Origin of the sequence: Microcoleus sp. B3-D7, assembly GCF_036705305.1 — a bacterium.
Lineage (GTDB): Bacteria > Cyanobacteriota > Cyanobacteriia > Cyanobacteriales > Microcoleaceae > Microcoleus.
Map to the genome: position 1 here is coordinate 1 of NZ_JAUBUE010000026.1, position 97,146 is coordinate 97,146.

Sequence of the window (97,146 nt, forward strand, 5' to 3'; positions counted from 1 at the left end):
CGAGAGTTCAGCCTCGTGGCTGGAAACGTTATGTGTCGGGTTTTCACCGTGATTCACGCTTCAACGAATCGCACTCTTCCTGCCTTTACACTAAGCGAGCTAGTGAGTAAGATTGACAAAAATACAAAAGGGGTGGCTATGTTCGATCGCGCTCAATGGTTTTTGGCTGGTATGTCGATCGCACTTTCGGTTCAGCTAAGTCAGCCAGTGGCAGCAGCCGTGCCCGTTGGCAAAGTCGTACAAACAGCACAAACTAACAGTAGCGAGGCTGCTGCAAAAGCATTAGAGGAAGGATTTGAACTCTACAATCAAGGAACGGCAGACTCAAAAAGAAGTGCGATCGTCAAGTGGGAAGAAGCATTAAAGTTGTATCGGCAAGCAGGCGACAATAGAGGGCAAGCTGTTAGCCTCCTTGGTCTTGCCAAAATCTACGATGATTTGGGAGAGAAACAGAAAGCATTAGAGTATTGGAGCCAATCCCTTCCTCTGAGTCGAACCCTCGGCGATCGCCGTTGGGAAGCTACCACCCTCACCAGCATCGGCAGAGTCTACTCAGAATTGGGAGAAAAACAGAAAGCGCTAGAGTATTACAACCAGTCCCTGTCTCTGAGTCGAACCCTCGGCGATCGCAGTGGGGAAGCTACCACCCTCACCAGCATCGGCAGTGTCTACTCAGAATTGGGAGAAAAACAGAAAGCGCTAGAGTATTACAGCCAGTCTCTTCCCCTGACTCGGGCAGTAGGCGATCGCGCCCTTGAAGCTGCCACCCTCACTAACATCGGCAGTGTCTACTCACAATTGGGAGAAAAACAGAAAGCGCTAGAGTATTACAGCCAGTCGCTTCCCCTAACTCGGGCAACCGGCCATCGCAGGGGAGAAGCCACCACCCTCAACAACATCGGCGGTGTCTACTCAGAATTGGGAGAAAAACAGAAAGCGCTAGAGTATTACACCCAGTCGCTTCCCCTGACTCGGGCAGTAGGCGATCGCGCCGGGGAAGCTACCACCCTCAATAACATCGGCTTAGTCTACTCACAATTGGGAGAAAAACAGAAAGCGCTAGAGTATTACACCCAGTCGCTTCCCCTGAGTCGGGCAGTAGGCGATCGCTCAGGGGAAGCTATCACCCTCAATAACATCGGCAATGTCTACTTACAATTGGAAGAAAAACAGAAAGCGCTAGAATATTACACCCAGTCGCTTCCCCTGAGACGTGCACTAGGCGATCGCGGCGGGGAAGCTACCACGCTCAACAATATCGGCAATGTCTACTCAGAATTGGGAGAAAAACAGAAAGCGCTAGAGTATTACACCCAGTCGCTTCTCCTGACTCGGGCAGTAGGCAATCGCGGTGGGGAAGCTGGCACCCTCCACAACATCGGCGGTGTCTACTCACAATTGGGAGAAAAACAGAAAGCGCTAGAGTATTACACCCAGTCGCTTCCCCTGTTTCGGGCAACAGGCGATCGCGGTGGGGAAGCTGTCACCCTCTATGGTATTGCCTATGCCAAACGCGACCAAAACAATCTTACCGAAGCCCTCAACGACATTGAATCCTCTCTCAAAATAATCGAAAACCTCCGCACAAAAATAGCCAGCCCTGAACTCCGAACCTCATACTTTGCCACCGTACAGGACTCCTACGAATTCTACATCGACCTGTTAATGCAACTGCACAAAACTAATCCTAAATCCGGTTATGATACTAAAGCCTTAGAAGCCAGCGAACGTTCGAGAGCTCGCAGCCTCCTCGACCTCCTCGTTGAAAGTAACGCCAACATTCGCGAGGGCATTGACCCCGATTTACTGCAACAAGAAAAGAGCCTGCAACAGCAACTTGATGCTATTGAAAAGCAGCGAATCGAAGCAGTCAGCCGTCCCAACCCCAACGCAACTAAAATCGCTGAAATTGACAAACAGCGCCTCGCACTTTTGGAACAATATCAGCAAATTCAAGCCCTGATTCGTACCGCCAGCCCCCGCTACGCAGCCCTCACCCAACCCCAACCTTTAACGCTGCCAGAAATTCAAAAACAGATTCTCGATGAAAACACTATTTTATTGCAGTATTCCCTCGGCACAAACCGCAGTTATTTGTGGGTGGTGACATCAACAGGAGTAACCAGCTATGAATTACCAAAGCGCGCAGATATTGAAACAGCAGCTAAGGACTTCCTAGAGACAATAACTAGCCAAATCCAGAGAGATATTCCCCAACAAGTTGCCCAAGCAAGTGCAAATCTGGGTCAAGTGATTTTACAACCCGCAGCAGCCCAATTAGGAAATAAACGCTTATTAATTGTTCCCGACGGCGTGCTGCACTATACCCCTTTTCAAGCTTTAACTCTTGACCGAACCACCGGACAAAATCCCAATGTTCCCTTAATTATCGAACATGAAATTATCACTCTGCCTTCGGCCTCAAGTCTCGCCATTCTCAGGCAAAATTACGCAGATAGAAAACCGTCTAGCCGAACTTTAGCAATTTTAGCAGATCCTGTTTTCAGTCCTGATGATGAAAGAATTAAAGGAAAAATCACCCAAGCAACAACAGAAAAATTAGAAGCAAACAACCTCGGTTTAAATCAATCGCTTCGTGCTTCTAATCGGCAATGGCCACCCGAACGTCTACCATTTACCCGCCAAGAAGCCCAAACAATATCGAGCTTATTCCCCTCAGCTTCTAGCCGTCAAATATTTGATTTTGATGCCAGTCGCACTACTGCTACCGATGGAAATTTAGTCAATTATCAAATCGTTCACTTTGCCACCCACGGCATAGCCAACAGCAAAAATCCCGAACTGTCAGGAATTCTGATGTCGATGATAGATGACAAGGGCAATCTTGTCAATGGTTTTTTGCGCCTCAGCGATATTTTCAACTTGAAATTAGCGGCAAATTTAGTGGTTTTAAGTGCTTGTCAATCGGGCAGGGGACAGAATGTAAGAGGCGAAGGAATGGTGGGATTAACAAGGGGTTTTATGTATGCGGGCGCACAGCGGGTGGCGGTGAGTTTGTGGAATGTGGATGATGAAGGAACTTCTGTCTTAATGCAAAAGTTTTATCAGAAAATGCAGGAACAAAAGTTAGCGCCGGCGGCAGCTTTGAGGGCGGCGCAGATGGAAATGATGCAGCAGGAAAAATGGAAGTCTCCCTATTATTGGGCTGCTTTTACTTTGCAAGGGGAGTGGAAATGATACAGCACTTTTGCTGGTGAGTAAGTCCAGAGCCCTTCTAGGGACACGGCCATGCCCATTGGTGTCAACTTAACGTTAAATCGACAGTCCGACAGTCCGACAGTCCGACAGGGAATGAATTCCCTGTCTAATAGCTAAAGTCCTCTGAAAACGACTAATGAGTTTAAAAATTCGGTGTTGCTGGGCGTTGCTGAATACAGGTAGGAATTCAGATGTCCCAATTGCTCTAAAACAAGTATGGTCAGTTTTGTAACATCAAGTGAAAAGTTGATTCCTACCGTGAATCAGCAACGTCAAAAATTCATCTTCTCAGTCCTCTTCAGAGGACTTTAGCTATTAGACAGGGGTTTCAACCCCTGGCGGACTGGGGGACTAACGGGTGGGTGGGCTGACAGCTTAAGTTGACACCAATGGCCGAGGAGTCCGGAACGGGCAAGATGCCCGTTCCACAAAGAAGGAGTTTTCTTGTGGGGTGGGCATCTTGCCCGCCCAGAAAAGGGTTTATCGCCCGCTAGCTAAAGCCTCCCGCAATTTGCGGCCCCGCGATTTATCCCGAAGTTCTGGAGTCGCCATCCGCAACACAAAATCCAGCAACCAAGGCGCAATTCGGTGACACCAAACTGCTAGATGACTTTGCCATCCTACCAAGATTTCCGGTGCATCTTTCTGCAATCCCGCGACAAGTGCTAGGGCAACTTTTTCGGGAGTTGTGGGCACTACCCAGCGAAATTGTTCCAAGTCTCGCACCATGTCGGTATCTGTTAGAGATGGCAGCAAAGCTGTGACTCGAACATTGTACTGAGTTAACTCGCTGCGTAAAGCTTGGGTGAATCCCAAAATCGCAAATTTGGTAGCAGAATAAGTCGCCATTGTGGGAGCGGCAATTTTTCCCATTAAGCTGGAAACATTGACGATTGTTCCTTCTTTTTGAGTTGCCATTCGCCTCGCTACTAAGCGGGTAATTGTGTATGTTCCGAGCAAATTTAAGGCGATTTCTTCCTCGATTAACGGCAGCGGAGAACGCAAGAAAGATGCTTGGTGGGCGACGCCTGCACAGTTGACTAGCAGGTGAATCGGGCCGCAATCTCGCCAAGCTTGGGCGATCGCAATATTCACCGCTACTGACTGAGTTAAATCCAAAGCTAACGGCACTACTTCTGTGCCAAAAAGATCGATTTCCTCTGCCAGTTCAATTAATTGCCTGCGGTTGCGCGCCACAATCAACAAACGTTTGACTCCTTGTCTCGCTAATTCCAGGGCGATCGATCGCCCAATTCCGCGCGAAGCCCCTGTAACAAGAGCTGTTTTTCCTTGAAGTTGCATAGATTAAACCTTTTGGTAGATGCTCACTGCGGCACGGAGTTATGAGTTGTGAGTTGTAAATTATCAGTTATGAGTTGAATGTTTTGGCGGTAACAACTCATAATTCATAATTTTGGGAAAGGCTATCTTGTTTCGATAGACCTCATCTATTTGTGGGGTTAACTCAAAACTAAAAACTGTTGAATCGCTAACGTGCGCGTGAGTTGAACTAAACTTTACTTTGGGTTTGCCAGAAATTAGTCAAATATCTGGTCTTTTAACCTCATTCCAGCAGACCAAGCTGAGATGAGAAAACCTAGTCTGGAATCATGCCAAAGCGGGCTTTATTACCGCTTTTTCTTCAGTTCGCGAAGGCGGACTTTGCCTGTGTAGCCGCGAATGTATTCGCTGGGACATTCACCGCGAATTGGTCATTGAGCGGGGTTGGAGAACCCCTCTTTCTTCACTCCGTGGAGGCGGATTTTGCCTGTGCAGCCGCGAATTTATTCGCCGGGAATATTCGCCGGGATTCGTTATTCGCCAGGGCTTAATTACCCTTCTTTTTGTAGTCCGCAGAGGCAGACGATATCCTGTGCAACCGCGACTTAAAATCGCCGGGGATTCGTGCGAATTGGCACAGGATAATTGAGCAATGCAGATTATCAATTCCACACCTCCTAGATATGAGAATTTCCTATCTACACACACCTTAACAACTTGACAGAGAAGCGGCAACAATTTTTAATAAATCTTCCGCAACACTTCTTTACAATTTTCTCATACTGCCGATTTCCAAGTGCCGTGAAAGCTTAAAGGTATGACACCGGGCAATTCTAGCGTGCAAACAGGTTCGCGCGAAAGTCCGTCGCTGTCAAATATCCAGACTTCGCTGCTGTCAGAATTGCCGTCATAAATAACTGTTACTATCCAACCTTTCTCCGACGAAATATCTGGAACGTAGATGGGCTCTGCGGGATAGCGATTTTCGCCCAAGTCGGCAATTGTGAGATTGCGGGTTTGCGTGTCCAAACGGGCGATCGCACCATAACGTTCCGGTACAATATCAACGTCAGGCCGATACATTGCCAGATAAATATATCGCGAGTCTTGCCCTATTTCTGAAGCAGGTACCGTCGGAAATTCGCAAGCTTGATCCAGCAATTCTTCGGCTGCTGTCACTTTGCCAGTTTGAGGATTGAGATGCACCCGCCACAGGGAACCCTCCGCATCGGTGAGAGTTTCGCCCGCCGCTACTTCTTTCAGCCGCTGATTAGTTTGAAAGTCAGCGAAGCGCACAAAATCAACCGCTACCGAACCATCTTCCTTGACAAAACCGTTAGCAAAATGCCACTGAAACCAAGAATCGGTTTCGCCGCGACTAACTAAAGATAGAGTTTCCGAGTCAATAACTAATATCTGCGTTCCTAACTCTGGTTTCCATTCAAAAGACTCGCTGTAACTGCTAATTCCAGCCAACACTGGTAAAGCTTTTAGTCGCATCGGTGGCACAAAAAATATGAGATACTTTCCCGCCAAGACAAAATCGTGGATCATGGGAATTCCATCTAAAGCAACACTTGCTTTTTGCACGATTTTGCCTGTAGGATCGCTTTTATACAGATTCAACTTTGTAGTCGCACCCTGTGCAATCCCAAAGTTAAAAATATTCCCAGTAATCGGGTCACGCTTGCAGTGAGCGGAATAAGCAGATCCACTCTCTAAACTGCCTAAATCGTCCGTTCCGCGAGTTTCCAAGGTTTGCAAATCGAGGCTGTGAGGCAAGCCGGCTTCCCACAAAGCTAAAAGGCGATCGGGCAAAGCTAAAACTGAAGTATTGGCAACATTTTTAACAGATTTAGTCCACCGCAACCACAGAGGCACCGGTGCTGTCATGCCATAATTACTGTAGAGAAATTTATCAGCTTTTTCCTCAGCTTGATATCCCGCTGTCTTCACGTAGCGATAGACAGCAGCAGCACCCGCATCGGTAAAATGTACTGCCAAAATTGCACCATCGCCATCAAACCAGTGTCCCGCATCCATGCCGCCGCGTTGCAAACGTGCGGGCCCGTTACGGTAGAGAGTGCCGCGCAATCCTGCGGGAATTTTACCGCTTTTAACGGATAACTGAGTCAGGGGAAATTCCGCAGCCGGACGAGCTAAAGCTTGAGCCCAGGATTTTTTAGGTGAGATTTTAGTGTCTATTTTCATTGGAAACTGGCAATTTTAAACTGATATGACAGAATTTTTCTTATACAATTATAGCAAAAATTAACTAACAGCTATGACTCTCCGCCGCCGTGTTCTGCTCAGAACTTTTGGGTTTACTGCTATTGCTACTCAGCTTTTGCCGTTAGCGAAGCCCTCGAATAGGCTCGCGCAAACCAACCTATCTCCCAAAAGTGCGATCGTTAAGCCGCGCCGCCTGCAAGTTGGCGATACAGTAGCTTTAATAAATCCTGCTGCTTTCAACTACAAAAAAGAAATCGAGGATTTTTTTAAAGTTATGGAAAAGCTGGGTTTAAAAGTTAAATTGGGAGAGCATTTTTACGACCGCTACGGCTATTTAGCGGGCAAGGATGCCGATCGCGCCGCCGATGTCAACGCAGCCTTTGCCGATGACTCCGTGCGAGCTATTTTTACCGGGATGGGCGGCTGGGGCTGTGCTCGGATCTTGCCGCTCCTGGATTACAATGTTATCGGCAACAATCCCAAAATAATTATGGGATTTAGCGATATTACTGCGCTGTTATTGGCGATTTATGCTAAAACTAATAGAGTTACTTTTCACGGCCCTTTAGGTGCGTCAACTTGGAGTCCCTTTACAGTGGATTACGTCAAGAAAGTTTTGTTTGACGGAGGTTCTGTGACGATGCAAAACTCCAAAAGCGTGCAAGTTCAAACAATCGGGCGCGGCACAGCTAGGGGAAAACTAATCGGCGGTAATTTATCAGTAATCGCAGCAATGGTTGGTTCTGCATATTTACCGCAGTGGGAAAACAGTATTTTGTTTGTCGAGGAAGTTGGCGAAGAAGTTTACCGCATCGATAGAATGTTGACGCAGCTAAAATTAGCGGGCATTCTCGATAAAATATCAGGTTTTATTTTCGGACAGTGTACCAAGTGCGAAGCTGAAAAACCCCAAGAGTCCCTAACCTTGCCTCAAGTCTTGTCCGACCACATTCGCCCTTTAAATATTCCCGCGTGGTACGGTTCAATGGTGGGACACATCCGGGAACAGTTCACTTTGCCGATCGGTCAAGAAGTCGAAATCGACGCTGACTCTGGTACAATCAGATTATTAGAATCCGCTGTCAGCTAAATCTTAAACTATTCTCGATATTCGCTCGGCTGTTCCTCTGGTTCTGCATTACCGCGCAGAGCCTGGTAATGACAAAATTAAACATACAATTAGGACGATCGTGAAAAACCGACAATTCCTCAAACATCTAGCAGCAATTATCTTAGCAATAATTTGCATATTGCCGCTCAATGCGTGTGCAGCCGTAAGTAAAACCGCCGATGGCGACCCAATTTATCAGCAGCGGACAGTCCACAATCCTGACGGAACCGGCAAATTTTACATGGGTCGAGAAATTGCTCAAGTCATGGGATATCAAGGTGCTGGTTGGCTCGAAAGACCGTCTCGCGGCATGGAAGAAAAATCAGCTAGATTAGTCAACAATCTCGATTTAAAACCAACCGATATTGTAGCCGACATTGGAGCAGGAACGGGATATTTTAGCTTTCGCATCGCTCCCTTAGTTCCAGAAGGAAAGGTTTTGGCTGTTGACGTGCAGCCGGAAATGATTGATTTTATTAAATTGAATAAACAAGAAAAAAATATTGCTAACGTTGAGCCAGTTTTGGGCAGTATCGACAATCCAAATTTGCCGGAAAATAGCGTAGATTTAGTTGTGATGGTCGATGCTTATCACGAATTTGCATATCCTAGAGAAATGATGCAAGGAATTGTGAAAGCACTCAAACCGGGAGGCCGCACGGTATCGATCGAGTATCGGGGCGAAAATCCGCTGATTCCCATTAAAGGTTTGCACAAAATGACGCAGAAGCAGGTTAAAAAAGAAATGGCAGCCGTCGGTTTAGTATGGAAAGAGACAAAAGATATGTTACCTCAGCAGCATTTGATGGTCTTTGAGAAACCATCTCAAATTTAGCAGGCAAACAGAGCGATTATATAGCATTTTTAAGCATTTTTGTCAATGTACAAAAGACGTATTTTTTAGGTGATCGGGCGATCGGTCAAACATACTAAGCCTTAAGTAACCCTTAAGATAGACATTTTACTAAAAATACCATTTACAATTAAAAATTGATAACCCAGAGGCGCTTCCTTCATTTTTCAAGCGAAGAAGTGTCGCTATTAAGAAGTACCAGCGTGAACATTCCAAGTTCCATCCTCACCATGCTCGCCGGCATCGGAGTGACTCTGATCAGTCTCTGGTACGGGCAGAATCACGGTTTACTGCCGATCGCCGCCTCTGATGAAGCATCCGACATAGACGCACTTTTCAATACAATGATGACCATTTCCACTGGACTATTTATCATGGTCCAGGGAATTCTCATCGTTGCTGCAATTAAATATCGCCGTCGTCAAGGAGACAACACAGACGGGCCGCCTTGGCATGACAACTTTCCCTTAGAAATTCTTTGGACAGCCGTGCCGGCGGTGATTATTTTAGGAATCGGAGTCTACAGTTTTGAGATTTACAACTCAATGGGAGGCCTCGATCCGATGGGCAATCACGACCACGGCACCATGCAAGCGCACTCTAAAATGCGGGGAAGTGCGATCGCAGCCACACTCTCAGATACACCCCAAAACGCCCCTCAAATTCCATCTCAAAAACTCGTTGCTTTAGGCGTAGGCGCTTCCCCAGAAAATGAAGACAAACCAGCAGACTTAGTTGTAAATGTCACAGGTTTGCAGTACGCCTGGATTTTTAGCTATCCAGAAAGCGGCGTTAGTTCTGGCGAACTGCATATGCCACTCAACCGCGACGTACAGCTAAATATCTCAGCTCAAGACGTGCTGCACGCATTTTGGCTGCCGGAATTTCGCCTTAAACAAGATGCAATTCCCGGACGGCCGAGCGAACTGAGATTTACACCAACTAAAACCGGCGAATACCGGGTTGTTTGTGCTGAATTGTGCGGCGCTTATCACGGAGCGATGAAAGCTGTAGCAGTCGTTCACACGCCCGAAGAATTCGACGGTTGGCTGCAAAGCCAGCAAGTTGCTAGCAGTCAAAACTTAGAGCAAGCAGTTGCAGTCAATCCAGGGGAATTGTCAGACGGTGAATTTTTGGCTCCCTACGTCAGGGAAATAAAAATTAATTCCGAAACCCTAGAACAACTTCACCCAACTCATCACTAAAAATAGTCATTAGTTCTGGCTACTGGGTCTTTGATCCTGAGCTAATAACTAATGACTAATAACTAATGACTAATAACTATGACACAAGCACAGTTCCAAGAAAGTGCAAACACTGAGGCTCGCGGAACAGCGCCCGCTGATAGACATTGGCGCGACTACTTCACTTTTAATACCGATCACAAAGTCATCGGTATTCAATACCTGGTAACAACATTTATTTTCTATCTAATCGGCGGCGTGATGGCAACTTTGGTGCGAACAGAACTCGCCACCCCCGACGCCGATTTTGTCACCCCCGAACTCTACAACAGTTTATTTACTGTTCACGCCACGGTGATGATCTTCCTGTGGATCGTACCCGCCGGAGCCGGATTTGCTAACTTTTTGATCCCCTTAATGATCGGGGCAAAAGACATGGCATTTCCCAGACTGAATGCGATCGCCTTTTGGCTAATTCCCGTAGGCGGCGTGTTGCTATTGAGCAGTTTTTTGGTGGGAGCTCCACAGGCGGGTTGGACTTCCTATCCGCCTTTGAGCTTAGTTACTGCTCAAGCGGGGGAAGAAATTTGGATTCTCAGCGTTTTGATTCTCGGAACTTCTTCGATTTTGGGGGCGGTGAATTTTGCCGTTACCATCTTTACCATGCGCGTTCCGAGTATGGGTCTCAATGATATGCCTTTGTTTTGCTGGGCGATGATTGCGACTTCAGCGCTCACTTTAATTGCTACTCCCGTGTTAGCCGCAGCTTTGATTTTGCTGTCGTTTGACTTGTTAGCGGGGACGGCATTTTTTAACCCGACCGGCAACGGCGATCCGATCGTCTACCAGCATTTATTCTGGTTTTATTCGCACCCGGCAGTTTACATTATGATTATGCCCTTTTTCGGGGTGATTTCAGAAGTTTTGCCGGTGCATTCCCGCAAGCCAATTTTTGGTTATTTGGCGATCGCATATTCCAGTCTCGCGATCAGCTTTTTGGGCTTGATCGTGTGGGCCCACCATATGTTTACCAGCGGCACTCCCGGCTGGCTGCGGATGTTTTTTATGATCACGACTATGATCATCGCCGTACCAACTGGGATTAAAATATTTAGCTGGTTGGCAACTATTTGGGGAGGCAAACTCCGGCTTGTCAGCGCCATGCTATTTGGGATGGGTTTTATCTCAACATTTGTGCTCGGCGGCATCACCGGGATCATGGTAGCTTCCGTACCTTTTGACATTCACGTTCACGACACTTATTTTGTCGTCGCTCACCTACACTACGTGCTGTTTGGCGGCTCAGTGTTTGGCATTTACGCTGCTTTTTACCACTGGTTCCCCAAAATGACGGGGCGGATGATTAATGAATTTTGGGGTAGAGTTCACTTTGTTTTAACTTATGTTGGCTTTACTGTAACTTTCTTGCCGATGCACGCTTTGGGTATGCAAGGAATGCCTCGGCGGGTGGCAATGTACGACCCGAAATTTACCACAATTAATGTCATTTGTACTGTCGGTGCTTATATGCTGGCAGTCTCTACAATCCCGTTTATCATTAATGTGATTTGGAGCTGGAGGTACGGCCCGAAAGCAGGTGACAATCCTTGGCAAGCTTTGAGTTTGGAATGGATGACGACTTCGCCGCCCCCGATCGAAAATTTTGAAGGAGTGCCGGTATTGGCAACGGGGCCTTACGATTACGGCATGGAAAAAATTCAGAATACAGGGGAACGTCTCAGGCTCAAGCTGAGGGAAAATGCCACCCGCAACGCCCAGAAAACAGGTATTCCTATTGCGGAGGCTCAAGCTTCAACTTTCTTGGGCCGTACTGCAACTTTGGTCGCTCCTGAATCAGAGGTAAATGTGGATTCTCCTGCTGATGAAAGTCAAGATGGCGAATAGTTATTAGTCATCAGTCATTAGTGATTGGGCATTGTTGACTGTTGACTGTTGACTGTTGACTGTTGACTGTTAACTGTTAACTAATGACTGATGACTAATGCCAACTGACAACTGACAACTGACAACTGACAACTGACTTCTTCATTACCAATTTCTTATGCAAATTCCAGCGATCGATCCGGCAAAAACAGCCCTGAATTACCACCACGAGGGCGAAGTAGAAGCACATGGTGTGGAGCATCCCGACCACCGAATGTTAGGTGTAATTGTGTTCTTGTGCGCTGAAGGCATGATATTTTTCGGTATGTTTGCCGCGTATTTGATTTATCGGGCGATGGCCCCCGCGTGGCCTCCTGAAGGTACGCCCGATCGCGAGTTATTGCTGCCGGGAATCAATACGGTAATTCTGATTGCTAGCAGTTTTGTGATTCACAATGCGGATACTGCAATCAAAAAAAATGATGCCGCAGGAATGCGGAATTGGCTGCTCGTAACTATTGCTATGGGCGCAGTTTTCTTGTTCGGTCAGGTTTACGAATACGCTCATTTAGAGTTTGGCTTGACGACGAATTTGTATGCCAGTTGCTTTTACGTTTTGACTGCTTTTCACGGCTTGCACGTAACGTTGGGAGTGCTGCTGATGGTGGCGGTGGTGTGGCGATCGCGCGCGCAAGGTCACTATTCTAGCGAGCACCACTTCGGAATCGAAGCGACTGAGATTTACTGGCACTTTGTGGATGTGATTTGGATTGTTTTGTTTTTGCTGCTGTATATTTTGTGATCCCAGAGGCTTTTCGGCCTCTGCCACAAGAGATTTGTATGACCCCCAATTGGGGGTTTTTTATTGTTTGGAGAGTGCGATCGCCTTTCATTCACCCTCTCACAGCCGATCGCGCTAAACTAAAAGTAGCAATTCTCCTATCCAGCAGCATTGAGAAAATTATGCAGTGCGAATTGTGCGATCGACAAATGGAAGCATTAACCGCCCATCACCTCACCCCCAAACAAAACACCAAGCGGAAAAACGAAGATCCCAGCCCGACAATCGACATTTGCTCAGCCTGTCACCGCCAGATTCACTCTCTATTTGACAACAAACACCTCGCCCAAGAACTCAACTCCCTGGAAAAGCTCAAAAATGACCCTGAACTCCAGAAATTTGTCTCTTGGATTAAGAAACAAAAAACCGACAAACGCATTCAAGTACGCGGCAAAAAAGCTTGATCGCAGGGCCACAACTCATATATATAGTCCTGGACGCAGTTACTGTCTGAGGCCCGGTTTCTTCATAAATTTTTCGTTTCCCAACCCAAAATTTTGCACAGCAACCCGGTTTGTTTGCGTAAATCCTAGTATAGTGATTTACTTATTTGTAACAAGCTGCCAACTATTATCATGAACCTCACCTCCCTCGAACTCGAAAAAGACCGAGCGCGTATCTACAAAAACTACCTCCAAATGGAAATAGATGCCAAAGCGAACATAAACAAACTAGCCTTTTTAGACCGGGGCATTGAAAAATCCCCTTACCAACAAGAAATTAAAAACTATCCCGATTATCTCAAACAGAAACCCGACGGCATAAAAGTCATTAGCTCTATTCCCGGACCCAATAATCCCCTCAAACTTACCCCATTTCCCAGCCTGGGAGAACTACCTCAAATTAACTCTCAAGCTTTAAGTTTCCTCCACGCAGACATCAAAGAAGCCTGCGTTTGCATTGGTACTTTTGTAGAGGGCAAAATTCAGGCGCAGTGGCTGGGAAAAAACGCACTTACCAATGCTGAGCAGTGGAGTGCCACTAAAATTATCGCACTCCTTAATATCGTCAGTCAACTAAATAGCAAATATCCCGACTGCGACATTGACAACTGCGTTGTTAGAGATGGCAACGGGCAAAAACATGATTTTTATTTTTACGAGGTAGCAAAAGACATGATTAACTATGCCTCCAATATAGGAAGTTCAAACTCCTTAGCTGCGATGTTCAAACGCTTCGATACTCGCATAGGATTAGAGCAATGGCTGAAGAGCGCTACTGGCAATAATGACCTAATTTTTCGCGGCGATTACGGCGAAAATCCTTATCTCACCAACCCAAAAATCTTCGATCTCACCAAAAAACAAGTGCTTTTAAGTGCCGCAGTAAACAGCACCAAACAAAAAAATTCCGTATCTGCTTATGACTTGACCAGGCTGATTTCCATGTTAGGATGGCACTTCCACATCGAACAGCGATCGCGCATGAAAGCATCTCAGTGGAACAGCTTAGAAAGCATTGTCAGAGCAATGGGACATGACAGCGCTCGATATGTGGACGTAGCAATTAAAACTTTGGGCATGGATAGCCTGATCACTTCTCCAGTAATTATCTCAAAATTGGGTTACGGACTCAGCTCGATCAGGGGAACCCTAGAAACAGTTTATGTGGCTTTAGTGCGGTTTGTTGACGAGCGGCCGAAGGCGGCGGGAAAGCCGGCAAAAGTCAGAACTTTAGCCATGAGTTTGCGGGCAGAAAAAGCTGTAGGCGGTTCCAGCAGTGTCGATCGCTTGGCGATCGAACAAGACGCCAGAGTCGCCGCCGAAGTCACCGAGATTCTCCGCCGGTTGTTTGCCGAAGAATTTTAAAGGCGGGCGATCGACTAATTAGAAAGTCGGTGAAACTTGCGGTAAAGCATCTTCTCTACCGGCTTTCCTCCCCGCAAATGTTGCTCAGTTATTGCCGCAACTTCTTCAGGGCAAACGCCATTGTACCAAACCTCTTCTGGCAGCACCAACACCATCGGCCCGTTGCCACACTGTCCCAAACAACTGCTAGCAACAACTTCAACTTCTGAGGGCGACAATTTCTGAAAAGCTGCCAGTACCTTTGCTGAATTTTGCTTGCGACAAGTGCGGTTTTGACAAACAAGAACTTGCCTAGAAGATTCGATAATTTTCATATTTTTTACTTGACATTCTGCTACATATATGCTATTTTTTTATCATGGGAATAGGTGCGCGCATATACGCCCAGATTTTATATATGCCCAGATTTTAAGGTGCGCCGCAGCGCACCCTACGGTTAATCGGGTGACAATCCTTTGGAAGCCAACCATTGTCGATCGAACAAACGCGACTGATACCGAGCCCCCCCGTCGCAGAGTACCGTAACAATCGTATGTCCAGGCCCCATTTGCTTCGCTAAAGCCACAGCCGCCCCCACATTAATCCCCACAGAACCGCCCATAAACAGCCCTTCTTTCCTCAGCAGTTGGTAAATCACCCGGACAGCTTCAGTATCATCAATTTGAATGGCGTCGTCTACCGGGGCATTCTCCATATTTGCAGTGACGCGGGTGGTGCCAATTCCCTCAGTAATCGAACTGCCTTCAGTCTTAATTTCCCCAGTTTTGAAATAACTGTAAAGCCCGCTGCCCATCGGGTCTGCCAAGACAATTCTAACAGCAGGATTTTTTTCTTTCAAAAACATTCCTACCCCAGCAAAAGTGCCGCCAGTACCAGTAGCTGTTACCCAAGCATCAATTTTGCCGTTTGTTTGTTCCCAAATTTCCGGGCCAGTTGTCTCGTAATGAGCTCGGCGATTGGCTAAATTGTCAAACTGATTGGCCCAGACAGCATTCTCCATTTCCGAAGCCAATCTTCCCGACAATTTGACATAATTATTCGGGTCTTTGTAAGGAACAGCGGGAACAGTCCGAACTTCAGCGCCCAAGGTTTTCAAAGCATCGATTTTTTCTTGAGATTGGTTATCGGGAATCACAATCAAACATTTGTAACCTTTAGCGTTGCAAATGTGGGCCAAACCGATGCCTGTATTGCCGGCAGTGCCTTCAACAACGGTGCCGCCCGGTTTGAGCAAGCCTTTTTCTTCTGCGTCTTTGATAATGTATAAAGCGGCCCTATCTTTAACGGAACCGCCGGGATTTAGAAACTCTGCTTTGCCGAGAATTTCGCAGCCTGTTTCATCGCTGAAGCTGTTTAAGCGAATTAGTGGTGTGTTGCCGATTGTGCCTACAAAGCCGTTTTTAATATCCATATTTTTGGCCTGTGTGTATCCTATGATTAATTTTTACAATAAGTTGATATTTATTGCTAGCAGTTCTACCAAATTTTGCTCATATTGAGTATGAATCCGGGCAAAACGGGGTCGCCGCTGACCGTCGCGGGATTCTCCAAACATTCCTCTGGCAAACCAGGACGGTAAATATAAACTCTGCGATTTTTGCGGTCAATTAACCAGCCTAACTGCACTCCGGGTTCTCTCATATATTCTTGCATTTTTTCTTGCAATGGTTTGAGATTGTCAGAAGCAGACCTCAGTTCTACTACAAAATCCGGGCAAATCGGGGCAAACTTTTGCTTTTGTTCGGGTGACAAAGCATTCCACCGTTCCAGTTTAATCCAAGCAGCATCCGGCGACTTTTCTGCACAAGTTGACAGAGTAAATCCTGTACTCGAAGTAAACGCTAAACCAGTACCATTTTGTTCTGCCCAAACCCACAGTGGCCCAAATATATTACCTTGTCGGTTTCCAGTCTCCGAACCAGTAGGGGGCATAATTAGCAATTCTCCCGATTTGTTGCGTTCAATGCGTAATTCACTATTGATTTGACAGAACTCGAAAAACTCGTCGTCTGTCATTTGCAATTTGGGTGGTATTCGCAACACAATTGTTGATGACAGCATTTTGCCTTTCCTCAAATCTAAAGTGTTTACACAAGATTGCACAATTTCTTTGTTTGTAGTGAGGACTCAACTCCTCAAAAATCAGGATTAAGGACTCAAGTCCTCACTACAAGCTGGTTTTACGCGCGAATTATAGAGGTAAGGTGTGCACTGCACACCTTACAGAATTAGGTTATGCGTCCAGGAATGTTAAACCTATTTATTCGGCTGAGGAGTCATCCGCAAATAAGGCTTAATCGGCGTATAACCTTTAGGAAATTTCTCTTCCAACTCTTTCGGGTCGGTAATCGAAGGTACGATTACGCAATCGTCGCCGTCTTTCCAATCAACCGGAGTCGCAACGCTGTATTTGTCCGTAAGTTGCAAGGAATCAATTACTCGCAAAATTTCATTAAAATTCCGACCCGTGCTCGCCGGATAAGTAATGCTCAAACGCAATTTCTTTTCCGGGTCAATCACAAAAACTGTGCGGATTGTTAAGTTGTTCAGCGAGTTGGGATGGATCATGTCGTAAATGTCGGAGACTTTACGATCGCCATCTGCTAAAATCGGATAATTGAGGGTGACGTTTTGAGTTTCCTCAATATCTTTAATCCAGCCCATGTGAGAATCCACATCATCGACGCTGAGGGCAATGGTTTTGACGCCCCGCTTTTCAAATTCAGACTTGAGACGGGCCACTGCACCGAGTTCTGTGGTGCACACTGGAGTATAGTCTTTCGGGTGAGAAAACAACACGACCCAGCTATCCCCAGCCCAGTCGTAGAAATTGATTTCGCCTTCAGACGAAGCTTGGGTAAAGTTGGGAACTGTATCGCCTAATCGCAGAGTCATAACTGATTTCCTCTAATTTTATTTAAGGACTGTTCCTTATCATGCCATAATTGCCCGGTTTCTCGATCGAGCTGTAAAGGATTCTAAACTTTTTGGTCGATCGATCGGCAATTCCACTACTGTAATGTATGTGTGGCTTATACCGCTAAATTTTCTTGCTATGCTTTACTTTCTGCTGAAGGCAATACAGCCTATTTTAGTCCCGCTGTGTTTTGTGTCCGCCTGGGGTTTAGTTTTTTTGCTTTTTTTGAGTGTCGGGCGTGCTGTCACCGACTCCCTGCGTCGAGCTCAGCGGATGCACCAAATCCCTTGTGCTAACTGCGTATTTTTCACCGGCGACTACCACCTCAAGTGTCCCGTTCAGCCTACTATAGCTTTATCTGAAGATGCGATCGACTGTCCTGATTATCGAGGGCATTCGGGAATTTACGGTTAAAAAATCCGGCCGCCGCTTGACATATTTCTTAACATCTCTGGCTCTTTCAATTAAACTTAAGTTGTGGTAAAGAGATTTTCAGGAGATGGGAAAGAATGCTAATTCAAAAGCTAAATGCCTGCGATGAGTTTATTGCTGGCGACGGTACTCAACTGCGAGAATTATTGCATCCAGACAAACAAGCTGTGGATTTGCGTTACAGTTTAGCCCACGCCACTTTGCCACCGGGACAAACTTCTGCCCTGCACTCCCTGACAACTTCTGAAGTTTATTACATCCTCAGCGGCGTTGGGGAGATGCACATCGACGACGAAAATCAATTCGTGGAAGCCGGAGATGCAGTTTACATTCCCCCAAACGCCAAGCAGTTTATTTACAACTGTGGCACAGAGCCGCTAATATTTATTTGTATTGTCGATCCCGCGTGGCGAAAGAAAGACGAGACAATTTTCCAGTAATTTTCTAGTTTTTATTCTCGTATACTCGTTACCAGGCTCTGCGCGGTAACGCATATCTAGAGGCTCTGCCTCTACTGAAAAAAACATCACAAGCCGAAAATCTCTTTTAACAACAACAGCACCCAGCCATATGTACCGAGTGATTTCCTCTTTTTTCAACTTCGATGTGGAGTTGCAATAATCCTCGGATTCAGTTGCATTGCTCCCCTCTAATTAGTTGAGGAAGTGTCAGCTTTGTTGGTGGGTGCTGCTATTGGTTTTTGATGAGACAGATGTGAGATTAAACAGCGTTTTTACTCCTTAGATTCTATTGTGAACTTCGCTGTGGTATCTAGAGGTTGTATCTGTCAGAGAAGCTTTTTGTTCGCTTCATATTATTAATTTAGCACCTTCTTCTAGAAGCGCAAGTACCTGCAACTAAACTTTACATTTTTAGAAGTAACCACGGATAATTATGAACTTAAATTAAGCATTGAGCTTTCTAGCTGCTCAGCTAAAATAGTAGAGTTCGGCTGTGCTTGCTGCTGCGAGAAACGGCATAATATTTGTATGAAAACAACCAAACTCATCAAACTGTGCGCCTTATCGATCGGCATCTTCCTGCTGTGCAGCAGTGCAGTAACAGCGCAAACGACGGCGAACCCTCAACCTGGGCAGACTTACACGAACCAAGAGATTATACAACAGTTGGTGAAGGCAAAAGTCGTGTATCTGGGAGAAACCCACGATAGCGCGGAAGACCATCAAGCTCAACTGGCGATTATCCGAGAAATGCAGCGGCAAAATCCGAAAATTGCGATCGCGATGGAAATGTTTCAGCGTCCCTTTCAAAGCGCGATCGACAACTACTTAGCAGGTAAACTGACTGAACAGCAATTAGTCGAGCAAACAGAGTACGATCGCAGATGGCGCTTTCCCTGGGAATCTTACGCCCCCATTTTGCGGTTTGCCAAAGAAAATCAACTACCCGTCCTCGCCTTAAATACACCATCCGAAGTAACGAGAAAAGTTGCGTCTCAAGGTTTAGAAAGCCTTACAGCAGAGGAAAAAAAGCACATTCCGCCAATATCCGAAATTCGCACCGACAACGCCGAATATCGGCAACTGCTGCTAGAAGTTTACCAGCAACACCAAAAGGCTGAACAGGGAAATAGTACCGGTTTTGAAAGATTCTTGCAAGCCCAAGTTTTGTGGGACGAAACTATGGCGGAAAAAATTGCCCAATTTATTCAAGCCAATCCCGACTATCAAGTTGTCGTGTTGGCGGGTAAAGGACACATTATTTACGGTTACGGCATTCCCAGTCGCGTCGAAAGGCGTTTGGGGGCCGGGAATGTAAAAGTGCGATCGGTTTTATTAAATTCCCGTGACAATCCTGCTTTATCAGCAGATAAACCCATTGCTGACTTTGTTTGGAATCACTCGGAATAGTACAATTATACGCGGAAGCAATAATCAGGAAAAAATCAATGACAAACAGACCAAAAATACTTGCATTTGCCGGGAGTACCCGCGAAGCATCCTATAACAAACTGCTGGTAAAAGTGGCGGCTGCTGGTGCTACGGCGGCGGGTGCAGAAGTTACTTATGTAGATTTGCGCGATTTGCCGATGCCGCTATTTGACGAAGATTTGGAAGCAAAAGAGGGAATGCCAGAAAATGCCCGCCACTTGAAGGAATTGATGGTAGCGCATGACGGGTTTTTGATAGCTTCCCCTGAGTATAACAGTTCAATTACGCCTGTGTTGAAAAATGCGATCGATTGGGTATCGCGCCCAGCACCGGGTGAACCGGGATTGGTGGCATTTACTGGCAAAGTAGCGGTAATTATGAGTGCTTCCCCAGGTGGAATTGGGGGTTTGCGGGGATTGGTTCATTTGCGATCGATCCTGGGGAATATTAACGTATTGGTACTCCCGGATCAGAAAGCAATTCCCCAAGCTTTTGAAGCATTTAATGCTGACGGTACGATGAAAGATCCCAAACAGCAGGACTCTGTTGAGAATCTCGGTGCTAAGTTGTCTAATGTGCTGTCGAAATTAATCGCCTGAAGCAATAAATTCATTTTGCAGTAGGGACACAGCAATGTTGTGTCCCTAATCCTAGTATCTGTTATCTTGCTGGCTGTATCAAGTGCGATCGCAAACCGCAGACTTTTCCGAGTTTCTTCCAAAGTTTATTTTTGTATCTTCCCACAGGCTAACTCTTCGACCTAGCCAATATACCACTCATCTACTTTTTCGCACACCTCAGTAAATCTATTTACCCTTGTGCCTCTACTTAAAAACGGGTAGAATTTTATTTACGAGAGATAATAAATCGTGGAAAACTTACCACAAATTCTACCAGCACCACATCACCCGATCGACGTAAAACAAAACCACCCGATCGCAGATTGGCAGAAATAGACAAGAGTAGGCATACTTGAACCATCGGTCATCGGTCGGTATATTTCTTCCAAACAGCACGGCAGGCGTGGGAGACTCCTCCGTCACGCCTGCCCTGCCGTTTTATTTAATAATTGTTCGATTTCCTACGGGATAGCTTCGCTGCACCTAAATTACCCCATTTTTCTCTTCTTCCAAGCCTCCACAAACGGCAAAAATACCGACACCAACTCCTGCCGATTCATCACCAAAGTTGGATAACAAATCCTCCCGTAATTCTTCCCCACTTCCAGCGGAAAAATCGCCTGGGATTCCAGCGGTAGCCAAACCGCACCAGCAGCCTTCACAATTACCCAACTCCCCGCAATATCCCAAATTTTCGGAGTCGCTTCCACCCCTCCCATAGCCACACCCGAAGCCACAGTCAAAAAATTGTAACTAGCCATGCCCAACATCCGAATTTTACTCGGAAGATGAGGCCCGATTCCCACACTCCGGGAACACAAATTAAAAATATGATTTCCGCTCATTTTATCAGCAGTGGGACAAATCGGCCGATTGTTCAAAAACGCACCTTGAGGCATATTTGCCAATACATTGTCGCCCGCCAAATCCCCTGCATAAAAACCGTGAAAAGATTGATTCACCGGCGGCAAATGCACGCAGCCAAAAACCGGAGTTCCGCGATACAATAAACCCAAAGAAATCCCCCAAATCGGAACTCCCCGAGCAAAATTAGTCGTAGCATCCAGAGGATCGACAACCCAACACCATTCCGTATCTGGGAAAACGTGTTCTCCTTCCTCGCTCAAAATTCCGTGACTGGGAAAAGTAGATGCGATCGCACTTCTAATCTCCGCATCCGCCCAATTATCAGACTGCGTAACCAAACTCCCATCATCCTTCTCATCTGCTTGTGCAGAACCAAAATCTTTCAAAAACTGCTGGCCGACTGTCTTGACAGTAGTCTGAGAAAAACTTAAAATAGAATCCCAAAAATCTTTCATTTGCAGTTTTTTTGTATTAAGGACAAAAGCCCTTGATTAACAAGAGAATGAGGACTAAAGCTCTCACTACAAACCTTAGTCTAGTTCATTTTCAAGAATAGTGGCGATCGCACTTTTAGCATTATCCTGAAACTCCCCAACATCCACCCTACCCAACAGCCAAACAGCCAGAATCATACCCACCGCCGGCACAGCAAAAACCAACCCGTAAGCTAACATCGGCACCCCAAACAAACTTCTGCCCAAATCCAAAATAGCACCGCCACTAATCGTCGCCACACCACGCGCCATCGCCTGCGACAAACCCCAAGCGCCAATAAAAGTCCCAGCAGTTTCCGCAGCAGTCAAATCCAACATCAAACTCAGCGCACCCGTCGTCGTAATTCCCGAAGCAAAACCAAACAACATTAAAGCCGACTTAAACACAATTGGATTTCCTGTGAATCCAGATAAAATAATCAAGCCAAAACAAGCAGCCACCGACAAACAGCCCAACCTAATCGTATTTTGCTTGCCAATGCGCGGCACAATTAAAAAACCAGTTGCGCTCAAACCGATCAGAGTACCAGTACCATAAATAGCATTCAACTGCGTAGTTTGCGAAATCGACATCTTAAAAATTTCCCCGCCGTAAGGTTCCAAAACCGCATCCTGCATAAACAAGCAAATTGTCATAATCAGCAGGAAAGTAAAAAACAAACCGGTTTGGCGGCTAGCAGTCAAAATCCGCAGCGCACTTCCCAGAGTAATTTTATCTTCTCGATTCACTGCAGACGATCGCACCCCGTACCGCGAATACTTTTTCTCAACCCCAAATGTAGCAATCCCCACCAACAGCAAAACAAGCGCCGGCACCTTCACAAACAAACCATTAATCGAAGCCTGCAACACTTCCCGCGGCACATCCCCATCAATTTGCTTCAGCAAACCGCTGCTAATAATCGCCCCGATAATAATACCAACCATCAGCATCGACCACACCACACCCACCAACTTTGATCGATCCTCCTCATCCGAAACATCCACCAACAAAGCAGCAAAAGGAGTCGAACTCGAACAAATAGCAATACCGTAAAGCGCAAAAATCAAACCCAACAAACCCACCCAACCGTAAGTAGCAGTCGTCCACCCCACAGTCTCCAAACTGCTGCCCAAGCCCCACATCACCTGTACCGCCAAAAAAGCGGAAATCACAAACAAAACGCTTCCTACCCACACATAACCCGTGCGATGATGACCAAACAAAGGCTTAGCATCAGACATTTGCCCGAACCACACCCTAGCCGGTGCGACAAACTGGTGCATCGCTAGCGTACCAGCCACCACAGTAGCCGGAATCGCCAACTCTTTAATCATCACGCGATTGAGCACCCCCAGCGTCAAAATAGACATCATGCCCAATCCCATCTGAAACAAACCCAACCGGAACATAGTCAGGAGGGTAACTCTCTTGATAGCAGCAGTCGCGGAATCTGTTAATCTTGAATCTGGTAAACGGTCGATCGACATAACTATTCAAATAAACACAGCATTTGAATTTATAGTAACTGAGATATCGCAACCCGCCGCCTTTCCTCCCCCGGCTAGAAGCTCGATCGCGATTATTCGTATAAATTCATATAAAAATAAAGAGAATCAATAACTGTGGATTTACCAACCGTGACAACCATTACCCTAGGACAAAATGGCCCAGCCGTCCTTCCCCTGTGCGTCGGAACTTGGGCTTGGGGCGACAAACTATTTTGGAACTACGGCAGCAACTACGGCGCCGCCGAAGTCGAAGCAGCATTCAAAACATCCTTAGAAAGCGGAGTCAACTTCTTCGACACAGCCGAAGTCTACGGTAACGGCTTGTCAGAAGAATTGCTGGGACAGTTTCTCAAAAAAACCACCCAGCCCGTTCAAATAGCCACCAAATTCGGCCCCGTACCTTGGCGGATTACAGGAAAATCAGTTTCCGAAGCCTTGAGTGCCAGCTTAAAACGCTTGCAAGTAGAACAAATAACCCTCTACCAAGTGCACTGGCCTTTCACTTTTTTACTCAGTCAAGAAACCCTGATGAACGCCTTAGCGGATGAAGTAAAACAAGGCAGAATTCAAGCAGTAGGAGTCAGCAACTATTCAGCAGAACAGATGCGCCAAGCCCACAAAATACTAGCAGCAAGAGGCGTTCCCCTAGCAACAAATCAAGTCCGTTACTCCTTGCTGTCGCGGCAAGTAGAAAAACAAGGAATTGTGAGTGCAGCGCGCGAATTGGGCGTCACAATTTTAGCTTACAGCCCCTTAGCCCAAGGATTGCTCACCGACAAATACACAGCCCAAGAACCACCTACAGGAGCCCGCAAAATGGACTCCCGCTTCAGCAAAAGCGGCCTCGAAAAAATTGAATTAGTCATGTCCACCCTGCGAAAAATGGGCAGAAAGCGCGATCGCACGCCCGCCCAAGTTGCCCTAAACTGGTTGATATGCCAAAACGGAGTCATCCCCATTCCCGGCGCCAAAACCGCCAAACAAGCCCAAGAAAACGCAGGCGCATTAGGCTGGAATTTGAGCCAAGATGAAGTTAATCAATTAGAATTAATGACACGTCCTTGGCGAGAATAATTTTGTTAATTGTTGACTGTTGACTGTTCGCCGTAGGTTGGGTTTTACTTCACTCTATCCAACCTACAGTTCACTTTCTTCTCCCCTCTTCCCTCTTCCTTCTCTCTCCTTCTCTCTTCCCTCTTCCTTCTTCCTTCTTACTCTTACTATGAAAATTTTAACATACTGGGGTTTCACGCCCGAAGGCTGGCGCAATAACAGCCGCGGCGAATATTTAGTCCTGCTTCAAGGAGGATTGCTCACAGGATTTGTAATCTTACCAGTTTATCCACTGCCAGGATTAAAAATTCAATCCACTCCATTGCTTGCTCTTACCTGGATTGTAGCAAGTATTCTCGGCTTAAGCGCTTTAGTTTTAATCATCAAAGCATTGATAGACTTAGGAAAAAACCTCACACCTTTACCGTATCCCATAGAAAACGGAGAATTAGTCCAAACAGGAATTTACAGAATAGTGCGGCATCCATTGTACAGTGGTTTAATTTTAGCCGCTCTCGGCTGGACACTTTTTCAAATGAGCATATCCCACTTAATAGCCAGCGCCATATTAATAATATTTTTCGACATCAAAGCCAGCCGCGAAGAAGCCTGGTTAACCGCAAAATATCCAGACTATTCAGAATACAGCCAGCGAGTCAAAAAACTAATTCCCGGAATCTATTAACAGATCCCCTCTGCATCTGCGTTAATCTGCTTCAATCTGCGGTTAAAAAAATGAATTATAACAAAAACCTACAACTTAAACTGCTAGCATTAACACTATTTTTATGCTTATCACAGCAATTAACGGCGTGCAGCTTTCTCACAAAACCCTTTCAGCTTCCCGCCTCAGCCAAACAAGAACCCTGGCCAATTCAAACAGGCCTCCGAGCAGCCATTGTCCGCGACAACATACCAACAGTCAACCGCGTTGTTTTAGTACCCGACGAAGCCACATTCTTAGCAGCAATCCAAAAATGGAATCTCAAAGGAAACTGGCCTATTCTCATCGAAGACAAAAAATATACGCCCATGTTTGTGCAGCGCTTTCAACCCGAAGAAATAGTCCGTTTGCCAAGCATCAAACAGCAACTGCCAAAAAATCAAAAACTCCAGCAATTAATGCTGAACGCCGCAGCAGGAGCCTGGAATGCCACGGATACTCAAACCTTAAAAGCAAAATGGACGCAACTCGGCTGGGAACCCCCAGGAGTAGTAATCACATCAGAAAATGACCCCGCACGCTCAGCAGCAGTTGCCTTAGCAGCCGCTCACGGCCAACCTTTAGTATTTCTAGAAGGCAACTTTGGAAAACCCAACGACACCCTTAATAACACACAGTGGAAAACTCTGCAAACAGCAGTTACAAAAGCCGTCGAATCAACCGGATATTTTTACTCTCAGCTCGGAGACCCGATCGACACAATAACGATTGTACGCCAACTAGCAGTCAAATATCAATCTCCTGAAAAACCCGACGAACAACTAGCCGTTACCGACGGTTTGGGACGACACCCCAACGGCGAACGCTGGGCGGCTGCAGGCTGGATTTACGGTTCCGAGGTACGATCGATCTATCAAGCCATGTGTGCCATATTTCTAGACAGCCAAACAGCCATGCTTTATGACAGTTACCCCAAGGAAGGAAATTGGGGAAAATATGAAATGGAGGAAGCAGCTAGCGGACTAACAACCATAGGTTTGAATGTTGAATTAGTGCAGAAACCAGAATCGAGCCTGGAAAAGTGGCGGAGTTTAGCCTCAAAACCGTGGACATTTGACTTAATATTAATGAATTCCAAAGGCTATCCAAAATCATTCCAAGTCGGCAACGGCGACGCTTCAGTTGAAGACCTACCAAAACTTCAATTTCCTGCAGCAATCCACATGATCCACAGTTGGTCAGCAGCAGCGCCAGATGACAAAAACACCGTGGCCGGGAGGTGGCTAGAAAATGGTGCTTACGCATATATTGGCAGCGTGAACGAACCTTTTTTATCGGCATTTATCCCACCTAAATTAATGGTCGATCGCCTGAAGCGAGGAGCACCCTTTTTAATCGCAGTACGCCAGCTAGAATCCCCTCCCTGGAAAGTCGCCACCATCGGCGATCCGCTAATGTCGATCGCCAAACCCCGACCAAGAATCCTGCCCAGTCAACAACCGATGTGATAGTATGCGCGAGTAAGGGATTTAAAATTGGAGATTTGAGATTTGTGGTTCGAGATTTGTGGTTGTAAGGTAAAATCTCCAATAGCCAATTATTTAATTTGAAAGTTGTTTTTTACTGATATATATGATATTGCGAGTTCACTGATCCGATCGGCCTAACCACCCCCACGGTAAATATAGTTAATTAGCATTATCGCCAGAGTATATCTAAGTTTGAATGTAACTGAGCATACAATCACGTCAAATCCGCCGCTCCTCAGAATCAGTCATTCCACCCCAGCAGCCCGCCCCAAAAATTTACCCTAAATTACGCCTTAATTAAGTTGTCAATTCCCCTAAAATCACTCAAAATGAAAATAAGAAATAAATTGTAATATTATATAACTTCTCACCGAAGAATTAACCGCTAAATGAGAGCCATCCCTCCTGTGGATCTGCCGCCACCCGGGCCAACCGCAGCAACTCCCCAAGCCTCCCGACTAAGTCCGCTATTCAACCGCCTGCACCCGAGCCCAGAAACCCTCCTGCTCATCCTCTCCCTAGTCATCGGGGGAGTTACGGGTGCAGGCGTCGTCACCTTTCACTACCTAATCCACTTCATCCACAGCTTGATGCTGGAAGACTTCATGGGGGCGATCGCGTCGAAAGGCTCTTGGACGCTAGCCTGCATTCCCACCCTCGGCGGAGTCATCATCGGGCTGATGCGGTGGCGATTTCGCGACTTTGGCCCGAATATGTCTTCCTTAATTGCCGCCACCCGCGGCCTGCAAGAACTCTCCCCCCTCAAACCCATCACCAAAATGGTGGCAGCCTCAGTTTCCCTCGGCACCGGCGCCTCACTTGGCCCGGAAGCCCCCAGCGTCGAAATCGGCGCCAACTTCGGAATGCTGCTGGCTCAAGTTTTACAGCTATCCCCAGAACGGCAGCGCTTGCTCCTCGGCGCTGGAGCAGCAGCAGGTTTATCTGCCGGGTTCAACTCTCCCATCGCCGGAGTCTTCTTTGCTTTAGAAGTCGTGCTCGGCAGCACCTTCGCTACTTCGTCAGTCAGCGTAGTCTTGCTCTCCGCCGTAGTTTCCGCGCTCATCGCTCAAATCTGCTTGGGAGCTCAGCCTGCCTTTTCTTTGCCAGTCTACGATGTCCGCAGCCCCCTAGAATTGCCTCTGTACATGGGATTGGGACTTTTAGCTAGCGGAGTGTCTCTAGCCTACACAGAAGCAATTCAATTGGCCGATCGCTGTTTTCAAGGAAAAGTCCGAGGATTTGCTTGGCTCGGACGACTGCCCCGACCGCTTCACCCGATCATCGGCGGGGCAGGAGTCGGCTTAGTCGCCCTGCAATTGCCTCAAATTTTGGGTGTCGGCTACGAAACAGTCCAAGCAATGCTTCAAGATGTTAAATTTTCCTTGCCTTTGCTGCTGCTGCTGCTGTTTGTCAAACTGGCGATGACCGCAATCAGCCTCGGCAGCGGTTTAGTGGGCGGCATCTTCGCTCCGGCGATGTTTTTGGGAGCTTCCCTGGGTTCGGCTTACGGCCTCTTTTTGGAAATGCTGCCGGCAATGAGCGATCGAGTCGCCGGTCCTGCCGCCTACGCAATGGTGGGAATGGCCGCCGTCCTCGCCGGCAGCGCCAGAGCACCGCTGACAGCCATCCTGTTGATGTTTGAATTAACCCGCGATTATCGAATTGTCTTGCCTTTGATGGCAGCAGTCGGATTGAGCGTTTGGCTGGTAGAGTGGGTCAACCGCCGATCGACAGCCCACAGCCTCAACCTTCAGCAAATGGGCGTAGACGTGGCTCTCAATACACCGATCAAAGCCAGAGAACAGTTGCAGGATTGGGAAGATGTTCTGGGCGATCGCATCGTCACAGAACTGATTTCTTGCCAAATTCCCATTGAGGGCGAACACAGTATCGATCGACCAGCACCCACCGACGCCCCAGTGCTAGCCCTAGCCAACTCACAATCCTCGGAAAAAGTCAACCCCAATAAAGAATAAAAAACCGCGTGACAGCAGAAACAGACGAAGAACGGGAGAATTGAGAATTCTTCCCTCCCCCCTCTGCGTTCTCTGCGCCCTCTGCGGTTAATTCCTCTTCCTTCAGATTTCAGCTAAAATAACCAAATATTATTAACAATAGGCAGAGAGGGGCTTCGGTGGCAGGAAACGAGGCAACTGCAAAAAACAAAAGTCAAAAAATACCCGGAAAAACCCCCTTGGGCTCCACTCATTACGGCTTGTTAGGGCTGCATCCTTCCGCATCGCCGATCGAAATTCGGCGATCGTACCGGGAACTGAGCAAACTCTACCATCCCGATACCACCGAGCTGCCACCTGCCGTCGCCACCGCCAAATTTCAGCAGCTCAACAACGCCTACGCCACCCTCAGCAACCCAGAACGTCGCCTCGCCTACGACCTCAAAATAGGCTATTCTCGCGTGAACGTGATTGGGCCGCCGCCCAGTTTCAATACTCCGGTTTCGGGATCGGGCAAAAAAACTTCCAACTCCGCTTACCTAGACCCCACGGATCGACCTCTTTCCCCCGGAGAAATGTTCGCCCTGTTTATCATGGGAGCTAGCTTAATCGGATGTTTGTTACTGGCGATCGCGATCGGCTTAATTCGTGGCAATTAAAGCCTCAAATCCCAAATCTCCAATCTAAAATCGGAAATCCTCAATCCGAAATCCCCAATCTAAAATCTAAAATCTAAAATCTAAAACCGTATGACTCTTCCTTCCGCTGACACTCCTTTGTACAACCATCCACTCCCGGAAATCGAGCAGTGGCTAAAAAGCCGCGGCTGCCAGCAAGATCGGCGAGAACTCCACTGCTGGCAGATCGAGCAACTTACATGGAAAGCAGAACTCTCCCTCGATATCGACCAACTCACCGTCCGCTACATCGATGCTGGAGCCGACGGCCAAGACATTCAGCGAGCATTCAAATACTCCCTCTCACGTCAGGACATTGAAGCGGCCGTTTTCTCCGGCCCCTAATTAGATTTTAGATTTTAGATTTTAGATTTTAGATTGGAGGACAAATCTAAAATCTAAAATCGTTATGTTGAGCAGGAGATGAGTGAAATTGGTATGAGATTTTAGATGGGGAATCCAGGTAAGAAGCATCAACCGTGCAAGCATTTACATGAGATTGCGATCGTCCCGCTCGCTGTATTGTGCTGTGCAGGACGATCGCACGTGGCGTAAAAACGTTTTTTACTTTCATGGAGATGCTCGGTCACAATCGACACCTACTTGGAAACTGAAAAATCAACCAAAAAATCTAAAATCTAAAATCCAAAATCCAAAATCGTTAGACTTTGCCAAATCGGCGACTGCGCTTCTGATAATCAGACAAAGCGCGGTGAAACTCCGATCGATCAAAATCCGGCCACAGCGTCTCAGTAATGTAAATTTCTGAATAAGCCATTTGCCATAGTAGAAAATTGCTCAACCGCATTTCCCCACTCGTCCGGATCAGCAAATCCGGGTCACAAACATCAGCAGTATACAAATAGCGTTTAAATAAAACCTCATCAATCTCCTCCGGCTGCAACTTGCCCTCTTTCACCTGAGTGGCGATCGCCCGACAAGCTTGTACAATCTCCTGACGCCCCCCGTAATTCGTCGCCACCGTAAACAAAATCCCCTGATTGTGCTGAGTGGCCGTCACAGAACGCTCGATTTCCGCCTGCAAAGACTTCGGCAAAGCCTGCAAATTCCCCATAAATTGAATTTGCACGTCCTCGTCCACCATCTCCCGCAATTCTTGCCGCAGCTTACCCTCAAACAAACTCATTAAAAAATCCACCTCTCCAGCCGGCCGCCCCCAATTCTCCGTCGAAAAAGCATAGGCAGTTAAAGCTGGAATCCCCCAATCTTTGCAGCAGCGCAGCAGTTCCTTCAGAGTGCTAGCTCCTCGGCGGTGTCCCGCAATCCGCGGCAACCCCTTCTTCTTAGCCCAGCGCCCGTTCCCATCCATAATCACTGCTATGTGCTTAGGCAGTAGTTCTTGTTGCAGATCCTCCGGCAACTTTTCCAAGCAAATTCCTTGACTCATGGTTTCTCCCGATTACCCGACTAACGGCGCAGTATCCGTTTTAATAGCGTCACTCCCTTCAATCCTATCTGGCGTCCGAGATTGCCGATCGGAATTGGAGGCACAGCTCTTTCTCCCTCCGACGGAAACAGCTTTGCTTCCAGCAATTCCTTAAGTTTGTTGCTAGTCAAAGGTCGATTTAAACTTCCCATCTGGGCTAAAGAAATAGAACCCGTTTCCTCGGACACCACCACGCACACGCAAGCTTGCACCCGTTCCGTAATCCCCATTGCCGCCCGATGGCGGGTTCCCAACTGCCGCGACGCAGTGCGATCGGACAAAGGCAAAATTACCCCCGCCGACACGATCCGCGAACCTCGAATCAAAACAGCTCCGTCATGCAGCAAAGTTTGCGGCTGAAAGATTGTCTGCAACAATTCTTTAGAAACTTCAGCATTTAGCTTTAGTCCCGGCACCGAAAAATCTCGATCGTCGATCGGAGAATCTGTTTCTATAATTAGTAAAGCGCCCGTGCGGTTTTGCGAAAGTTCTTTTACTGCGTCCACAATTTCATCTATTACGCTGTCCGGTTCGGGTTTTTGTCGGCGATCGCGTCCAAACAATTGCCGAAATTCCCCCCGACCCAATTGTTCCAGAAATCGGCGAAACTCCGACTGCAATATGACCGCCATTGCCACAGCCGAACCAGTCACCAAGCTGTTGAGGGCAACGTGCAATAGCCTCAATCCAGCCCAGTTGCTCACCGCCGCCGCCAGCATCAAAATAATAAATCCCCGTACCATCCACAGCGTTCTGCGCTCGCCAACAATGACGAGCACCAAATACGCAAGGGCAAAAACCAGTCCAATATCGATCCCTTGAATCAATAAGGACTGAACGAGGGCCAAGTCAAAGCCAGATTGTTGATTGTTCATGGTTCATCGAACGCTACCGCCTGTGAACCGCGAACCGTGATGCACTCGAACCCATGAACCATGAACAGTTGTTATAAGGAATATGCTGAAAATCCCCGTGTTTTTAGACCGGGGAGTGTCAATCCAATCGCGTGACTGAACAAGGCAAAAGTTAAAAGTGAAAAGGCAATCATCACTAAGTAAACATGGATTGTCTTTCTTTTAACTTTTAACTTTTAACTTCTAAGTTTTTACTTTTGAGCTCCGAGTCGTTCAGGAAGGCGGTCAAGCCTCAGCAAATCCTGGTAAGTTTCCCGCTGTATAATCGTGTTAACTTCCCCATTTCTAACTAAAACCGCTGCCGGTCGGGGCACTCGGTTGTAGTTAGAAGCCATGCTGTAATTGTATGCCCCTGTAGCCGGAACGGCGAGGACATCTCCTGCCTGACACTCTGGCAATTTGGCATCTTTAATCAGAACATCGCCTGATTCGCAGTGTTTCCCAGCAATTGTCACTGTTTCCGTTAAGGGAGCAGACATTTTGCCGGCTGCGAGGACTCGATAAACTGATTGATAGGTAATAGGACGCGGATTGTCCGACATCCCGCCATCGACAGCTATATACGTCCGCATTTCCGGAATGACTTTTTTAGAGCCAACGGTGTAAGCTGTAACGCAAGCTGTACCGACGAGCGATCGACCCGGTTCGCAAAGCAATTTAGGCAAGGGCAATTGCTGCCGCTCGCAAGCTGCTACAACTGCGGAGCAAATTGTACGAGCCCAATCTTCAATGCTAGGAGGATCGTCCGCTTCAGTATAGCGAATGCCCAACCCACCGCCAATATTAATTTCTGTTGCTGGCAAACCATAACTTTGTGCTTTAGTCAAGGCCTGAATTATGACTTCAGCTAAATCGTCATGGGGTTGCAGTTCAAAAATCTGAGAGCCGATGTGAGCGTGCACTCCCACGCAAAATAACGACGGCTGTTGGCTGATGAAGGTAAATACTCGATCGAGCGAGTTGGGATCGAAGCCAAATTTACTGTCGATTTGACCCGTCTGAATGTACTCGTGGGTGTGACACTCAATTCCAGGAGTAAACCGCACCATAACTCGTGTCGGCCCACCTGTGAGGCTGCTGACACCCAATTCTCCCAACTCTGCTAAAGTCTCTAAATCCCGCCAATTGTCGGCTACGGTAATGCAGCCGTTTTCGACAGCTAGCTGTAGTTCCTCGCGAGACTTGTTGTTACCGTGGAAGTAGATTTTGTCGGGGTTGACGCCGGCTTGCAGTGCAGTGTGGATTTCTCCGGCGGATACGACATCTATGCCTAAGCCTTCCGAAGCTGCGATCGCGCAAACTGCCAAACAACTCCAAGCTTTAGAAGCATAAAGCACTTGAGATTCGCCCGGATAGTAACGCTTAAAAGCATCCCGGTACTGGGTGCAAGCCGCCCGCAGCGTTTCTTCGTCTAAAATGTACAACGGCGAGCCGAATTGCTCCACCAAAGCTGTCACCTCGCAGCCTCCGATTTCCAACCGATCGCTGCTGTTAACACTGGCTGTCAGCGGTAACAGTTCTTGATTGGGCGATCGATTTTGCAGGGCCGGCTTCGACTCAGACAGATACTTAAGTCCCGATTCGACCCCGAAAGATTGAGTTGATACCATCGCGCAATAACTATCCTAGGTTATTAGTCAGCAGTCATTAATCAGCAGTCAGCAGTCGGCAGTCATTAATCAGCAGTCATTGGTCGTTGGCAGTAGACTAATGTCTGGAGACTTGTGAGTCATGACTCAAAACTAGCAACAAACAGCTAATCGCTACTGTGTTTTCCAGTGTACAATTTACAGCCGTGCGTTTTCTACAAATTAAACATCTCGCCGCCGAAGACCTCAACAGTGCAGTCGAACTCGATCGCCTCTGTTTTGGCGGACTGTGGACGATCGAAGGTTATGGTCGCGAGTTAGGCAGTCCTAACAGCGATTTACTGGGTTTGTGGGTATGGGAAACCGAGGTCGGCGCATCAGAAGGATTCGAGAGCGAACTCAAGTCGATCGAGCCGAACAGCATTGTCAACTCAAAATCGCTCAGTATTGAGAGTTCCTCGCCAGCAACTCCCAACTCAAAACTTACCCCAACCCTGATCGGTTTGGGTTGCCTGTGGGCAATTTTAGAAGAAGCTCATATTACAATTTTGGCAATTCATCCTCGCTTTCAAGGTCAGGGTTTAGGACAAGCTCTGCTTTGGGATTTACTAAAAAAGGCTCACTATAGACAATTAGAACGGGCAACCTTAGAAGTGCGGGAATCTAATTTAGCCGCAGTTTCTCTTTACCAAAAATTTGGGTTTAAAGAGGCAGGACGGCGGAAACGGTACTACGAAGACACCGGAGAAGATGCTCTGGTAATGTGGCGCAGCGGCATAGAGAAACCAGAATTTCAGAAATATTTAGCGGTTGAGAAAGTGCAAATTTGCGATCGGCTGCATCAGAAAAACTGGCATTTGGCGATCGATAAATTTTGAGTTGAGAATGTAACTTATTGCGCCTTTAAGTTGTATTGACGCATAATTGGTTACTCGATATCAATTTAGTTCAAAATCCTCATAGGGAATCAACCTCAGCATGGGAAGAAACATCTGCCTGCCGGGCCATCCTTACCGCTTTGCTTCACGCTTCGATAATTTGACCGATCTCGCGCCCCAAGGTGGGTTGACGTTCAATTATCGTATTTACAGCATCTGAGTAGATAACAAGAACTTGCAAATCGTCAAAGGCAGCGATCGATACCGGACTTGGTTCTCCACTAAACAGTGCCATCTCGCCAAAAAACTCACCGCCCAAGATAGTGATTATCTCATGCCCCCCAGCCAGGGAGACTGAATGAACATAGCAGCGAGGATTAGCAATCCACTCAAAGGTTTGTTGACGAAAATGACCTGACTTATTCCCCGCAAAGTGGCGTTGGTGAAATCCAGCAGGGGTTGATTTGCGAGGCGCTGATTGAGGGCTTGCATTGTACCCAGCCCCGATAGAAGTCCCTTCGGCTTCTGGAAGGAGGGTTCCGGTGCTAAAATCCGCGAAATAAGTTCGTGTAAGGGCAATGGCTCGTCGGTTGTCGTGGCAATAGAATGAGCGTTGCTTATGGGTTTGTCGGTTTTGAGCAAATAGATTGAAGGGGGTTTTCCGTCTAAATGCAGCGGTTTAAGGCGTAATCTTTCGATTTGCCCAATTCCACTTAAATTACAGATAACGGAATATAAGCTCAACCATAGCACAGGGCAGCGATCGCCGACCTACCGTATTTTTCTGTCATTTCCTCAAAGCCTGTTACCAGTTCATTGAGCAAGGCAACAACTTCTTGAGCCGACCTTGTATCTCTCATAAATTAAAGAGTAATCTCTGGCCATTAGTAGCGATCGCCTTTCAGTAAGCCAAAGCTATTCTACTAAAAGAGTCGTCACCCTTTTAGGAGAGTAGCGGACAAAAATGTCATAAAAAAGCTGGCATCAATTTATTTGTTTGTGACCCCATCTTCCAGAGACTTATACTTGGAGCCATCTGGCATAACAGCGCCTTCGAGCAAAGCACCACTCAGGTCAGAAATGCTAACTTTAGCACCTTTGAGATTTGCACCACTTAGGTAGGCACTCTTCAGGTTAGCACCACTCAAGCTAGCATCCCTCAAATTGACACCGCTCATATTTGCGTTACTCAAGTCCGCACAAATTAAATTAGCGCCGCTGAGGTTGGCACTACTGAGATTAACCTGACTCAAGCGAGCAAAACTCAGGTTGGCATCACTGAGATTAGCACCACTCAATTTAGCCTGACTGAGGTTAGCATTATTGAGGTTAGCGTGGCTCAGATTGGCATTACTGAGGTCGGATTCACTCAATTTGGTTTCACTTAGATTGGCCCGGTAGAGATTAATAGCTACTAACTCTGCACCAATAGCATCTACACCTCTGAGAGAAACACCATCTTCATTCAAATCTTGGAGTGCCAGAATTCTTGCATAGCTAACTTTTACGCCGTGTGCTGCATCAACTATACTCCAAGCTTGGTAATGAAATTGCTTCCGGCGATCCGGAGCTTCCTTAATGAATAAAATTAAAGCAACTACCATACTAAGAGCATCAACACTCTGCAAAATCTCTCCAATCAGAGAATTATCGTCTGCCGCCACATAAATTATGATGAACAGAAGTGCTGAAACACTAGCAACTAACCAGGCAGGTTGTGTCCAAAAATTATCAATGAATTTTTCTAAAATTCCTTTGAGAACTTCACCCAATCGCTGAATGAATGATTGACCTTGAAATTTCTGATAACTATCAGTTATTTTCGAGAGCGTTTTTTGGAGAATTTCACTATCCAACTGAATAGATACTAAAGGCTTTTTCTGTTCCTCGGTTGGTGGCGCGATCGGCTTAGATTCGTTCAGTAATTGTGTGTTTGATTCTTGTGGCTGATGGTGGGTGACCTCTTTTTTATCTGCGACAACGTTTGGTAAAGAATCTGCACCGGAGCCTTTTAACATCAAACCAGTAATTGCTCTGTAGGCATCTGTCCATGCCAGCTTTACTTCGGGAGTCCAATATTCTTGGAGATACTGCTCAAAAGACATCAGCAGTGCGTCTCCAACTGGACCATAATATTTGGGAATTACTCCATAGCCGATGTGTCTGCCTCCCAAGGCGTTGAGAACTAGCCCTAAAGCTTCTGGAGAGCGGAGATTTTCTACTACCAATACCAAAGCATTTATGAGCTTTTTCTGTTGCTTTTCTATATCAATATTGGCAAACAGCGGTTTAAATTCTGGGTGAGCGATGAAGAGGTTTTCGTAGAAGCTGGCGGCAAATTCATCAGCACAAGGTTTGATTTTCTCGAAACTGCTTTCCAGTATCTCTACGGCTAACTCTGGCTCTTTTTCGGAAACTGATTCTAGTTGGTGATTAGCTGCTATACTTACCTGCTTATCAGGAATAATCTCTGTTTCTAATTGAACTTCTTCAGGTGTAGTTTCTACACCTGCGCCTTTTAACATCAAAGCAGTAATCGCGCCGTAGGCATCGATCCATGCTTGTTTGACTTCCATAGTCCAATCTTGCTGGAGATACTGCTCGAAAGCACTCAGTAGTGCTTCTCCAACTGGACGGTAATATTTGGGAATTACTCCATAACCGATGTGTCTGCCTCCCAGTGCGTTGAGAACTGGCCCTAAAGCCTCTGGAGAACGGAGATTTTCTACTACTAAAACCAGAGCACTTATGAGCTTTTTCTGTTGCTTTTCCATATCAGTTTTGGCAAACAACGGTTTCAACTCTGGGTGAGCTGTAAACAATTTTTCGTAGAAGCTAGCGGCAAATTCATCAGCACTAGGTTTGATTTTCTCGAAACTTTGCTCTAAAAGTTCAACATTTAAAGACATATTTTTGTTTCTCTATTGAAAGTTGACGATCCCTTGTCTTTAGACAGGGTTTTTTAACTATCCGGCTCTGATGAATGCTTTTGGTAGAGTGTTTGAAACCTGAGAGTTTCTTTGCTGACACTAGAACCAGATATTACAAAGTCAATTTTTCCAACTCTTGCCCCAGGGTAGCCATAAACTCCTCTGCATCGTTGATGCCCATTTCTCCTAAAGCTTTCCACTCTTCACTGGTGTAATCTAAATCTAGTCCCATCACGTCTTGAGTCCAATAGGGCAAATTAGAGGGGTTTTCCATTAGCTCACAGGTGATCCTTAATATTTCAGTTCCGGTCATCTTTTGTCTAGCTTTTGTCGCCAAGCAAAAGGAAAGCAATTTCGCCAAATTACTTTGTGGTGGAATTGCTATTAGAAATGCCATATTTTGTGCTAGTACAAACTTGTCTAACTTCATTGGATATTTTCCTCTTTCTAGTTTTAAGGTACTCACGTAAGTATTTTTTTCGATCGATGAAACCAACAGGACTTACGCTGCATTCCTTCTATTATTACACTATCTATAGTAGTGTGCAACCTAAGCACCCTGCAAGTAGAATCTGTGCGTAAGTCCTAACCAATTTATATTACTACCTCAAAATTCAATTTTTATATTCTAGATATCGAATTGTTACAGTTGTTTATCATACCCATCTTCGTGGAAACTTGTATTTGCATTAGAAGAGTTGAGGTGGGGATTACAATTGATAAACTCTTCAATGTCATATTTGATTGTGTTGCAAAAGGATAAGGCAAGCATTGCGAGAAATAAGGAAATTAGTCCGATACTCCCTTGGAGTCGCTGCGCGATCGCACCTGCTGTCTGCTCTATCTGTGGCTGTGATGGTTTCAGTTCAATTTTTATCTTCACCCCTCAAAGTAGTAATTGCGCCACGCAAAAGGTGGCGCAAGCTAATAGCATTACTCTTGCATTCCCGCATACAGCAGTCGGACAAATAAGCGGACACCATCATCATTTTTTAAAGTTGAATAGGAGGGAGCTTCACTGTTACCGATCGCACGCAAATCCGAGAGCAGTTCTGGATGGAACTGGCAAGTAAACGAGCGTCGAATTTTTTTAGTTTCAAAATCTTTGTAATTAATGCAGGTTGCTGAACATTCGGTAACTATTTCACCATCTTCCTCTGCTGTTGAACAAAGAACTTCAATGGCGTCGGGCAGTTGTATTAGCCAACTCAGAGAACTACCAGCGATGATGTGCCGATAGGGAACGATAGCGTCATGAATACTGCGGAAAGCCCAGTTGGCAAACAATATTGCTTCTTCGTTGACTTCATCCGAATGAAACATCGAAATTGATACTCTGGCCTCATATTGAATTGTTGTGTCAATCACGCCTTCATGGCTGTCGGCTGTGACATCATGAGCATGAATAATTTCCCAAGGAATACCTAAAGCATCGCCGTCGGGAGACTGATAAGGCAACAACACACGATCGCCAACTTCTTTTAATTCATTGCGCGTCACGGCAAAATGCTCGTCATTCCAGCCATTCGCAACCACTCGTCCATCACGCTTTTTGACTTGGAGTGTCTTGCCCATTGCTTCAATGCGCTGGCAGACTTCTTGCAACGATCTGAGTGCTTTACTCTCCTTATCACGTTCTAAAGATGTCATATCGAGGACTTGTTTGACTGCACGCCGGATGAGTCGGATGTGACATTCAGCAGCTAGTTGGTGTCCTACACAGATAAAGATGGCGGGGGCGCTGGTGGGCGATCGCGAAATCAGCAATTTTTCCACTAATGCAAACATATCCTCTCGCGGACAGGCCGGACTTGTCCAGGTGGAGGCATCGTATGTTGATGGATCGCCACCTTCGACTACCACTGCATAACCAGAGTTAATTGCGGGAACAACTATTTCTGGATCGAGGACTCCGGTTGACCAAACGGGTAGTAATACTGAGTCCATATCGGCGACTTTTTGAGCAATGTAGGCGACATTTTTGGAAGCCCGAACATCTTCGCCAAGAGCGTTAAGGCCTACGTGTTCCCAAGGTTCGATGATAGTTATACAGTTGCGTAACAAATTGGGATGCAACAGTAGAAACTCCAAGTCTGACTGTGAATTAATCACTTTTTCTAAAGGCTTGGCGTGTCCCCACTCAAAAATGCCGTCGCTGGCAAATAGTTGTTTTTCTACCAAGGGGTCTTCAGAGTTTCTATCGGCTAAAAAACGACCTAACAAAATATGTGCTGATTCAAAATCCGATCGGCCTTCATGCAAGTAGCCAGGAGTGAGTCGCCAATCGGTTGTGGTGGTTTGATAATTATTAAATTTGATAGCTTCTACCATTTTTTATCTACACTTTGTAATCCGAAAGTAATAAGTTGATTAGTTTGATTATGTCTTTATCCCATGTTCTTGGGATTTTAACCAGTTAGTCAGAGCAATAGCTGTTGATGTAACAGCAGCTCCCACCCTTGCCCGGAAAATTACTAGAATCAGACAGGAATCTTGTGATCCCCTTGATAATAAACCTTACCATAGTCGTCGAGGTTAATGAAGTAATCTGTGGCGACTAAGCGCTTATCGTCTTCGGTTAGCTATATCAAATGTAATTCCGCATTTGGGGCCAGGTTTCCGATAACTAATATTCCAGCGATAAATTTTCTGGTCAAGCGTGGGATTTTTGCCAGAGAGCGTTTCCTCGGTAGATGTAAATAAAAGGGTAGAGTTGGTTTTCGGTTGTGCAAATTTCCTAGGTTTTGTGCCTTGAGTACCCCTACCCTAAGCAAAGATGTTATGGCTTATTGAGCCAAAGTTTAGATTTGAGCAACGTTAAGGTTAGCCACCAACCCATAGGTTGATACATACTCTTCTAATTCTGCTAAATCGACAGTGCCATTTTTATCGGAGTCAAGAGTATTAAAAAGATAATCAGTGATGTAGCTTCTGACTTCTTCAGAGCTACGTTCGCCAGTTGTCATATCTTCAATTAGCCCTAACAGCTCCATAATCTCTGAGCGTTCGAGCGTCTTAGTTCCATCCGTATCCAATTGCAGGAAAAGCTTTTTGATATCTTCTGTTGCCACTCTCGAAGAACGCAGTGTTTCTCTCAGTATGTCATTGCCAAATGAATTCATGAACAATATCTGTTCGATGAGTGGTATGCAGAAGAACCCCAGCGCTGCCCAAAAAATTGCATATTTTACGGCTTCTGGATTTGCAGTTGCACTAACTCCGATGAAAAGAGCCGCCCAAAGGAAAAAGTTTGGATTCACAAGTAGGATATAAGCATCCCGAGCTTCTGCCTTACTTAGCTTGCCTTTTGTAAATACTGAAGTTAATGTAGCTACTAGGCGCATCGAGACAAACACTAAAGTTGCAATTGCTAGTTGTTGCAGACAGGCTAGGGAGCGGTTCGGATCGGTTGAAGAAAATATATCCGAAATGAAGGTTGATGGAGTAAACTGAAACCCCGTTGCCAAGGCCATGAATGCGACCGCAAGCACTCCGATGAATTTCCAGTTTTTACTGTGGTGATTTGATTCAACCGGGGATTTATCGCGCCAAAACTGGGCGATCGCTCCCGGTATTGCCAGACCTAAAATTAGAATGACGCCGAAAAAGATCAGGCTATCAACGTTAATGGGTAAATTGGCAACCTTCAATGTACCCAGAAGCACCAGTGGAGCAACGATTGATAACGTTCTTGACAAAAGAGCCGAGGGATAAAGATTACCGCCCCAAAGCACGGATAAAACTGGGGAAGTAAGGGCTGGCGGAACCATCCAAAACAGCACCCACAAAACTTTGTACAGATCCGCTTCAGTCTGATACAAAAATCCAGAAAATATTAAAAATAGCCCAACTGCCCATCGCACTGCCATCCACCCGTAAACTAGATACTTCACAGTAGAGGTTACTTTGCGTTTACTCGCTGCAAAGTCAATGTCTAGGTAGGTATAAAACGTTGAGGCGGCTAGACACGCAACGATTATTGCTCGAAATAGCGCTGACGGAATCGCTCCTGCTGCGGCAGTGATTGCCCCTACCAAGCTTCCCAGCAAAAAGGCGGCAGCATAGATCAAAATCGCCCACATAATTGAAAGATCGTTGATCTCTTTACGCAGGGAAGCAGCACCGCCGGATTCCTTATCGCGAAACTTGACGAGATCCACACCGCTGAGAGCTTTACCGTTGGGGAGTTTCAGGTGTTTATAAGCAGTAGGCGGTAGACCGCTTAAGTAAAGTGCTAGAGGCTCCAATACATATTGGTGGCACACTACTAGAACTGTTTCACCACGTTCCAAGTGCGGTACAACCTTGTCCTCGTAGAAACGGGCAGCGCGAGAGTAAACTTGGGCAATCTTTTCGCCAGCCGGGGGTGCTTCGTTGTGCGAGTGCAACATTTCCTCGAAGCCTTCGTAGCCCAGTGCTAGACGCAGCAGATTTAGGTTGCGACCCGCAAAAATGCCAAAGGATTTTTCACTAATTCGATGGTCGATTTGAACGGGAGTATCGGGCGACATTAGTGCTTGACTTTCAGCAAGGGCGATTTCACAGGTTTGCCGTGCGCGTCTCATGTGGGAGACATATACTGCGTCAAACTTTGTACCTTTTTTCTTCAGGTCAACACCTGCACGGCGCGCCTGCAATCGGCCAAAGGATGTGAGGTCAACATCCAGAACTCCTGCAAAAATGTTGCGTTCGTTACTGGTACTTTCACCGTGCCGAATAAAGTAGACACGTCCTAGCTGTTCTGCATTGAATTCTTTTGATGAAGCAGCAGAAGTTTTTGTGACTGCATCCTGGAATTTACCTGTAACTTCGATCGAGCCATTTTCGGTACTTTCTACCTGGTCATCTAAGTTTCTAGTGTTCATTATTTACTTTCACTACGCTTTAAACAGGATTTAGATTCTTTTCCAAAATTGAAGTTTCAGACTTTTAAGTTAGACGCGTTAACGACCAAAGCACTCTGCTACGAAGGCCTGGTCTTAGACCGTGCTGAGTATAGTGTGAGCCAAACCCTTCGGAGTGTATCAACACTCACTAATTGCTCAGGAGCGATCGCACAACTGACAACAGGAACAATACCCAAATCTTCAACGAATCGGGGGCAAAATTTTAGATGAAGAAAGCCCAGCTCGCTCTCACCCTCCCAAACCAACAGATTCTTGAGATGGACAACAGCTTAAGGGTGAGTTTAGGGGATCGATCGTGAATCTAACTAATAAGTTTTGTACAAAACCTGGCCTGTCACTTGGAGAAATATCCATTTTGCGCCTGCATGACAGCCAAAAAGATTATGCTAGAATCCATCAATACGCAGTCGTAGGTTGGGCACGGGCCGAGAAGAGCAATCTTCTTGCAGTCTAGGGGAGGTTGTAGGTCAGCCACCATTTGGGTCTTCCCAGTTGAAAGCCACCCTGCAACATGAGCCTGGAATCTGCAACCGCAGCCGAGTGCGGCAGATAGGTTGGGAGTGTCGCGCTAGAATAAGCAGTACGAGTTAACACTCGAACACAAACGCTCGTTGTGCGAGCGTGACCTCGAAACGGGCACATAGCAGCAGGTGATGGGAATAAATCATGTTTGAACGCTTCACAGAAAAAGCAATAAAAGTAATCATGTTGGCCCAGGAAGAAGCTCGCCGCCTGGGTCACAACTTCGTAGGGACAGAACAGATCCTCCTGGGTCTGATCGGTGAAGGAACCGGGGTTGCAGCAAAAGTCCTCAAATCAATGGGCGTCAACCTGAAAGACGCGCGCATTGAAGTGGAAAAAATCATCGGGCGCGGTTCCGGCTTCGTAGCAGTCGAAATTCCGTTCACCCCCCGCGCCAAGCGGGTTCTAGAACTCTCCCTAGAAGAAGCTCGCCAACTCGGACACAACTACATCGGCACTGAACACCTGCTGCTGGGCCTGATCCGCGAAGGTGAAGGAGTAGCGGCCAGAGTCTTAGAAAATCTGGGAGTAGACTTGTCGAAAGTCCGCACCCAAGTGATTCGGATGCTGGGAGAAACCGCAGAAGTCGCAGCCACTGGCGGCGGCGCTCGCACCAAAACTCCAACTCTCGACGAATTTGGAGCCAACCTTACTCAAATGGCGGTCGATGGCAAACTAGACCCAGTAGTCGGACGCCAAAAAGAAATCGAACGGGTAATTCAAATCCTGGGTCGCCGCACCAAAAATAATCCGGTGCTGATTGGCGAACCGGGAGTTGGTAAAACTGCGATCGCCGAAGGTCTCGCCCAACGCATCGCTAACAACGACATCCCAGATATCCTTGAAGAAAAGCGCGTCGTTACTCTCGACATCGGCTTGCTCGTCGCCGGTACCAAATACCGGGGCGAATTTGAAGAACGCCTCAAAAAAATCATGGACGAAATCCGCACGGCGGGTAACGTGATTTTGGTGATTGACGAAGTGCACACTTTGATCGGTGCAGGTGCGGCTGAAGGGGCGATCGACGCAGCGAACATTCTCAAGCCGGCTTTGGCTAGAGGCGAGCTCCAGTGTATCGGCGCCACCACCCTCGACGAGTACCGCAAGCACATCGAGCGCGATGCAGCCCTAGAACGGCGCTTCCAGCCCGTCATGGTCGGCGAACCCACCGTTGACGAGACGATCGAGATTCTCTTCGGCTTGCGAGAACGCTACGAACAGCACCACAAGCTGAAAATCTTGGATACAGCCCTCGAAGCTGCAGCCAAACTCTCTCACCGATACATCTCCGATCGCTTCCTCCCAGACAAAGCAATTGACTTGGTAGACGAAGCTGGTTCTAGAGTCCGCTTGATCAACTCCCAACTGCCCCCCGCAGCCAAAGAACTTGACAAAGAACTCCGCCAAGTCCTCAAAGATAAAGACGAAGCGGTGCGTTCTCAAGACTTTGACAAAGCCGGCGAATTGCGCGATCGAGAAATGACGATCAAAGCCGAAATTCGGGCAATTTCCCAAGCCAAAAAAACCGACTCGGCCCGCACCGGCGAAACCGACCCATCGCCAGTAGTCACCGAAGAAGATATCGCTCAAATCGTGGCAAGCTGGACGGGCGTCCCGGTAAACAAACTGACCGAATCCGAATCCGAAAAGCTGCTGCACATGGAAGATACCTTGCACCAGCGCTTGATCGGACAGGAAGAAGCAGTGAAAGCCGTTTCCCGCGCCATTCGTCGCGCTCGCGTCGGCTTGAAAAATCCCAATCGCCCGATCGCCAGTTTCATCTTCTCCGGGCCCACCGGCGTCGGCAAAACCGAACTCACCAAAGCCCTAGCCGGCTACTTCTTCGGTTCCGAAGACGCGATGATTCGGCTGGATATGTCCGAATACATGGAACGTCACACCGTCTCCAAACTCATCGGTTCTCCTCCAGGCTACGTCGGCTACAACGAAGGCGGCCAACTCACAGAAGCAGTCCGCCGCCGTCCTTACACCGTCGTGCTGTTCGACGAAATCGAAAAAGCCCACCCCGATGTCTTCAATATGCTTTTGCAAATATTGGAAGACGGTCGCTTAACAGATGCCAAAGGTCGCACCGTGGACTTCAAAAACACGCTGCTGATTATGACCTCAAACATCGGTTCTAAGGTGATTGAAAAAGGCGGCGGCGGTCTCGGTTTCGAGTTCAGCGACAACCAAGCCGATGCTAATTACAACCGCATTCGTTCTTTGGTTAACGAAGAACTCAAAAACTACTTCCGCCCCGAATTCCTCAACCGACTCGACGAAATTATCGTCTTCCGCCAGTTGAACAAGGAAGAAGTCAAGGAAATCGCGGTCATCATGCTCAAAGAAGTGTTCGGTCGTTTGACAGAACAGGGAATCACCCTGGAAGTCACCGAAAAATTTAAAGAACGGCTGGTAGAAGAAGGCTACAACCCCAGCTACGGAGCCCGACCCCTGCGCCGCGCCATCATGCGCTTGCTGGAAGACAGCTTGGCTGAGGAAATCCTTTCTGGCCGCATCAAAGACGGCGACACCGCTGTTGTCGATGTGGGCGAGGACGGAATTGTTAAGGTGCTGCAAGGTCAAAAGCGGGAATTGCTGCCCCAAGGCGCTGAGTAAGATTGAGTAAGTGCGATCGCGAGTTAAGTTTGGAAATAACCTATCTCGTAATCGCAAACAACTCAAAATCCTCACATAAAAAAGGTAGAGAATTTAAATTCTCTGCCTTTTTTATGAGTTAATATCAAGAGGAGAGTTATGGCATAAATCTTTGATTGATAGGGAAACCCCAGATGCAACGCAGATGCTTTTCAAGATTGTTTGCGAATGCCTGCACTTCACGTCTAGTAATTAACAGCGACATACTTCAATGGTAAGCTGGACAGCATTTAAATTGTATATTTTGCGCGGGTTCGCGTGCCCAGCTCGCTCATGGTTGGATTATTTCTTGAGATGCAATTTAAATGCTGAGCGAGCTTAATCAGATAATTAGTGGCAACTATATAGCGAGGACTTTCATGACATCTGAAAAAAAGAATTTGGGTACAGAAGTAGCAGAAAATCCGCCTAAAAGCTGGTGGCAGAAAGCGTGGAAGTCGCAGCGAGAAAATCTTCAGATAGTGATTATTGCTTTGAGTTTAGCAATAGTGATTCGAGCCTTGGTCGCCGAACCGCGCTACATACCCTCAGATTCTATGGTACCCACTTTGCACGTGGGCGATCGCGTCGTAGTCGAAAAAATCTCCTACTACCTAGAACCTCCCAAAACTGGCGACATCGTAGTATTTGCCCCGCCCGAAAAGTTGCAAGAACAAGGCTTTACCCAAGACCAAGCATTCATCAAGCGGGTAATTGGCTTACCGGGTCAAACCGTCGCCGTTAAAAAAGGTTTAGTTTATCTCAACGACAAACCCCTCGTCGAAAAATATATTGCCGAACCTCCTAAATACCAGTGGGGGCCTTATCGCGTCCCAGAAAATGAATACTTTGTGATGGGAGACAACCGCAACAACAGCAACGACTCCAGCAGGTGGGGATTTTTACCTAAGCAGAATATCATCGGCCGCGCTGTAGTGCGGTTTTGGCCTCTAGAACGCCTCGGGGAAGTTTAAAGTCAGTTGACTGTTGACAGTTGACTGTTGACAGTTGACTGTTGTCATCGCAAGCCCAATGCCCAATCTCCCATTCCCATGCCTTATGCTGTACGGAAATTTCTACTTATTGTTGCGCCTTAAGGGGTAGGGACTTCCTCCGGCAACTGATAAAATAGTAGAAAAAGCAGCGGGATTTCTCGCCTAGATCAAAATTAGTAGAATATTAAAAAATTAGGAAAGCTATGGGATTTTTTGATTCAGAAATTGTTCAGCAAGAAGCCAAGCTGTTGTTTGAAGACTATCAATCTCTCATCAAACTAGGTGGCAATTACGGCAAATTCGATCGCGAAGGCAAGAAAATGTTCATCGCTCAGATGGAATCGATGATGGAGCGCTACCGTATTTTTATGAAGCGCTTTGAGCTGTCGGAGGACTTCATGGCTCAGATGACTGTAGAGCAGTTAAAAACACAGCTCAATCAATTTGGCATCACGCCCCAGCAGATGTTCGATCAAATGAACTCAACGCTGGAGCGGATGAAATCTGAGCTGGAAAAACAGTCTTAGTGTCAGAAGGAAGAAGGAAGAAGGAAGAAGGAAGAAAAAGAAAGTATTCCCAATGCCCAATGCCCAATGCCCAATGACAAATGACTGATAATTAAGGCCGCTCAAAAGATGAAGCAGGTTTGAAACTTTCTGCGGGAACGCCTTCCAAAGCTTGGCTCATAAAATCACGCCAAACAGGGGCGACAATAGTACCACCAGTAGCACCGTAGCTCATCGGTCTATAATTGTCGTTGCCCATCCAAACAGCCACCGACAACTGCGGCACGTAACCCACAAACCAGATATCCCGTTCTGAGGAAGTTGTACCAGTTTTCCCCGCAGCCGGCCGCCCAAGTTGAGCCGCCCTTGCCGTTCCGCTGCTAATTACCCCTTGTAGAGCGCTATTGACAGATGCCGCCGCCCAGGAATTGAGAACTAATTTGGGTTTGGGCGTATTGTCGAGCAAGACATTGCCGCTGCTGTCAGTAACTTGCACGATAAACGTGGTGTCAGAATGCCAGCCGTTGTTCGCGAAGGTAGCAAAAGCTCCGGCCATTTCTAAAGGAGTGAGGTCAACGGCACCCAATGGCAAAGAAATCACCGGTTCCATCGGACTTCGGATGCCGAGCACGCGGCAAATCTCAATCACTTTATTCAATCCGACTTCTTGGCCAAGCTTGACGGCGGGAATGTTTAGAGATACTTCTAAAGCTCTGCGGATGCTGACGGCACCGGAAAAGCCGCCACCGTAGTTTTGAGGGTAGTAGTAGCCGTCGCCGTCGCGGTAGCCGACAGGGGAGTCGTAGACAACTGAATCCGGGCCGTATTTGCCGCTAGCAAAGGCAGCGTAGTAGATAAAAGGCTTAAAAGAAGATCCGGGCTGGCGGCGTGCTTGAATGGCGCGGTTGAACTGACTCTTTTCATAATCGACGCCGCCAACCATTGCTTTGACGAAGTGGGTGCGGGGATCGACGGCGGCTAGGGCAATTTGACCTTCCTCGCGATCGTAAAACAGCCCTTGGTAGTAAAGGCGATTGTGCCACGCTTTGACGGTTTCTTCGGCTATGCGCTGCATTTTGAGGTCGATAGTGGTTTGAACGCGCATTCCTCCCTTAACCACGGCATCTCGCCCGAAACGCCTTGTTAGTTCCTGGACTACGGCTTGTGTTACGTAAGGAACTTGAGATCCCCCAAAAGAGGTAATTTTGCCTAGCTTAATTTTTTCCTGGCGGGCAGCAGTCTCTTGGGCCGGCGTAATCCATTTAAGATCCTTCATGCGGCCTAAAACGAGGGTTTGCCGCTCTTTTGCCAACTTGTAATTGACGAAAGGACTGTATTCTTCGGGGGCAGAAATTAAGCCTGCCAGCATCGCTGCTTCCGAAAGAGTCAAATTACTTGCTGATTTGTTGAAATAGCTTCGAGAGGCTGTCTCTACGCCGTACAAGTTGTGCCCTAAGTAGATTTGATTCAGGTATAGTTGCAGAATTTGGTCTTTGTTGAGAATTTGCTCCAAGCGGATAGACATTACCGCTTCAGCTACCTTGCGACTAAATTTTGACTGGGGAGATAGAAACAGGTTCTTGACTAGCTGCATAGTCATAGTCGAGCCGCCTTCAACGGTTCTACCTTTCTCTAGGTTGACTATGAGAGCTCGGGCTATCCCGCCGGGGTTGATGCCTTTGTGGGTGAAGAAGTTGCTATCTTCGATCGCCAGAACAGCTCGTTTCAGGTTCGGGGAGATTTGGTCAAGGGGTACGACATCCCGGTTGGCTTCGTCGTGGATGCTGGCTAGCGGCTTGCCGTTGATGTCGTAAATGTGGGTAGTTTCTGTGGGAGAGTAGGTTTGCAAGATCCGAACATCTGGCAAATTGCGGAAGCTGATCGCTAAGCCAACCAGTCCGCCAGCGACTACGGAACTGGCAAGCATTGTCATGCTGAGTATGGTTCCGGCGGTCACTTTACTGACTGACTGAACAAACTCGAATACGGGGGCTGAGTTTTCCGTGTTATTGCGGACTGCGTTGGTTGACACGTGGATTTCACTTCCTCACTCGATTTGGGGTTTAAGACTTTTAATTTTAGATGCGAACCCTAGAGACTGTCAGCTAAGGAAAGCCGATCAGCTTTGGGATTATAGTAGCTTGATAGTTATGTTTTTATGCGTCAACCAGTGAGTGTAACTAATTCTGCTGCACTTTGGCAAAATAATATGATGGACGATCGCTCCCCGATGATAACTCCTAACCTTTCAGCGCTTTACCGCGGCGTCAGTGAGATTTTTCCAGATCGACCTGATTCTAGCAACCCTGACGAAAATTTAGCCCAACTGCTGGCAAAAGCCGATCGACCTTTGCGCGTCAAACTCGGAATTGACGCCACAGGGGCGGACATTCACTTGGGACACAGCATTTGCTTCCGCAAGCTGCGGGCTTTTCAAGATGCTGGTCACACAGCGGTACTGGTCATCGGAGATTTTACCGCCAGAATTGGCGATCCGACAGGTAAGTCGGAGATGCGTAGCCAGTTGACGGCAGAACAAGTGGCGGAAAATGCCAAGACTTATTTAGACCAAGTGCGTCCGATTCTAGATTTTGACACACCAGGACGTTTGGAAATTCGCTACAACTCCGAGTGGTTGTCGAAATTGGATTTGGCGAAGATTTTGGAACTGCTGAGGACGATGACGGTGCAGCAGATGCTTGCTAAAGAGGGATTTGATAATCGGATGCAGCAGGAAAATGCGATTTATCTGCATGAGTTTCTGTATCCACTAATGCAGGGTTACGACTCGGTGGCTTTGGAAGCAGATTTGGAGTTGGGGGGAACCGACCAAAAGTTTAATATTGCGGTGGGGAGAGATTTGCAGCGGCATTTTGGGATGAAACCGCAGTTTGGTTTGCTGATGCCGATTTTGATCGGGACTGACGGGGTGCAGAAGATGTCGAAGTCTTTGAACAATTATGTGGGTTTGTCGGAAGACCCGCTGACGATGTATTCTAAGTTGGAGAAAATTGCTGATAGTTCGATCGCCCAATATTTTGAACTATTGACAGATTTGCCACTTGATGAATTGCCAGAAAATCCGCGAGAAAAACAGAAACTTTTGGCTTTGGATGTGGTACGCCAGTATCGGGGGAAGGAAGCGGCGGAACGCGCACAACAAGATGCAATTGCGCTGGTTAAAGGTGCTGCTGGACAAGCTGATGCAGTGCCCGAGTTTTCTTTGGCAAACGTCCAGTTTCCGGCTAAGTTGTTTTATATTCTGAGTGCTAGCGGGCTGTGTAAAAGCAGCGGTGATGCGCGGAAGTTGATGCAGGGCGGCGGGGTGAAGTTGGAGGGCGATCGGGTTTCTGATGTGAATCTTACTTTTGAATCACCGGCTGATTTATGCGGTAAGGTTTTGCAGGTTGGGAAGAATAAGTTTGTGCGATTGGTGTCTTGAATCTCTTTTTTAACCGCAGATGAATACTGAAGATGAATACTGAAGATGAACGCTGATAATCGAATTATTGTTGCTTTGGATGTTTCGAGTCAAGAAGAGGCGATCGCACTTCTGGACAAACTGCCGCAAGTATCTTTCTGGAAAGTCGGTTTGGAACTGTTTGTGAGTTCCGGGCCGGGGATTTTGGGAATTTTAAAACAGCGGGAAAAGCGGATTTTTCTCGATTTGAAGTTTCACGATATCCCGAATACTGTGGCTGGTGCTTGTCGGGCTGCTGCTAAGTATAAGGTGGATTTATTGACGATCCATTCTACTTGTGGTAAAGATGCTTTGAAAGCGGCACAGTTGGCTTTGACTGAAGGGGCGGCGACTGTTGATCAACCGACTCCTAAGTTGATTGCAATTACTCTATTGACGAGTTTGAATTCGCGACAGTTGGCTTTTGAGTTGAAAATACCTTTGGAGTTGCCGGAATATGCTTTGCACATGGCATTGTTGGCTAAGGAAACGGGTTTAGCTGGTGCTGTTTGTTCTCCGCAAGAAGTGGAACAGTTAAGAATGAGTTGCGGGGATGATTTTCTGTTAGTTTGTCCCGGTGTGCGTCCGAAATGGGCTGATGGAGGCGATCAAAAGCGATCGATGACTCCGAAGGCTGCTTTGAAAGCTGGTGCGGATTATCTGGTGATTGGGCGGCCAATTACTGCTGCGCCCGATCCAGTGGCGGCTTTTACCCGTATTTGTGAAGAGTTGGAGTAACAATAGAAATGTTGTTTTTTACCGCCGATAAAAGCCGATGAACGCCAATAAAATTTTATCTGCGTTTATCTGTGTTTATCTGCTGATATCTGCGGTTGGAACTCCGACTTGGGCAGTTAATTTTGTGACAAATGATACTAACAGTATCAATGCAAGTCGGTATGGTTTGTTAGTGCGATCGCCCTGTCCCGCTGATTTAGAAACTTTGGTCGATCGCCTGTTGCAAGATTTGCCGAGTTATGCTAATCGCGTAATTGTGCGATCGCACTTTTCTCCTAACACTAACACACCGCCCGGTTACGCGCTGCCGCAAATAATTTTAGCCGGCCGGCCGGAGTTTGAACCGTTACCTTTAAATTTTGAAGATGCACTTCCTGAAAATGCCAGTCAAGTTTTTATTACTACTTTGGAACGGCAGTATCGCGGGGGAGAACGAGTCGAAATTCAGCAATATCATTGGCTGTTTTTAACTAAAACTGAGAAGGGATGGGAATTAGTAAAAATTGTTTCTCGGTTTGGTACTGCGGCGAATATTCGTCCTTTATTAAGTCAAGATAGTGCCAGCGAAATTGGTGAGGCTATTCGTTTGTGGTTGCGCGATTGTCATGCAAAAAATAAGTTGTCTCGCAACTAAATTGTATTTTTTGGGCGGGCGAGACGCCCACCCCACATGAAATAATTTTTATTGTGGAACAGGCATCTTGCCTGTTCCGGACAGAAAATAATTTTATTGTGGAACAGGCATCTTGCGGTTGGTTGTGGGTTGGGGTCTAATTAACAGTCTGGATTGGAGCAACTTCATGTCTTTTGTTAGTTCTAACCCTTGGGTTGGAGTGCCGATGCTTGTAGGACTTATACCTGTGTCATTACTTGTACCTCTTTTTTTAATAACACCTTTTTTTATAATATATAATGTCCGCTGTTAATAAATCACGAGGTGGAAATAGATAAGTTAGAAATTCCGAAGATGTTTGGCCTTCTAAATTAGGAAATACTCAATTCTAAATCAAAGGATAACCCGTCAAAAGTACATTGTGACCTAAAAATTTATCTTCATGGTGCTCAGTATTTCAGCGTTTCCTTGACTCCGAGTTTGCTTGGCTCAAAGAGAGAGACCATTCGACAGAATTTATGGAATACTGTGTAATACTCTTCCCCACTATCAAGATCGTGCCAAAATCTTTGGTTGTGCAGTGCTTCTCTTGCATAATAGCCAAATGTGTACAGTGCAATTTCCTTTTTCATTATACCAGACATAATCATAAAGTAAATCTCTTCCAAAAAGCAGATAAATACCTCTTTTTCCTGTTTTGTGACTGATATGCTGCTAGAGCTATCTTGCAAAAGCTCACAGACTTTCTGGATTGACTCGTTCTCATCGAATCTTTTGCTCATCTCATGAAACTTCTCATATCTACGTATCCTATTGAGATCTACGAACTCAAGAATGCCTTTCACAAAAGCTAGGATTCCTATTAGTCCACCAATAGCTTCAATAAAGTTGTTCATGATTATATATCAAATGGGAAGAGATGATAATTATTCCCTATTATACTGCAATACTCCGGACAGTTTTTGGAACGATACTACAAGCTTTACAGGGTAAGGATCATAAAAAAGTCGAATTAAATGTAAGTCAGGCGTGGAGCTGACATTGATTTAATTATCTACAGTGGCTCAAAGCCAAGCGAGCATAAGCCATTGGGCCATATAAAAACTGTCCCGACTATTGATACTGATGATCGGCAAAAAAGTCATGGTGGGGTTCACCAGTATTTATACTCATCGCAAAAATGACACGCTCCCCATCTTGCGGGCGGGCGAGACGCCCACCCCACATGAAATAATTTTTATTGTGGAACAGGCATCTTGCCTGTTCCTGACAGAAAATAATTTTATTGTGGAACAGGCAAGATGCCTGTTCCTGACAGAGGTATCAGAAAATCCACGAATTTTTGGTTGAGCGATTTACAGTGGGGAGTGGGTTTACGAGATTATCTGTTTTAGCCAATTATAGTTGGGGAAACCCGCTCATACAAAGCACAACAAAAAATTATTACAATTGCTATTTTAATTCATCCAATTTAGCCTTAATAGCCTGCATATCTTGCCACATAAACCATTTCGGAGTCTCCGGTTCACGGGAGGGGTTTCGCAGCAAGTAAGACGGGTGAAAAATTGGCATACACAAACGATTTTCCCATTCAATCCATTGACCTCTGATTTTACTAATGGGCCGCTTGTCGCTTAGCAAACCTTTGAGGGCTGTTGCACCGGTTAATAAAATAATTTTGGGGTCTAAGATGCGAATTTGTTCGAGCAAGTAAGGTTTGCAAGCTTCGATTTCTTTTGCTGTCGGAGGGCGGTTGTTGGGAGGGCGACATTTGATGACGTTGGCAATGAATACGTCGGTTTCTGCACTCAATCCCACAGATTCTAAAATCTTATCTAACAGTTTGCCCGATCGCCCGACGAAGGGCAATCCGGTTTCGTCTTCGTTTTGTCCGGGCGCTTCTCCCACAATCAAAATAGAGGCTTGAGGATTGCCGCGCCCGATGACAGCGTGAGTGCGCGTATTGCCCAATTCGCAGCGGTAGCAGCGGTTGCAGTGCTCGCCTATTTGTTCCATATTTTGATAAGTGCCGGGAGGGATGGGAATTTTGGCATTTGCTGGTATTGAGTCTGTTTGGAAAGTGGCACTTTGATTGTTGTCAAAAAGGCTGAGTTGCAAGTCGCTGGACATACATTTTACAATTAGGGAGAGATTTTGGAGTCTAGAGTTTATAGTTTAGATCGGGTTTGGTGATTTGAGATTGGCTAGATGCTTGTGTGCGATGCTGTCGATTCGCTACGGGATAGCTACGCTCGCGCGTACAATCTCCAATTAACACTGGCACAATCTCCAATTGTTTGGTTGAGCTCGTACAGGCAAAAATATGTTCTCTAACCCGTTTTTTGACGATCGCGCCGATGCAGGCGAAAAACTGGCCGAGGCAGTTGTGGACGAGTTCGGCAAGTTGAGTTTAATGACACAGAAGGCGGTGAAACCGATTGTTTACGCCTTGCCGCGCGGGGGTTTGCCCGTTGCTGTGCCGATTGCGCGCCGCTTGGGCTGTCCTTTGGATGTGGTTGTCGCCAAGAAAATTACTCGCCCCGATAATTTAGAATTGGCGATCGGGGCTGCAACTGCTGACGGTCACGTCCTCTGGGAAAAGCAAAAGCAGCACAATTTACGCTTGCAAAAATCAGCACTGCCCCTGGCTCAAAATAATGCTCAATCTCTGCTGGCAGATTTGTCTCCTGGACGCCCAAATATCAGCGCCGCTGGGGCTTTGGCGATTTTGGTAGATGACGGGATTGCTACGGGGATGACGATGGCTGTGGCGGCTAAGGCTTTGGAGTCGCAGCAACCGCTGGCTTTGTGGATTTGCGCGCCTGTCGCCCCGGCAGATTTAATGGGATTTTTGGCCCAAATGGGCGATAAGTTGATCGTTCTGGAGACTCCTCACCCTTTTTACAGTGTCAGTCGCTTTTATGGGCAATTTCCGCAGGTTGAGACGGCGGAGGCTTTAAGGTGTTTGCAGCAACAAACTGAATGGCGATCGTAGGTTAAGCTAGAAGGCTAAATCCAAAAGCTCGATCGCTAACACATGAGACCTTGGCAATATTGGTTGGACACTTTGATTCTGTCTACTCAGCACAATCCGCCTCGGTTTGTTGAGTTGGTGATGTTGACTTTGGCGATGATTTTGCTTGGGCTGTGGAGTGTAACATTGCAGTGGCAATATTTAACGCTGTCTCTGAGTTATATAATTGGTTCGTCTTTTTCAATTTTGGTGCGGGAATCGATCGGCCCGCAGCCTCAATTTCAGCTAACTCACCTGACAGCATTGCTGTTATTAATTATCAGTTTTTATAGTTTTGCTGAACTGATTAGATAGTTAAGGGAGTTTTGAGTTGTAGAGGTAAACTTTATAATGTAATTGCGAAGGTGGTGAAGCAATTGCATAACTTATATAGCAATCCTCAGCGGCTTGTGAACTAGATGTTTTTTTGAACGAACCGCGAAGATGCGTTCGGCGAAGCCGTTCCCGAAGGGTAGGAAGAGAAGAGAAGATCGAGAGTTCACCAATAATTAGCCCTCATCCTACATTCTCCTGGGATTGATGTAAAATTATGCGGTTCCCGGCAGGATCGAAGGCATAGATTTCTAGACCGTGAGAAGCTTTGATAATTTCTCCGTTGGGCGGATAACCTAAAGCCCAAATTCGGGCGATCGCAGTTTCGAGATCGCTGACTTCCAAACAGAGACTCATGCCTGTTTTTGTTCGATTTGCAAATTCTGATTTGTGGGAATCTTTGGGTTTGAATATGCCGAGTCTTAAGCCTGGGAGTTGAAATTCAGCATAAGTATTGGGAATGTAAGGGTTTGGTTCTATGTCGAGAAATTTTGTGTAAAATTTAACGAGAACTTCCTTATCAAGGTCTGCTAAAGTCACTAGGGCGGCGCTGTATTGGAAACTCATATAAATTGGCAATGGGAATTGGTAAGGGAAAATTAATAATATTATAACTTTTTATATATTTAAAATCCTCCAATTCGTCCGACTATTTGGATTTTACCTTGTCGAGCGCTTTTGAGAATCACAGCTTCGCCGCTTTGCGGTACAATATCAGTGATAGCGGTAATATTTACTTGATGAGTTACCATAATAACCGCGCCCTTAGTGTTGCGGTTGTCAACAATTAATTTGCGGATTGTCGCTGTTTGTTGGGCTTCTTTGCTGCTATCGCTAAAGAACGAGTTCAACGCTGGGAACGGTTCGACTTTGCCTAAATTTATCAGTTTTGCTGTTTCCAAACACCTACACCACTGACTGGATAAAACTCTGGCAACTTTGATGTTGCGGTTGCGAAATTCGGCTGCAATTTGCTTGGCTTGGGTTCTTCCCTGTGCTGATAAATTGCGCTGGGTGGAACAGTCACCCAACTTAAAGTTAGCAGGATCTCCCGTACCTGGGGCGATCGCGTGTCGCATTGCTACAACCAACCCTGCCTCACCCCGCTGCAACAATTGCCACCCTGCTTGAGTTTGGGCGTTCGTTGCTGCGTCAGAACTGGCAGTTGCAGTAATTAAGCCGATCGACAATACTAAAGCTAGCGATCCGAAAAACCATTTCCAGTTGAGGTCAATCCGCGCAGCCATTGGTGCAGAAGTTAGGAATTAACTTATCATATTATAATACAACAAATATTGCTCTATGGAACTCACCAATTTTATTGCTCTGTCTGTCATTATTGCCCTCGTGCTGGGGATTGGGTTTGGAACAATGACTTGGGCTTACTTCGGCAAGGGCAGCATTTCTGTACTCTTTAAAGAACCAATTTTAACTTACCCAGAATTTCCCGATACCGACAGCGGCAGTAAAGCTTCCGTTTATTTTCAACAAGGAATTGAGGCTTATCAGTCGGGAAATTACCGCAAAGCTAAAGATAAATTTACCAGTGCTGTAGAACAAGTTTCAACTTTAGCAGAAGCTTACCACAATCGCGCCTTGGCTTGTGCGAATTTGCGCTCGGATGAGGAGGCAGTTGCAGATTTGATCCGTGCCAGCGAATTATACCAACAGCAGGAAGCTGGATTTGCAATCGACACGATTAAACAAAATCTTGCCGCCTTGAAGCAGCGCAAATTAGAACGAGAAAAACAAAAAGCAGTTGCGCCATAAATTATTATGTTCGGTCAGTGGAACTCAACCCAAACCTAGAGTTGTGGTCTGAAAAACCCGGTTTCTTTGTGGTTGGGAGAAACCGGGTTTGTTTACAGAAGTTTTATTAAAGTTGAAAATCAAGATTTAACCTTCTCCAATTCAACTAAATTGTTCTGGAAGCTTCTATTTGGTCGATTTTAGCAATCATCATTTCTCGGCTAGGTGCCACAACTCGATAATTAGTAATGGGATCGTAAGCTTCCCACTCTTGAGTCACTTCGCTGTCTTGCCACAAAAACCATTCCCGGTAAATTTCGCCGTCATCAATGTCGCCACACAATGGCAGCCAATCATCTCCTCCCAAATTATCAAAATCTCCTCCTACTAAATCAATCCAAGCTGCAAGGATACAAGAGTCAATAGCATTATTGTTAACAGCAACGGTGTTATATTCAAGAGAAGTTTCGGGAAAACAAAGTGTGGATTTCATAAGCTGTACCTGAATGTTATGTTATTAATTTATAAAAAAATCCTCTAGGTCAGTGACAGCAGAAGGCCACTATCCTAACCTCCACAGTTCCCACGTCGAAAAACCTTGACACCCAAAGCGCTCAAATGCCTCTGCTGTATGACTTGAGACCGCTTTGAGTCAAGTCGCTACACAGGCTAAATTGAGCCACTTTGCCAAGTGGCATAGAAGAAAGCCCGATCGGCCAAATATTGCTGGCGAAGGCTCTCGCGCATTGAGGAGCAAAGACAGCGCGACTGCCAATTGTATACTGGGTAAGTTGGCGAGTTTCCGTACAGTTTGTGTGGTAAAATTAGCAGTAACCGGACTTTCGTACCCACAGCCTCGTTTGGTGAAAATCTTTCCAGCGAGCTTTCCAATCGTGGTGCGATCGCCAGTTTTAATTTATTGTTAATTTTGCCAAGTCCCGATCGACTGTTAGGGAAAAAAAATTATGCAAGCAACCAACCAAGAAAGAATTATCGATCTGACAATCCACTATACCAACGGCAAACAGCAACACTTCCAGTTCAGTGCGCCAGAGGGAACAGTAGGAGAGCAAGCAACTTTAGGCACTCGCCTGCACAAAATGTTGACAGCAGACCCGATAATTCTCGAATTGGCAGATAAACTGGTAGTTATCCCAGTGCACAACATACAAAGTATTGAAATATCGCCGATTCCTCCCAAATTGCCAGAGGGTGTCATTTCCCCAATGCGAGAAATTAAGAAATAGCTAAGGTGTTCGGCATCTAAATTCAACTGCAAAGACGGGCAAGAGACCCACCCCACGCAAGCTTTTAATAAACAGCAATGTCCCAATTAAAGGCGCGAAAACTTATTACAGCTAACAGATTGAAATTACCCAAAAACTTGTCGATCGCAGGGACGATATATGTCGCGTGAGTGAGGGGAATAATTGCAGGTTTTACAGACTTTAACTTACCCGAAAAAATGCTAGAGCTCCACTGCCACACTACTTATTCCGACGGCACTCTCACCCCTGCCGAACTCGTAGCCGCCGCCGCGTCTTCGGGGGTTCGCGCCTTGGCCGTCACCGATCACGATACGATGTCAGGTTGGGATGAAGCCTTCGCCGCCGCTGCTTTGCACGGTATCGAAATAGTCCCCGGACTCGAACTCAGCACCGTTCACAACGGCAGATCGCTGCACATTTTAGGTTTTTATCCCGATGCAAATAAGTTGCGCGTTCCTTTGAACGATCGCCTGGAAGGAAGGTTTCGCCGCTCGCAGGAAATGGTCGAAAAATTAGCAGCAATGGGATACGCGATCGAACTGCCAAAAACATCCCCAGGAATGGCACCGGGAAGGCCTCACATTGCCTCTGCACTTGTAAAAGCCGGTCACGCCAAATCATCGCGGGAAGCATTCGATCGCTGGCTGGGAGATGACGGCCCGGCTTATGTTCATTACGAGAAATTCTCGATCGTCGAAGGCATCGATTTACTGAAGAGTTGCGGCGCAGTACCAGTGTGGGCTCATCCTTATTTATTTCGCGGCGGTGCTGTTGAGGAAGTCTTAAAAGAATTAGTAGATGCTGGTTTAATGGGAGTTGAAGTATACCATCCCAGCCACAGTTCTAGCCAAATCCAAAAGTTGAAAGATTTGTGTCTTCATTACGGTTTGCTGGCAACTGGTGGCAGCGATTATCACGGCCCCGATCCTGAAAGGAAAGCAGCAGATAGCACCCAATTGAATATGCTGCATTTGCCGTTAGAATTGCTCGAACCGATTAAAGTTGCTGCGGCGAGTTTGAAATAGTTTTTTAGGACGAATTTTGCCGACGTATACAGTTGTCAAAAAAAGGAATTGTTTACTTTTTGAGTGAGGAATTTGCACGAAGTAAGTCCTTAGAAGAAGACCGAGGTCAAGCAGAATATAAATTAATATGAAGTTAAAGGCAATTGCAGGCAAGTTGATTTTACAATGTTACTAAAGCAACTTGCCAAACGGAGCTTATTATGAGTGCAGAAGACAGAGCGAAGGCGATCGGCAAAAATTTAGAAGGCAAAGCTCAGGAAATTTTCGGTAATATCACGGGCAACAGAAAAGACCAGGTTGAAGGCAAAGCCAAACAAGCCGAAGCCTCCGCCCGCCACGCAGCAGAAGATGCTAAAGATGCTGTGAAAAATCTGACGAATAAAGCCAAAAGGTCGATCGACAAATTGTAGAAACCGCGCTATACCAAATCCTGGCTAATAGAATTCGCTTCATATCAAATCCTTTGCTATCAATAGGGTTTGATATGATTTATTTTTGGAATGTGCATAAAACGGGGCGACTCCTGCGATATCTCTTCAAAAGCGCAATGGAGAAGTCCCTATGATTGTTAATTTTACACCGGATTAATTTCGTAGTAAGGACTTCAGTCCTTATTGCATTACCTTTACGAAAAATTTTTGCTCAATTCTGCATAAAGCCGCCAAAACCTGCGATATCAGAGTATCAACACGCAAAAACTGGACTATGACGAGACATGATACCCCCGTCGAACCCTTAGCAGGTTTAGTTCCTGTAGGGGCAAGTTTCAACTTGTTGCTTCCACCCACGGGTTGGGAACTCAAACCGATTTCCTTGGCTTTGTTATTGCTCGCACGTTACAGCACTATTTTCCCTGGGATAATCGAATTATCTCGATGTCATCCGAACGTGCCTGTGAACACCGACGAACAGTTACGCCAACTTCTACAACTCTTGAAAGACTCGCAAGAGAGTAGTAAGGAACAAGAAAGACTCAAAAATCAATTGTGCCAACTCATTCCCCATTTGCCCGGAATTCGCAAGCATCCTTATCCTAATATTGATTTAGAGGAAATGATGCAGGAAGCTTATTGCGGTTTTCTCAAAACGCTTTCGGCATTTTTGAGGGGAATTGACCTCGACAATCTCGCTGCTGATGTGTTGCGAACCCGAGTGGTTCAGCGGTTCAATAAAACTCTCAAGAACAAAGTCTATGAGCAATATCGCCGGATGCAGCAACAGATTTTTAGTGTTAGTTTTGATGCTCCGATTACGAGCAAGCGAGGTGAAAAGTTTGAGGGTCAAGAACCGATAGACCATACCACGAAAAATGGAATTGAGCAACTCATCGAGAGAGAACAAGCTCAAAATAAGCAGCGCATCGGCCGCCAACTATGGCAGTGTATTGAAGACGATCCGATGGGAGAACTGCGAAACAGTTATCCCAATGAAAAAATAGATAAGAAGAAGCCAAATAATCCCGAAAATCGCCGCCCTCGACCGGATGCCAATTCTCACGTACTCGCACTGCGATTGCTGTTGCAAGACCCTCCAGATAAATTGTCTAAAATTGCCAGAGAGTTAAACATTGACTATCAAACTCTCAACTCTCACTGGAAAAGAACAGGTTTGGCTCTCGTCAAAGAGATTGCACTTAAGTTTGGATATCAACCCGAGGAATAATGGTGAATAGCATAGATACTTATTTGTTAGAAATTCCTCTGGAGCAAACTGCCCGCAATTTGGCTCTGCAATTTGCTTCAGAGCAAGCTAATCCGCAAAAAGGCAAGCGGGTTTATTTCAATACCCTGGCGGTTTGGGCGGTTAACTATTTCTTGGAATGGATGGAAATGGAAACCGATATTGATGGCGGTGATAGTTGGAATCCAGTAATGCGGGCGGTTGTGGATGTGGGCGATTTGGTTTTGCCGGGAATTGGCAAGATAGAATGCTGTCCGGTTCAGCTCGGAGAATGGGCTATTTCTCTGCCGGAAGTGCGGGAAAATCGCATTGCATATATCGTCGTTCAGTTTGCCGAACCTTTCGATAAGGTGAAACTTTTGGGCTTTATTCCGGCTGTGGAAATTCTGGATGAAACTGAAGAGATTTCTCTAACTAATCTCAAACCAGTTGAGGAGTTGTGGGAGTATTTGGATCGGATTGAGTTGGCAATTCCGCTAGTGCAAAATGAAATTGAAGAGTTGCTATCTGATTTGGAAGAAAATGACCCGGCACAAGCACAAGTTCGGGAAAAATTGCAAAATAAATCTATTTCTGAAATAGTGGCAATTTTGAATAAAGTTTTGCACAGTAGTGAGAAATCTGACTGGGGCTATGAAGGGGGGAAGGCTTTAGCGGGAAGTGGTTATAGTAGTCGAGGTTTGGGAAATAGAGATATATCTTTCTCTGGTGATAAATCTTCACCTGTGGAGAAAGCTTCAGATATTGAGGAGGATGTGAAAGCGGAACTGAATTTGATTGCTGAAGATTTGTTGGAGAAATTAGCTGAAATTTGGGGAGATGGTGATGATTTTGCCTTGTCATAAATCGGCAATCTCTCAGAAATCTGGATAAATTGCTATGACTTGTAGGGGCGGGTTCACTAACCATATCTGATAAAAATCTACAATCTAAAAAACCCGCCCCATCTCTCAATACGAAAAAACAATTAAAATATTGCGTTTTTGGGTTTTTTGCATGGGGTGGGGGCGGGTTTTGGAGATTGTTTGTTGTTGGCGATTATAGGTGGTGAACCCGCCTCTACAAAATGGGAAGGATGTAAATGAGATTTATCGTTGGGTGGGGGCGTGTTTTGGAGATTGTTTGTTTTTGGCGCTGATGGTTGGTACACCCGCCCCTACAACATTCCAAAGATAAATATCTAGAATTTTTCAGGAATTTGCATAATTATCCCCCAAATTCCCGATCGATATATATACAGAATAAAGCGAAACTCTAATGGACGAACAACGCATCGCCGCCTATCTCCAACTGATTCAAGCCCTGGTTGAGTGCCCTAGCGGTACAGTAAATGATATTATCAACGCCAATCGATACTTAGTGGATGCCAATTTTGTGCAAGTCATGGCGGCGGAAGCGGAGAAGATGGCAGCAGAGGGCAACTCCAAGGCAGCTTGGTTGCAGAATCTAGCGACACAATTGGCTAACTTTATTGCCCGTGCAAATTCTCATACAGATTATTTAAAATTCTTAATGGAGGTGGTGCTGGCAATGATAAAAAGTGATGGGAATCCTCAAGTGGTCTATCCTATTTTACAACAAAATTTCGATAAATTGGATTTGCAATTTGCTCAAATATTACAAGCTTGGACTACATCAAAATTCACAGAAGTTGCCTCAGAACAAGCTGCATCCATCGCAGCAGTTATTGGCAAGTTTGGCTACTTAATTAATAAGTTTCCCATGGGGCGGCGGGCCTGGAATTTAGAAATAGGTATTGCTTGTTATAGCGCAGCATCAGAAGTCTATACCCGCGAGGATTATCCAGAACGATGGGCAACGGTTCAAAATAATTTGGCCCTTACCTATAGTGAGAGAATAAAAGGAGTCAGGGCAAAGAATATAGAAGAGGCGATCGCCTGTTATCGGGAAGCATCACAAGTTTATACCCGCGAGGATTATCCCGAACAATGGGCAGGGGTTCAAAACAACTTGGGGATGGCTTATAGTGACAGAATAGAAGGAGTCAGGGCGGGGAATATAGAAGAGGCGAGCGCCTGTTATCTGCTAGCTTTAGATGTCTATACCCGCGAGGCTTATCCCGAAAAGTGGGCAATGACTCAAAACAATTTGGGGAATGCCTATAGTGACAGAATAGAAGGAGTCAGGGCGGCGAATATAGAAGAGGCGATCGCCTGTTATCGCCTAGCTTTAGATGTCTATACCCGCGAGGATTATCCCGAACAATGGGCATTGACTCAAAACAATTTGGGTACTGCCTATGGTGACAGAGAAGGAGTCAGGGCAAAGAATATAGAAGATGCGATCGCGTGTTTTCGGGAAGCATTAAAAGTCCGTACCCCCGAGAATTATCCCGAAGATTGGGCAGGGACTCAAAACAATTTAGGGAATGCCTATAGTGACAGAATAGAAGGAGTCAGGGCGGCGAATATAGAAGAGGCGATCGCCTGTTTTCGCTTAGCATTAGAAATTCGCGCTCCTACTGCTTTCCCTTTAGACTGCTTGCAATCAGCTAGAAACCTCGGCAATACCGCTTTCACTGCTGGTTTTTGGGATATCGCCCTGGAAGGATTCGAGAAAGCAATTCAAGCAGTAGAAAAAAGCAGAAGTTGGGCAACTTCCGACGATATCCGCCAGCAGATTTTAGCAGAATCGATCGATGTTTACGAAAAGGCAATTCAAGCTTGCGTCAACAACAACGAACTGGAAAAAGCCATAGTATATTGCGACCGTACCCGGGCTCAGCGGTTAGTCGATTTAATGCACAGCAATGATTTGTATGCTAGTGGCGAAATTCCGCCCGCAGTGCAAAAATATTTGCAGGAATTTGAGGCGAAGCAGCGGGAAATTGACGCAGAAGTTGAAAAACTCCGCAAACCTTCTGAAGGCAATAAAGAATTAGCCGGTGTGGGGAGTCAGTCGCGCAGTCGGGCAGAGTTATCTGCTTACACGGAGAAGATTCAAGAATTGGAAGCCCAGAAACAGCGAATCTGGGAAAATATTCGCAGTTTAGATCCAGTTTTAGCGGGACAAGTTCAAGTCGATCCGATGCAGTTTGCGAAGATGCAGAAACTCATTGACAATTCGCAGACGGCGATTCTCTGTTTTTACACGACGGATGATGACACTCATGTTTTTGTGATTTACAAGGATAAAGCGCCGCAGATTCACACTTGTCAGGGAGAGGGTTTGGGAATTTTTCAGAAGTGGATTGGCGAGAGTTGGTTGTCGCCTTATTTGCAGGATCGGAAAATTTGGCAACAGGGGATGGGTGAGTTTTTGTCTCAGTTGTCGCAGCGGTTGAAAGTTGATGAGTTGATTGGTATTTGTTTGGATGGAATTGAGGAATTGATTGTGATTCCGCATTTGTTTTTGCATCAGATTCCGCTGGCGGCATTGCCGATAGAACCCCCCCACTCCACCCTGCTTAGCAAGGGCGTGCCGGGGGGGGTTCTTAGCGATTATTTCCTGATTCGTTACGTTCCCAGTTGCAGAATTTTGGAGTATTGCAGTAAAGACGAAACCATCGAATCGCCCAAATACGGAATTGTGGAAAATGCCACTGATGATTTGTACTTCACTCCTTTTGAGTGCGAACAAATTGCCGAAATTGTGACCCAACCTGAGCGCTTAAAAGGAAGTCAAGAAGCAACAGTCGCAGCCTATCGAAACCTCGCCCAAAATGTGAATGTAATCCACTCCAGCCACCACGCCGTTTCGCGTTTGGACAATCCTTTAGAATCGCGATTGTTTTTAGGAGACGGGAGTATCACGTTAGGGGAATTGATGACACCTGGTTGGCGCTTGCCGCAGTTATCCGATGTGTTTATGTCCTGCTGCGAAACTAATTTAGGAGGGACGGAAATTACCGATAATCTTCTTAGTTTGGGAACGGGTTTTTTGTGTGCGGGGGCGCGGAGTGTGGTCAGCACTTTGTGGGCGGTAGATGATTTCGCTACTTCGCTATTTTCGATTTTTTACTATCAGTATCGTCGGGAAGGTTTGAGTCGTCCAGAGGCTTTGCGACGGGCACAGGTGAGGTTGCGGACAATTTCGGGTGCGGAGTTGAAAGAGCTTTATCAACCGCAAATCGATCCGTTGCTTCAGAGAATTATTGGGGATTTAAAGTCAAAATTGGCTGTGGTTCAAAAGGAAAAACAAAAATTAAAATTGCTGCAGAAATCCTACCACAAGGAGACAGATGAGTTTAAGGAGTTGGGGGCGGAGTTGAAGAAAATAACGAAGCGGGAGAATCAGATTCAGAAACAGAAGAAAGGATATGAAAGTTTGAAAGAAAATATTTACACTCTGTCAAATCCTTTTGATGATTTGAGTTATTGGTCGGGATTTATTTGTCAGGGTTTGCATTGATTTGTGGTGTTTGATGGTGTTAACAAACACGTCTGACACACATTCCGGCGGGGATTGAAATCCCCGCCTCATAGCGCAAGTCCTCTAAAGAGGACTAATGAATTTAACAGTCCTCTTCAGAGGACTTTCGCTATGAGACAGGGAATTAATTCCCTGTCGGACTTTCGGTTTCACCTGCTATTTCACCTACATTTATCGGCCTTAATCCCCGTTCACCTGCGCTTAAAAATCGGGTTCTGCAGCTAAAAGCTCGATCGACAAATCCATCTGTTCCTTCCCACGCGCCAAAAACCTTTCGCACTCCTGCCAACACTCCACAGCCACCCCAAACTGCTCGAAAACCTCCTCTAGAGGCAACTCTCCCGATTCCACCCGATCGATAATCGCTTCAATTCGATCGACCGTTTCCTCATAATTCCAGTCAGACTGGCGCAACTGCGAATCAATCATAACTTTTCTTCTGCATCCAATACTTCTAGAATCTTAACTTTCAGCACGCCCCGACTCAACCTCACAGTCAATTCCTCTCCCAATTCCAAACCGTCAGTTGTGCGGACGATCGTACCGTCACTTTGGATTACCGCCGCATAACCCCTTTGCAATACCGCTGTCGGATTCAGTGCAGATAGCTTTTCTTGCAATACTTCCAGTTTACCAGTTGCTTGCCGCAAAGTTCGGGATGTCGCAGGCAAACGTTTTAATCGATTTTGTAACAGTTGCAAATGCTCTTCTTCTGTCTGAAATCTTGCCCGCACAGCGTTTGCTAAATTGACCATTCGCTGCTTGTGTTCAAAGTAAAGATCTGCTAAAATTGGTACCGCTTGAGCGGCCGCCGCAGTGGGAGTGTGGGCTCGTTTATCTGCTACTAAATCGGCGAGAGATTCGTCTCTTTCGTGCCCGATACCAGTGATAATTGGAATCGCACAATTCGCGATCGCCCTGACAACTCTCTCATCATTAAAAGAAGCCAAATCTTCCGCAGAACCGCCGCCCCGCCCTAAAATGATCACATCAGCCCTACCGTCCAATTCTACACGGGCGATCGCCCTAGCAATGGCAGCAGCAGCCAATTCTCCCTGCACTCCTGTCGGCGACAGCAACACCCGCAAACCGGGATATCTTTGGGCTAGAGTCCGCTGAATGTCTCCCCAAGCAGCGCCAGTATCGGATGTCACCACGGCCACAATTTGCGGGTGTGCGGGAATCGGGCGCTTTCGGGCGGGATCGAAGAAACCCTCAGCATCCAAGCGCGATCGCAATTGCTGCAACCGCAAAGCCTGCAATCCTTCCCCAGCCGGTAGCGATTGCACAACAGTCAACTGGTACTCGCCCCGATTTTTGTAAACCCGGATGCTTCCCAAAACCAGCAACTGTTCGCCTTTTTCCGGGATTTGCACCAATTTTTGCCGCTGAGAATTCCACACCACGCAGCGAATAGCAGCGCTTTTGTCGGTGTCGCACAGAGTGAAAAAGCAGCCGCTGGGGTGGTGCGAAACGTTCGACACCTCGCCTGTCAGCCAAACTGATTGCAGGTTGCGATCGCCCTCCAACAACTCTTGCAGGTATGATGTTAGTCCGGCAACAGATAAAGCTGTATCGGGAAGAATTGAAGTCATCCAATTTTAGATTTTAGATTTGAGATTTTAGATTTACGCTACTATCAATACTTCGGACAGTGTGTGATTGCCAAGGGTAAAATAAGCGTTTCAGGGCGAGTGCAGAATCCACTTGCTAACGGAAAATCAAGGGTTTCCGAGTAGGATCTCAAAATAGTCCGGACTATTGTAGTATATCTAAGGTAATTTATTTGTAGGCTGAGCGGGCAATCGTAAATTTAACTGCAAACAAACTAATGATATCAGATACAATGACTTCGATGAATGTGCTGCGCCAAGAGGCTGCGGCGCTCGGCATTACTGAGGAAGAAGCCAGAAAATATGGCGACCTCCGACATAAAAGAACTTGGTCTTTGGCGATCGAACATCACCTCTCAATGCAAGATTTTGCCGATCGCATAGAACAATCCTTCACAACTTCCGAACCCGATTCCTCCAGCGCACTCAACCACTCTCAGACTGCGGAGTCGAAAGACTATGGTATTCAGCTAACAGCGAACCTAGGCGAATCTAGAGTAACCAGGGAGAACCAAACAGCATCTGTTGCTGCGCCACAACAGCCAGCAGAAGAAATCGGGCGATCGCACACACATTCCGACCACCGCAGCAACCAAAACCGAGGTTTTAAACAAGTAGTTCAAAATCATATTAAAGCATTAACAATTGCATCCGCCTCCCGCACAAATCTGCCCCATTCACAACTGGGCAATTGGGTTTGTCCTGAGTGTGGGCCGGAGGGCGAATTGGGATGTTTCCTCTGCGCCGGAGAAGGCAATGTAGGGGACATTGCAGCTATTGGCTGGACGCTAGCTTATATGGAAATGTTGGGCTGTTCTGCTCGCGAAATTGAACCCTTGAGAAAAAATTCGCCTTCATTGAATATTCTGGAATTGAATTTAAAAGTTTGTGTTGCTATCAAACAAAGTAGCGAAGTTTTAGCCAGGACAGAGAAATGGGTAATTAGTCATTAGTTACCTGAAAGCTCAACCAAATTAAGTATTGATTCTAGCTTTTTCAAAGCAACTTCCAAATCATCATTAACAACTTGGAAATCGAATTCCCCTGCTGCTTCAATTTCCTCTTTAGCCCGCACCAACCGACGGGCGATCGCAGTTTCGGAATCTTGACCCCGGCTCCGCAGCCGCCGCTCCAATTCTTCCCAAGAAGGAGGTAAAATAAAAATTCGCAGCGCCTCTGCAAACTTATTCCTAATTTGCCTAGCCCCTTCCAACTCTATTTCTAGGATTACCCATTTTCCCTCACCAATTCCTTGCTTGAGACCAAAATAAGGAGTACCGTAAAAATTACCGGCAAACTCAGCCCATTCCGCCAGCTCTCCAGCCTCAACCATTTGTTCAAAGCGGCTGCGGCTGACAAAATAGTAGTGCTGTCCCTCAATTTCTCCCTCACGGGGCGATCGAGTTGTCACGGATACCGAAAGATATAATTCGGGATGGCGATTGAGGAGCGATCGTACTAGGGTGCCTTTCCCCACACCGCTAGGCCCCGTCAGAACAATTAATTTACCGGATTTCATTTTTAGAATAGAAACGTGTAACAATTCAAGTTTTCGCTTACTCTAAACTGTAAGCGCTCAAATTGCAACTGACAAACCTCAATCATCCCGACCTTGAGCGTCTTTGCTGATCACAAAACGATTAGCAACCGTTTCCGGCTGAATCGCCGAGAGGATTACGTGACTCGAATCTGTAATAATTACCGCTCTCGTGCGGCGGCCGTAAGTCGCGTCAACCAGTTGTCCCCGCTCCCGCGCATCAGTAATAATCCGCTTAATTGGCGCTGACTCGGGACTGACAATGGCAATCACTCGATTAGCAGACACAATGTTACCAAAACCGATATTAATTAATTGAATATCCATGAAATTCTTAATCTGTAGGTGAACGATTGACTATCAATCCTTACTTTTGATCATATAATATACAAAGATTTTTTCTGATAATCCTCAAATTAATCCCAACTAAGTTTTTTAGTTTCTACCTAAAATTTTCACCCTTTTGACGCCTAGTACCCCGTGCTTTATCAAAAATTTAAAAAAGACTCGCTGTTGCCACTCTATCTTAAAGATTCGGTAAAAGCGTCGATTTTTATTTGCAAATAAAAGCATTAGCTGTATAAAGAAAACAACCCGTAAATGTTGCGATATATAAATTTAATTTCCGCGAGATGTAATTTAAGTATAATCAGTGATCAATAACAGTAAATATTCCCAAATCGAAGTCTATACTAACAGTATTGAGACTGATGCTGCTTTGAGGAGCTTTCCAACCTCAACTAAAAGCTGCTGGCGATCCTCTTCGAGGGCTTCGCTAACGCACTTTCTGCCCAATTTTTACCCAAAGATTGGCGATGATGTGCCAAACTACAGATGTTTATTGCATGATGTTCTACAATAAAATGGGCGGGTAGTGAAAATTTTAGTCCTATTAATACCAATAAAAAAAGTGTGTCTCCACTTATCAATCTTCTAACAATAAAACTTACGCAAAAAGTTATTTTATGCATGAATTATAGCGTGTTCCAGGTTTATGAATTGTAGGGACACCGCAATGCCGTGTCCCTACGGGGAACGAACGATATTTTGTGTGCTTCATAAACCTGGAATCTGCTGGATAGCGGTAAGACTTCATCCACACCGCACCCTAGACATACAGGATCTGCCTAAATCTGGTTTAACAAAAAACAGGGATTAATGCAGATAAATTCACCCGCATTAATCCCCAGTTATTCCACAGTAGATTATGCCAGATTAAGCCGCAACTAAACCGCTGTGTCTCAACAAAGCTTTAGTGCTCGGTTCGCGTCCCCGGAAAGTTTTAAACACTTCCATCGGGTGCAAACTGCCGCCCAATCCTAACACTGTATCTCGGAAGCGCTTACCTGTAGAGGCGATCGCACTTTCATCTTCCAAACCCGCTTCCTCAAACGCCGCAAAAGCATCAGCGCTGAGCACTTCCGCCCATTTGTAACTGTAATAGCCCGCCGCATAGCCGCCCGCAAAAATGTGTCCGAAAGCGCACAAAAATGCGTCTTCTTCCAGAGGAGGCAAAACTGTGGTAGTTTTAGCGATACGGTTGCGGACATCGGCCACAGTTTCGCTGCCGCCCGATCGATAGCGGTGGTGCAATTCGATGTCAACGCTGCTAAAATGTACTTGCCTGAGCATGACGGTGCCGCTCATGTAGTGGCGCGCTGCTAGCAGTTTTTGGTAGTAGTGTTCCGGCAAAGTTTCCCCGGTTTCGTAATGCTTTGCCATCCCGAACAAAGTCGCGCGATCGTAACACCAATTTTCCATAAATTGACTGGGCAATTCCACCGCATCCCACTCAACATTATTGATGCCCGAAGCCCCCGGATAGTCTACCGTTGTCAGCATATGCTGCAAACCGTGACCGAATTCGTGAAACAAAGTTTCGACTTCCAAGAAAGTCATTAAACTCGGTTTGCCGTCAACAGGAGGACTTTGGTTGCACACCAAATAAGCCACCGGCAACCGCGTTGTTGTTTTTCCGGCTTCCACAAATTTAGCGCGCACTACGCACTCGTCCATCCAAGCACCGCCGCGCTTTTCCTCGGGGCGGCTGTAGGGGTCTAAATAGAAATTGGCGATCGTATTTCCTGCTTCGTCATCTATTTGGAAATAGCGCACATCTTTGTGCCACACAGGAGTTTGACCGTCCGCCGCAGTTACTGTCACGCCGAACAGCCGGTTTACTAATCCAAATAACCCCTCTAATACCTGTGGCAAAGCAAAATAAGGGCGCAATTCTTCGGCACTAAAAGCAAACTTTTCTTCCCGGCGCCGTTCCGACCAAAAACCAATATCCCAGTGCTTCAAATCTCCAGCTTCCGCCGCGCCTTTTTCGGCAGCAAAAGCTTTCAATTCTTCTAAATCTTTGACAGCAGCATCATAACTAGCTAAGCGCAATTCTTCTAACAAAGCTTCCACTGCTGTAACGTCGGGAGCCATTTTGCTCGCCAAGCTCAATTCGGCATAACTGCTAAACCCGAGCAAAGCAGCTTTTTCCTGGCGCAAAGCTAAAATGCGATCGGTCAACGGCCAGTTATTCAATTCTCCGCTACTTGCTCTGCCGATAAAAGCTTTGTACAACTTTTCGCGCAAGTCGCGGCGGGTGCTGTGCTGCATGAAAGGGCCGTAACTCGGAAAGTCTAAAGTAATCCGCCAAGGGCCGTTTTCGGCATCCGCATTTTCTTCGCCGGCACTGCGAGCGGCTTGAGCTGCTAAACTCAACAAACTCGGCGGCAAACCGTCAATTTCGTCTTTGTTTGTGAGGGTGATGCTGAATGCTTTGGTAGCGTCGAGGACGTGATTGGAAAATTGGGTAGTAATTTCGGCCAATTCTAATTGAATGGCATTAAAACGCTCTTTTTGCTCGCCTTCTAAACCGACGCCGGAGAGTTGGGCGTCTCGGAGAGCGGCTTCGACAATTCGCTTTTGAGCTGACTCTAAGCTGTCCCAATTTTCGCTAGCCCGCAGCGCTTTAAAAGCTTCATAAAGCGGTTTGCTTTGACTGAGCTTGCTCCAAAATTTTACTACTTCCGGCTGTACTGTTTCGTGAGCCGATCGCAGTTCCGGGCTATTTTTCACGCCCATCAAATGTCCGACAATGCTCCAGCTCCAATTTAAACGCTCTCCGAGTCGCTGCAATGGTTCTACTAAGCCGCTCCAAGTCGGCTCTACAGACGATTCTAAGTCAGCTAGCGAGGCTTCTAGTTCGGTCAGCAGTTGAGTAACGGCGGGGACTACGTGTTCTGGTTCGATCGCGTCAAATGGAGGCAATCCTTGACCGATTAGTAACGGGTTATCAGCAATAGTTACGGTTGCAGTCATTTAATTTTCTTGTAACAGGTTGAAAACAGGTGAACTAGACAGATTAGCTTTTCATCTTGTAACACAGTTGTCGAAAAATTTGGACTCGATCGGGCGTGAGTCGCAGAATCTCTGAGTCGAAAAATCTTCCTTCTGACTGATGACTAATGACTGCTGACTAATGACTACTGACGATTCTCTGGTGTGTGCTGCAACTCCTTGACAACCGAGATTAAGCGCTTGAGGTGAGGTTTGACAACTTCTTGCTGCTCGTGTTCCAAACGGTGGATTTGAGCTTGGACGATCGACAAATCAGCAGTTGATTGGTGCGCGGGAGCTTGCAGTTGGCTTTGCAAATTGGCCATGACTTTCTGGATTTCCAAAAATCTAGTATTTACTACTTCCCAGTCGTCTCGGGTGATAGAAGTTTCTGTCAAGCCTTGCGTCGCACTTTGCAGTTGCTCTATAGCCTGTTCCACAGCTTGGAGATTCGCCCGTTGACCAACAGATAAATCTTGCAGTTGTTCGCTCACTTGCTGGCGGACATCGAGCACAGCAGACGCCACAATTTCTTGCAAAGAAGCTACCGACTCTCCTAAACTCAGCAACTGCCGCTGAATGTCGAGAGAATCCTCAAAGCCTTCTGCCCTAGGCATTGCCGCCATTTGCTGGCGCAGCGATGCAATATCTGCAGACAACTGCCTGCGTAATTTAACAATTACCGTCACCGCCGTTTTTTCGACTTTATTGACAGACTTTTGGACTTGGGCCATTTCCGAATGTTGATGCACCCGCACTTGCTGCTCGAAGCGATACCGGTTAGCAACATTCAGCGACAAAGCCAAAGTTAGGGGAGCCACCCCGTAAAAAGCTTGGCCCGACACTGCCACCGCCAGGGAACCCACACCAGAGGCCGCCAGAGAGGCGTACTCTGCCAGCTCCAGCCAGTGCCTTTGAGGAAAACTTGGTCTCAAGCGGTTTGCAACAGAGGGTTTTGGCTTCCGCACGGCTCTTTGGGTCATAGTATTTGCTCGTTGTGGGTAAGGTTGCGAGATTGGGTGGAGCATCGATTTCTATCCTTATTTTCAGTTATATGTTTTAGATTATTTCTTGGCACTCTTCTATTTTTACCTTTGTGAGTAAGTTAAGGATGACTGCCATATTATTATGTATTTGGGAGCCTGTGACGATCGCGCCCAATTCCGGCTGTTAAAAGGTTCGCCCCAAGGCGCCCTCTATTTTACAGGAGTTAGGTCATTCGGTGAGGGCGATCGACAATAGCTGTCCAGGCTAACTGAAAAATGCCTAAGACTATTTTAGATTTTAGATTTTAGATTAAAAGTTAACAAAAGGCGACCTACTGAGGACGATCGTCGTTTGGAGATTGTCGGGAGTTGCCTTTTTGTTCGCGCATTGGTATAATTTACTGTTTCTCAATGACCCAGAGTAAATTTACTGTAAAAATTGACCAATGAACTCAGAAAAACCCGCAATTGGCGATCGGCTAAAATCTATTTTCAGTATCGCCCTCTTTATCATTCTCGTACTAGCAGTAGGCTTTTTAAGCGTTAATTTTATTTCAGCTCTCTATGCAAAACTTTCTTAAAATTAGGACTGACGCATGGGGTTCACAAACCTTTTTTTTTAAGATAATAGTTCGTCGCAGTCGGCAGATTAGGTGAAAAACCCGGTTTCTTTAGTCGGAGTAAGTCCCAGACTTTTTGAGATTCCCCACTTCTTCAATTATTCTCCAATTTTAAGCACGAGATAATTTGTTGGGATTGCATTCTCCTTCTTCCTTCTTCCTTCTTCCTTCGGCTATAATTTCAACTATAAAGATTGTGGTCTGGGTCTAACCAGACAATATAAAAAACATTTTCACTAAAAAATCCATGCACCCTGCCGTATTCATTAGCAGATATTTGAAACTGGTACGGAACATTTACTAGCGCAGCTTCATTGGGAATCCCGAAGCCATTAGGCTCAGTTGTATCTAGCCAGACAATTCCATGACAGCGCAGACTTTTACTCTGATTATTAATAATTTCTTGAGCTTTCAATTGTGACAAATCGCGCAGCCTTCTGAATACAGATGCTAGATATCTAGCATCTCGACCCGCAATTGAAAATTTCTCTTTGTCATCCTGATAATACCTGAAAGAAAAACTAATTCCTTCTGGGATTTGGATATTGACAACCTCTCTCCTTGCTGAAGATGGTTGACTGCGAATGTCTGTATCTTGTCTTTTTTTATGCTTCTTCTTCGATGACACGGCTTTTGTAAAATTTCATCATTGATTCCTTCGTAATAATAGCATGAGAAGGTTCATCTCTTGGCAACTCACCTCTAGCATTAATCCAAGGGTCTTCGCGTCGCACCATCAATTCTAACTCATAAGCATCCCGAAAGAAATAATCATCGGATAACTCGTCTAAAAACTCTTGTACTTCTTTTGGAAAGTCCGGTTTTTCGACTTCTTTGAGAATTGGCTTCCAGTCAAATTGTTCTTTGTATTCGTAAAATAAAGCCGGGATAGTCGGCCCGTGCACCCAAGCTTCAAAATCTTCATCAAAAAGCGGTTTATCTTCAAAAGCTAAATACCATGCTTGGGCGTAGTACAATAGTTTTTGTAGCTTGTGGTTGCTGAGATAGGAACCTACATCATTCGCGAACCAGATGTAGTAATCAGCGAGTTGGGAGGCTGTTGTTACTGTAGTTATTGTGGTCATAGAACTCGACTCAATAAGTTTTGTATTTTATGATAGCACAGTCACCACTCTTTATGATAGGGCGGTTAAAACCGCTTCTTGTCAAACAAAGTCTGCCTCCGCAGAGTAAGAAATAAAAGGTTTATTAACAATGGTGCAATATCTCCGTTACAATCCTTTGATATATTGCTTCAGTACAGGTGGCAAAGTGTAAAAACTTGCTTCTTTTTCTATCAAGCAGCGCCGTGATAGAAATTGCAATGCGTTTAGCAAATCTGATGATGATATTTGTCCGTTTTGTAGCAATTTGGCGAAGTTGACTGGCTGGTTTTCTGTCGCTAACAATGACATAACTTTTTTTATAGTTCGGAAGTGGGTAATCCTGCATAGTCATGAAAAAATAAGCCTTTCACTCTATAGATAAACAGGCGTTAGACTAATGAATAAAATACCAGATTGCTCCAATATGATTGGAGAATTTTTTAGAAAAGGAAAGAGTTTTTCTGATTAAACGAGATATTCTTTGTCTCATCGTATTGTTAAATCTTTCTATATAGGAAGTTTAGCCACTTTCCTTGACTACTGATTGGTGTCTCTTTTTTGGAAAAACTCTCTGATAAGCACTCCAAAAGTCGGTGAATAAACAAGCACCTTGACTCTGGAACTGTCGGTAGAGAATCCCACAATCCTTGAGTTCCTAAATGGTGACTAATGGCTAATGACTGATGACTGAGGACTAATGCAAAAACTTGCGGACTTGATATTCGCGACTTTCGGCGATCGCAATTTGCAAATCGCCCATTTTGGCATCCAACTCCTCGATTGTGCTTTGTGGCACAGACTTCCACTTCTCCCTAGTTTCCCAGCGAATCACCATCACCACCTCATTTTCCACCGGATCTACCCAAATTTCTTTGCCTAAAAAACCGTCCCAACTTTTTAGTCCCGCCGTCCAAACTTCCTGATCTCGCTGAATAAACTGCTCCCACTTTTCTTGAGGTACTTTAAATTTTAGCCACTCAATTACCATCTTATTTCCTATTTGTAAATAGCTAATTAATCGTTGCCGATCGCAATTTTAATTATCAACTCAGTTCCCTCTCCCGGACGCGAAACACAGTGCAACTTACCGCCGTGCTTTTCTACTACTAAATGCTGGGATATTGCTAGACCGAAACCAGTGCTCGTGTCTGGACATTTAGTGGTAAACAAAGGGTCAAAGATGCAGTCGAGGACTTCTTCAGTCATGCCAGGACCATTGTCACTAATGGCGATCGCCACTTCGTTTTCCCCTACCACGGAAGTCCGAATCCGAATTTCGGGATTGAATACTTCAGCTCTCGACCTGCCTGAAGACAAGTAAGACTGATTTTGAATTTTACCATACTTTTCGGGATTTCTCCCCCCTTCTTCCAAAGCGTCGATCGCATTTGTCAACAAGTGCATGAACACTTGGTTTAAGTGTCCCGCATAGCAGTGAACTCGCGGCAAATTTCCGTACTCTTTAACTAGAGAAATCCCCGGTCGTCCCCCTTTAGCTTGCAGGCGATTTTGCAAGATCAGCAAAGTGCTGTCCAAACCTTCGTGGATATCAGCAGGCTTCATTTGGGCTTCGTCGGTACGCGAGAACAAGCGGAGCGATCGCACGACATCGCGAATCCTTTCGGAACCCACTTTCATTGAATTTAGCAGTTTTGGCAAGTCTCTTTTGATGAAGTCTAAGTCTAATTCCTCCATCAAATCTTGAATTTCCGGCACGGGATGGGGATAATTCTTTTGGTAAAGGTCGATCGCTCGCAGCAGTTCTTGAATGTAGCCAGTAGCATGGCTGACATTGCCGGAAATAAAACTAACTGGATTATTAATTTCGTGCGCTATTCCTGCTACCAACTGCCCCAGAGATGACATCTTTTCTGTTTGAATCAGTTGAGTTTGAGTTTGCTGCAAAATTAACAGCGTCTGCTCTAATTTAGCCGCTTGTTGTCGCAGGCGTTCTTCGGATTCTTGCAAAGCTAAAAGTGACTGTTTGCTTTCTGTAATATCCAATCCCACAAATACCGCCGCCGTATTGTTATGGTATTTTTGAGCCACTATTAGATAAGTTTTATTTTCTCCTCTAATGCTCGCTGTTACTTCTTGAGATGTTTTCTTTTTATGGTTGGCAAAGAACTCGTATACTAAATCGTTAAATTTGGGACTTGTCTCTAAAAAACCTACTTTTTGACCGAAAAATAGTTCTGCCGGCATTTTGTAAGCGCTAGCTAAATGTCGATTTACTCCCAAATAGCGCAAATCGGAACTTACCCAAGAAACTAATCCCGGCACCGCGTCCAAAACGGCTTGAAGTTGCTCTTTGGCCTCTACGAGCGCTGATTCTGCTGCGAGGCGAGCAGAAATGTCGCGGGCGATCGCGCAGCGGTATTCGCAGCCGCCGTATTCTAAATAATTGACTTTAACTTCGACGGAAAAACTGGCGCCGTCTTTGGTTTTGTAACTGGTTTCAAAAGTGAGGTTGGTTTGCTGCTTGAGTTGATCCCAGTGTTCTCGCCAATCCGATGCTGGCAAATGCGAATCGATGTCGCTAACCCTCATGTTTAGCAGTTCCGATTCCGAGTAGCCGAAAAGATGGCAAGCGGCTTTGTTCGCGTAGCAAATTTGACCGTCGGAGGTACTAAAAAAGATTGTATCAGCAGCATTTTCGAGGGCAATTTGAGTTAGTTGTGGTATTGTTCCTAACTGCTTGCTTTTGACCTCGGACTGAAATTTATTAGAGCAATTGGTTTGAGCGGGAGCCTCACCTATCTTAGATGCCAACAAAATTAAACCGCCGATGGCACCTTCGCTATTTTTCCAAGGCTGAAATACCCATCTTACCGACTCGCTGACAGAGCCACTTGCGGTTTTTCCTGATACAGATGCGATCGATCGCCCTGCCACAAACTCGCTGTATTCCAAAACTCCCGTCAAACAAGCCTGGGCATTTTGCTCCCAATATTCCGGGAGATTCGGGAACAGTTCCCAATGAGATCGGCCGATCGCCTCGCCGTCGCCCAACCCGCAATCTGTTTCCCAGCGATGAGAAACCGACAGATAGCGCATTTCACAATCTACCATTGCCACGGCTTCGGCGGAGCGCTCCACAAACCGCCGAAATCTGTCTTTACTCTCGGACACGGTTGCCTCTGCGGGTTGTTGGGCGATCGGGAAAGTCCCGTCAACGTACCTTCCCAGTCCCTGACTTTTTTGCTGAACTGGCTTAGTTTGCACGGTTTGGGATTTCCTCCATAGCTGTCAAGTTTGAAAAATTCTGTTTGAGACCAAAAATGCTGTTTTTCCCTGATTTGCTCTCTCGGACGATACCCTTAGAGGGTATCACCCATCATTGATATCATTTTTGATGGGGATATGTCTATAGGCATTAGTGTCAATTTAAGACCAAAGCTAGTGCCCGGTTGCTGTTTGACGATTAGGCATAGATCGCGCTGGCGCCCCCCGAATAATAGTCGGAGGGGACTGGAGTGATCTCTTGTCTCCCCCGACTATTCCGGGGCGCAAGAGGGCAGCGAGACTAGGCAAAAAACGAGAGAGAAAAAGGGTTTTAGGCGATAATTGACCGCAATGGTCTAGAGGTACCCAAGAAAGTTTCCCCCACACTTTGATATTCAGAATATTTCCTGGTGATTGTTCGGTATTTTATACAAGTCCCCAAAAGAATGCAACTGTATGCCCGCGATCCAAATCATGAGCTTCTTCAGTCATTCCCAATTCTTTCATTGAAAATCCCACATCGAACATGGTATGAGATCGTGTAGCCAGTGCGATCGCCAGATAGCTTGAGAATGCAAGAGAGCGCTCAAACAAATTTGTGCGTAAATTCACTGGTAAAATCCACTCTCCCTTTCCGCAACATTGCAGGATCTAATCTTTCAGTAGTGTTGCAAGTCATCAAAACTACGAGTTTTTGCTGAAATTGAATGCCGTGTTCGTCGATGACGCTTTGATACAAAGTTCCATCCAGCAAACTCAAAATGTGTTCAGTTTTGTTAGTGCGTTGGGCTTCTGCAGTCGATCGATCTTGAGCCAAATTATCAGCCTCATTGATAATAATACAAATCCGCTCTAAATAACTCGGTGGCACAAAATTTTCCACAGCATCGTGATCTAAGATAAAAATTACATAACCCAGCGGCACTAAAATTTCCTTTGCTACCGCTTGCGTCCAAGCAGTTTTGCCCGTACCCGGTTCGCCACTAACCAAAACAGCCAACTGATTTTGATCCAAAATTGCCTGCTGAACAGTATCCGTAAAACTTTGAACCTCCGCAGAAAACGTGCGAATTGGGAACTGGCTGTGAACCTGTCCGACGCGGCTTTTGTACCCGCCCAGAATCACCGCTAAATTATAAGTTGCCTTGCTAACGAGTGGCGCAATATCTTGGCAAATTAGAGTGTAGCAGCGTCTTCCCCTGTCGTAGCTGTCAATTTGTAGCCAGCAGCCGAATCGAGCCCAAGAAGCATAAACAGTACCCAAAACTTCCAAGCGTTCCCAGCTAACAAATCGCTCCGGGGGATAAGAAAAATGCCGCTCCATAAAAGACTGGGTAATTGTATCGGGTTTCCCTAGCAAAGCCAGAACTTTGAAAACAGTAATTTCTTGGAGTTTGTTGAGAACGTAGTCGATGGGAATGCTAGCGCGGCTGACCAATTGCACCACAGGCGTTTCGGTAACTAAAACGTCTTTGTAGCGGTAATCCGGGTAAACAGGCTGCGGAGTAATGTAATCCCAAAATTCATCAATTTCGTAGCGAGTATTTTCCGAAAATACATTTAAAATATTGGCCCACCAAGTATATTGGTGTCGTCCCATTGCGTCGGCAATATCGCTAGCTGCACCTAAAGTTTTTTGAGCTAGTTCTTGGGGGTCGCTAGAGGCTAAATGTACCAGGTGTTCCCAATCAAATTGACGATAAAAAGGTCGCCAACCCGAGCCTAGCAGACCTCTATTTTGAGAATTGTTTTGATGAAAATTGTTTTCGCGATCGCCCATATCTTCCGCACTCATTTTGCAAAACTCCTACTTACTCTTATTTTACAGTTTTTGTGCTACACATTCTACAAAAAAACTGAAATTTATCAACTTATTTTGAGATAAGCGGGCGGCACAAAATCTACTAACCAAACTTTGTTTTCCGAGCAGTAAAATGTATGACCATCGCGTTGCATGGCAGCGGCATCTACAGTAAAGACTGCCGGGATGCCATGTCTTGCACCTACTTGGCGCGCCGTCTGGATATTGACGGACAAATGAACATGATGCCGCGACATTTTCCTAATTCCTTGACTGAGAATAGACTCGACGGCAGTGCTACCTGTTCCGTGATATAAAATATCCGGGGGAACAGCGGGTTCTAACTGCAAGTCAACCTCTACGCTGTGTCCTTGGTTGGCACGAATTAGAGTGCCTGTGGAGTCAAATGAAAAGCGCTGCTTGTCGTTTTGCGCGACTACTTGTTTGAGTTCTGCAAGCTGAACAGGAAAGTTATTTTTTTGGCACGCATCGAGGAGTTCGCTAACAGGAACCCAGCCACCTGGAACGAGTTCAATGCCGATGCGCCAGGGGGCGTGACGCAGGTGTTTGCTGAGATATCGGCTGATTTTTACTAATCGAGAATCGTTCATAATTTTACTTTATTTATTCAGATTTTAAATCACCTTTTACAAAATGTCAGTAGCGGGTTATATCGTCGCGTGGGAGCGGGTTTATTGAATATGTTTGCACTGCCAGAGGGCTCTTGAGTGAACCCGCTCTTACAGGTTTTCGGAAAATGATTCCTGGACGTAGAAAAGGGTCTTACGCGCGAATTATAGCGGGAAAGCTCGCCCTTAAGTCCCTACATAATTAGGTCCTGCCTCCGGGACTCAAAAAGTGTTTGAGCGGCGATTTTTCACGAGCTTTATTTTTTTATAATTAGCAAAAACTCGGCATTCTGTCTAATGCCTTCTACCTTGGGATAACTCCGCCAAAAATAGCAAAGTTGAGATACCGCCAGTGACATCCTACGTCGGCAAAACCAGCTTCTGCAAGCCACTTTGTCTGCTCTTCCACAGAGGAGGGAATATCTTCTTCTTGATATTTCTGAAACCAGGCTGCATCGTCTTCTCCGTTAGCTTTCATGTACTGCCGCCACAACTGTTCGTATTGCTCAGTCAGTCTGGGAGTAGCACCTGTCACAATATCTCGAATTAGCAAGATTCCCCCGGGATTCATCGAGTGGAAAAGTTTGTGAAATAGCTGTTGTTTGCCTGGGCTGTCGAGGTGGTGGATTGCCAAGCCTGAAACTACCAAATCGTAACCGCTGCCGAAATCATCTTCGGCAAAGTTTCCTTGCTGCAAGGTCAGCCGTTCTCGGAAAGCGGACAAGTTAGTTTGGCAAGTTTTCAGCATATTTTGGGCCATGTCAAAGGCTAGAACTTTTGCTTGAGGAAATGCTGACAGAATCACAGCCGACAGTATGCCAGTTCCCGCGCCTAAATCCAGAACTTTTATGTTACCCTTAGTTTCAGAAGGGATTAACTGCAATATTACATCGTGTTGCTCGCCATAGCGCAGAATGAGGCGGGGAATTAAGCCGTCATAATCAAAGGCTCTTTGTTCAAATTGCTCGCGTACAGCGTCTAAATTCACAGACGATTTTCCTCAAATTGTTAATAGTTGAGTGCGTCAAGGCAGTTGGCCGGTTCTATTCTCGGAAACCATATTACATTTGATAATACAAAAAATATACAGAGCTGTCAAGATGTTGAAGAAAATAATTTAAAAGAAGTTAGGGACGATCGCCAGACACGGACTTTGTGCGCCTTAACAGGCCCGTGATTTGGGAAATGTCTAGCCCTGCACATATATCTCCTTCAGTGCAGATGAGGCAGATTGTCACAGACCCGAAAGCCTGCTGAAGACGAGACTTTGTGCCAGATAGTAGGAGTAATTGTGAGAAAAAAGTTGACGGTTATGATACCAGTTTCAAACAAGAATGCAACTGTCGGTGTGTGATCGACACCATAAATTTCTCAGTAATTCCCCCTAGTAAAAGAGAAAAGATAAAAGATAAAAAGGAATCAGCCAGCAGCCGATGATCGGCTAGATATGAAAAAATCAGTCCTCAGATTGACAAACTTTAGGCAACTATAAACAAAAATTGAGTTGACTCCCGAGTGGATGTGGTACCTGCCAATTTTTCAGGAAGATGAAGAGATACAAAATATTACACCCGCCGGTGCGGGAAAGAAAATTGTGATAATGAATCAGGATGCGAGTAGATTAGGTGTCAGCCGTCAGGGGAAAATAGAAGCAATGGAAATCCAACAACGGAGTAAGGATAAGCCCGATCGCCAGCAACACAACGCGCCCGATCGGCTCGGTCAATTTTCTACGACAAAAGAACTAGATTGGTCGCTACAAGAATGTTTAGATTTTAAAAGAGCGCTCGACCGATCGACACTGGCGCTGAGGACTGACGCGCGAGGAATTATCAACTATGCCAGCGAACGAGTTTGCTCCATCTCCAACTATTCCCAGGCCGAACTAATCGGCTCCCACTTCGGCATCCTCCATTCGGAATATAAATCTTCGGAAATAATCAAAAATCTGCTCTTAACTGTTGCCAAAAATGAAATTTGGCAAGGAGACATTCACAATAAAGCCAAGAATGGAAGTGATTATTGGGTGTACGCAACAGTAGTTCCACTGTTGGACTGCCAGGGAAAACCCTGTCAGTATTTGGCGATCGGATTCGACATCACCGATCGCAAAGCCGTTGAAGCAGCCCAAGCCGAAGCCAACCGGGCAAAAGACGAATTTCTGGCGATCGCTTCCCACGAACTGCGATCGCCCCTGAGTGCGATTTTGGGATGGGCGCAGCTAGCTCGATCGCGCAATTTAAACGAAGCCACCACTAACCGCGCTTTGGAAATCATCGAGCGCAACGCCAAATTACAAAACCGTCAAATAGACAATCTCCTCGACCTCTCGCGGTTGCTGCGGGGGAAAGTGTGCCTCAACATCGGCCCAGTTCACCTCCCGTCTATCATAGAATCTGCGATCGACACCCTCCGTCCCGCCGCCGATGCTAAAAACCTCCGCCTAGAAAAACATTTCGACCCCGCCGTCAGCTACGTTTTGGCAGATGCAGAACGGTTGCAGCAAGTAGTCTGGAACCTCCTAGCCAACGCCATCAAATTCACCCCAGAATCGACACCATACCCAGTTCAAGTGCGGATCAAGCCTACTGAGTCGGGCGTGTTGATTCGGGTCACCGACAGCGGTTGCGGCATCGACCCCAAATTTTTGCCGCACATCTTTGACTACTTCCGCCCTGCAGACAGCTTCCAGAACAAGGAACAAAATCGGCTTGGGCTCGGGCTCTCAATTGTGCGACAGTTGGTGGAACTGCACGGGGGAAGTGTTTGGGCTTCGAGTCCCGGCCTGGGTCAGGGGGCGACCTTTGGGGTACTGCTACCGAGCGCCAACAAAAATGCACCCGACGATCGCACTGCTGCGATCGCCCAAAAGGAAAGCAAACCCGGATCGGTTTCCAAACCCCTAGCGGGAAAGGAAGTCCTGGTGGTGGAAAGCAGCGCCGAAATCCGGCAATTTCTTAAAACTGGCCTCGAAGCATTTGGAGCCAAGGTAATAGCGGTGGGTAGTGCCTGCGAAGCGATGGCCGAGTTGCAACAGTCGCGACCCGACGTGTTGGTGAGCGATATGGCGGTATCGGGAGCCGACGGCTGCGATTTGATCCGCCGCATCAGAGCAATGGAAATGTCCGAGCACAGGGAACTGCTGCCGGCCGTGGCGCTGACGGGAGGTATTGAGGAAGAAGATTCGGCCGAAGCGCTGGAGGCGGGGTTTCAGAGGCATTTGTCGAAGCCGGTGGAAGCGAATCAGTTGGTGAGCGCGATCGCCCAATTGGCTGGACTGACGGGGTTCGGCTCTGGAGAGTGGGGTTCGGGAAATGTCCGGGGGACTACACCCCAGGCTGCGCTGCCGAAACCTAACAGTTTTGACGACAAAAATCATCTGGAAGAATTAACAAGTGACAGCCGAGAATTACCGCTGTTGCTGGTAGTAGAAGACAACAATTTTCTGCTGGCTTACCTCCAAACTTTATTAAGTCCGTACTATCGAGTCGCCGTCGCGAGTGACGGGGTTGAAGGTTTAGAAAAAGCCAAAAGTTTGCAGCCAAATTTGATTGTTAGTGACCAAGTTATGCCCAGACAAAACGGGCTGGATTTGCTCAAGGAGATTCGGAACACGCCAGAATTGAAATCTACTCCGGTAATCTTTTTGACAGCCCGATCGGGGATGGAATCTCGGATCGAAAGTTTGGATGCGGGTGCTGACGATTATATTTCAAAGCCTTTTGACGATAGGGAATTGCTCGCGAGGGTGAGAAATTTGTTGCGCTCGCACTCAGCCGAACAGCAGTTGGCGGAACTCAACCGTCAGTTGCTGCAGCAGAAACAGCAGTTAGAAACAGTGAATCGAGCCTTGCATTATTTGGCAAATTACGACAGTTTGACTGAGGTAAGAAACCGCCACTCTTTTAATGAATACCTTGATACGGAATGGCGGCGTTTGGCGAGGGAAGAAGCACCGCTGTCTTTAATTATGTGCGACATTGATTATTTCAAACTTTACAACGACACTTATGGTCACCAAGCGGGGGATGAATGTTTGCGGCAAGTGGCGGCGGTGATCCAGCATTCGGTAAAGCGAGCGGCAGATTTAGTCGCGCGTTACGGTGGAGAAGAATTTGTAGTAGTTTTGCCGAATACGGATATTGAAGGTGCGACTTGCGTAGCTGAAATGATCGCACAACAGGTGCGGGGTTTGCACATAGCTCACGCTAAGTCTGCTGTCAGCGAATATGTGACGCTGAGTTTGGGTGTAGCTTGCTGCATTCCGGAAACGAAGTCGCAGCCGGGGGAGCTAATTGCGATGGCCGATGAGTCGCTTTATCGGGCGAAAGAAGCAGGGCGCGATCGGGTTTCCGTTGCCACATTTCAAGGATAATTTAATAGTTAAATCAACTTGTATGCTGCGTCAACTATCGATCCTTTCGATTTAAACAGGTTTTTTGGATCAGACGCAACATACAAATGTGCTGGCAAACTTGGGTGAATTCAAATTGCTATAAATATAGTTAAAGAAGGTCGTGCCATGACTGCAACCTTAGACAAACCAAAAGACCAGCGTTTATTGAATTCACTCCGGGATTGATTGGCAACAATTCAAGCTAATCGAGCAGGGGTTTTGTGATTCCCCCGACATCCGACTTTTTTATTTCAAAGGTCAGGTAGAAATCTTGGCAGTTTCGCAAGAAGATGAAGTCTTCAGCGGTGTCATCGCCCTGTTGGTGGGTACGTATTTTGTAGAAAAAGAAATCGATTTTACTACCACAGGAAGCTTTACCCAGGAAAAAGAAGGAAAAGCCTCCGCACAAGCAGACCAATCTTACTTAATTGGCAGAGGATCGGGAGGTATTGCAGACCTCTCGATCGAAGTTTTATTTACTAGCGGCAACGAAAGCAAGTTGAATCCTTACCAAGCCTTGGGAGTCCCCGAAGTTTGGTTTTGGGAGGATGGAGTATTTGGCCTGTATCATTTGCGATCGCACGGATATGAAAAAATTGACCAAAGCGAAGTTCTGCCCGGTTTAGACATCAACCTGCTGTCTCGCTGCTTGCTGATGGCTTCTAGGGTGGAAGCAGTTAAGGAGTTTCGGCGCGGGATTTCTGCGGTTTAGAGAAAAAGTGGCTTGGGCGATCGCTCCCCCATTTATAAATATATTGTTAGGATACAAGACTAATCTTTCTCGTCTTTCATTTGCTGGCGAATGGCTGCCTCAATCTTATTATCGAAATCCAAATCTCCCACTTTCGTTATGATTGAATTAGATCGCTTTTTCCGCCTGTCTAAGTAGGCTTGCAGTGCAGCTTTATCCCCGCAATTTTTAATAAAATAACGCTTCAATTCTCCATCTGACATTGCAGTATAATCTACTTGGCTCATTAAAACACCTCCCCATTTGGAGCAATTTTAATCTCAGTTTTCTCGTCATATGTAGCCAATACAAACAAGTTTTTGCTTCTCTGGTCAACACAAACGAGGTGAATAGGTTGCAATGCCAAATATGTCAAGTAATCACTGATTCGATACAAACCCTCTAGCTGCGCGTAGGTAGGCATTCAAACCTAAAACTTTCTCGAAACTGGCATCTACTGTAGCATTCCTGTTTGCGATCGCACCTTCACCTTCCAAGATAAAGTCTGTCAGTGCAGCAAAGAGTTATGGAATCTGGTTTGTGGGTCTTGACAGCTATGTAGTACAAATGTAATATAGAGTTGCGGTAGAAAAGCTCGATCAACCGACACCAGCAAACAAAATTTAGAAAAAACCTATGCAACCCATCCGACAAGGCGACGTAATTCTCACCCCCGTACCGAAAATCGAAGGAGAAAAAAAACCTCACCTAACTCTCGCCGAAGGTGAAGTCACCGGACATTCTCACCAGATTATTGAAGGACAAGCTGAACTCTACGAAAAAGACGGCACTCTGTACTTGCGGGTGCTTTCACCGACAGCTTTATTGAGTCACGAAGAACACCATGCGATCGCAATTCCCGAAGGTAATTGGATGGTGCGAATTCAGCGCGAATATGAGCCGCAAGGTTGGAGGTATGTCGCAGACTCAGGTTAAAAAACTAACGCCCGAACAAGCAGCTTTGATTCCAGTTTATCGGGAAAAGTGGAGAGCGATCTCGCTTTCCACTGGTTCGATAAATCGCTCGCAAGCGGAGGAAACAATTAAATCGGCTTACAGTGCGATCGGCAAAAAAGCACCGGAAATCATTTTTGTCGATCGCCCCTACGAAGCTGCGGATCTAATCGTCAGTCGATTTGACAATCCCAGCAGCGAACTGCGGAGCCAATTCGAGACAAAACTTCGCAGCCCGCTAGAAAAACAACTGCGGGGTTATTTGGGAAGCCAACTAGAAACCGAACTGCAAAACCAACTGCCAACTCAACTGGAACAACGACTTTATACTCAACTGAAAACGCAATTGTGGGAGCCGGAGCGAAATTATTTAGCTGGCGAAATATCAAGCCAATTGCCACCGCAACAGGTGATCGATGAGCGGAGTGGAGAAATCCGGCCAACATTAGGAAAACACCTCAGTAATTGCATTCAACCAGAATTGTGGGCTGCTTATGGGAGTTTGTTGGATTTCTGCATTTCGGTTCTAAATTTACCTCATTCTTACGGCAGAAATTGGATTATTTTTCAATCGATTGTCCGGGATTGCGGCTGGATTTATCTTTATGACAAGGTTTGCATTGTCTGCTCCAAGCCGATCGCACTTTCTGTTGACAGCAACCACCGCTTGCACGCCGAAGGAAAACCAGCGGTACAATTTGCCGACGGTGTTTCGATTTACGCCTATCACGGCGTGATTTTACCCGAATGGTACGGCAGGCTGCACCCGCACGAGTGGCAGTCTAAGTGGGTGTTGAAGGAACAGAATGCAGAAGTTCGGCGCGCGTTAATTCAGGGAATTACTTACGATCGCATTTGTCAAGAATTAGAGGTGACAGAATTAGATAGTTGGCAAGAATACACTCTATTAAGCATCGAGTTTGACGATGATTTTGATTGGGTGGGTAATGCAAAGCCAGTTTATTTGTTAAAAATGACTTGTCCGAGCACGGGACACATTCACGCTTTGCGCGTGCCGCCTGATGTGCGATCCTCTTCGAGGGCTTCGCTAACGGCTCAAGAAGCAATTCGCTGGGTAAATTGGGACATTGACCCCGAGGAGTTTTCCGTGCAAACCTGAGTAATACAAATTTAAAAAAGTCTGGCTAAAATCATCAGTCTTATACCAATTGTTAAAAGTCACAGAACCCCGCGCCGGACTTAGGATCAGGCGTTTCCATACCCGAGTATCTGTACTTCACTCAACTGGAAACCGCTATTTTGACAAAAACATTAATTCATCAAACACTAATCAACGTCCCACTATGTGCCAGTTCCAAGGGTGGAATGCACCAACCACCGATCGCCCACAAACGGTTAATAACATCAAGAAGAAGCCCACCCTCGATCGAAGGTGGGCTCTGTTCATGCCAGCTTACCGACAGCTAGGCAATCGGGTCTCTTGGCTGGTAGACGTAAAATATCGGAAAAAGATCCGAACGTCCGAAAAAACTTCTCGTCCACCATTAAGCTTCAGTTTACCCAACCCGATCGGGAAAATTGCGCCCGCAGCGATGTTCCCCTGACATCGGGGAACACTGGGGCTTAAACTTTTCAATAGACTTCTGCAAAAAAGCTCGTCTTGGGCCGGCAGGATGCCCAACCCCTACTCCGCACAAGAATTAAACTTGTTCGAGAAGTCTCATAATTCTCGTGTTTAACTTTGATTTCCCAACCGATTAGGCATCGTGATCGTGTGCAAAGCGACGGAACAGGAAATCTAGGGCGTAGTTCCGCAAATTGTAGTATTCCGGATCTTCCATCATTTGAACCCGATCGCGCGGACGCGGGAAAGGAATCTCCAAAACTTCGCCAATTGTGGCCGACGGGCCATTAGTCATCATCACAAGTCGATCGGCCAAAAACAGCGCTTCATCAATATCGTGAGTAATCATCAACACCGTACAGCGGTGATCGTTCCAGATTTTCAGCAACTCTTCTTGCAATTCCTCCTTAGTAATTGCGTCCAGAGCACCAAAAGGTTCGTCTAAAATCAGCACTTTCGGGCGAATTGCCAAGGCGCGGGCGATCGAAACTCGCTGCTTCATCCCCCCCGAAATTTGCGGCGGTCTTTTCTCAGCAGCTTCAGTCAATCCCACCATCGCCAAATGCTCTTTGACGATCGCATTTTTTTCTACCTTAGACTTATTCGGAAATACAGCATTAACCGCCAGATAAACATTTTCAAACACCGTCCGCCAAGGTAGCAAAGCGTAACCCTGAAACACCACCATGCGATCGGGGCCCGGCTTCGTAATCCGCTGCCCGTTAATCGTCACGGTGCCCTGGCTCGGATGGCTAAAACCCGACACCATATTTAACAGTGTTGATTTGCCGCAGCCCGAGTGTCCGATCAGAGTAATAAACTCTCCCTCAGCTACCGTCAGATTGACGTTTTCTAAAGCCCTGTAACCGTTTGGATATTCTTTGTAAACATTGTCCATCACCAAAAAAGGCTGGCGGCGGCCTTTTCCCTGCTGGATTTGAGTTTTGGTGTTCGTCTGGTTTTTAGTGGTGTTGAGCATGGGTTTAGGAAATTGTGAGTGGGTGATTTGCCAGTATAAGAAGGAAGTTAGGCAACTGATTTAACGGATGTCACCGAGGTCATAAAGAGGGAATTACTAACTAGCAATTAGCCGTTGAAAATTAACAATTAACAGCTAAAAATAATCAACTAACAATTAGCAATTCCCCTTTTTTTATCGAAATTAAAACCGCTCTAAGCAGCTCGGCGGCCGGAATCGAGTACAACTTCAGCCATCGTGAAATCGCGTTTAATCGCCAGATTGTTGAGATAGCCGATCGGATCGTCAGCATTAAACACCGAGCCGTCAAACAAGCTGAGAGAACCGCGAGTGTAATTAATATCAGCCATCCCCAGCTCTCGCGCCGCCGTGCTGAACGCACCGACTCGTACCACCCGCTCCAAAATTTCCACCCAGTTGCGCGGGAACACAGTATCGCCCCAGCGCGCCATCTGCACCATGTGCCACAGTTGTTCGGTGCGGCTTGGGCGATTCACCCCCTCTCCAGAAAACAAGTGGTGGGCGTATTCCCGCATCGGAGTATCGAGGTTGCAAGCAACTGATTGCGGGTCGCCGAGTTGGATGTAACTCTTATCAGTAGCGACGTACTCCCTTCCCGCGACAATTTCCGAAACCTCGGCGGCGTGATTTGGATCGGCGCAATACTGGCAAGCTTCCAGCAAAGCTTTGACTAGAGCAATGTGAGTGTTGGGATAAGCATTTGCCCAGTCTTCCCGAACTCCGAGAATTTTCCCGGGGTGTCCGGGCCACAGTTCCAAATCTGTCGCCACCGTAAAGCCGACTCCTTCCATCGATGCCCGCAAGTTCCAAGGTTCGCCGACGCAGAAACCGTCAATAGTGCCGCCCTGCAAGTCAACGATCATCTGAGCCGGTGGGATATTTTTCAGCAACACATCGCGATCCGGGTCAATGCCACCGGAAGCCAGCCAGTAACGCAGCAACAGGTTGTGCATCGAAGAAGGGTGGACGATGCCCATGCGGTGCGTTTGCGCGGGCGTTCTCTGGAGCATTTTTTTAAAGTCTGCCAGAGTGTAGATCCCTTGGTCGTAAAACCGCCTCGCGAGGGTAATTCCGTTGCCATTGCGGCTCATGGTGAGGGCTGTAACCGTCGGAATCGGCTTCTCTTGGTGGCCTCCCAAGCTCAACCACACCGCCATCCCAGAGGGCATTTGAGCTGCGTCTAAGTAACCTGCGGCGATGCCGTCTACGATGCCGCGCCAGCTTGTTTCCCGCACGAGGTGGACTTCATCGAGGCCGTGCTTGGCAAAAAAGCCTTTTTCTTTGGCGACAGCGAGGGGAGCACAGGCTGCGAGGGGAATAAAGCCGAGTTCGAGGTTGACTTTTTCTAGGCCGTGGCGGGCGATCGCGGGTACTTTCCGCGCCCGCAGTTTTTTGACGCGCTTCTGCTGGTTGAGGAAGTAAATCATTTCGCTGCGTAGAGCGTAGTAGCTGGGGTGCGAGACTACTTCCATGCGTTTGCGGGGGCGGGGGATGTCTACTTCGAGAATGCCCCCAATCTTCGATTCTGGGCCGTTGGTGAGCATGACGATGCGATCGCTCAGCAACACGGCCTCATCCACGTCGTGCGTTACCATCAGGGCGCTGATTTCGTACTCTTGGCAAATTTCCATCAACTTTTCTTGCAAGTTGCCGCGAGTCAAAGCATCCAAAGCGCCGAAGGGTTCGTCTAAGAGTAACAGTTTGGGGCGCAGGGCCAGAGCACGGGCGATCGCCACGCGCTGTTTTTGTCCGCCCGACAGCAGTGCGGGTTGTTTCTCGGCGTGGGGCGTCAAGCCCACCATGTCGATGTGTTTTTGAATGATTTCGAGGCGTTCGGCTTTGGGTAAGCCGCTCATTACCGAGTCTACGGCTAGGGTAATGTTTTCTCTGACCGTCCGCCAAGGTAGCAAGGAATAGTTTTGGAATACTACCATGCGATCGGGGCCGGGCTGGGTGATTCTTTGTCCTTCTATTGTCACCAATCCTTCTGTTGGCAGATCCAAACCTGCCACCATATTTAGTAGCGTAGATTTACCGCAGCCTGAGTGTCCTATCAAGGAGATAAATTCTCCTTTTTTAATTTCTAAGTCGATGCCTTTGAGGGCTATGTATGTACCGCCGTCTGTTAAATTAAATACTTTTCCGACTTGTTCTACTGCAATCAAAACAGACATGATTTTCTTGCCTTGTTTGTAGGTTTGTTATTTCGCTAGATATTGATTGTTGACTGTGGACTGTTCGCTGTTTGCTGTGGACTGTTCGCTGTTAACATATAACAGCTAATAGTTAATACATTCCTGGATGCCTAAAACTGGTCTTTAAACTAACCAAAATACTTTGTTTAATCCCTCAACAATAGTTTGACAAACAGGTTTCTGAGTCTCGGAGTTCGTACTTCCTGTAACAGTCAACAGTCAACAGTCAACCGTCAACTGTTAAACCATCGAATTAGCTACTTTCCTTGAGGGGGAGCAATCTTTTGCTGCAACCAAGCCATCATGCGATCGAGCAACAAACCAACAGCCCCAATGTAGAACACAGCTAACAGAATTTCGCTGATGTAGTTTTGCTGGTAAGCATTCCAAATAAAGAAGCCGATACCCGTAATCCCCGACATCACGATTTCCGCTGCAATAATCGCCAGCCAAGCCAAACCGATCGCAATTCTCAATCCTGTGAAGATATAAGGAAGCGCCGACGGAAACAAAATATTCATGTAATATTCCTGACGAGAAAGTTGCAGCACTTTCGCCACGTTGTTGTAATCGTCGGGAATTTGGCGAACACCTTCAGCCGTGTTGATTAAAATCGGCCACACTGAAGTGATAAAAATCACGAACAAAGCAGCAGGTTCGTTTTGTTGCAGCGCAGCCAGGGCGATTGGCACCCAAGCCAGAGGCGCAACCATCCGCAAAAACTGAAAAATTGGGTCTAAAGCCTTGTTCAGAAGCGGATTTGTACCTACCAAAACACCCCCAGCAATTCCCACAGCAGCGGCTAGAGTGTAGCCTTTTGCCACCCGTTCCAAACTAGCCAAAGTTTGCCAAAACAAGCCGATTCCGTAGGTTTTGGAATTCATGAAAGGATACAGCAACAATATCCGCGTCCGTTCGTCAGTCCAAACACTGATCGGTCCCGGCAGTTTGATCAGTCCGATGCTCGACAGGAATTGCCAAACTAACAGAAATCCAATTATTCCCAAAATTGGCGGCAAGATATTTGGGGAATTCTTCTTCCAAAACTCGCCAAATGCTCCTTGTGCATTGCCGCCTCTCCGACTTGTACTTACAGCCATGCTGCTAATCTCCTATCTCTGGTGCTGTGTATTTTCGAGACTAAATTTCGAGACTAAATTATGGGAAGCTAAGACCCCATCACACTTTTTTAATTGCCAAACTCTTGAGATAAGCTTCGGGATTTTCCGGGTTGAATTCTTTGCCGTCAAAGAACTTTTCAACGCCGCGAGACGTACTTTTCGGAATGTCAGCATCAGCAACTCCGGCTAATTTAGCTGCCTTCTTCCAGATATCTTCTCGGTTGACTTTATCGATGATTGTCTTTTTGTCTGCCAAGGTTTTTGTCGGCAGGAAACCCCAGCGCACGCTTTCGGTTAAGAACCACAAATCGTGACTCTTGTAGGGATAGGAAACGTTGCCGATGTCGTCTTTCCAGTACAGCGGACTCATCTTGAAGTCGTTGATGTCTGGTTTGCCGTCGCCCATAACATAATTGCCTTGATAAGGAGGCGTCAAAACCGTCGGAGATACGTCAAAGAAGTTTCTTCCAGAAGTAATGGCGACTAATTCGGCTCGATGTTCGGGCTTGTCGCACCACTGCTGCGCCTCAATTAGTCCTGCGAGTAAAGCTTCGGTGGCTTTGGGGTGTTTGTCTACCCAGTCGCCGCGAATTGCTAGATATTCCTCTGGATGTGCTTTCCAGATTTCGGAGGTGAGGGCGGACATGAAGCCGATGTTTTCTTTGACAATCCGCAGCGGCCAGGGGTCGCCGGTGCTGAAAGCGTCCATACTTCCAGTTTTCATGTTGGCGACGGTTTGGGCCGCGGGTACTGTTAGCAACTCGGCCTCTATGTCGGGATCGATGCCGTTAGCTGCCAGCCAGTAGCGAATCCAAAAGTCTTGGTTGACTTTGGGGAAGGTGTAGGCTGCTTTGAAGGGAGTACCTGCTTGTTTGAGGCCTTTGATGTAGTCTTGGGCCGCTTGATCTAGTTTAAGTCCGAGGCCTTTGCCTTGGTGTTTGGCCGCGATCGCAATTCCGTTTCCGTGAGTGTTCAACTGGGCTAGAACATACATGGGGATTTGGACGCTGTTTTTGGTGATCAGACCTTGACTAATTTGATAAGGCATCGGCATTTGCCACTGGCCGCCGTCAATGCCGCCGCCTGCCGATCCAATTTCTAGGTTATCTCTGGCAGATCCCCAGTTGGCTTGCTTAGCAACTGTTACCTCAGTCATGCCGTATTTGGCAAAAAAGCCTTTTTCTTGAGCAATGATTAAAGGTGCTGCTTCGACGATCGGGATGTATCCCAATGTGATTTTAGTGCTTTCAATTCCTTCGACTCTTTTCTCGTTGGCAACAGCCACTACTGAGGTAGCTGCGGGTATTGCGCCGTCAGCACCGGCAGTTGCACCGGGTTCTGGGGGATTTCCCAAACAACCTTTGAGCAGTATTGAACCCAGAGCAGATGCACCTGCTTTGATGATAAATTTACGCCGAGAAAGCGCAGAAAATTCATCTGAAAATCTTGTCATAGCCTAGCCTCGCTGCAATTCATAATCTTCTGTAACAACATTCACTGAAGGTTATCAACGCGCTTTTTTGCTGTTCGCTAATTGGGTTTAGCTAACTGTTTTGAGCGCTGGTTGGCAGGAGGGAGCAAAAGATTTATAGCTAGTATAAGTCTTTAAACTATCCCTGCTGATTTGACTGGTTTGATTAATATCGATATTTCGATCGGCCGAGTTGTCTGAACTCACTTTTTGCGAGCCGTACATTTTCTTGGCTTCGTTATTAGCTTACCGTACTCTTGCGGAAATTATAAAACAATTATTAAATTCGATTGATAAGTAAATCTTTTGGGACGGCGCTCTCGATAAGGAGCCGTTGGGAAGAGCTATCGGGTTTGCTTATCAAAACTGGTTCAAAGTAAGACTCGCTGGGCAAAGGTTGTAGCGAAGAAAGATCGGGGGTCATTCAAATCTCTTGTCAATAAGCGACAAATATCGCCTCCAGCGCACATTTACTTTGTTAATATCTCTCTACTTTTTTAAGGATTAATTGTAGTATGTTATACAGAAATAATTAAGGCTTTACGAAACTGCTGTTTTCAAAGGGTTAATGGGTTTTCAGTGGTGGACTAAAATTGGCGCTTAATCGTAAGTAATTTAACGGATATGATATGACGCGGGCTTTCAGGTTCGATTTCTGTAAAACAGAGAAACCCGGTTTCTTCAAGAAACCGGGTTTCTGAACACCCGAAATTACTAATCGGTGGCAGTACCTACAAGTTCGATCGCACTTTCTTCGTGCAGCAACTTAGTTGGGCGGGTCAAAGCGGTTGACCCAGAGAGCAACACCGATCATCGGTAGGGCTACGCCGAAGCAAATCAGCCACTGATCCAGATTCATCGGAGCCGTCTCAAATATGCGATTGACAAACGGAGAATTAGCAAAGATGATCTGCAAAATCACCGCCAGGACAATTCCCACACCGAGAGCGGGAGCGCCGCTAACTTCTTCCTTAGAACCGCTAAACTTAGCAATCAAAGAAGGCAACAACTGGCTGAGACTCAACAGGTAAAAAATTCTCCCCATTACCAAAGCTTGAATCGCCATCGTGCGGGCCAGTGCCAAAGTTCCCCAATCCGCTTGGCGCACCCATTCAAACATTCCGAAAATCAGAGTCCAGTTGTAAAGAGAAATAGCGATGATCCGCTTGATCCGATTTCCGGTGAGAAAAGCTTCGTTTACCGGTCGGGGCTGCTGTTTCATCACTCCCGCTGACTTGGGCTCGAAAGCCAGAGGCACAGTCATGGTGATGGAGTTGAGCATATTCAGCCAGAGAATTTGTAGCGACAAAATCGGCAATTCTCGACCTAGGAGCGTGCTGAGCAAAATTGTCATTGACTCCCCGCCGTTGACTGGGAGAATGAAGCTAATTGCTTTGAGCAGATTTTTGTAAACAGATCGCCCTTCTTCGACAGCAGATTCGATCGACGCAAAGTTATCGTCAGTCAGAATCATGTCCGCGGCTTCCTTAGAAACCTCCGTACCGCTACCCATCGCAATGCCGATATCCGCTTGTTTCAGCGCCGGCGCGTCGTTAACGCCGTCTCCCGTCATCGCCACGATTTCGCCTTTTTGCTGCAAAGCTTCTACGAGGCGGAGTTTTTGTTCGGGGGCGACGCGGGCAAAAACTGAGCCGGCTTCTACGGCTTCGCCGAGTTCCTGCTTGCTCATTTCGGCGAGTTGAGCGCCGGTGTAGGCTACAAGTTCTCTGTGGTGTTTCGTTTTGCGGAATCCCATGCGGCGGGCGATCGCCTTGGCTGTAGCGATGTGGTCGCCGGTAATCATTTTGACTTGGATGCCGGCGGTTTGACAAGCTTGGACGGCTGCGATCGCTTCTGCCCGCGGCGGGTCAATCATGCCTTGCAGTCCCAAGAAAATCAGCCCTGACTCCAAATCCGAGTGATCGACGGAATTTTGGCTTTGGGGTACTGGCTTTTTCGCTAAAGCCAAGACGCGCAAGCCTTGCTTTGCCATTTCATCGACTTGATGGTGAATTTGTTCGCGATCGACTTCTACCGGATTTCCTTGAGTGTCGAGACTGGAACCGCAGCGGCCGAGAATTGATTCTACGGAACCTTTGACGTACAAAATTTTGCCACTGGGAGTTCGGTGCAGCGTCGCCATGTATTGAAACTGAGATTCAAAGGGAATTGAATCCAGCCGCTGCATTGACTTGGACAAAATTTGCTGGCTCAAATCAGCTTTTTTGCCCGCAGCAATTAACGCTCCTTCTGTCGGATCTCCGACGACAATCCAATTATCGTCTTTGAATTCCAGGTGAGAGTCGTTGCAAAGGAGTCCAGCTTGCAAACATTCTTGCAAAGTTGCAGTTTGGCTGACAGTAATTGGCAGTTGGTTGAGTTGAATTTCACCTTCGGGGCTGTATCCCGTACCCGTAACCGAGTAGGATTCGCCACCAGAATAGATTTCTTGCACCGTCATTTGGTTTTCCGTCAAAGTTCCGGTTTTGTCGGAACAGATGACTGTAGCGCCGCCGAGGGTTTCCACTGCGGGCAATTTGCGGACGATCGCGTGGCGATTTGCCATCCGGGAAACGCCTACGGCTAGGGTGACGGTAATGACGGCGGGTAAGCCTTCGGGAATTGCGCCGACAATCAGGGCGACAGCGGGTTCGACTGCTTCTTTAAAGGCTGAAACCCCCGCAGGGACTGGCCGTCCCAATCTGACGGCGAAGGTCAAGGTTGCCATTCCCAACACGAATAACAGCCAGTTTTGACTGAATTGGTTGAATTTGCGGGTTAAGGGGGTGGTGAGGTCGATGTGGCGATCTAATAGTTGGGAGATTTTGCCGGTTTCGGTTTTATTGGCGATCGCAATTACGATGCCGCTACCTTGACCAAAAGTGACAAAACTGCCGGCATAGGCCATGTTATCCCGTTCTGCTAGTGGCGTTTCTTTTGGCAGAACTATGTCTCCAGACTGTCCTAATTCTTTTTCGACCGCAACAGATTCCCCGGTGAGTCCCGATTCGTCGATTTGCAAGTCGCGGACTTTCACTAAGCGCAAGTCTGCCGGTACTTTGTCGCCGGAAGTCAGGATTACTAAGTCGCCGACTACGAGTTCTTTGGAGGGAATTCTTAATTTTTTGCCGCCCCGAATGACTGTGGCTTCGGTGGTGACAGCTTGGGCTAGGGCTTCAATTTTTTTCTCGGCTCCAGCTTCTTGGATGAAACTAATAGTAGCGTTGGTGGTTGTTACGCCCCAAATTACGCTAGCGTTTAGCCATTCTCCAATCACTGCTTTGATTAAACCTGCACTCAGCAAGATGATCAGGAGGGGTTGGTTAAATTGCAGGATAAATTTTAACCAGGCTGGTTTCCCTGCTTTAACCGTTAGTTCGTTGGGCCCGAATTTCTGTTGGCGATGGTTGGCTTCTGTCGGTTCTAAACCGCTTTCCAGGTTGGTTTCTAAGATAGTTGCAACCTTGGATATTTCTAGGTAGTGCCAATATTGCTCTGCTACGTCTACATCGTTGGCGGATCTTGATGGCATGATTCTTCCTGAATATTTGGGGTGTCTGACGAGCTTCGATCGCTCCTTAATAGGCACGCTCAATACAACTCATCGCTCGTTGGAGCGTGAATATATTGAGCGGCTTAATTGTTGGTTGATTACTTTAACGGGCTGTGACTTACATCTATATTACAACCGATGTGGCCGTTTGTGGCAAGAAATTTGGGGGATTTTTTCCGGCGCTAAATCTTGTTTGGGACTTGGTGGCTAAAGTGGGGAAAAGTCGATAAAATCCCTTGACATTTTGCCAATTTTAGGTGTGGTTGAAGAAAGAGGGAAGAAGGCAGGAGGCAAAAGAAAAATGCTGCCATTCCCCCACTCTCCTCCTCCTCCGCTTCCCCACGGACGATCGCATAAATGTTAAAACCCTAGTTTAAGCAACAAAATTTTGAGTTGACGGAAATACTTGTGACGCTGGTGCTGGGTTCGGTACTGTTAGCCTGGGGAATGCGTTTCGGGCGGGTGTTTGTTCGATCGTCCGTTACAAAAGAGGATTTGTTTAAGGGCAGAAATTCCCTCGCCCTGGCTTTGGCGATGCAGTCGCCTGCGATCGTTTTGACTTGGATGCCGCAGGTTTGACAAGCTGTGAGGGCTGCCAGCTCAATTCGTGACTCAATGCTATCAATTGCTAGTCTCTTAGTCCAAAACACTGAGCACCCTTTAGACAATTGAATTGAGATTTTGG

The 97,146-nt window shown here is 46.5% G+C and carries 89 protein-coding genes and 1 pseudogene; 43 read left to right on the forward strand and 47 right to left on the reverse strand.

The genetic code is table 11. The features are described 5' to 3' along the window. Positions 1 to 138: 138 nt before the first annotated feature. Positions 139 to 3,198, forward strand: a complete 3,060-nt coding sequence (locus QUB25_RS17745; RefSeq protein ID WP_333184831.1) for a CHAT domain-containing tetratricopeptide repeat protein — start codon at positions 139 to 141, stop codon at positions 3,196 to 3,198. 501 nt (positions 3,199 to 3,699) lie between these two features. Here QUB25_RS17745 and QUB25_RS17750 read toward each other — a convergent pair. Then, the gene (locus tag QUB25_RS17750; RefSeq protein WP_333184681.1) at positions 3,700 to 4,521 is read right to left on the reverse strand and encodes an SDR family NAD(P)-dependent oxidoreductase; all 822 of its coding nucleotides are present in this window, start codon (positions 4,519 to 4,521) and stop codon (positions 3,700 to 3,702) included. A 756-nt stretch (positions 4,522 to 5,277) separates the two neighbouring features. After that, complete coding sequence (locus QUB25_RS17755) at positions 5,278 to 6,711, reverse strand: carotenoid oxygenase family protein (RefSeq protein WP_333184682.1); 1,434 nt, start codon at positions 6,709 to 6,711, stop codon at positions 5,278 to 5,280. 73 nt (positions 6,712 to 6,784) lie between these two features. On the opposite strand from QUB25_RS17755, the gene QUB25_RS17760 reads away from it, so the two are divergent. The 7 genes from QUB25_RS17760 to QUB25_RS17790 all read left to right on the forward strand — a co-directional run bounded on the left by QUB25_RS17760 (position 6,785) and on the right by QUB25_RS17790 (position 14,413). Continuing rightward, positions 6,785 to 7,822, forward strand: a complete 1,038-nt coding sequence (locus QUB25_RS17760) for an LD-carboxypeptidase (RefSeq protein ID WP_333184685.1) — start codon at positions 6,785 to 6,787, stop codon at positions 7,820 to 7,822. A 97-nt stretch (positions 7,823 to 7,919) separates the two neighbouring features. Beyond that, positions 7,920 to 8,678 (forward strand): methyltransferase domain-containing protein, encoded by a 759-nt coding sequence (locus QUB25_RS17765; RefSeq protein ID WP_333062952.1) that lies wholly within the window; start codon positions 7,920 to 7,922, stop codon positions 8,676 to 8,678. A 221-nt stretch (positions 8,679 to 8,899) separates the two neighbouring features. Next, the gene (locus QUB25_RS17770; protein ID WP_333184688.1) at positions 8,900 to 9,901 is read left to right on the forward strand and encodes a cytochrome c oxidase subunit II; all 1,002 of its coding nucleotides are present in this window, start codon (positions 8,900 to 8,902) and stop codon (positions 9,899 to 9,901) included. A gap of 78 nt (positions 9,902 to 9,979) precedes the next feature. Then, a complete protein-coding gene (gene ctaD / locus QUB25_RS17775; protein WP_333184690.1) occupies positions 9,980 to 11,785 on the forward strand; it encodes a cytochrome c oxidase subunit I in 1,806 nt (601 codons plus the stop codon). Between the two features lie 157 nt (positions 11,786 to 11,942). Continuing rightward, positions 11,943 to 12,566, forward strand: a complete 624-nt coding sequence (locus QUB25_RS17780; RefSeq protein WP_333184693.1) for a heme-copper oxidase subunit III — start codon at positions 11,943 to 11,945, stop codon at positions 12,564 to 12,566. 38 nt (positions 12,567 to 12,604) lie between these two features. Next, positions 12,605 to 13,009, forward strand: a complete 405-nt coding sequence (locus QUB25_RS17785; protein WP_333184695.1) for a hypothetical protein — start codon at positions 12,605 to 12,607, stop codon at positions 13,007 to 13,009. A 171-nt stretch (positions 13,010 to 13,180) separates the two neighbouring features. Next, positions 13,181 to 14,413, forward strand: coding sequence for a hypothetical protein (locus QUB25_RS17790; protein WP_333184696.1), 1,233 nt, complete (start codon positions 13,181 to 13,183; stop codon positions 14,411 to 14,413). A gap of 14 nt (positions 14,414 to 14,427) precedes the next feature. On the opposite strand, the gene QUB25_RS17795 is transcribed toward QUB25_RS17790, so the two are convergent. The 4 genes from QUB25_RS17795 to QUB25_RS17810 all read right to left on the reverse strand — a co-directional run bounded on the left by QUB25_RS17795 (position 14,428) and on the right by QUB25_RS17810 (position 17,308). Then, entirely contained in the window at positions 14,428 to 14,727 is a 300-nt protein-coding gene (locus tag QUB25_RS17795; protein ID WP_333062928.1) for a (2Fe-2S) ferredoxin domain-containing protein, read from the reverse strand. 122 nt (positions 14,728 to 14,849) lie between these two features. Further along, positions 14,850 to 15,824, reverse strand: a complete 975-nt coding sequence (locus QUB25_RS17800; protein WP_333039694.1) for a cysteine synthase A — start codon at positions 15,822 to 15,824, stop codon at positions 14,850 to 14,852. A 65-nt stretch (positions 15,825 to 15,889) separates the two neighbouring features. Then, entirely contained in the window at positions 15,890 to 16,474 is a 585-nt protein-coding gene (locus tag QUB25_RS17805; RefSeq protein ID WP_333184699.1) for a Uma2 family endonuclease, read from the reverse strand. 195 nt (positions 16,475 to 16,669) lie between these two features. Continuing rightward, positions 16,670 to 17,308: a peroxiredoxin gene (locus tag QUB25_RS17810; protein WP_006632618.1), complete on the reverse strand. Its 639-nt coding sequence runs from the start codon at positions 17,306 to 17,308 to the stop codon at positions 16,670 to 16,672. A 160-nt stretch (positions 17,309 to 17,468) separates the two neighbouring features. Between QUB25_RS17810 and QUB25_RS17815 the strand changes: the two genes are divergently transcribed. From QUB25_RS17815 to QUB25_RS17830, 4 genes are all read left to right on the forward strand, one after another. Next, positions 17,469 to 17,744, forward strand: a complete 276-nt coding sequence (locus QUB25_RS17815; RefSeq protein WP_333173128.1) for a hypothetical protein — start codon at positions 17,469 to 17,471, stop codon at positions 17,742 to 17,744. Between the two features lie 95 nt (positions 17,745 to 17,839). After that, positions 17,840 to 18,202, forward strand: coding sequence for a cupin domain-containing protein (locus QUB25_RS17820; RefSeq protein ID WP_333184702.1), 363 nt, complete (start codon positions 17,840 to 17,842; stop codon positions 18,200 to 18,202). 549 nt (positions 18,203 to 18,751) lie between these two features. Next, complete coding sequence (locus QUB25_RS17825) at positions 18,752 to 19,633, forward strand: ChaN family lipoprotein (RefSeq protein ID WP_333184705.1); 882 nt, start codon at positions 18,752 to 18,754, stop codon at positions 19,631 to 19,633. Positions 19,634 to 19,671: 38 nt separating this feature from the next. After that, positions 19,672 to 20,253 (forward strand): NAD(P)H-dependent oxidoreductase, encoded by a 582-nt coding sequence (locus QUB25_RS17830; RefSeq protein WP_333062920.1) that lies wholly within the window; start codon positions 19,672 to 19,674, stop codon positions 20,251 to 20,253. A gap of 509 nt (positions 20,254 to 20,762) precedes the next feature. On the opposite strand, the gene QUB25_RS17835 is transcribed toward QUB25_RS17830, so the two are convergent. Beyond that, positions 20,763 to 21,596: an inositol monophosphatase family protein gene (locus QUB25_RS17835; protein WP_333039709.1), complete on the reverse strand. Its 834-nt coding sequence runs from the start codon at positions 21,594 to 21,596 to the stop codon at positions 20,763 to 20,765. Between the two features lie 75 nt (positions 21,597 to 21,671). Continuing rightward, positions 21,672 to 23,105, reverse strand: a complete 1,434-nt coding sequence (locus tag QUB25_RS17840; protein WP_333062919.1) for a BCD family MFS transporter — start codon at positions 23,103 to 23,105, stop codon at positions 21,672 to 21,674. Positions 23,106 to 23,255: 150 nt separating this feature from the next. On the opposite strand from QUB25_RS17840, the gene QUB25_RS17845 reads away from it, so the two are divergent. From QUB25_RS17845 to QUB25_RS17870, 6 genes are all read left to right on the forward strand, one after another. Further along, positions 23,256 to 24,200: an aldo/keto reductase gene (locus tag QUB25_RS17845; RefSeq protein WP_333062950.1), complete on the forward strand. Its 945-nt coding sequence runs from the start codon at positions 23,256 to 23,258 to the stop codon at positions 24,198 to 24,200. Between the two features lie 148 nt (positions 24,201 to 24,348). Next, positions 24,349 to 24,864 carry an isoprenylcysteine carboxylmethyltransferase family protein gene (locus QUB25_RS17850; RefSeq protein WP_333184711.1) on the forward strand — a complete coding sequence of 172 codons (516 nt, stop codon included), beginning with the start codon at positions 24,349 to 24,351 and terminating at the stop codon, positions 24,862 to 24,864. Between the two features lie 50 nt (positions 24,865 to 24,914). Beyond that, a complete protein-coding gene (locus tag QUB25_RS17855; protein WP_333184714.1) occupies positions 24,915 to 26,351 on the forward strand; it encodes a hypothetical protein in 1,437 nt (478 codons plus the stop codon). A 410-nt stretch (positions 26,352 to 26,761) separates the two neighbouring features. Beyond that, positions 26,762 to 28,348, forward strand: a complete 1,587-nt coding sequence (locus QUB25_RS17860) for a chloride channel protein (protein WP_333039714.1) — start codon at positions 26,762 to 26,764, stop codon at positions 28,346 to 28,348. 158 nt (positions 28,349 to 28,506) lie between these two features. After that, complete coding sequence (locus QUB25_RS17865; protein WP_333062914.1) at positions 28,507 to 28,986, forward strand: J domain-containing protein; 480 nt, start codon at positions 28,507 to 28,509, stop codon at positions 28,984 to 28,986. A 90-nt stretch (positions 28,987 to 29,076) separates the two neighbouring features. Continuing rightward, positions 29,077 to 29,349 (forward strand): DUF3143 domain-containing protein, encoded by a 273-nt coding sequence (locus tag QUB25_RS17870; RefSeq protein ID WP_333039717.1) that lies wholly within the window; start codon positions 29,077 to 29,079, stop codon positions 29,347 to 29,349. 46 nt (positions 29,350 to 29,395) lie between these two features. Here the strand turns inward: QUB25_RS17870 and QUB25_RS17875 are convergent, their stop codons facing one another. From QUB25_RS17875 to lysA, 4 genes are all read right to left on the reverse strand, one after another. After that, complete coding sequence (locus QUB25_RS17875; RefSeq protein ID WP_333184719.1) at positions 29,396 to 29,578, reverse strand: hypothetical protein; 183 nt, start codon at positions 29,576 to 29,578, stop codon at positions 29,396 to 29,398. An 87-nt stretch (positions 29,579 to 29,665) separates the two neighbouring features. Next, entirely contained in the window at positions 29,666 to 30,412 is a 747-nt protein-coding gene (locus QUB25_RS17880) for an isoprenyl transferase (protein WP_015176364.1), read from the reverse strand. A gap of 20 nt (positions 30,413 to 30,432) precedes the next feature. Beyond that, entirely contained in the window at positions 30,433 to 31,326 is an 894-nt protein-coding gene (cdaA, locus tag QUB25_RS17885; RefSeq protein WP_333062910.1) for a diadenylate cyclase CdaA, read from the reverse strand. 230 nt (positions 31,327 to 31,556) lie between these two features. Further along, on the reverse strand, positions 31,557 to 32,975 hold the full coding sequence (lysA, locus tag QUB25_RS17890; protein ID WP_333184723.1) for a diaminopimelate decarboxylase: 1,419 nt from the start codon (positions 32,973 to 32,975) through the stop codon (positions 31,557 to 31,559). A gap of 185 nt (positions 32,976 to 33,160) precedes the next feature. Between lysA and rimI the strand changes: the two genes are divergently transcribed. Beyond that, the gene (rimI, locus tag QUB25_RS17895) at positions 33,161 to 33,832 is read left to right on the forward strand and encodes a ribosomal protein S18-alanine N-acetyltransferase (RefSeq protein WP_333184726.1); all 672 of its coding nucleotides are present in this window, start codon (positions 33,161 to 33,163) and stop codon (positions 33,830 to 33,832) included. Positions 33,833 to 33,977: 145 nt separating this feature from the next. Here the strand turns inward: rimI and QUB25_RS17900 are convergent, their stop codons facing one another. The 6 genes from QUB25_RS17900 to QUB25_RS17925 all read right to left on the reverse strand — a co-directional run bounded on the left by QUB25_RS17900 (position 33,978) and on the right by QUB25_RS17925 (position 41,627). After that, on the reverse strand, positions 33,978 to 34,127 hold the full coding sequence (locus tag QUB25_RS17900) for a hypothetical protein (RefSeq protein ID WP_333184729.1): 150 nt from the start codon (positions 34,125 to 34,127) through the stop codon (positions 33,978 to 33,980). A gap of 32 nt (positions 34,128 to 34,159) precedes the next feature. Beyond that, complete coding sequence (locus QUB25_RS17905; protein WP_333184732.1) at positions 34,160 to 34,576, reverse strand: urea transporter; 417 nt, start codon at positions 34,574 to 34,576, stop codon at positions 34,160 to 34,162. Positions 34,577 to 34,821: 245 nt separating this feature from the next. Next, on the reverse strand, positions 34,822 to 36,741 hold the full coding sequence (locus QUB25_RS17910) for a pentapeptide repeat-containing protein (protein ID WP_333184735.1): 1,920 nt from the start codon (positions 36,739 to 36,741) through the stop codon (positions 34,822 to 34,824). Between the two features lie 133 nt (positions 36,742 to 36,874). Further along, positions 36,875 to 37,192, reverse strand: a complete 318-nt coding sequence (locus tag QUB25_RS17915; RefSeq protein WP_333184737.1) for a hypothetical protein — start codon at positions 37,190 to 37,192, stop codon at positions 36,875 to 36,877. A 503-nt stretch (positions 37,193 to 37,695) separates the two neighbouring features. Beyond that, positions 37,696 to 39,093 (reverse strand): hypothetical protein, encoded by a 1,398-nt coding sequence (locus QUB25_RS17920; protein WP_333184740.1) that lies wholly within the window; start codon positions 39,091 to 39,093, stop codon positions 37,696 to 37,698. Between the two features lie 470 nt (positions 39,094 to 39,563). Next, entirely contained in the window at positions 39,564 to 41,627 is a 2,064-nt protein-coding gene (locus QUB25_RS17925) for a histidine phosphatase family protein (protein WP_333184743.1), read from the reverse strand. 708 nt (positions 41,628 to 42,335) lie between these two features. Between QUB25_RS17925 and QUB25_RS17930 the strand changes: the two genes are divergently transcribed. The 3 genes from QUB25_RS17930 to QUB25_RS17940 all read left to right on the forward strand — a co-directional run bounded on the left by QUB25_RS17930 (position 42,336) and on the right by QUB25_RS17940 (position 46,353). Continuing rightward, a complete protein-coding gene (locus QUB25_RS17930) occupies positions 42,336 to 44,813 on the forward strand; it encodes an ATP-dependent Clp protease ATP-binding subunit (RefSeq protein WP_006632591.1) in 2,478 nt (825 codons plus the stop codon). Between the two features lie 398 nt (positions 44,814 to 45,211). Beyond that, the gene (lepB, locus tag QUB25_RS17935; RefSeq protein WP_333184745.1) at positions 45,212 to 45,805 is read left to right on the forward strand and encodes a signal peptidase I; all 594 of its coding nucleotides are present in this window, start codon (positions 45,212 to 45,214) and stop codon (positions 45,803 to 45,805) included. 224 nt (positions 45,806 to 46,029) lie between these two features. Further along, a complete protein-coding gene (locus QUB25_RS17940; RefSeq protein WP_190661255.1) occupies positions 46,030 to 46,353 on the forward strand; it encodes a DUF1825 family protein in 324 nt (107 codons plus the stop codon). Positions 46,354 to 46,444: 91 nt separating this feature from the next. Here the strand turns inward: QUB25_RS17940 and QUB25_RS17945 are convergent, their stop codons facing one another. After that, the gene (locus QUB25_RS17945) at positions 46,445 to 48,364 is read right to left on the reverse strand and encodes a transglycosylase domain-containing protein (RefSeq protein WP_333039726.1); all 1,920 of its coding nucleotides are present in this window, start codon (positions 48,362 to 48,364) and stop codon (positions 46,445 to 46,447) included. A 177-nt stretch (positions 48,365 to 48,541) separates the two neighbouring features. Between QUB25_RS17945 and tyrS the strand changes: the two genes are divergently transcribed. The 3 genes from tyrS to QUB25_RS17960 are packed head-to-tail and all read left to right on the forward strand — an operon-like array spanning position 48,542 to position 51,164. Further along, on the forward strand, positions 48,542 to 49,774 hold the full coding sequence (gene tyrS / locus QUB25_RS17950) for a tyrosine--tRNA ligase (protein ID WP_333062949.1): 1,233 nt from the start codon (positions 48,542 to 48,544) through the stop codon (positions 49,772 to 49,774). A gap of 45 nt (positions 49,775 to 49,819) precedes the next feature. Further along, the gene (pyrF, locus tag QUB25_RS17955) at positions 49,820 to 50,530 is read left to right on the forward strand and encodes an orotidine-5'-phosphate decarboxylase (protein ID WP_333184749.1); all 711 of its coding nucleotides are present in this window, start codon (positions 49,820 to 49,822) and stop codon (positions 50,528 to 50,530) included. Positions 50,531 to 50,567: 37 nt separating this feature from the next. Beyond that, a complete protein-coding gene (locus tag QUB25_RS17960; RefSeq protein WP_333184752.1) occupies positions 50,568 to 51,164 on the forward strand; it encodes a hypothetical protein in 597 nt (198 codons plus the stop codon). Positions 51,165 to 51,592: 428 nt separating this feature from the next. Here QUB25_RS17960 and QUB25_RS17965 read toward each other — a convergent pair whose 3' ends face one another. Next, a complete protein-coding gene (locus QUB25_RS17965) occupies positions 51,593 to 52,039 on the reverse strand; it encodes a hypothetical protein (RefSeq protein ID WP_333062898.1) in 447 nt (148 codons plus the stop codon). Positions 52,040 to 52,268: 229 nt separating this feature from the next. On the opposite strand from QUB25_RS17965, the gene QUB25_RS17970 reads away from it, so the two are divergent. Further along, positions 52,269 to 52,493, forward strand: coding sequence for a hypothetical protein (locus QUB25_RS17970; RefSeq protein WP_333184755.1), 225 nt, complete (start codon positions 52,269 to 52,271; stop codon positions 52,491 to 52,493). Positions 52,494 to 52,595: 102 nt separating this feature from the next. Here QUB25_RS17970 and QUB25_RS17975 read toward each other — a convergent pair whose 3' ends face one another. Further along, positions 52,596 to 53,273: a uracil-DNA glycosylase gene (locus tag QUB25_RS17975; protein ID WP_333139633.1), complete on the reverse strand. Its 678-nt coding sequence runs from the start codon at positions 53,271 to 53,273 to the stop codon at positions 52,596 to 52,598. 193 nt (positions 53,274 to 53,466) lie between these two features. On the opposite strand from QUB25_RS17975, the gene QUB25_RS17980 reads away from it, so the two are divergent. Beyond that, a complete protein-coding gene (locus QUB25_RS17980; protein ID WP_333062723.1) occupies positions 53,467 to 54,138 on the forward strand; it encodes a phosphoribosyltransferase family protein in 672 nt (223 codons plus the stop codon). A 42-nt stretch (positions 54,139 to 54,180) separates the two neighbouring features. After that, on the forward strand, positions 54,181 to 54,471 hold the full coding sequence (locus QUB25_RS17985; protein ID WP_333039735.1) for a hypothetical protein: 291 nt from the start codon (positions 54,181 to 54,183) through the stop codon (positions 54,469 to 54,471). 201 nt (positions 54,472 to 54,672) lie between these two features. Here QUB25_RS17985 and QUB25_RS17990 read toward each other — a convergent pair whose 3' ends face one another. Both QUB25_RS17990 and QUB25_RS17995 read right to left on the reverse strand, forming a co-directional pair. After that, on the reverse strand, positions 54,673 to 55,056 hold the full coding sequence (locus tag QUB25_RS17990) for a VOC family protein (protein WP_333184760.1): 384 nt from the start codon (positions 55,054 to 55,056) through the stop codon (positions 54,673 to 54,675). Positions 55,057 to 55,115: 59 nt separating this feature from the next. Next, positions 55,116 to 55,736, reverse strand: a complete 621-nt coding sequence (locus QUB25_RS17995) for a histidine phosphatase family protein (RefSeq protein ID WP_333184763.1) — start codon at positions 55,734 to 55,736, stop codon at positions 55,116 to 55,118. Between the two features lie 55 nt (positions 55,737 to 55,791). On the opposite strand from QUB25_RS17995, the gene QUB25_RS18000 reads away from it, so the two are divergent. Beyond that, positions 55,792 to 56,259, forward strand: a complete 468-nt coding sequence (locus QUB25_RS18000; RefSeq protein ID WP_333184766.1) for a hypothetical protein — start codon at positions 55,792 to 55,794, stop codon at positions 56,257 to 56,259. Between the two features lie 145 nt (positions 56,260 to 56,404). Here QUB25_RS18000 and QUB25_RS18005 read toward each other — a convergent pair whose 3' ends face one another. Next, a complete protein-coding gene (locus QUB25_RS18005) occupies positions 56,405 to 56,731 on the reverse strand; it encodes a hypothetical protein (protein ID WP_333184768.1) in 327 nt (108 codons plus the stop codon). A gap of 472 nt (positions 56,732 to 57,203) precedes the next feature. Between QUB25_RS18005 and QUB25_RS18010 the strand changes: the two genes are divergently transcribed. The 6 genes from QUB25_RS18010 (at position 57,204) to QUB25_RS18035 (ending at position 64,582) form a co-directional block, all read left to right on the forward strand. Continuing rightward, positions 57,204 to 57,485 carry a hypothetical protein gene (locus tag QUB25_RS18010; RefSeq protein ID WP_190733754.1) on the forward strand — a complete coding sequence of 94 codons (282 nt, stop codon included), beginning with the start codon at positions 57,204 to 57,206 and terminating at the stop codon, positions 57,483 to 57,485. Positions 57,486 to 57,703: 218 nt separating this feature from the next. Next, positions 57,704 to 58,531 carry a PHP domain-containing protein gene (locus QUB25_RS18015; protein WP_039886987.1) on the forward strand — a complete coding sequence of 276 codons (828 nt, stop codon included), beginning with the start codon at positions 57,704 to 57,706 and terminating at the stop codon, positions 58,529 to 58,531. A 200-nt stretch (positions 58,532 to 58,731) separates the two neighbouring features. Continuing rightward, positions 58,732 to 58,941 (forward strand): CsbD family protein, encoded by a 210-nt coding sequence (locus tag QUB25_RS18020; RefSeq protein ID WP_190733750.1) that lies wholly within the window; start codon positions 58,732 to 58,734, stop codon positions 58,939 to 58,941. A 295-nt stretch (positions 58,942 to 59,236) separates the two neighbouring features. Continuing rightward, the gene (locus tag QUB25_RS18025) at positions 59,237 to 60,193 is read left to right on the forward strand and encodes a hypothetical protein (protein WP_333039748.1); all 957 of its coding nucleotides are present in this window, start codon (positions 59,237 to 59,239) and stop codon (positions 60,191 to 60,193) included. Further along, a complete protein-coding gene (locus QUB25_RS18030) occupies positions 60,193 to 61,056 on the forward strand; it encodes a DUF1822 family protein (protein WP_333062715.1) in 864 nt (287 codons plus the stop codon). Before QUB25_RS18025 ends, QUB25_RS18030 begins: the two co-directional genes overlap by 1 nt. Positions 61,057 to 61,468: 412 nt before the next feature. Further along, the gene (locus tag QUB25_RS18035) at positions 61,469 to 64,582 is read left to right on the forward strand and encodes a CHAT domain-containing tetratricopeptide repeat protein (RefSeq protein WP_333184774.1); all 3,114 of its coding nucleotides are present in this window, start codon (positions 61,469 to 61,471) and stop codon (positions 64,580 to 64,582) included. Positions 64,583 to 64,804: 222 nt separating this feature from the next. On the opposite strand, the gene xseB is transcribed toward QUB25_RS18035, so the two are convergent. Together xseB and xseA are read right to left on the reverse strand one after the other, a co-directional pair. Beyond that, positions 64,805 to 65,032, reverse strand: a complete 228-nt coding sequence (xseB, locus tag QUB25_RS18040; RefSeq protein ID WP_333046043.1) for an exodeoxyribonuclease VII small subunit — start codon at positions 65,030 to 65,032, stop codon at positions 64,805 to 64,807. Then, positions 65,029 to 66,198, reverse strand: coding sequence for an exodeoxyribonuclease VII large subunit (gene xseA / locus QUB25_RS18045; protein ID WP_333184777.1), 1,170 nt, complete (start codon positions 66,196 to 66,198; stop codon positions 65,029 to 65,031). The genes xseB and xseA overlap by 4 nt, the downstream gene beginning before the upstream one ends. Before the next feature lie 236 nt (positions 66,199 to 66,434). Between xseA and QUB25_RS18050 the strand changes: the two genes are divergently transcribed. Beyond that, the gene (locus QUB25_RS18050) at positions 66,435 to 67,169 is read left to right on the forward strand and encodes a hypothetical protein (RefSeq protein ID WP_333184780.1); all 735 of its coding nucleotides are present in this window, start codon (positions 66,435 to 66,437) and stop codon (positions 67,167 to 67,169) included. Here the strand turns inward: QUB25_RS18050 and gmk are convergent. The 4 genes from gmk to QUB25_RS18070 all read right to left on the reverse strand — a co-directional run bounded on the left by gmk (position 67,166) and on the right by QUB25_RS18070 (position 72,072). Beyond that, a complete protein-coding gene (gene gmk, locus QUB25_RS18055; RefSeq protein ID WP_333062706.1) occupies positions 67,166 to 67,735 on the reverse strand; it encodes a guanylate kinase in 570 nt (189 codons plus the stop codon). The genes QUB25_RS18050 and gmk overlap by 4 nt on opposite strands. Before the next feature lie 78 nt (positions 67,736 to 67,813). After that, positions 67,814 to 68,080, reverse strand: a complete 267-nt coding sequence (gene remA, locus QUB25_RS18060) for an extracellular matrix/biofilm regulator RemA (protein WP_333166994.1) — start codon at positions 68,078 to 68,080, stop codon at positions 67,814 to 67,816. Between the two features lie 888 nt (positions 68,081 to 68,968). After that, positions 68,969 to 71,071, reverse strand: coding sequence for a M3 family metallopeptidase (locus tag QUB25_RS18065; protein ID WP_333184784.1), 2,103 nt, complete (start codon positions 71,069 to 71,071; stop codon positions 68,969 to 68,971). Positions 71,072 to 71,235: 164 nt separating this feature from the next. Further along, positions 71,236 to 72,072: a hypothetical protein gene (locus tag QUB25_RS18070; protein WP_333184787.1), complete on the reverse strand. Its 837-nt coding sequence runs from the start codon at positions 72,070 to 72,072 to the stop codon at positions 71,236 to 71,238. Positions 72,073 to 72,521: 449 nt separating this feature from the next. On the opposite strand from QUB25_RS18070, the gene QUB25_RS18075 reads away from it, so the two are divergent. Continuing rightward, the gene (locus QUB25_RS18075) at positions 72,522 to 72,656 is read left to right on the forward strand and encodes a hypothetical protein (RefSeq protein ID WP_333184790.1); all 135 of its coding nucleotides are present in this window, start codon (positions 72,522 to 72,524) and stop codon (positions 72,654 to 72,656) included. A gap of 220 nt (positions 72,657 to 72,876) precedes the next feature. Here QUB25_RS18075 and QUB25_RS18080 read toward each other — a convergent pair whose 3' ends face one another. The 10 genes and pseudogenes from QUB25_RS18080 to QUB25_RS18125 all read right to left on the reverse strand — a co-directional run bounded on the left by QUB25_RS18080 (position 72,877) and on the right by QUB25_RS18125 (position 80,444). Then, complete coding sequence (locus QUB25_RS18080; RefSeq protein WP_333184793.1) at positions 72,877 to 73,323, reverse strand: hypothetical protein; 447 nt, start codon at positions 73,321 to 73,323, stop codon at positions 72,877 to 72,879. Continuing rightward, complete coding sequence (locus tag QUB25_RS18085) at positions 73,301 to 73,780, reverse strand: type II toxin-antitoxin system antitoxin SocA domain-containing protein (protein WP_333184796.1); 480 nt, start codon at positions 73,778 to 73,780, stop codon at positions 73,301 to 73,303. The genes QUB25_RS18080 and QUB25_RS18085 overlap by 23 nt, the downstream gene beginning before the upstream one ends. Positions 73,781 to 73,927: 147 nt before the next feature. Beyond that, a complete protein-coding gene (locus tag QUB25_RS18090; protein ID WP_333184799.1) occupies positions 73,928 to 74,110 on the reverse strand; it encodes a hypothetical protein in 183 nt (60 codons plus the stop codon). A gap of 85 nt (positions 74,111 to 74,195) precedes the next feature. Further along, positions 74,196 to 74,445, reverse strand: a pseudogene (locus QUB25_RS29840) (IS1 family transposase); the annotation flags it as partial. 50 nt (positions 74,446 to 74,495) lie between these two features. Then, positions 74,496 to 74,789, reverse strand: coding sequence for a TIGR03792 family protein (locus QUB25_RS18100; RefSeq protein WP_333038786.1), 294 nt, complete (start codon positions 74,787 to 74,789; stop codon positions 74,496 to 74,498). 26 nt (positions 74,790 to 74,815) lie between these two features. Then, complete coding sequence (locus tag QUB25_RS18105) at positions 74,816 to 77,026, reverse strand: PAS domain S-box protein (RefSeq protein ID WP_333184801.1); 2,211 nt, start codon at positions 77,024 to 77,026, stop codon at positions 74,816 to 74,818. A 426-nt stretch (positions 77,027 to 77,452) separates the two neighbouring features. Beyond that, positions 77,453 to 77,638, reverse strand: a complete 186-nt coding sequence (locus QUB25_RS18110; protein WP_333062693.1) for a hypothetical protein — start codon at positions 77,636 to 77,638, stop codon at positions 77,453 to 77,455. After that, entirely contained in the window at positions 77,613 to 78,821 is a 1,209-nt protein-coding gene (locus QUB25_RS18115) for an AAA family ATPase (RefSeq protein ID WP_333062691.1), read from the reverse strand. The genes QUB25_RS18110 and QUB25_RS18115 overlap by 26 nt, the downstream gene beginning before the upstream one ends. Positions 78,822 to 78,892: 71 nt before the next feature. Further along, positions 78,893 to 79,438, reverse strand: coding sequence for an RNA 2'-phosphotransferase (locus QUB25_RS18120; RefSeq protein ID WP_333184805.1), 546 nt, complete (start codon positions 79,436 to 79,438; stop codon positions 78,893 to 78,895). 322 nt (positions 79,439 to 79,760) lie between these two features. Then, positions 79,761 to 80,444, reverse strand: coding sequence for a class I SAM-dependent methyltransferase (locus QUB25_RS18125; RefSeq protein ID WP_333184807.1), 684 nt, complete (start codon positions 80,442 to 80,444; stop codon positions 79,761 to 79,763). Between the two features lie 531 nt (positions 80,445 to 80,975). Here QUB25_RS18125 and QUB25_RS18130 point away from each other — a divergent pair. Together QUB25_RS18130 and QUB25_RS18135 are read left to right on the forward strand one after the other, a co-directional pair. Next, positions 80,976 to 83,831, forward strand: coding sequence for a diguanylate cyclase (locus QUB25_RS18130; protein WP_333184810.1), 2,856 nt, complete (start codon positions 80,976 to 80,978; stop codon positions 83,829 to 83,831). 256 nt (positions 83,832 to 84,087) lie between these two features. Then, entirely contained in the window at positions 84,088 to 84,564 is a 477-nt protein-coding gene (locus QUB25_RS18135) for a Uma2 family endonuclease (protein WP_333184835.1), read from the forward strand. Positions 84,565 to 84,623: 59 nt separating this feature from the next. Here QUB25_RS18135 and QUB25_RS18140 read toward each other — a convergent pair whose 3' ends face one another. Both QUB25_RS18140 and QUB25_RS29845 read right to left on the reverse strand, forming a co-directional pair. Then, positions 84,624 to 84,830 carry a DUF6887 family protein gene (locus QUB25_RS18140; RefSeq protein ID WP_333184812.1) on the reverse strand — a complete coding sequence of 69 codons (207 nt, stop codon included), beginning with the start codon at positions 84,828 to 84,830 and terminating at the stop codon, positions 84,624 to 84,626. Further along, the gene (locus QUB25_RS29845; RefSeq protein ID WP_445251962.1) at positions 84,830 to 85,006 is read right to left on the reverse strand and encodes a DUF6888 family protein; all 177 of its coding nucleotides are present in this window, start codon (positions 85,004 to 85,006) and stop codon (positions 84,830 to 84,832) included. Before QUB25_RS29845 ends, QUB25_RS18140 begins: the two co-directional genes overlap by 1 nt. Before the next feature lie 212 nt (positions 85,007 to 85,218). Between QUB25_RS29845 and QUB25_RS18145 the strand changes: the two genes are divergently transcribed. The 3 genes from QUB25_RS18145 (at position 85,219) to QUB25_RS18155 (ending at position 87,101) form a co-directional block, all read left to right on the forward strand. Beyond that, a complete protein-coding gene (locus tag QUB25_RS18145) occupies positions 85,219 to 85,518 on the forward strand; it encodes a hypothetical protein (protein WP_333184814.1) in 300 nt (99 codons plus the stop codon). Continuing rightward, entirely contained in the window at positions 85,499 to 86,656 is a 1,158-nt protein-coding gene (locus tag QUB25_RS18150) for a DUF6745 domain-containing protein (RefSeq protein ID WP_333184817.1), read from the forward strand. Before QUB25_RS18145 ends, QUB25_RS18150 begins: the two co-directional genes overlap by 20 nt. 184 nt (positions 86,657 to 86,840) lie before the next feature. Further along, positions 86,841 to 87,101 (forward strand): hypothetical protein, encoded by a 261-nt coding sequence (locus tag QUB25_RS18155; protein ID WP_333038768.1) that lies wholly within the window; start codon positions 86,841 to 86,843, stop codon positions 87,099 to 87,101. A gap of 153 nt (positions 87,102 to 87,254) precedes the next feature. Here the strand turns inward: QUB25_RS18155 and QUB25_RS18160 are convergent, their stop codons facing one another. The 5 genes from QUB25_RS18160 to QUB25_RS18180 form a co-directional block, all read right to left on the reverse strand. Then, on the reverse strand, positions 87,255 to 88,100 hold the full coding sequence (locus tag QUB25_RS18160; protein WP_333184820.1) for a nitrate ABC transporter ATP-binding protein: 846 nt from the start codon (positions 88,098 to 88,100) through the stop codon (positions 87,255 to 87,257). 194 nt (positions 88,101 to 88,294) lie between these two features. Next, on the reverse strand, positions 88,295 to 90,295 hold the full coding sequence (locus tag QUB25_RS18165) for a nitrate ABC transporter ATP-binding protein (RefSeq protein WP_333139583.1): 2,001 nt from the start codon (positions 90,293 to 90,295) through the stop codon (positions 88,295 to 88,297). 278 nt (positions 90,296 to 90,573) lie between these two features. Then, positions 90,574 to 91,416: a nitrate ABC transporter permease gene (gene ntrB, locus QUB25_RS18170; protein ID WP_333062675.1), complete on the reverse strand. Its 843-nt coding sequence runs from the start codon at positions 91,414 to 91,416 to the stop codon at positions 90,574 to 90,576. A 79-nt stretch (positions 91,417 to 91,495) separates the two neighbouring features. Next, the gene (locus QUB25_RS18175; RefSeq protein WP_333184824.1) at positions 91,496 to 92,890 is read right to left on the reverse strand and encodes a CmpA/NrtA family ABC transporter substrate-binding protein; all 1,395 of its coding nucleotides are present in this window, start codon (positions 92,888 to 92,890) and stop codon (positions 91,496 to 91,498) included. A gap of 784 nt (positions 92,891 to 93,674) precedes the next feature. Continuing rightward, positions 93,675 to 96,440: an HAD-IC family P-type ATPase gene (locus QUB25_RS18180; RefSeq protein ID WP_333184827.1), complete on the reverse strand. Its 2,766-nt coding sequence runs from the start codon at positions 96,438 to 96,440 to the stop codon at positions 93,675 to 93,677. A gap of 414 nt (positions 96,441 to 96,854) precedes the next feature. Here QUB25_RS18180 and QUB25_RS18185 point away from each other — a divergent pair, with 414 nt between their 5' ends. Further along, positions 96,855 to 97,040, forward strand: coding sequence for a hypothetical protein (locus tag QUB25_RS18185; RefSeq protein WP_333062671.1), 186 nt, complete (start codon positions 96,855 to 96,857; stop codon positions 97,038 to 97,040). Positions 97,041 to 97,146 lie beyond the last annotated feature (106 nt).

Coding starts and splice junctions, on each gene's coding strand:
- remA (WP_333166994.1), bottom strand. CDS start 68,080: ATGGATATTCAATTAATTAATATCGGTTTTGGTAACATTGTGTCTGCT.
- QUB25_RS17900 (WP_333184729.1), bottom strand. CDS start 34,127: ATGGCACTGTTTAGTGGAGAACCAAGTCCGGTATCGATCGCTGCCTTT.
- QUB25_RS18005 (WP_333184768.1), bottom strand. CDS start 56,731: ATGAAATCCACACTTTGTTTTCCCGAAACTTCTCTTGAATATAACACC.
- QUB25_RS17980 (WP_333062723.1), top strand. CDS start 53,467: ATGTTCTCTAACCCGTTTTTTGACGATCGCGCCGATGCAGGCGAAAAA.
- QUB25_RS18175 (WP_333184824.1), bottom strand. CDS start 92,890: ATGACAAGATTTTCAGATGAATTTTCTGCGCTTTCTCGGCGTAAATTT.
- QUB25_RS18180 (WP_333184827.1), bottom strand. CDS start 96,440: ATGCCATCAAGATCCGCCAACGATGTAGACGTAGCAGAGCAATATTGG.
- QUB25_RS18010 (WP_190733754.1), top strand. CDS start 57,204: ATGCAAGCAACCAACCAAGAAAGAATTATCGATCTGACAATCCACTAT.
- QUB25_RS17825 (WP_333184705.1), top strand. CDS start 18,752: ATGAAAACAACCAAACTCATCAAACTGTGCGCCTTATCGATCGGCATC.
- QUB25_RS18000 (WP_333184766.1), top strand. CDS start 55,792: ATGGAACTCACCAATTTTATTGCTCTGTCTGTCATTATTGCCCTCGTG.
- QUB25_RS17790 (WP_333184696.1), top strand. CDS start 13,181: ATGAACCTCACCTCCCTCGAACTCGAAAAAGACCGAGCGCGTATCTAC.
- QUB25_RS17800 (WP_333039694.1), bottom strand. CDS start 15,824: ATGGATATTAAAAACGGCTTTGTAGGCACAATCGGCAACACACCACTA.
- QUB25_RS17755 (WP_333184682.1), bottom strand. CDS start 6,711: ATGAAAATAGACACTAAAATCTCACCTAAAAAATCCTGGGCTCAAGCT.
- QUB25_RS17925 (WP_333184743.1), bottom strand. CDS start 41,627: ATGAACACTAGAAACTTAGATGACCAGGTAGAAAGTACCGAAAATGGC.
- QUB25_RS18075 (WP_333184790.1), top strand. CDS start 72,522: ATGAACTCAGAAAAACCCGCAATTGGCGATCGGCTAAAATCTATTTTC.
- QUB25_RS17835 (WP_333039709.1), bottom strand. CDS start 21,596: ATGAAAGATTTTTGGGATTCTATTTTAAGTTTTTCTCAGACTACTGTC.
- pyrF (WP_333184749.1), top strand. CDS start 49,820: ATGAACGCTGATAATCGAATTATTGTTGCTTTGGATGTTTCGAGTCAA.
- QUB25_RS17880 (WP_015176364.1), bottom strand. CDS start 30,412: ATGAGTCAAGGAATTTGCTTGGAAAAGTTGCCGGAGGATCTGCAACAA.
- QUB25_RS17810 (WP_006632618.1), bottom strand. CDS start 17,308: ATGACTCTGCGATTAGGCGATACAGTTCCCAACTTTACCCAAGCTTCG.
- QUB25_RS17995 (WP_333184763.1), bottom strand. CDS start 55,736: ATGGCTGCGCGGATTGACCTCAACTGGAAATGGTTTTTCGGATCGCTA.
- QUB25_RS18115 (WP_333062691.1), bottom strand. CDS start 78,821: ATGAGTGCGGAAGATATGGGCGATCGCGAAAACAATTTTCATCAAAAC.
- lysA (WP_333184723.1), bottom strand. CDS start 32,975: ATGGTATCAACTCAATCTTTCGGGGTCGAATCGGGACTTAAGTATCTG.
- QUB25_RS17815 (WP_333173128.1), top strand. CDS start 17,469: ATGCTTTACTTTCTGCTGAAGGCAATACAGCCTATTTTAGTCCCGCTG.
- QUB25_RS17910 (WP_333184735.1), bottom strand. CDS start 36,741: ATGTCTTTAAATGTTGAACTTTTAGAGCAAAGTTTCGAGAAAATCAAA.
- QUB25_RS17930 (WP_006632591.1), top strand. CDS start 42,336: ATGTTTGAACGCTTCACAGAAAAAGCAATAAAAGTAATCATGTTGGCC.
- QUB25_RS18050 (WP_333184780.1), top strand. CDS start 66,435: ATGATATCAGATACAATGACTTCGATGAATGTGCTGCGCCAAGAGGCT.
- QUB25_RS17960 (WP_333184752.1), top strand. CDS start 50,568: ATGAACGCCAATAAAATTTTATCTGCGTTTATCTGTGTTTATCTGCTG.
- QUB25_RS17875 (WP_333184719.1), bottom strand. CDS start 29,578: ATGAAAGTAAAAAACGTTTTTACGCCACGTGCGATCGTCCTGCACAGC.
- QUB25_RS18020 (WP_190733750.1), top strand. CDS start 58,732: ATGAGTGCAGAAGACAGAGCGAAGGCGATCGGCAAAAATTTAGAAGGC.
- gmk (WP_333062706.1), bottom strand. CDS start 67,735: ATGAAATCCGGTAAATTAATTGTTCTGACGGGGCCTAGCGGTGTGGGG.
- lepB (WP_333184745.1), top strand. CDS start 45,212: ATGACATCTGAAAAAAAGAATTTGGGTACAGAAGTAGCAGAAAATCCG.
- xseA (WP_333184777.1), bottom strand. CDS start 66,198: ATGACTTCAATTCTTCCCGATACAGCTTTATCTGTTGCCGGACTAACA.
- tyrS (WP_333062949.1), top strand. CDS start 48,542: ATGATGGACGATCGCTCCCCGATGATAACTCCTAACCTTTCAGCGCTT.
- QUB25_RS17805 (WP_333184699.1), bottom strand. CDS start 16,474: ATGCTGTCATCAACAATTGTGTTGCGAATACCACCCAAATTGCAAATG.
- QUB25_RS18150 (WP_333184817.1), top strand. CDS start 85,499: ATGTCGCAGACTCAGGTTAAAAAACTAACGCCCGAACAAGCAGCTTTG.
- QUB25_RS17920 (WP_333184740.1), bottom strand. CDS start 39,093: ATGGTAGAAGCTATCAAATTTAATAATTATCAAACCACCACAACCGAT.
- ctaD (WP_333184690.1), top strand. CDS start 9,980: ATGACACAAGCACAGTTCCAAGAAAGTGCAAACACTGAGGCTCGCGGA.
- QUB25_RS18160 (WP_333184820.1), bottom strand. CDS start 88,100: ATGCTCAACACCACTAAAAACCAGACGAACACCAAAACTCAAATCCAG.
- QUB25_RS17780 (WP_333184693.1), top strand. CDS start 11,943: ATGCAAATTCCAGCGATCGATCCGGCAAAAACAGCCCTGAATTACCAC.
- QUB25_RS18035 (WP_333184774.1), top strand. CDS start 61,469: ATGGACGAACAACGCATCGCCGCCTATCTCCAACTGATTCAAGCCCTG.
- QUB25_RS18130 (WP_333184810.1), top strand. CDS start 80,976: ATGTGGTACCTGCCAATTTTTCAGGAAGATGAAGAGATACAAAATATT.
- QUB25_RS18100 (WP_333038786.1), bottom strand. CDS start 74,789: ATGGTAATTGAGTGGCTAAAATTTAAAGTACCTCAAGAAAAGTGGGAG.
- QUB25_RS18165 (WP_333139583.1), bottom strand. CDS start 90,295: ATGTCTGTTTTGATTGCAGTAGAACAAGTCGGAAAAGTATTTAATTTA.
- QUB25_RS18030 (WP_333062715.1), top strand. CDS start 60,193: ATGGTGAATAGCATAGATACTTATTTGTTAGAAATTCCTCTGGAGCAA.
- QUB25_RS17760 (WP_333184685.1), top strand. CDS start 6,785: ATGACTCTCCGCCGCCGTGTTCTGCTCAGAACTTTTGGGTTTACTGCT.
- QUB25_RS18090 (WP_333184799.1), bottom strand. CDS start 74,110: ATGTCATTGTTAGCGACAGAAAACCAGCCAGTCAACTTCGCCAAATTG.
- QUB25_RS17840 (WP_333062919.1), bottom strand. CDS start 23,105: ATGTCGATCGACCGTTTACCAGATTCAAGATTAACAGATTCCGCGACT.
- xseB (WP_333046043.1), bottom strand. CDS start 65,032: ATGATTGATTCGCAGTTGCGCCAGTCTGACTGGAATTATGAGGAAACG.
- QUB25_RS18120 (WP_333184805.1), bottom strand. CDS start 79,438: ATGAACGATTCTCGATTAGTAAAAATCAGCCGATATCTCAGCAAACAC.
- QUB25_RS17820 (WP_333184702.1), top strand. CDS start 17,840: ATGCTAATTCAAAAGCTAAATGCCTGCGATGAGTTTATTGCTGGCGAC.
- QUB25_RS17830 (WP_333062920.1), top strand. CDS start 19,672: ATGACAAACAGACCAAAAATACTTGCATTTGCCGGGAGTACCCGCGAA.
- QUB25_RS17970 (WP_333184755.1), top strand. CDS start 52,269: ATGATCGGCAAAAAAGTCATGGTGGGGTTCACCAGTATTTATACTCAT.
- QUB25_RS18070 (WP_333184787.1), bottom strand. CDS start 72,072: ATGACCCAAAGAGCCGTGCGGAAGCCAAAACCCTCTGTTGCAAACCGC.
- QUB25_RS18140 (WP_333184812.1), bottom strand. CDS start 84,830: ATGAGCCAAGTAGATTATACTGCAATGTCAGATGGAGAATTGAAGCGT.
- QUB25_RS18015 (WP_039886987.1), top strand. CDS start 57,704: ATGCTAGAGCTCCACTGCCACACTACTTATTCCGACGGCACTCTCACC.
- QUB25_RS17855 (WP_333184714.1), top strand. CDS start 24,915: ATGAATTATAACAAAAACCTACAACTTAAACTGCTAGCATTAACACTA.
- QUB25_RS17975 (WP_333139633.1), bottom strand. CDS start 53,273: ATGTCCAGCGACTTGCAACTCAGCCTTTTTGACAACAATCAAAGTGCC.
- QUB25_RS18025 (WP_333039748.1), top strand. CDS start 59,237: ATGACGAGACATGATACCCCCGTCGAACCCTTAGCAGGTTTAGTTCCT.
- QUB25_RS29845 (WP_445251962.1), bottom strand. CDS start 85,006: ATGCCTACCTACGCGCAGCTAGAGGGTTTGTATCGAATCAGTGATTAC.
- QUB25_RS17965 (WP_333062898.1), bottom strand. CDS start 52,039: ATGAACAACTTTATTGAAGCTATTGGTGGACTAATAGGAATCCTAGCT.
- QUB25_RS17785 (WP_333184695.1), top strand. CDS start 12,605: ATGACCCCCAATTGGGGGTTTTTTATTGTTTGGAGAGTGCGATCGCCT.
- QUB25_RS18065 (WP_333184784.1), bottom strand. CDS start 71,071: ATGACTGCAACCGTAACTATTGCTGATAACCCGTTACTAATCGGTCAA.
- QUB25_RS18155 (WP_333038768.1), top strand. CDS start 86,841: ATGTGCCAGTTCCAAGGGTGGAATGCACCAACCACCGATCGCCCACAA.
- QUB25_RS17915 (WP_333184737.1), bottom strand. CDS start 37,192: ATGAAGTTAGACAAGTTTGTACTAGCACAAAATATGGCATTTCTAATA.
- QUB25_RS17795 (WP_333062928.1), bottom strand. CDS start 14,727: ATGAAAATTATCGAATCTTCTAGGCAAGTTCTTGTTTGTCAAAACCGC.
- QUB25_RS17985 (WP_333039735.1), top strand. CDS start 54,181: ATGAGACCTTGGCAATATTGGTTGGACACTTTGATTCTGTCTACTCAG.
- QUB25_RS18085 (WP_333184796.1), bottom strand. CDS start 73,780: ATGACCACAATAACTACAGTAACAACAGCCTCCCAACTCGCTGATTAC.
- QUB25_RS17850 (WP_333184711.1), top strand. CDS start 24,349: ATGAAAATTTTAACATACTGGGGTTTCACGCCCGAAGGCTGGCGCAAT.
- QUB25_RS17870 (WP_333039717.1), top strand. CDS start 29,077: ATGACTCTTCCTTCCGCTGACACTCCTTTGTACAACCATCCACTCCCG.
- QUB25_RS17750 (WP_333184681.1), bottom strand. CDS start 4,521: ATGCAACTTCAAGGAAAAACAGCTCTTGTTACAGGGGCTTCGCGCGGA.
- QUB25_RS17745 (WP_333184831.1), top strand. CDS start 139: ATGTTCGATCGCGCTCAATGGTTTTTGGCTGGTATGTCGATCGCACTT.
- QUB25_RS17860 (WP_333039714.1), top strand. CDS start 26,762: ATGAGAGCCATCCCTCCTGTGGATCTGCCGCCACCCGGGCCAACCGCA.
- ntrB (WP_333062675.1), bottom strand. CDS start 91,416: ATGGCTGTAAGTACAAGTCGGAGAGGCGGCAATGCACAAGGAGCATTT.
- QUB25_RS18145 (WP_333184814.1), top strand. CDS start 85,219: ATGCAACCCATCCGACAAGGCGACGTAATTCTCACCCCCGTACCGAAA.
- QUB25_RS17940 (WP_190661255.1), top strand. CDS start 46,030: ATGGGATTTTTTGATTCAGAAATTGTTCAGCAAGAAGCCAAGCTGTTG.
- cdaA (WP_333062910.1), bottom strand. CDS start 31,326: ATGAACAATCAACAATCTGGCTTTGACTTGGCCCTCGTTCAGTCCTTA.
- QUB25_RS17990 (WP_333184760.1), bottom strand. CDS start 55,056: ATGAGTTTCCAATACAGCGCCGCCCTAGTGACTTTAGCAGACCTTGAT.